We start from the raw sequence: 115,343 nt of genomic DNA, 5'->3' as shown, positions 1-115,343 counted from the left end.
CCGGTGGACCAGAACAGCAGGTCCTTCTTGATGGCGGCGATCTTCTTCAGCGCCCGCGGCACGTCGAGCGGATAGAGCTTGTCGGCCGGCACGCCGTCGGCCATCAGCGCCAGCTCCAGCATCGCCTGGCTGTCCTTGCGCATCAGCCGCTTGCCCGGATACTTCTGGAAGTCGAAGAAGTCGGCCAGCGTCGGCTTCTCCTTCACCTTCGTCGTGTCCCAGGCCTGCACCGACGAGAACATGTAGTTGCAGACGCCGTACTTGTAGGCGAAGCCCGGCGTCACCTTGCTCTTGTCGACGACCGAATAGTCGATCTCCTCCAGCAGCCCCGCCGGGCCCAGCTCGCCGGTGCCGGCGAGACCGGAATCGACCATGTCCCAGATGACGTTCTTGGCCGTCACCATGGTCTTGATCTTGCCGTTCGACGGCCCGGCGCCGTCGACCACCATCTTGCCGCCGGTCGCCTTCTCGTAGGGCACGGCGAAGGCCTCGGTCATCGCCTTCACCGCATCGCCGCCGAAGTTCGCCAGCACCACTTCCTTGGGCGCGGCATTCGCGCTTCCGCCGCCCAGGCCGGTCGCGGCGGCGACGCCCAGCGCGGTGCCGCCCGTGAGCATGCGGCGGCGCGTCATCGCCATGATCTCCGCTTGGTCCTCGGCGAATGTCTGAAGCCTGGTCATCTGATGTCTCCCTTCGTCTGTGTTGCCCCTCGAGATCCCTCTCTCAAGCGCACGGTAACCCGCGCGCGACTCGGGATGACACTTTGCGGTTTGGCGCACAGCGTGCGTCCCCTGTCCGATGTCATCCCGAGGCGATGCCGAGGGATCTTTCCCATTCAGTCGTGCTCCACGCGGATGGAGGCGTCGGCGTCCCAACCCACCGTCAGCCTGCTGCCGATCGCCGGCGGTCCGCCATGGCGCCAGGTCGGCACCGTGACCGCCAGCCTTCCCGCAACCGTATCCACCAGCAAATGGAAGGCCGTGCCGAGATAGCTGAATTCGGCGATGCTGCCCTCGATCGTGTTGCGCGGACGATCGTCGCCTTCGACCACGCGCATACGTTCCGGCCGCAAGGCCATCAGCACCTCGCTGTCGATCGCCGGCGCATCGATGCCTTTGTGCTCGAACGACAGGCCGTTGCAGCGGAAGGTGAAGCCGTCGGCGCTGCGTCGTTCGACCCTGCCGCTGAGGAAATTGCTCTTGCCCAGGAACTCGGCGACGAACCGCGTCGCCGGACGCTCGTACAATTCGGAGGGTGGCCCGAGCTGCAGCAGCTTGCCCTCGCGCAGGATGGCGACGCGGTCGGACATGCTGAGCGCCTCGTCCTGGTCGTGCGTGACGTAGATGAACGTCAATCCGATCTGGCGATGGAAGGACTTCAGCTCGATCTGCATGTCGGCGCGCAGCTTGCGGTCGAGCGCGCTCAGCGGCTCGTCGAGCAGCATCAGGTGCGGCGCGAAGACGAGTGCCCGGGCCAAGGCCACGCGCTGCTGCTGGCCGCCCGAAAGCTGTCGCGGCAGGCGCTCGGCGAAGGCGCCGAGCTGCACCAGCCCGAGCGCCTCCTTCACCTTCTTCTCGATCTCCGCTCGCGGCGTGCCGCGCACCTCGAGCGGGAAGGCGACGTTGCGGGCCACGGTGAGATGCGGAAACAGCGCATAGCCCTGGAACACCATGCCGAAGTTGCGCTTCTCCGGCGGCAGATGCTCGATCGGCTGACCGTTGAGGCGAATATGGCCACTGGTCGGCGCGACGAAGCCCGCGATCGACATCAGCAGCGTCGTCTTGCCGGACCCGGACGGGCCCAGCAGCGTCAGGAACTCACCGCCGGCGACCGTCAGCGAGACGTCGTCCAGCGCCCTCGCCGCCCCATACTGTTTGGATACCCTGTCCAGCGACAAGGCCTGCAGGCCAGCCATTCAGTTCTTTCGCCTCGCCCTGCCCGATGTCACCGCCATCCGCTCCCCAAGCATCGCCGCGCTGCATCATCTGCGCAATGAGAAGGCCAAACAGCAAACCCTATGCCAAGCGGACGTCTGACGGCCGCGAGAGTCAATGGGCGCCGACGGCGGAAGGTCCGCCTCATCGTCGGGAGATTCAATTTGCTCTGGAATGGCAATAACAGCCGGACCTGCCACGGTCTCTTCATAATGTACCGGTTGCGGGCGGCGCTCAAAGGCGCTCTGATGCTCGTGATGAGCAGGAGGTGCCGATGGAACGTGGATTGCTCGCCCCGCTCAGCCCCAACGAGCAGACGGCCCTGCGTCGTGTCGCCAATGGAATCTCTAAGCCCAAACATCTGCGCCTGACCTCGGTGGAGCGCTTGAAGCATCTCGCCCTGGTCGAGGAGAACGACGGGCGCATCCGGCTCACGCCGCTGGGTGAGCAGCGCTGCCGTACCGACCGGACCGTGGCGGACGTCGCGGCTCCTGCAGCCTGAGCGTTCGTCCTTTCGCATGCCGGTTCATTGGACGATCTCGCATCCGACCCGGCTGGTCGTCGCCGTGGCCAAGGATGAGGTCAGCATCCAGGATATCGAACAGTATTTCGCCGGCGTCACGGCCGGTGGCGCCATGTCCTACCGCAAGATCTTCGAGATCGCGGCCACGGCGCGCGGACTGGACCCGGCCGGGCTGGAGAAGCTCGGTGCCCGGCTACTCTACTACGCCCAGCACGGCCAGGTCGGTCCGGTCGCCATCGTCGCGCCGACCGACGAGAGCTACGCCCAGGCCGAGATCTTCGCCAAGGCTGCCAAGGTCCGCCGGCCACTCGCCATCTTCCGCGAGATGCACGAAGCGCGGCACTGGCTCGACGCCCAGCCGGTCGAGCAGCCCGCCAAGAGCTGACCCGCCCACTGCCGGGACGGCAGCTTGATCTGGCTCAAGGCGACAAGGCCGGCCATGATGCTTCTGGGACAAGGGAGAGACGCGAGGATCCGCCATGCCAGGCTGGGCAACGGTTGGGAAAATCATTCTATTGATGCTGCCGGTCGCGCTGGCCGCCTGCACGGCGCCGATGGAGTGGGAGAAGCCGGGCGTCAGCAAGAGCACGGCCGCGACCGACCAGTCCGACTGCCATATCATCGCCCAGAGCCAGGCCATGCGGATCTATCCGTCCTACATGTCGACCTACGCGAGCGGCGCCGCCGCCATGGCCTCGCAACAACATACAGACACCGATCGCGCCGTCGCCGAAGCCGGCTACTTCGAGTCCTGCATGCGCGACAAGGGCTACGTCCGCCGCAGCGCGCCACCGCCGCCCAATCGATAGCGAACGGCGCTGGCGTCGACCCGGCGCTCCCGGCTACTTCTGCGACATCCGTATGCCGGTCGGCTCGGCGGTGATGTAGCCGACGGCGGCGCCGAAGCGGTCGCGATAGTTGGCGCGGATCAGCGGATCCAGTTCCGGCTTCACCTTGTCGTGCAGCGCCTTCAGCCAGTCGCCGGCATGTTGGAAGTTGCTGGTGATGTAGGTCCAGCCGTTGATCTCGTCGACCGCGTGCAGGCCGGTCGACTCGGCGCCGGCGGGCAGCGACATCAGGCGCGACAGTTCCTTCGTATCGACATTATAGGCCCATAGATAGTTGTTCACGTGGGTGCTGCTGTCCTCGCCGATGAACAGGGTCCGCATCGTCTCGGAGAATTTCAGGTTGTCGGGATTGGCGACGCGGTCGACCGCCGCCAGGTTGCCCAGCGCGTCGGCCGGGATGTCCTCGCCGACCAGCAGCGTGCGCGTCCGCACCGGCATCCACTCGCTGTCGATGGCGGCGCCGGACGTGTCCTTCTGGCCGCCGGCGAGGTCGTGGGCGATGATGCCGCCGGCGACCAGCGGCTTGTCGAGCGCGATGCCGCTCTCGGCATTCCAGCCCTTGCCGCCCTTCACCATCGAATCGACCATGTTCTGCAGGGCCGAATAGGCGACCTTGTCGCGCACGTTCACCGTGGTGCCTTCCATCTTGGTGAAGCCCATGCTGCCGCCCATCAGGTAGGCGTAGCGATGGGTCTCGAGGAAGGCGGCGGCCTTCTCCATGCCGGGTTCGAGCTTGACCCAGTTGGCGACGCCGTTGGCGAAGATGCGCGTGAAGCTCGCGTCGTTGGGATCGGTCTTCGACACGGTCATGATGTCGGACGGCTTCAGCGTGTCGGCGAGTTTCTCGATCTCGGCGCTGGTGGCATGGCCGAGCTTGATCCAGGTGAGCGGCGCGCCGGCACCGGCGGGATCGTTCGAGAAGCCCTCGCCCAGCTTGGCGACATAGAGCGTGCCGGCCGACAGGTCGGCGGGACGGTCGGCGACGAACACGAACAGGCCGCTGTTGGTGGCGTCGTCGCCCATCAGCACGGTGCGCCTGTCCGGCATGACCTGCACCAGCTCGTGCGAGAGGCGGCCGAGACAGTAATGCTTCACCACCGTACCCGTGCCGTCGGGATGCACCGTGACTTCGGGCAAGTGGCCGTAGTGATAGGGATTGGCCTTGGATTCGTCGCCGAACAGGTTGTGGCTGAAGCGCTTGAAGCCCTTGTTGTCGGCGATGAAAGGCGCGTCGGGCTCGTACTCCTCGCTCGACAGATGGGTGTTCCACGGCGACAGGCTGGCGCCGCAGGTGATCCACAGGCCGTGCGCTTTGGAGGTGTCGACGTTGTGATACTTCACCAGCGTCAGCTTGCCCGTGTCCTGGTCCTGGTCGAGCGTCAGCACGGCGATCGGCGACGGCAGGGTGCCATAGGTGTCGGTGCCGGCCTGATCGGCGGTCGTGTATTCGAACTGCACGACCGCGAACACCGGCTTGCCCTTGAGGCCCGGCACCGATGCATCGGATAGCGTCAGCAGCGAGGTGCCGTCGGGCGCGTCGGAGAACATCTGCCGCTCCTTGCCCGGCACCGACCTGTCGATGATCGGTTTGTTGTCGATGTCGACATAACCGCCGGCCAGGATGGTGCCGCCCTTGTCGTCCGGCACCATGTCCCCGGTGATGAAGAAGGGCTGATAGCCCAGCCGGTAGTCGCGCTTGCTGCCGTCGGCCAGGGTGAGCGTCAGGGTCGAGTCGATCGTGGTGGTCGCCATCGCCGCCGGATTGGCCAGCGTCGGCGAGGGCGTCGAGCTGAAGCGGGCCGAGACGAGATTGGCCGGGCTGGCCGCTGCCGGCGCCGCATCGGCGAAGGCGGCGAGGATCGACGAGGCGGCAGTGCCGCCGAGCGGCAGCAGCGGCGCTCCGGCAAGAAGCTTCATCGCATGACGGCGGGAGGAAAGACGCATGGGGGGCTCCGGTCAGGCCGCAGGGGGCGACCGTCGCCGCCGCTGAAGGCCTTTCATTTCAGGGTCCCTCATTGTGACGGTCCGGTTTGACAGTTGGATGACAACGGGATGACGGGCGGATGCGGTGTCATACGCTGCGTTCATCCCGAGCCGAACCGCCGCCAGCCGGGACGAGGCGCGTCGCTTGACACCCGTCCGGGGCATCACTACCCCCGCAGTTGCGTGCTTCCTGAAACATCTCGCCGGCAATGAATCCGATTGCCACTCCTTCGGCCCCGCCGGCCGCTCCTCCCGCTGTTTCCGGTCGCTTGCAGCCCTCCTCGACAAGCGCTTCCTGGCGCCTTGTGCTTCGCCCGGCAGCCGCCCGGTGGCCGGCCGGCAACACCCCAACGAGCGACTGATTCACCATGGCCCTTTCCAGCCCGCATTATCGCGACGACGAGAACGACAGCCTGTTCGCGTCGACTGATCTCTCGACCCCGCTTCCGAAGAAGCATTTCCCGCGTCACGAGCGCGACCCCGGACGCATCTACCAGGCCGTCCGCGACGAGCTTCTGCTCGACGGCAACTCGCGCCAGAACCTGGCCACCTTCTGTCAGACGTGGATCGAACCGGAGGTTCATCGCCTGCTCGATGACTGCATCGACAAGAACATGGTGGACAAGGACGAGTATCCGCAGACGGCCGAGATCGAGAACCGCTGCGTCCACATGATCGCCAACCTGTGGAATTCGCCGGACCCGCTGAATTCCATCGGCTGCTCCACCACCGGCTCGAGCGAGGCGGCGATGCTGGGCGGCATGGCCATGAAGTGGCGCTGGCGCGAGAAGCGCCGCGCCGCCGGCAAGCCCGCCGACCGGCCGAACCTGATCTGCGGCCCGGTGCAGGTGTGCTGGCACAAGTTCGCCCGCTACTGGGACGTCGAACTGCGCGAGATTCCGATGGAGAAGGACCGCCTCCTGATGGGCCCGGAGGAAGTGATCGCCCGCTGCGACGAGAACACCATCGGCGTCGTGCCCACGCTCGGCGTCACCTTCAACGGTCGCTACGAGCCGGTGAAGGCGGTCAGCGAGGCGCTCGACCGGTTGCAGGCGGAAACCGGGCTCGACATCCCGATCCATGTCGACGGCGCCAGCGGCGGCTTCCTGGCGCCCTTCTGCGCCGCCGATCTCGAATGGGACTTCCGGCTGCCGCGCGTGAAGTCGGTCAACGCCTCGGGCCACAAGTTCGGCCTCGCCCCGCTGGGATGCGGATGGATCGTCTGGCGCGAGAAGGACGACCTGCCCCAGGACCTGATCTTCGACGTCAACTATCTCGGCGGCAGCATGCCGACCTTCGCGCTGAACTTCTCCCGTCCCGGCGGGCAGGTGGTGGCGCAGTACTACAACTTCGTGCGCCTGGGGCGCGACGGATACACCAGCCTCCACATGTCCTGCTACCGGACCGCCCAGTACCTGGCCGGCGAGATCGCCGCCCTCGGCCCGTTCGAGATCCTGGCCGACGGCGATCCCGCGACCGGCATCCCGGCAGTCTGCTGGAAGATCCGGGACGGCGTCGATCCGGGCTATTCGCTCTACGATCTCGCCGACCGGCTGCGCATGCGCGGCTGGCAGGTGCCGGCCTATTCCCTGCCGGCCAACCAGCAAGACGTGGTCGTCCAGCGCATCCTCGTGCGGCTGGGGGTGAGCCGCGACCTTGCCGGCATCCTCATCAACGACATCCGGTCGGCGATGGCCTATCTCGGCCGCCATTCCCACAAGGAGGCTGCCATCCCGCGGGAAGGCACCGCCTTCAGCCACTGATCCGCAAATGAAGCGCACAGCGGCCGTCCTGCCGTGGGCGATCTGGGTGCTCTCGGCGCTCTTCGTCGTCTTCAACTACATCCATCAGGTCGTCCCCGACATCATCGCGGCCGACCTGGCCCTCGCCTTCAAGGCAACCGACGCCACGCTCGGCAACATTGCCGCCATCTATTTCTATGCCTATGCGATCCTCCAGATTCCGGTCGGGCTGATCGTCGATCACTTCGGCACCCGCCGGCCGCTGGTCGTCGCCATCCTCGCGGCCGGCCTCGGTGCCCTCGCCTTCTCGCGAGCCGGCAGCTCGGGCGATGCCGAACTCGCGCGCCTCGTCATGGGGGCAAGCTCGGCCTTCTCCTTCATCGGCTGCCTGAAGCTGGTGCAGGAATGGTTTCCGCCGTCGCGCTTCTCGACCCTGGCCGGCATGACCAACACGGCAGGCATGATCGGCGCCGCCAGCGGGGCGCCGGTGGCGTCGGTGGTGAACGTCCTCGGCTGGCGAGCGACGGTGGGCTGGATGGGATGGGCCGAACTGGCCCTCGGCGTCCTCGTCCTCCTCGTGGTCCGGGATCGCGTCCAGGCCGGCAGCCACCCCGAACCCGCACCCCGGCCGGCGCAGATGATCGGCGTGCTGACCGACCCGCAGGTCTGGATCAACGCCGTCTACGCCACCAGCATCAGCCTCGTCTTTGTCGCCTTCGGCGGGCTGTGGGGGGCGAGCTACATCGAGAAGGCCTACGGCATGAGCGCGATCGAGGCCGCCGATGTCGGCTCCCTGCTGTTCCTCGGCGGCATCGCCGGCAGCCTGTTCTTCGGCTGGTGGTCGGATCATCTCGGGCGGCGGAAGCGGCCGATGGTGATCGCCGGCGTCGGCGCCCTGGCGACGATGGCGGCCCTGCTCTACCTGCCGGGCCTGCCGATCCTGGGCTTCGAGGCCGCCATCTTCCTGGTCGGCTTCTTCAGCAGCGCCAACATCGTCTCCTACGCGGTCGCGCGCGATCTCTATCCGCGGCTGGCCGGACTTTCGATCGGCTTCCTGAGCACCTGCTACTACGCCGGCAGCGCCGCCTCGCAGCCGCTGGTCGGCATGCTGCTGGAACGCAGCCAGGCGGGCGGCGGACTGGCCGCCCTCACCGCCGCGGACTACCGCGTCGCCTTCTCGCCGCTGGTGGGCTTCATGGCGGTGGGACTGGTCGCGGCGCTGCTGATCCGGGAAACCCTGCATCCGGCCGGCGCAGCCCGGTTGGCGCCAGGGCTGCCCGGCTAGGGGGCTGCCCGGCCGGTAACGGGTTTCACGCCGGCGCCGCCACGATGGCCGGCTTCGGCGAGCGCGACAGGCTGATCACCAGCAGCGAGGCGATCATGCAGAAGGCGCCGGCCCCGAACAGCGCCGGCAGGTAGGTACCGAACTCGGTGCGGGTGGTGCCGGCCGTGAAAGCCGCCGTCGCCGCGCCAAGCTGATGGCCGGTGAAGATCCAGCCGAAGATCAGCGGCACGCGATCGCGCCCGAACCGCTCCGCCGCCAGCTTCACCGTCGGCGGAACGGTCGCCACCCAGTCGAGGCCGTAGAACACGGCAAAGACCGACAGCGAGACGATGCTGAAGTTCGAGAACGGCAGATAGAGAAGCGACAGGCCGCGCAGCCCGTAGAACCAGAACAGCAGCCAGCGGTTGTCGTAGCGGTCGGACAGCCAGCCCGAGGTGATGGTGCCGATGAAGTCGAAGATGCCGATCACCGCCAGCATGCTGGCCGCGCCGACCGGCACGATGCCGAAATCGCCGCACAGGCTGACCCAGTGGGTCTGGATGAGGCCGTTGGTGCTGAGGCCGCAGATGAAGAAGGTCAGGAACAGGACCCAGAAGGTCTGCGTCCGGACGGCATCGCGCAGGGCGACGATCGGCGCCATCAGCAGGACCCCGAGCCCATGCTGTTCCGCTGGCGGCGGCACGATCGCCGCTTCGCCATAGGGTGGCAGGCCGACATCCGCCGGATAGTTCTTCATCAGGAGCAGAACGAGCACGAAGGCGAGGCCCAGCACGATCAGGACGAAGGTGAGCGCGGGCCGCCAGCCGAGCGAAGTGGTGAGGTTCGCCAGCAGCGGCAGGAAGACGAGCTGGCCGGTGGCGTTGCTGGCCGTCATCATGCCGACCACGAGGCCGCGCCGCTTGCTGAACCAGCGCGTCGCCACGGTGGCGCCGAGGACGAGCGCCGTCATGCCGGTGCCGAGGCCGACGATCACGCCCCACAGGATCATGAGCTGCCAGATCTGGGTCATGAAGAACGAACCCAGCAGGCCGGCCGAGATGGTGACGATCGCCGTCAGCACCACCTGCCGTACGCCGAAGCGGTTCATCAGCGCCGCCGCGAACGGTCCCATCAGTCCGAACAGAACCAGCCGCACCGCCAGCGCGCTGGAGATCTCGGCATTGGTCCAGCCGAACTCCGCCTGCAGCGGCTCGATCAAAACGCCGGCCGAGCCCATGGCGCCGGCCGTCGACAGCATGGTGAGGAAGGTCGCCGCCGCGACAGCCCAGCCATAATGAATGCCAAGCCGGTCCAGGAGCCGCTTCAGGCCGGACGCCGGGGCTGCCGGTGTCTCATCGATCCGTGTTTCATCGATCGTACTCATACGCCTTCACCACTGTACTGTTTTGGGGTCCCGATGCGCCTCGTTGACCGAAGCGCACAGCGTCATCCTTGCGGCGGCACGGTCCGTTCGCCGGTGCCGTATCCATCGACCGTGTCCGCCACTGCCATCAACCGGCGGGAGTCGAGAGGGCCTTCTCGAAGCGGGCCGTGAAATCGTCCGAGATCAGGACGTGCAGCGCCTTGCGCAGGGCCTCGGACTCGGCGCGGCCGAAGGCGACCTCGAACCCCTTCTGCGCCCTGTCCAGCAGCGCATCCGTCTCGGCGAGCTTGTCCCGGCCTCGCCGCGTCAGCCTGATCAGCCGGCTGCGGCGATCCTCAGGATCGATGGCGATGGCGACCAGCCCGTCGCGTTCGAGTGGCTTGAGCGTGTGGGCCAGGGCACCCGAATCCATCACCAGCGCCTCCGCCAGCCGGCCGACCGTGGCCGGTTCCAGACGACCGACATGGGCCAGCAGCGCCCGCTGCGAGGTCTTCAGACCGCTCGGGGCAAACACCATGTCGTAGAGGAGCGAGATGCGCCGCGTCGCCTTGCGCAACGCCGTACAGCTGCAGCGCACGACGCCGACCGCCTCGGTTTTCCGTTCTGCCATTCCGTCTCCAGCTTCTCCGACATTATCAGCATATGCTGATAATCGAGCAACCGCGTAGACGCATGGCTGCCACGCAGCGCGAATGGGACCGCCGGCATCGCTGATCCCTCGGCCCTCGGCATGACCTTGCGCTTCTCCAGCGTGCGCCCGTTTCCCGAACGCGCTAGCGTGATGGAGGGATTTCTTTCGGGGACTCTGATGCGGATGAATCGATGGTTCCTCGGCCTGGCTACGGCCATGGCGATCGCGCTGCCCGCCGGAGCGCAGACGGTCGACCGGCTCTACGTTATGGATTGCGGGCACAACGCCGCGACCGACCAGGCGCGATGGTCGCCGGGCGTCAATACAGGCAAGCCAATCGGCCTTTCCGACAGCTGCTACCTCATCCGCCACGGCACGCAATGGCTGCTGTGGGACACCGGCTATCCCGACGCCATCGCCGACAAGCCGATGACAAACGCGCTCGGCACGGCGACACGGGCGAAGAAGCTCGTCGCGCAGCTCGCCGAGATCGGCGTGAAGCCTGACGATATCGCCTACGTTGCCGTCTCGCATACGCATGGCGACCATGTCGGCAACGTCGATCTGTTCCCGGCGGCGACGCTCCTGATTCAGAAAGCGGAAGTCGATTGGGCTTTCGCAGAGGGCAAGACCCCGCCCTTCAGGAAGGACCGGCCGATGCGCGAACTCGCCGGCGATCTCGACATCTTCGGCGACGGCAGCGCGGTCATTCTCTCGACGCCCGGCCACACGCCGGGGCACCAGTCGCTGCTCGTGCATCTGCCCAGCACCGGCTGGGTCGTCCTGACCGGCGATGCGGCGCACTTCAAGGACAACTGGGACAATGACCGCGTGCCATCCATGAACACCAGCGCCGACCAGACCCACGCCTCGCACGCCCGGCTGGCGACCATCGTGGCGGCGAAGAAGGCCCTGCTCTGGATCAACCACGACCAGCCCACCTTCGAGAGCCTGAAGCACTCGCCGGCCTTCTACGAATGATCCCCATGCCCGACAATGATGGACCATGCCGCCTGCGCATTGGAGGGAACGTCCAACGCGGCGCCTCGGTCCCGACAGTCGTGCTAGGGTGCGGATAAATCGGGAGTGAAATCATCATGAACACGCACAAGGTCCGCCTCACCTCTCTCGCGCACGGCGGCGGCTGCGGCTGCAAGCTCGCGCCTTCCGTGCTGCAGGAGTTGCTGGCCGATCAGCCGGCGGCCGCGGTCTACAAGCAGCTGCTGGTGGGCACGGAGACCTCCGACGACGCCGCCGTGTGGCAGGTGGATGAGAACACCTGCATCATCGCCACCACCGATTTCTTCATGCCGATGGTCGACGATCCCTACGACTTCGGTCGCATCGCCGCCACCAACGCGCTGTCGGACGTCTATGCCATGGGCGGCAAGCCGGTGATGGCGCTCGCCATTCTCGGCATGCCGGTCGACAAGATCCCGACCGAGATGGTGCGCGAGATCCTGAAAGGTGGCGCCGCCGTCTGTGCCAGCGCCGGCATCCCGGTGGCCGGCGGCCATTCGATCGATTGCCCCGAGCCGGTCTACGGCCTCGCCGTGATCGGCACCTGCCGGCCCGAGCAGGTGCGCAGGAATTCCGGCGCCAGGGCCGGCGACGCGTTGATCCTCACCAAGCCGATCGGCGTCGGCATCTACTCGGCGGCGATCAAGAAGAGCGCGCTGCCGCCTCCGGCCTATCCCGAGATGATCGGCACCACGACGCTCCTGAACAAGGTCGGTACCGAGCTCGGCACCGATGCCGACGTGCACGCCATCACAGACGTCACCGGCTTCGGCGTATTGGGCCATGGCCTCGAGATGGCACGCGGCTCCGGCCTCACGCTCGTCCTCGAGGCGGATGCCGTGCCGTTGCTTTCGGAAGCGGCGGCGCTGGCGCAGCAGGGCTTCGTCACCGGCGCCTCGCATCGCAACTGGGCGAGCTACGGCCACGACGTGCGCCTGCCCGAGGGCCTGCCCGACTGGCGCCGCCACCTGCTCGCCGATCCGCAGACCTCCGGCGGCCTGCTGGTTGCCTGCGCCCCGGAGCGCGCCGACGCCATCGTCCGGAAGATCGCCGCCGCCGGTTATCCCGCCGCCCGAGTCATCGGCCGCGCCGAATCGGGTGAACCGGTGGTGAAGGTGATCGCGTAGGAGCGAGGTCTTCGGCCCGATACCCGACAAGGCGCGGCCCATATCGCCGCACCAGGGGGTAAGGGCCATAATCGTGGATCGGTGCGGTGCGGGCTCAGGTTGCCCGCAGGGCCCGCACCCTCATCCTCCCGACATCCGCTCGAGACCTGGCCCCGCCGCCGTCGCCGCACGACGTCGACGTTCCCGGCGAGGCTTCGGCCTCGCGCCTGGCCTTTGGCCCGCTGCCGCCCGGCGAGACACTCGATCCCGCTGCCCGCGAAGCGGCCGGATATGCCAACATCACCCGCGCCGCCGAGCTGCAGAACCAGTTCCTCGATCGCCAGCGCGAGATCCTCCACACCGGCCCCGATGCCTTCCTCAACACGACCGGCCGCGACGCCCTGCTCGGCGCCGACGATGCGCTGGCCAGACTGGAGGCCGCCCGCCAGGAGACGCTCGACCAGGCCGGCACGGAGACGCAGCGGCGCCTGCTGCGCGAGGCGCTGGGCGCGCATCGCACCGTCGAATACGCCACCGTCGGCGATCACATCGGCCGCCAGACCCGCGCCTGGCGTCACGCCACCGCGGCCGCCCGCCTCGACCAGCTCCACCGCCAGGCCGCGCTCGATCATGCCGATCCCGGCGCCATCGAGGCCCTGCACGCCGCCTCCGACAGCACTTTCCAAGAGCTGGCCCGCACGCGGCCGTGGACCGGAGCAGGCGCCGGCATCCTGCCGGAGCCCGGCGACACGCCCTCGATCTGGCGCATCGCCATCGAGGCGGCGCTGGGCAAGTTCGACTACCCCAGCTCGATCGTCCTCCATGCCCGCGCCGGCGAACGGATCGATCCGTCCGAGCGCGTCCTCCTCGATCCGCTGATCGCCGCCGCGCGCGAGCATCTGGCCGGACAGGACTATCTCAACGGCCTCGCCCTGCCCGACACCCACGACCTCGATGCATTGGAGGCTGCGCACCAGGCCGCGACGACACAGAACGAATCGGACTGGCCCGACAATCCCAGCCAGCGCGCCACCAACCAGCATTTCATCGACGTCGCCTTCGGCACCAGGAAGCGCGAGGCGCTGAAGGCCCGCGCCGAACGGGACCGCGCCGTCACCGACTGGCTCGCCCAACCCGCCCCGGACGGCGGCCCGCAAACCCGCCGCCCGCCGCTCACCCTCTGGACGAAGCTCGATCCGCAGCAGCAGCGCGAAACCGATATCGTCCTGGCACAGAATGCTGGTGGGTCACCGGATGCAGAGCACCGAGCAAAAGCCGACAGTCGCCGTGGAACTGCTCCCAATGTGGAACCGCCTCCCGGAAGTCCAGACTATGAACGCGCCACAAGGGAACTACTGCCAGAAGTCGCCGATCCCTTCAGTGGCCTTGCGCATTGGCTGTTCGGTCGCGGTGAACCTGTCCGCTATCGTTTCGATGATATCGACACAAGTTCGGTAAGGCCCGAGCAGTTTTCCGAAGTGCAGAGAATCCTAAATGAGGGGAAGCCGGGTACGTACAAGATAGAAGGCACGAAGCCTTTCTGGGCCGGGAACAGATTTAACTCCAGGTTCTTTGTTGGAAACATAACCCTCAAAATGGACGGCAAGCTCGTGCTTCGAGAAGACGGTAGCTATTCGTTCGAAGGCAAATTGAGTGCTCTGCCGGATCGATATCGAATGTACGGGGGGAGCCACCGAAAGGAAATAGACGAAGACGTCACGCGGATTGGCGAAGCGTTGGGTTCACTCGGGCATCGAGACTACACGGTCTTCATTCTTGGCGAGAAGCCGATCAGCTCGTCAGGAAAGCATGCTCGTTGAGGACAGCGCTCAGTCGCAGGATGCGCTCGACCGATCAATTGTCGGCGTCGGTCAGCGCCAGTGCGGCAGCGGCGCGCTGCGCGATATCGTTGTCTCTCGGCGTTCCATGGAGGCGGGCCAACCGCTCCAATGCCTCGCGACCGTAGCGGGCTCCCTCGAATCGCAGCAGCCCATAGTCGAAGGCGTCTGGCGCAACCCGTCCTGAAACAAGGCGCGAATACTGCGCCTGAACTGCCAGGCGCGCGGGATCAGCGAGAGGCGTGGAGATCGCTATCAGAACCAGTCCGGCGAAGGGTACGGCGAGAAGATTCGTGTTCGCCAGCCTCCGCAGCTTCGCCCCGGATGCAATTGCCGTCCAACCGTAGCCAGCGGCAAAAGGTGCGGCAATCGTCATCCAGGCAAGGACAGTCATCGATGCCGGTGTCGCACCGTTTGTCTCGTACGCGGTTGTCCAAACCACGGCGGCTCCGGCGACCAGGGGCGCGATCAGAATGGCGCCAGCCCATCGGGCGTGCCGCAGAAGTCGGCTCCCCGCACGACCTTCCGGCCACGGTCCGGCATTGATCAACAGGATCAGCAGCGCCGCGCAGCCCAGCAAGGCGGCCGAAGCAGATCCCTCCATCGGCGTTCCGCCCGAAAGGAACAGCGAGCATGACAAGGCAATGGCCAGCACGACCGTCGCAGGCAGAAGCCAGCATAGTGACGCCAGCAGGACGGCCCGTGTGGCACGCACTCCCGATGACCATCGAGTCGTGGCTGCGAAGGCCAGATGGATGACGCCGATCGTAAGAAGCAGGATCCCGGGGGCGTCCAGCCGAGGCGTGCCTTCAACGATATCGGCGGGCCGGACGAGACTGGCGACCGAGACTATCCCTCCATAGGCGAGGAGAGTCGCCAAAGCCACCAGGAGCAGGCGGACGATCAGTGTCCAGGAGTAGTCGCGGGAGGTCGCGGCAGTGGGCGGCCATCGCCGGTCGGCAGCCGTGGCCGTCACCAGACAATGGAAGATCAGGAGGATGATGCCCAGCCGAGCCGTGAAACCGCACCAGAACAGGAAACCGCTCGGCCCGCTTGCCGTCCGATCACGCAGTACGGCGAACGTGGCCAACCCAGCGCAAAGGATGGTAGCGGCCGCCATCCAGGCGAACAGCCATTTTGGAGATAGTTCTCCAATGCCCGCAGCGGCTACAACAGGCACGAAGATCGCCACCATCAGTACAGGAGCGAAGATCAGGTCGTCAGTGGGCGACCGATAGCTCTCCCGCAGGCCGAACAGAACAGAGGCCTGCAGAATGGCAACGGCGGCGCGGATGGCGGCGATTGCAAGGCGATCACGCCGGAGGAGCCGGCCTGTCATGCCAACTCTCGCACCTGGAACGATCCAAACGGCGGGACCCCGATACCTTCCTCCATAAGGCCAACGAATTCGACGGCTCCAGAGAAGGACGTGACGATGGAAGTCGCCATGGAACTTGGATCTCGCGGCGGGATCGTTGGCGTCGGAGCGACATCATGGACCAGAAAGACGAAAGGCCTGCTGCAATCACGACGGCCCACAGGCCATCCGGCGAGTCCCGAGGATCCGGCGCCCCGAGTCCCCAATGGGTAAGGTGTCCGACAGAGGTGCCAAGGGCGAAGATCGTACAAGCCTTGGTCAGCAGGCCATCACATCGCGACAAAGCAAGGACCATCGCACAGGCAAACCACGTCAACGGCAAGGTCACAAGGAACCAGCCAATGGCACCCGGCAGGAGCTCCACGATATCCGGGAATCGCGGATGCATCAGAACCACTCGCTTGCCGGCCCGCACCGCCGAAGGCAGATCCGCCCCCAGATGATCGCCACAGGGATCGCCGCCAGTCCGGCGCAAAGATAAGCCCATGTCGGCACGAGCTCGGGGAAACAACTCTCCAGAGAAGGGTCCACCACCATGCAAACGACGTTGAAGAACAGAAGATATGGCATAACCGCGCCGACAATTATGGCGATAGCGACAGGGATGAGGGGATCGGCAAGAAACTTTGCCCAGGACATCGCCAGGAGACCGTCAAAGGCAATTGTCACAAGCGCATAGGCCCACAGGATGACGAAGAATGAAATAGTCACCCGGGCGGCAAACCCCGCAACGCCCAAAGCGGTTCCCGCGATCTTCTTCAGGAGTTCATTCCTGGGCTCGTTCATCTCGCGAGAACTATCCACGAGAATCACCTATAATGGAAGCTATCCATGGTTGCATTCCCGAACGTGCGAGAATTTGCCGATCGGCGCGCGGTGGCGTCGGAACGGCATCGGCGCCTTTCGCTCGATGGTGCGGGCATGATGCGCGCATGCATAAGACAATGCACGCAAGAGAAAGGCTTTGCCTTCTAGTGTTATCGCGAAACGAAGGAAGATCCAGATGCGCAGGAACACTGCTGAACAAGTAATCGATGCAATGAAGGGAGTGGATGCGGCCATCAACCATCTCATCACGTCGATCAGAGCGATCGAAGATGACGCGGAACGATCAGGGATGCTCCACTTCATCGCCGATCTGATCAGCGATCTGTATATGCAGATCACCCTTCCAACCATCAAAGACTATCCGGAACTGCATCCTGATTTTCCCGATGGGAGTTTTCAGTGGCAAGACTACGAGCAGTTCGAAAGAGTGCGATCTCGGCTCGAACAGGCGTCTCGCCTCGCACGGGGCGTATCGCCAGTGAAGAAGGATCAATCTTGACTTTCAAACATCGATTCTCGCGGACGAGGTAGAAGCCAGCAGCAGACTGAGAGCGACACCATCGAACACTGCCTGCACTTCATCGACGTGGCCTTCGGCACAAAGAAGCGCGACTCCATCCTGCAGATCCTGCAATTTACAGAACGGTCCTCGAACTCCGAAGGAATGGTACAGGCGTGGAGCTGGAGGCGAGATTTAAAATGGCACAGCAACTCGTAAAGGTGTGCATCAAAATCGATGCCTCCGAGTGGCATGGACACGCGAACGAGTCCATTTGGGCGGAACCGGTTTCAGGACGATCGCTGCTGTTCCGAGTGGCCAACTCACCTTTTTTCGCAAGGGGTATCAGCCACAACGATGTAGTAAAGGCGCTACCGACTGAGGATGGGCTGGTGTTCGACTTTGACCGCGTCGTCGAAAGGAGCGGACATTCGACTTACATGATCCTTGCCGAGTCCGATGGATCGCGGTTCTGGACCTGTTGGGACGCGCTTGAGCGAAAAGGGTGTTCATATGAGAGCACGCACATAGATCTCAGTGTTGGCCGCCGGCTGTTACTCTCCGTCGATGTCCCGTCTTCAGCCGACGTCCGGGAAGTGTATGACCTTCTTGAAAGGGGAGAAGCAGATCAAGTCTGGCTGTTCCAGGAAGGGTATGCTTACTTGGCTTAATTGAAGAGCGCGACCGCGCGGAACCAGGCCGACTGGCCCGACAATCCCCGCCAGCGCGCCACCAACCAGCATTTCATCGACGTCGCCTTCGGCACGAAGAAGCGCGAGGCCCTGAAGGCCCGCGCCGACCTCGCCCGCGCCGTCACCGACTGGCTCGCCCAGCCCGCCCCGGACGGCGGCCCGCAAACCCGACGCCCCCCTCTGGACGAAGCTCGATCCGGAGGATCAAGCGACAATCGATGAAACTCTTGATCTAAATGCCAATACCGGCACAGCAGAAAGATACTTGCCGGCATCACCCAGCGTCATACCTGTTGCCCGTTCCGCCTTGGAACAAACAGAGTGCCATGAGGAATGCGTTCAAAAGTACGAACAAGGTCTGTTCGGCAGCAGACCGTCGGCCTTCTTCGCCTATCGGCGATGCATGAGAGATTGCCTTCGCAAAAAGGGCGATGACAATTACTTGTGGCCACCCAATGACTGAGGAGCAAGATGAAGCGCGAGTTGGCCAACCGAATAGCTGGGGCAATGAAGCAGGTGGAGCGTTCGCTCGGCGCTTTGGATGAGGCTATTCGCGATGTCGAAAACGAGGCGGAGCGCAAGCAGATGCTCCGCACCGTGATCGAAGCCGTTCACAACCTTCATCAGCACATCAGTGTTCCTGTCGCTCGGCGATACCCTGACCTGCATCCCGACGGTCACGGCCGAACGTATTAAGGTGATAACCTGCAGGTGATCGCCGCGACAGCGGCCGGTGTCTCCATACCTGTGAAACAATGCATCCCTGGCACAAGCTCCGGAAGCTAGGTTCCAGACCATCAGAGGCCGACACGCCTGAACGATGCAGGAGACACACAACGTCTTTTCCGCAGGTGACGCTAGTGGATAAAATCCAACGGAGGAGTCCCGAAGGGGATTCCCGATCTGGTGGTGGCATGCGACTTAGGGTGAAGCCACACGTTCGAATCGTGTCGGGCGCGCCACCTCCCTCTAGATGTTGGGATTGAGACGTTATTGCGAAGCTCCCAATCTTTGTCCCTCGCCGACCGTAGGTTGCTTAGTGCGCAACCATGAAGCGCTCGCCGCTAACAGCGTTTTCGGGAACAGCCCTCTCGATTTCGGAAAGGGCCTCTTTTGAGAGGTGCAAGGGCGACCTCAGTGCTTCAGTCAGCCGTTCGACGGTGCGAGCGCCGACGAGGGGAATGATGTCCGCCCCCCGGCTAGCAACCCATGCGATCGCTGCTTGAGCCGCTGTGATTCCTTCGCTTTGGGCAACTTTCGCCAGCGCAGCCGCCAGCCGTTCATTTCGCGTAAGGTTTTCGCCCTGAAAGCGCGGATACAGGACATTGCGAAAGTCACCTTCGCCGCTGCCCTTGCTGCCGGTAAGCAAACCTCTGCTCAGGACCCCATAGGCCGTGATCCCGATTCCCAACTCGCGGCAAAGCGGCAGTATTTCATGCTCGATATCCCGCGACATCAGGCCGTATTCAAATTGCAATGCTGTGATGGGTTGCGTCCCGTGCGCGCGCCGGATCGTATTGGCATCCACGTTGGTGATGCCGACGTGGCGCACATAGCCTTGCTGAACGAGATCTCCGATCGCTCCAATCGTATCTTCGATTGGCACTGCGGGATCCAGTCCCGTTTGATAGAGATCGACATGGTCGGTCCCTAGGCGTCGGAGACTATACGCCAACGCGGTCTTGACCGATGCGGGACGTGCGTCGATGCCGAGAAACGCACCGTCGGGTCCGCGCTGCGCACCGAACTTGACCTGAATGAAAGCCTGATCCCGTTTGCCGCGCAACGCCTCGGCCAGGAGCATTTCGTTATGCCCCATGCCATAGAAATCGCCCGTGTCGAGAAGCGTGACGCCAGCCTCTAGCGCCGCAGCGATCGTGGCGAGCGCCGCTTCGCGGTCGCTGTGACCGTAGAATTCCGACATGCCCATACAGCCCAAGCCGAGAGCCGAGACTTCAGGACCTCCTTTGCCTAATCCGCGCTTTGCCAACGCCATCGCCGACACTCCTGTCGTTTGTAATTTCTTGCTGTTCGCAAAAAATATGGGCGACATTCGAAACTTGCATTCCAGAAGCTCTCTGTCTTTTGCCTAATCCTATCAATCCTCTTCTCTCGAGCTGAGGTCGGGCTTATGAATGCAAAAATGGAAGAGCTTCTCAAACGCATCCGCGGTCGCGTTCTTGGCCATGCGCCAGGTCCGGGAGGCGTTACGGCGATCCCCAACCTTTTCCTGGCGGTTTTGGCGCATCGGACAATTCCAGCCATGACCTTGTGCGATCCAATGATCTGCGTGGTCCTGCAGGGCGTGAAGCAGGTGTTGATCGGGGGAAACGTCCTTCGCTTCGAAGCCGCGAGTTGCTTTGCCTCAGCAATCGAATTGCCGGCAATGGGCTGCATACTCGAGGCGGATGTGGAAAGGCCTTACATGGCGGTAGCGCTGACGCTCGACCGCGACGCGCTGGCTTCCCTCGTCGGCGATGCAGCGGCCGAATCGGCGAGAGCGGGTCACCGCAACGGGTTCGGTGTCGAGCGAGGGACTACCGCACTGCTGGAAGCGATGGAGCACTTGCTCGCACTTCTGGACACTCCGGAAGACATTGCCGCGCTCGGCGCGGGACGTGAAAGGGAAGTTCTATATCGTTTACTGCAAACCGGACACGGCGACATGCTACGGCAGGCAATTCGCCAAGGACACGGAATTGAAAATATTCGACGATCCGTTGCGTGGATTCGGCAGAATCTCAATCAAACACTTCGAACCGAGGCGCTTGCGGCAATTGCAGGCATGAGCGTTCCATCATTCCACCGTCATTTTAAAGCGGTGACGTCATTGAGCCCTCTGCAATACCAGAAAACCTTGCGCCTGCAGGCCGCACGAAGACTGCTCGTGACGAGTTCAGACACCACGCACGCGGCATTTGCAGTGGGATACGAAAGTGCATCTCAGTTCAGCCGTGAATATTCCCGATTATTCGGGATTCCACCTTCCAAGGACGCTGCACGCATGCGAGTTGAATCAAAGGATCCCGACGAATACGGTATTTGAGCTGAGCAAAAACTCACCATCGAAGACAATTGGCGCCAAATCGCCTAGCGGATGAAATCTAGCGGAGGAGTCCCGGATGGGATTCCCGATCTGGTGGTGGCGTGCGAGTCGGGGTAATGCGAGCGGAGCGGTCTGGTCGGGCTACTCGGCGATATGTCGTTGCTGGAAGACGGCGAGCCAGCCGACAGCGCCATCGTCGAGGACTGGCAGGATGCCGTGCAGTTCGCTCTGGCCGCAAGCAAGGCGACGTCGCTGACGGACAGCCAGGCCTATACGGCGATGTACTGGCTCATCGAGCAGTTGCGCGTCGCCATCGACTCGGAGGAGCTGGGCAGGCTGCTGCAGGAACTGGCGACGCGGCCCGACGGGCTGCCGGCCGATCCCGCCATCGCCGCACTCTGGGAAGAAGCCGTGCAGTATGCACGAGCCGGCGGCGAGGCCGGCCGGCTCACCTTCGGTCCGCCGCAATAAGTCGGCGCGGGGCGATCGTCGGAGATCAGCCGAGGGTACGTCTCGGTCTATCGATGGCAGGACGGCGATCGTCCTCCAGGCCCGCGCCGGCGACCGCATCGATCCGGCCGAGCGTGTCCTCCTCGATCCGCTGATCGCCGCCGCGCGCGAGCATCTGGCCGGACAGGACTATCTCAAGGGCCTCGCCCCGCCCGACACCCACGACCCCGATGCATTGGACGCCGCGTACCAGGCCGCGGCGACACAGAACGAATCGGACTGGCCCGACAATCCCAGCCAGCGCGCCACCAACCAGCATTTCATCGACGTCACCTTCGGCACGAAGAAGCGCGAGGCCCTGAAGGCCCGCGCCGACCTCGCCCACGCCGTCACCGACTGGCTCGCCCAACCCGCCGCGGACGGCGGCCCGCAAACCCGACGCCCGCCACTCCCCATTTGGACCAGGCTCACCGACGACGAACGACAGACCGTCGACGACCGGAGCGTCGTCGCTCCCGCCGTGCGATCTCCGCTGCGTCTGTCGCTCGTCCCATCGAGCACGGCCTGGAGCCGGTGAGACGGTGTCTGCTCGTCTTTCTCAATCCGATGCGCAGGCAGATCGTTGGCAACGCCCACGCTCGCTTCACCAGCTTCGATCCGGCTCTGGTTTCACCACTTCGTCACCCGGAACCTAGATCCACCTCAGCCAGTCATGCCAGATCAGATTCCCCAGGTATCGCCCGGGGACGAGGGTGAAAAACCCCGCGATCACGCAGGCGCCGAAGTAGACGCCCAGCATATGCCGCCGATGCCGGCGGATCTCACCGCGTGACAACGCCCGGAACGCCATGAAGAGATTGATCAGCGTGAACGGAATCAAAAGGTGAATCGGCGAGAAGCCGGCGATGCTGAAAGACAGCGTGCTGCGGATGAACATCGCGCTGACCGCCGTCACGATCATCAGCGTGACCCAGGCATAGCCGAAGGCGCGATGCAGCACCGGGCGCTGGCGCGCGCCGAGGCGCGCCCAAAGAGCGACAGGCCCCAGGGCCGTGGCGAGGAGCGCCACCGTCATGTGGACGGCGACGATGGGTGTGAGGGTCATGGCAGGGTCATGGTGCTTGCGAGGCCAACTTCAGAGTATTCGCTCGAGGCGCTTCTCGACCTCGCGCTTTTGCCGCCCCGTCGGCAGCGAGATCAAGTCGAAGACGCGCAAACCATAGTGCGTTGCAGAAGGCGACGCACTGGACGATGCCGGCCTTGGCCTCGACGCATCGGCGCGCCTCATGAACGTGCCTTGCCTGGCCCGACAATGGCGCGATAGGTGGTCGCGATCAGCTCGTCGACCAGGGGCGGTGGGACTTCGCGGCGCTGCAGGTGCTGCTTCACGGCGGCGGTCGGCACCTCGGCCAGCACGAAGGTGGCGCGCCTGATCTGCGACGTACCGGCCCGCCCGAAAGCGTCGCGCGCGAATGTTTCCAGGCAGGCTTCAAAGCGCTCTGTTTGCTCCCGCACGCCGCGCCTGAGCGCCGCCGGCCATTCTCCCTGCACGAAATCGTGGCGGCTGTAGAGCAGCAGCAGGCGCGCATCGTCGAGGTTCGCCCGCACCCAGGCCGGCGTGTGCAGCGCCGCGGCGAGTCCGTCACCGGCCTCGATTGTCTGCACGAAACCTTCCTGGTAGGCGAGCACGGTAGCGAGCCACAGCTCGCCCAGCAGGGCGTCGCGCGAGGCGAAGCGGTGATAGAACGAGCCTTTCGGCGCCTTCAGGCGCGCGGCAATGGCGTCGACCGTCACCGCCGCCGGCCCGTTCTCGGCCGCGAGCGCGCGGGCGGCGGCAAGGAAGTCGGCATGACTGAACAGGGAGCGTCCCATAGTTCTAGACTAATACGTCTAGACTCTCTCGTCTACATATGGCAGCACAGGCACGGACCAGTCTTCGAACAAGGGAGTCTCCGATGTTGGAAGCGAGAACCGAAACCCAATCCACCGATGTGGCGCAGCTCCTGGCCGGAGCGGCCCGGACGATCGAGAAAGTGCGCTACTGCTGGCTGGTGACGACGACGCCGGAGGGCCACACCCGGGCGCGGCCGATGGGCCGGTTGCTGCACGATCCCGACGAAGACGACTGGCGCATCCGCTTCGTCACCGATGGCCGCTCACGCAAGACGGCCGACCTCGCCCACGACGGCACGGTCAGTCTCGTCTTCCAGCACGATCCCAGCGATGCCTATGTGGCGGTGAGCGGCCGGGCGGTGCTGCGCGCCGAAGAGAGCGAGGTGCGGCGGCGCTGGAAGAACGCCTACGAGGCCTACTTTCCGACCGAGCAGGACCGCGCCCATGCCGCCTTCCTCGAGCTCGATGTCGAAGCCATGGAATTGTGGATTCGCGGCGTCACGCCGGAGCCGTTCGGCCTGGCGCCGACCGTGCTGAAGCGTCAGCCCGGCGGGCGCTGGCATCTCGTGCCGCTCCTGTCACGGTGATGCGGCAGGGTGCTCGGCCGGCGGCGTCGGCTGCGGATCCGTCACCCTGGTCGTCAGCGATCGTACCGGCACACGGACGAAGCAAGCCCTGACCAGGGGAGCGCAATAGGCGTCCGGCGCCGCGGTCGCGTCCTTCTCGCCGTTGTAGCGAATGCTCGCCACGCGGCCATTCTCCAGGCGCGCAATGATGTGGCAATAGCCGCCGCCGGAGAAGCTGATGCCGCCCACGATCGGCAGCGTCACAGCGATGCCGCCGCTGCTGGTCGAGGACGCGCCGTCATAGGAAAGGATGGTCGTCTGCCCGAACTCGGCTCTGCGATTGGGTACCCCGAGACAACTATCGAGGTCGCGCTCGGAAAACCCGACCAGTCCGGACTGGGCCTGGTGAGCCAGGCGCGAGTCGTTCAAGGAGCAGCCAGACAGTCCGGCGATGCAGGCCAGCGGCAGGACGAAGGTGCGCATGGAGGGACCGCCCTTGGTATTGTGAAGTCGCGGGTATCGTGACGTCGCGTATCGAGCCGAGCGGCCGACCGACGTCGCAACAGCCCGTCCGGCAGCGGCTCGGAGGTCGGAACGCGGAGGCATCGCCAAGCGTTGCGCGGGCGGCACAACGCGCAGGTGGATGCAAGATTCTTATATCGCGTCGAGGCGCGGAACCATTTGGAGTTGCTGCGTTTTATCCGTATGGCGCAGCAGCTGAAGGCTCCGGATCCGTCGCACACCGAGACGCGTTTACCCGCTCCGCCAATCTCTCCCGCCCCGTTCCGCATCTATTACTTCAATCAGCGGTTGGCCGGGCCGGTGTCCGATTGGGACCGGCATCTGGAGCGCATCGCCGGCATGGGTTTCGGTCATCTCTGCATCGCCCCGCCCTTCGCGCCCGGCTCCGACAACGATCTCTTCCTCGCCGCCCAGCACGACCGGCCCGACCCCGCCCTCGGCATCGAAGGCTCGATGGAGATGGCGGCGCGGGCGATCGCCGAGGCGGCGCGAAAGCACGGCCTCGCCGTCCTGGCCGATGTGACGCTCGATCGCGTCGCGGCCGAAGGCGAGACGGCGCTGCTGTTTCCCGATCTGTTCGGCGCGCCGGAGCGCATCGGCCTGTTCATCGATCCGCGCGATCCCGCCTCTCTCTTTCATGCCGCTCCGGCACGCTTCGAGGATGCCCTCACCTTCGCCGACTGGTGGGCCGAACGGCTGGTCACGCTGGTCGAGGCCGGTCTGGACGGCTTCCGGCTGGTCGGCCTGGAGCGACTGCCGGCGCCGGCCCTGCGCCAGCTGATCATGGCCACACGCCGCGAGGTGCCCCGCTGCCGGTTCCTGGCCTGGACATCCGCCGCGCCCTGGGAGCGGATCGCGAGCTTCTCCGGACTCGGGCTGGACAGCACCTTCGCCTCCACGCCCTGGTGGGATGGGCGCGCGAGCTGGTACGTCGAGGAGCACAACAACCTGCATCGCATTGCGCCGGTGGTCGGCCTCGCCGAAGCGCCATTCGCCGACCGGCTGGGCGCCAAGGAATCGGATGCAGAGCAGCGACGCCTCCTCTTTCGCCGCACCCTGCATCTCGCCGCAGCCACTGGCGGCGGCCTGCTCGTCCCGATGGGCTTCGAATTCATGGCCCGCCAGACCATGGACCCGCGCTTTTCCGAGCCGGGCGACTTCGCGGAGATCGAGCGCGACGCCGAGGGCGATCTCCGCGCCGACATTCTGGCCGTGAACCAGGCGCTCGATCGCGCGCCGGCGACCCTGGTGCTGCCCGGCGAATGGCGCGGCCTCACCGGACCCGGCAGCCGAGTCTCCGTGTTGGAGTCGCGCAGCGCCGCCATGGCGCTCTGTATCAACAGCGACCTGCGCCAGCCGCTCCCCCTTCCCGTCCCGCTCACAACCCAGGACCCGATGAACGACACGTTCGAACCCGGCGAGGTCCGGCTGGTGACGCTGACGGAGCAGCCGGACGTCGTCGAGCCCGCCGCCCGCCGCAAGGAAAGACTGCGTGCCGCCACCAAGGCGCCGCGCATCGTGATCGACAACATCACGCCGCGCGTCGAGGGCGGCCCCTTCGCCCCCAAGCGCATCGTCGGCGAGACGGTCACCGTCGAGGCCGACATCTTCATGGATGGACACGACGTGCTGGGGGCCGAGCTGCTGTGGAAGGCGGCGGACCAGAAGAGCTGGACGCGCGCGCCGATGACGCCGCTGCCCAACGACCGCTGGCGCGCCACGATGACGCCGTCACGCGTCGGTCGCTGGCAGTTCACCATCGAGGCCTGGCTCGACGAGCTGGCGACCGTACGGCATGCCTTGCAGCTCAAGCAGGAAGCGGGCGTCGACGTTTCGGTCGAGCGTGCCGAGGAAAAGGCGCTGGTCGACGCCGATGCGCCACGCAGCTTCGTGACGCGTGCCGATCCTCTGCCGCTCGAGGTCGAACGGCCGGCCGCGGGCTTCGCCAGCTGGTACGAGCTCTTTCCGCGCTCGCAGACCGACGACCCCCGGCGGCCCGGTACGTTCGCCGACGTAATCGAGCGGCTGCCGCGCGTGCGCGACATGGGCTTCGACGTGCTTTATTTCCCGCCGATCCATCCCATCGGCACCAGCCAGCGCAAGGGCCGCAACAACGCCCTTCGGGCCGGGCCGGACGATCCCGGCAGCCCCTACGCCATCGGCAGCGACGAGGGCGGCCACGATGCGGTGCACCCGCAGCTCGGCACGCTGGACGATTTCCGCCGGCTGGTCGCGGCGGCGGCCGAGCACGGCATCGAGATCGCGCTCGACTACGCGATCCAGTGCTCGCCCGACCATCCGTGGCTGAAGCAGCATCCGGACTGGTTCCGCCATCGGCCGGACGGAACCATCAAGCACGCCGAGAACCCGCCCAAGAAGTACGAGGACATCGTCAATGTCGACTTCTATGCGGCGGGAGCGCTGCCGAGCCTGTGGGAGGCGCTGCGCGACGTCGTGCTGTTCTGGGTCGAGCAGGGCGTGAAGATCTTCCGCGTCGACAATCCGCACACCAAGCCGCTGCCCTTCTGGCAGTGGATGATCGCCGACGTGCGCGGCCGTCATCCCGACGTGATCTTCCTGGCCGAAGCCTTCACCGCGCCCAAGATGATGTACCGGCTGGCCAAGGTCGGCTTCTCGCAGTCCTATACCTACTTCACTTGGCGCAATTCCAAGGTCGAGCTGATCGAGTATCTCAACGAGCTGGCCAGCCCGCCGGCGGTCGAGTTCTTCCGCCCGCACTTCTTCGTCAACACGCCCGACATCAACCCGCTCTTTCTCCAGAGCTCGGGACGCGCCGGCTTTCTCATCCGCGCCGTGCTCGCCGCCACCACCTCGGGCCTGTGGGGCGTCTATTCCGGATTCGAACTGTGCGAGTCGGCGGCCCTTCCGGGGCGCGAGGAATATCTCGACTCCGAGAAGTACGAGATCCGGGTCCGCGACTTCAATGCGCCCGGCAACATCGTCGCCGAGATCACGGCACTCAACCGCCTGCGCCGCGCCCATCCGGCCCTGCACACGCATCGCGGCATCCGCTTCTACAATGCCGGCAACGACCAGATGCTGGTCTACGGCAAGGCTCTGCCCGCCACCAACGGCGCCGTCGACGACATGATCCTGGTGGCCGTCACGCTCGACCCGCATCGGCCGCAGGAGACCGATTTCGAGCTGCCGTTGTGGGAATGGAAGCTGCCCGACAACGGCTCGCTGCAGGCCGAGGACCTGGTGACGGGCAACCGCTTCACCTGGACCGGCAAGGGACAGCATCTGAGGCTCGATCCAGGCGTCCTGCCTTACGCGATCTGGCGCCTGTGGAGCGAGCAGGGAGGCCGCACATGAATGTCCAGAGCAAGGAGTTCGCCCGCGCCGCCGAGGCCGCCAACGTCTCGACGCGCGACCTCGACTGGTACAAGGACGCCATCATCTACCAGCTCCACGTGAAGTCGTTCTTCGACGCCAACAACGACGGCATCGGCGACTTTCCCGGCCTGATCTCCAAGCTCGACTACATCGCCGATCTCGGCGTCAACACGCTGTGGCTGCTGCCCTTCTATCCCTCGCCGCGCTTCGACGACGGCTACGACATCAGCGACTACCGCTCGGTCCATCCCGAATACGGGACCATGTCCGACGTGAAGCGCTTCATTGCCGCGGCGCACCGCAAGGGCCTGCGCATCATCACCGAACTCGTCATCAACCACACCTCGGACCAGCATCCCTGGTTCCAGCGTGCCCGCAAGGCCAAGCCGGGCTCCGCCATGCGCGACTTCTATGTCTGGTCCGACACCGACCAGAAGTATCTGGGGACGCGCGTGATCTTCGTCGACGCCGAGCGCTCCAACTGGACCTGGGATCCGGTGGCGCAGGCCTATTACTGGCATCGCTTCTATTCGCACCAGCCCGATCTCAACTTCGACAACCCGCGCGTGGTCGAGGCGGTGCTGTCGGTGATGCGCTTCTGGCTCGATCTCGGCATCGACGGGCTGCGGCTCGACGCCGTGCCGTATCTGTGCGAGCGCGAGGGCACCAACAACGAGAACCTGCCCGAGACCCATGCCATCCTGAAGCGCATCCGCGCCGAGATCGACGCCTCCTATCCCGACCGCATGCTGCTGGCCGAGGCCAACCAGTGGCCCGAGGATACCAAGGAGTATTTCGGCGACGGCGACGAATGCCACATGGCGTTCCATTTCCCGCTGATGCCGCGCATGTACATGGCGCTCGCCCGCGAGGATCGCTTTCCCATCACTGACATCATGCGCCAGACGCCGCAGATCCCCGAGAGCTGCCAGTGGGCGATCTTCCTGCGCAATCACGACGAGCTGACGCTGGAGATGGTGACCGATTCGGAGCGCGACTATCTGTGGCAGACCTACGCCACCGACCGCCGCGCCCGCATCAATCTCGGCATCCGCCGCCGGCTGGCGCCGCTGATGGAGCGCGATCGCCGCCGCATCGAGCTGATGAACTGCCTGCTGCTGTCGATGCCGGGCACCCCGGTCATCTACTACGGCGACGAGATCGGCATGGGCGACAATATCCGATTGGGCGACCGCGACGGCGTGCGCACGCCGATGCAATGGTCGCCCGACCGCAACGGCGGCTTCTCCCGCGCCGACTTCAACGCGCTCGCCCTGCCCACCATCATGGATCCGCTGTACGGCTACGAGACCGTCAATGTCGAGGCGCAGTCGCGCGATGCCCACTCGCTGCTGCACTGGATGCGCCGCATGCTGGCGATCCGCGGGGCCCATGCCGCGTTCGGACGCGGCACGCTGCGCTTCCTGTATCCGAAGAACCGCAAGGTCCTTGCCTATCTGCGCGAGGGCAACGACGAGACGCTGCTGTGCGTCGCCAACGTGTCGCGCACACCGCAGGCGGTCGAGCTCGACCTGTCCGAATTCGCCGGCCGCGTGCCGATCGAATTGAGCGGCAGCTCGCTGTTTCCGCCGATCGGCCAGCTCACCTACCTGCTGACCCTGCCGGGCTTCGGCTTCTACTGGTTCATCCTTGCCAAGGAGAGCGAAGCCCCCTCCTGGCATACACCGGCGCCGGAGCCCATGCCCGACTATGTCACCCTGGTCGTGATGCGCGACGGCCTGGCCGCCGCACTCGCACAGTCCGCCAGCACCCTGCTCGAACGCGATGTGCTGCCCACCTACCTCGCCAAGCGTCGCTGGTTCTCGGCCAAGGACCAGAAGATCGAGGCCGTGCGCATCGCCTATACGGCCTCCCTGCCCGGCGCCGACCGCGATCTCCTCATCTCCGAGGTCGAGGCCCGCATCGACGGCAAGCCCAGCCGCTGGCTGCTGCCGCTGTCGATGCTGTGGGAGGACGAGACCGCCGGCCCGCTGCCGAGCCAGCTTGCCATCGCCCGGGTTCGCCGGGCACGGCGCATCGGCCTGCTGACCGACGCCTTCGCCCTGCAGAGCTTCGCGCCGACGATCGTGAATGCCATGGCCGACGGCAAGGAGATCGATTCCCCCGAAGGCAAGATTATCTTCTCCGCAACGGAAGCGGGCCGCGAGGTGCTGCGAGCCCAACCCGATGTCGGCATCAACTGGCTGTCGGCCGAGCAGTCCAACAGCTCGCTGATCGTCGACGACACCACCATGCTGAAGATATTCCGTCGCGTTTCGGCCGGTCAGCACCCCGAGGCCGAGATGACGCGCTATCTGACGGCGCAGGGCTTCTCGAACACGCCGGCCCTGCTGGGTGAGGTGGTGCGGGTCGACACCAAAGGCCAGCGCTATTCGCTCGCCGTCGCCCAGGCCTTCGTGCGCAACCAGGGCGACGCCTGGACCTGGACGCTGAACCAGTTCAAGCGCGCGGTCGACGATCTCGCCACGCACGACGCCGCGACAGACAATCGCGCCGACCATGTCGAGGACTATTACGCCATAGCCGCAACCATCGGCCGGCAGCTCGCCGCCATGCATGTCGTCCTCGCGCGCGAGACCGACAACGAGGCATTCGCGCCGCGGGTCAGCGTCGCCGAGGACGTCACGCAATGGATTGCGCGCGCCCGCTCGCTGCTGGACCAGGCCTACGACATCATCACCAAGCGCAAGACCGGCGAGAACGAGGCCGACGATTCGGCGGCGTCGCAGTTGCTCGAAAAGAAGCAGCAGCTTTTCCGCTCGGTCGAGCGGCTGGCACGGTCGGGCAAGGGCGCGCTGTTGACGCGCATCCATGGCGATTTCCATCTCGGCCAGGTCCTGGTCGCGACCGGCGATGCCTACATCATCGATTTCGAGGGCGAGCCGGGACGGCCCCTGGAGGAGCGGCGCGCCAAGATGAGCCCGCTGCAGGACGTCGCCGGCCTGCTGCGCTCGATCGACTATGCCGTCGCCACGACGCTCGATCCCAAGACGCCCTCGACGCTGCCCCTGGCCGAGGCGACCCGCGTGAAATTCATGTCGCGCCTGCGCGAAGGCGCCTCGCGCACCTTCTACGATGCCTATCGCGCCGGAGTCGGCGATCTGCCCGGTCTCGACAACGAGGACCTGCTTCTCTTCTTCATGGTCGAGAAGGCGGCGTACGAGGTCGTCTACGAGGCCAACAACCGCCCGGCCTGGCTCTCGGTCCCGCTTCAGGGCCTGTTCCGTCTGTGCAACCACATCCTCGCTGACAAGGGCCGGGCCGTTCCATGACTCTTTCCTCCGCCTATGCCTTGTCGCGCGACGACGCCGACGCCCTCGCCGGCGCCCGGCACGGCGATCCGTTCCGCGTCCTCGGACCGCACGACACGCCGGAGGGCCGCGTGATCCGTGCCTTCCTTCCCGGAGCGAGCGCCGTCGAGGTGCTGCGGCGAGCGGATCGCGCGTCGATCGCCACGCTGCCACAACGTGGCGAGACCGGCCTGTTCGAAGGGCTGGTCGCGGACAAGGCGCCTTACCTGCTGCGCATCACCTGGCCGGGCGCGGTGCAGGAGACGGAGGATCCCTATTCCTTCGGCGAGTTACTGGGCGATCTCGATCTGCATCTCTTCAGCGAAGGCCGCCATTTCGAGCTGGCCAGCACCATGGGCGCCAATGTCCGTACCATGGAAGGCGTCGAAGGCGTCGGCTTCGCCGTCTGGGCCCCCAATGCCAGCCGGGTCGCCGTCGTGGGCGACTTCAACGCCTGGGACTCGCGCCGCCACCCCATGCGGCTGCGCTATCCGGCCGGCGTCTGGGAACTGTTCGTTCCCCGCCTGGCGCCCGGCGCGCGCTACAAGTTCGACATCATCGGCCCGGGCGGCGTGCGCCAGCCGCAGAAGGCCGATCCGCTGGCGCAACAGGCCGAACCTTCCCCGGCCACCGCATCCGTGGTCGCCTCGCCGCGCGCGCATCGCTGGCACGACGAGGGCTGGATGCAAAGCCGGGCCGAGCGGCAGGCGGTCGACCGGCCGATCTCGATCTACGAGGTGCATCTCGGGTCCTGGATGCGGCCCGACGGCAGCGTCTCCTGGGAGACCGCGGCGAAGCGGCTGATCCCTTATGTCGTCGACATGGGCTTCACGCATCTCGAGCTGCTGCCCGTCGCGGAATATCCCTTCGGCGGCTCGTGGGGCTATCAGCCGCTGGGCCTGTTCGCGCCAACCGGCCGCTACGGCTCGCCCCAGGATTTCGCGCAGTTCGTCGATCGCCTGCACGCCGCAGGCATCGGCCTGATCGTCGACTGGGTGCCGGCGCATTTCCCGACCGACCCGCATGGGCTGGCGCGGTTCGACGGCACCGCGCTCTACGAGCATCTCGATCCGCGCGAAGGCTTCCATCACGACTGGAACACCTACATCTACAATTTCGGCCGCCGCGAGGTGCAAGGCTTCCTCATCGCCAGCGCCCTGCACTGGCTCGAACGCTTCCATGTCGACGGGCTGCGCGTCGACGCCGTGGCCTCGATGCTCTATCGCGACTACAGCCGCAAGCCGGGGGAATGGATTCCCAACATCTATGGCGGCCGCGAGCATCTCGAGGCGATCGACTTCCTGCGCCATCTGAATGCGGTCGTGAAGGAGCGTTGCCCCGGCGCCATCACCATCGCCGAGGAATCGACCGCCTGGCCCGGCGTCACACGGTCGGAGAAGGAGTTGGGGCTGGGCTTCTTCTACAAATGGAACATGGGCTGGATGCACGACACGCTGCTCTACATGGAGCGCGATCCCGTCTATCGCTCCTATCACCACAACGAACTCACCTTCGGCCTGCTCTACGGCTTCTCCGAGAAGTTCATCCTGCCGCTGTCGCACGACGAGGTGGTGCACGGCAAAGGCTCGCTGTTCGGCAAGATGCCGGGCGACCGCTGGCGGAAGTTCGCCAACCTGCGCGCCTATTTCGGCTTCATGTGGACCCATCCCGGCAAGAAGCTGCTGTTCATGGGCGGCGAGATCGCGCAGGAGCGCGAATGGAGCCACGACCGCGAGATCGACTGGTTCCTGCTCGACAATCCCGACCATGCCGGGATCCAGCGGCTGGTGCGTGATCTCAACAATCTCTACCGCAACGAATCGGCCCTGCATGTGCGTGACAGCGACCCGTCGGGCTTCCGCTGGATCGTGGGCGATGACCGCTCCAACTCGGTGTTCGCCTATTTCCGCCAGGGCAACGACGATCAGGCGCCGCTGTTGGTCGTCTGCAACATGACGCCGACGCCGCGCCACCATTATCGGATCGGCGTGCCCCGGCCGGGCGTGTGGCGCGAGATCCTCAACACCGACTCCCGTCACTATGGCGGCTCGGACATGGGCAATGGCGGCGGCGTCCGTGCGGCTCCCCTGGCCTGGCAGGGCGAGGGCCAGTCGGTCGAGCTCACCTTGCCGCCGCTTGCCACCCTCGTCCTGCGCGCAGAAGGCTGACCATGGCCCTGTTTCCCGATCGCCTCGAGCCCGGGGTTTCCTATCCGCTGGGCTCCCACTGGGACGGCCTCGGCACCAACTTCGCGGTCTTCTCCGCCAACGCCACGCGCGTCGATCTCTGCATCTTCGATCCGCACGGCCGCCGCGAGGTGGCGCGTTACACCATGCCGGAACACACCGACGAGGTCTGGCACGGCTATCTGCGCGGGGCGCGGCCGGGCATGATCTACGGCTATCGCGCCTACGGCCCCTACGAGCCGCAGCATGGCCATCGCTTCAACTCCAACAAGCTGCTGCTCGATCCCTATGCCCGCCGCACCGCCGGCGAGCTGCGCAGTTCCGACGCCCTGTTTGGCTATCGCGTGAATTCGCCGCGTGCCGACCTCTCGTTCGACCGGCGCGACAGCGGGCCGGGCATGATCAAGGCGGTTGTCACGACCGAACTCTTCCAGTGGGGAGAGGACCGGCCGCCCAACATCCCGTGGTCCGACCTGGTGATCTACGAGGCGCATGTACGCGGCCTCAGCATGCTGCGCAACGAGATGCGCCCGCACGACCGCGGTACCTTCGCCGCCTTGTCCGACCCGTCGGTGATCGATCATCTGCGCCGCCTCGGCATCAACGCCATCGAGCTGATGCCGATCCATGCCTTCGTGCAGGATCAGATGCTCTTGAAGAAGGGGCTGCGCAATTACTGGGGCTACAACACGCTGAGCTTCTTCTCGATCGAGCCGCGCTACTTGTCGGAAGGGTCGGCCGACGAGATGCGCATCGCCATCCGGCACCTGCACGCCGCCGGGATCGAGGTGATCCTCGACGTGGTCTACAACCACACCGCCGAGGGCAGCGAGCTCGGCCCCACCCTGTCCTTCCGCGGCCTCGACAATGCGAGCTACTACCGGCTGGTGCCGGACAATCCGCGCCACTGCATCAACGACACCGGCACCGGCAACACCTTCAACCTCTCCCATCCGCGCGTGCTGCAGCTGGTCATGGACTCGCTGCGCTACTGGGTCACGAGCTTCCATGTCGACGGCTTCCGCTTCGACCTCGGCGTGACGCTGGGCCGCGAAGGCTACGGCTTCGATCCCGGCTCCGGTTTCTTCGACGCCATCCTGCAGGACCCGATCCTGTCGCGCGTGAAGCTGATCTCCGAGCCATGGGATCCGGGCCCCGGCGGCTACCAGCTCGGCAAGCATCCGCCGGGCTTCGCCGAATGGAACGACCGCTTCCGCGACGGCGTACGGCGCTACTGGCGCGGCGACGAAGGCGTGCGCAACGATTTCTCCGCCCGGCTGGCCGGCTCGGCCGACATCTTCGAGGCGCGCGGCCGCCGGCCCTACGCTTCGGTGAACTTCGCCGCCTGCCACGACGGCTTCACCCTGCGCGACACGGTGAGCTATGCCGAGCGCCACAACGAGGCCAATGGCGAGAACAATGCCGACGGTACCTCGGAGAACTATTCCGCCAATTGGGGCGCCGAAGGGCCGACCGACGATCCGGCCGTCAACGAGATCCGGCGTCGCCTGCAATACGCCATGCTCGCCACGGTGATGCTGTCGCAGGGCACGCCGATGCTGCTGGGCGGCGACGAATTCGGCCGCACGCAGCAGGGCAACAACAACGCCTATTGCCAGGACAACGAAATCTCCTGGGTCGACTGGGATCTCGCCGCTGCGCCGGAAGGCCAGGCGCTGATCACCTTCTTCGGACGGTTGTCGTCCTTGCGGCATCGGCATCCGATCCTGCGCTGCAATCAGTATCTGCATGGCAAGGACGAGCCGCTGCCGGGCATCCTCGACATCCAGTGGTTCGACCAGCAGGGCGAGATCATCACCAGCGAGGCCTGGAACAATCCGCAGGAACGCACGCTGGTCCTGCAGCGCGCCTCGCGGCACGAGGACGGCGTCGTGGTGCTGCTCACCTGCTTCTTCAACCCTACGCCGGAGGACCAGCTGTTCAAGCTGCCGCCACCGCATCTGCCGGCGCAGTTGCTGCTCGACAGTGCAGCGCCGGAAGAACCGGAAAAACCGATCGAGGGCGACACTTTGCTCGTGCGGTCACGCAGCGTCCTGGTGACCAAGAGCGTTCATGACCCGCGGGCAAACATGACACCCGCAGCATGATCCCCTCCCTCAGCACGATCCATCAGCCGCATGACCGCCTTCGCCCATCCCTTTCCGTTCGGTGCCGCCTATCTCGGTGACGGACGCACGCGCTTTCGCCTGTGGGCACCGCGCCAGCAGCAGATCGACGTCGTGATCGACGGCAGTGCGCCACAACCCATGACGGCACAGGCCGAGGGCTGGTTCGAACTGGAGACGTCGTGCGCGCCGGGCGCCGGCTATCTCTATCGCCTCGGTTCCGGTCAGGATGTCCCCGATCCCGGCTCGCGCGGCCAGGCGACGGACGTGCATGGGCCAAGCGTCGTCGTCGATCCGAACGCCTATCGCTGGCGCCATCCCGAATGGCGCGGCCGGCCCTGGACCGAAACGGTTCTCTACGAGCTGCATGCCGGCATCCATGGCGGCTTCACGGCGCTGCAGTCGGACTTGCCGCGGCTGGCGGCGCTGGGCGTGACGGCGGTCGAGCTGATGCCGATCAACGATTTCTGCGGCACCCGCAACTGGGGTTATGACGGCGTGCTGCCGTTCGCGCCGGACCGCGCTTATGGCACGCCGGACGAGCTCAAGGCGCTGATCGACGAGGCGCACGCCCAGGGGCTGATGATGTTCCTCGACGTCGTCTACAACCATTTCGGTCCCGAGGGGAATTATCTCGGGCTCTACGCGCCGCAGTTCTTCCGTGACGACATCCATACGCCCTGGGGCTCGGCGATCGATTTTCGTCAGCAGCCGGTGCGGCGCTTCTTCATCGAGAACGCGCTCTATTGGCTGAACGAGTATCGCTTCGATGGGCTGCGCTTCGATGCCGTGCACGCCATAGACGACCAGGCCTGGCTGGACGAGATGGCGGCCGAGATCCGCCGCAGGACCGAGAAGGGCCGCCATGTCCATCTCGTGCTCGAGCACGACGGCAACGAGGCCAGCCACCTGCGCAAGGATTATGACGCGCAGTGGGACGACGATGCCCATCACGTGCTGCATGTGCTGCTGACGGGGGAAAGCGACGGCTATTACAGCGACTACGCCGATCGCCCCGCCGAGAAGCTGGCGCGCTATCTGACCGAAGGCTTCATCTATCAGGGCGAACCCTCGCCCTATCGCAAGGGCGAGCGGCGCGGCACGCCGAGCGCCGACCTGCCCCTGACGTCGTTCGTCGTCTTCCTGCAGAACCACGATCAAGTTGGGAACCGCCCGTTCGGCGACCGTCTGACGACGCTGGCCGATCCTGATGCGCTGATGGCCGCCATCGCCCTCCAATTGCTGAGCCCGCATATCCCGCTGCTGTTCATGGGCGAGGAGCAGTTCGCCCGCATGCCGTTCCAGTTCTTCACCGACTATCACGGCACACTGGCCGACGCGGTGCGCGAGGGACGACGGCGCGAGTTCGCCGCCTTCAGCGGTTTCGGCGGCGCCGACATTCCCGACCCCAACGCGCGCGAGACCTTCGATCGCTGCCGCGTGACCGAGGCCGCCGAGGACAGCTTTTACCGCGGGCTCCTGACGTTGCGGCACGAGCTGATCGTGCCGCGCCTCGCCAACACGCGCGCCATCGAGGGCAAGGTGCTGGGACCGAAGGCGGCGCTGGCGCGCTGGCGCCTTGGCGATGGCGCCGTCCTCAGCATCGCCACGAATTTCGAGGCGACGCCCGTTGCGTTCGTGCGTCCCTCGGGCGTGCCGATCGTCGAGACCCGCAAGGACTGTGCCCTCGACGGCCAGCTCGCCGGTCCCGCCACCATCGTCTTCATCGAGGCTCTGGCGTGAACGACGAGGCCGTCCGCACGCTGGCGCAGCAGGTTGGTCTTGCCGTCGACTGGATCGACGCTGCCGACCAGCCACAGCGCGTGTCCGTGCCCTCGCTGCTGCGGCTGCTGGAGGCGCTGGGCTATGCCTGCTGCAGAGACGCCGATCTGCGCGACAGCGCGCGAAGAGCCGAACAGGCGCGAGCCCATCCGCCGCTCGTCACCACGACCGTGGGCCTGCCGACGCGGCTCGATGTCGATGCCGACCTGTCGGCCGAATTGCTGCTGGAGGATGGTTGGCGGCAAGCGCTGACCATCCGCCACGGACTTCTCTCGCCCATCGGGACGCCGGGTTATCACCGCCTGCGCTACGGTCAGCGCGAGATCACCCTGGCCGTGGCGCCGCCCCGTTGCGTCACGGTGAGCGACATCGCGCCCGGTCGAAAGCTGTGGGGCCTCGGCGTCCAGCTCTACAGCCTGCGACGCGAGGGCGATGGCGGCATCGGCGATACCACCGCGCTACGGGATCTCGGCAAGAGCGCCGCGGCTCGCGGCGCCAGTGCGATCGCCGTCAGCCCGACGCATAGCCTGTTTCCAGCCGATGTCGGACGCTACGGGCCCTACTCGCCTTCCAACCGCCTGTTCCTCAATCCGCTGCTGGCCGATCCCGCCGATGCGCTCGGCGCGAAATGGGTGGAGGCGCGCCGTTTGCCCGCAACACCCGACCGGCTGCTGATCGATTGGCCGCAGGATGGCGGTGCCAAATATGCCTGGCTGCGTCGCCTGTACGACGACTTCGTCATCAACGACATCCGTCCCCGGACGACGCTCGCGTCCGGGTTCCATCTCTTCGTCCAGGCTGGCGGGCCGGCGTTGCAGAAGCATGCCGTCTGCGAGGCCGAGGCCAGCGGCGACGGCACGCCGCTCGATTACTTCCTCTTCCTGCAATGGATCGCCGAGGAGTCGTTCGCGCGCGCTCAGGCCGATCTGCGCGCGGCGGGCATGGCAATCGGGCTCATCGGCGATCTCGCCATCGGCCTCGACCGCGGCGGCTCGCAGGTCGGCGCCGATCCCGAGCATTTCCTGGGCGGCGTCAGCATCGGCGCGCCGCCCGACCTGTTCAATCCCAAGGGCCAGGGCTGGGGCCTCACCTCTTTCTCGCCGCAGTCCCTCGTGAGCACGGGCTTCGAGCCCTTCATCGCCACCGTGCGCGCTGCGTTGCGCCATGCCGGGGGGCTGCGCATCGACCATGCCATGGGCCTGAAGCGGCTGTGGCTGGTGCCGGATGGATGCGAGCCAGGAGAAGGCGCCTATCTTTCCTATCCGATGGACGATCTGCTGCGCCTGCTGGCGCTCGAATCCCATCGCCATCGCGCCCTGATCATCGGCGAGGATCTCGGCACGGTGCCGCCCGATTTTCGCGAGCGCTGCCGCGCCGCCGGCATCGGCGGCATGGATGTGCTGTGGTTCGAGCGCGAGGGTGACGGCTTCCTGCCGGCGTCACGCTGGCGCGACGATGCCGTCGCCATGACCAGCACGCACGATCTGCCGACCGTCGCCGGCTGGTGGCGCGGGGCCGATCTCGAGCTGCGGCGCGGCCTCGGCACGGCTTCGCAGGACGATGTCGAGCAACGCAGCCGCGACCGGACCGCGCTCTGGCACAGTTTCACCGAGGCGAAGGTCGCCGAGGGACCGCCGCCCGCCGCCGACCGGACCGAGCCGGTGGTCGATGCCGCCATTGCCTTCACCGCCGTGACGCCCGATCCGCTGGCCCTGATCCCGCTGGAGGACATGCTGGGGACGGTCGAGCAACCCAACCTGCCGGGCACGATCGACGAGCACCCCAACTGGCGCCGGCGCTTCGCCGAACCGGCAGCAACGCTGCTCGACGCGCCGGCAGCCGCGCGCCGCGTCAGCCTGCTGAACAAGGCGCGGCAATGATCCCGCGCGCGACGCTTCGGCTGCAGTTCCACAAAGACTTCACCTTCGCCGATGCCGAACGCCTGGTGCCCTACATGGCGGCGCTGGGCATCAGCCATCTCTACGCCTCGCCCATCACCGCTGCGCGCGCGGGCTCGCTGCACGGCTACGACGTGATCGATCCGACGCGCGTCAATCCCGAGTTGGGCGGCGAGGACGGGCTGAAGCGGCTCGCCGACACGCTGCACCGGCACGGGCTCGGCCTCATCGTCGACATCGTGCCCAACCACATGGCGGCGAGCCTGGAAAATCCCTGGTGGGTCGACGTGCTGCGGCTGGGCGAGGCCAGCCGCTATGCCCGCTTCTTCGACATCGACTGGGAGGCCGAGGATCCGCAGTTGCGCGGCCGCGTGTTCCTGCCGCTGCTGGGCAAGCCGCTGCACGAGGCGATCGCGGCCAGGGAACTGACGGTCGAGGAGCACGAAGGGCGGCCTTCGCTCCGCTACTACGATCATCGTCTGCCGATGACCGGGCCCGACATCGACCGGCAGGCCTATCGGCTGGGCTGGTGGCGCACGGCCAACGATCGCATCAACTGGCGCCGCTTCTTCGACATCAACGATCTCGTCTGCCTGCGCATGGAGGACGCCGAGACGTTCGAGGCCGTGCATGCCCTAACCGCCCGGCTCTACGCCGAACGCATCATCGAGGGCGTGCGCGTCGATCACATCGACGGCCTCACCGATCCGGCCAGCTATTGCCGCAAGCTGCGCCGCCGTCTCGATCCCGACGATCCGCAGCGGCCCTATGTCGTGGTCGAGAAGATCCTGCTCAAGGGCGAATCGCTGCCGGCGGACTGGGAATGCGACGGCACCACCGGCTACGACTTCATGGATCAGGTGAGCGCCCTGCAGCACGATCCCGCCGCCGAGCCGCTGCTGGCCACGGCCTGGGCCAAGCTGAGCGGCCGCCCGGCTGCTTTCGCGGAGGAGGAGCACCAGGCGCGGCGCGAGATCATTGCCAGAAGCTTCGCCGCGCCGCTCGAAGCCTCGGTCGCCGCCTTCGAGCGGCTGGCGCGCCTCGATCCGGAAGCCGGCGAGGTGAGTCGTCCGGCGCTGCGCCGCGCCCTCACCGGGATGCTGGTGCATTTCCCGATCTACCGCAGCTACGCCACCGCGACCGAACGGCCGGTGCGGGATAGGCCCTATCTTCGACACGGCGCCGAAGCAGCCAAGCGGACCGGCCGCGCCAGCGACGCCTGGGTCATCGACACGCTCCATCGCTGGATGACCGAACCGACGCCCGACACCACCGCGATCGCCCGCTTCCAGCAACTCAGCGCGCCGGTCGCCGCCAAGTCGGTCGAGGACACCGCCTTCTATCGCTACGGCCGCCTGCTCTCGCGCAACGATGTCGGCTTCGACCTCGACCGCTTCGGCAGCAGCGCCGCCGACTTCCACCAGCAAATGGAGGGCCGCCGCGAGAGCTTCCCGCATGGCCTGCTCGCCACCGCCACGCACGATCACAAGCGCGGCGAGGATGTCCGCGCCCGGCTCGCGGTGCTGAGCGAGCAGCCGCAGGCCTGGATCGATCGCGTCACTCACTGGATCGAGGCCAGCGCCGGCCTGCGCCGCGACGGCCTGCCGGACAAGGGCGACATCGCCATGCTGATGCAGATGATCGTCGGCGCCTGGCCGCTCGATCTGCTGCTGTCCGACACCGCCGGCCGCGCCGCCTTCTCGCAGCGTCTCGCGGGTTGGCAGGAAAAGGCGCTGCGCGAGGCCAAGCTCCGCAGCGACTGGTCCGATCCCGACCAGACGTACGAGACAGCGGCCCGCAGCTTCCTGCAGCGCCTGCTGGTCGAGGAGGCGGAGCCCGATCTGCTGGCCGAGATCTATGCCTTCATCCAGTCGATCGCCGGCGCCGGAGCGCTGAACGGCCTGGCGCAGACCGTGTTGAAGCTCACCGCTCCGGGCGTGCCGGACCTTTACCAAGGCTGCGATTACTGGGACTTCAGCCTGGTCGATCCCGACAACCGCAGGCCTGTCGATTTCGAGCGCAGGCGGAAGAGCCTCGACGCGCCCCCGACACGGGACGAGGCGCTGGCCCATTGGCGCGACGGCCGCCTCAAGCAGCTCGTGATCGCGCGGCTGCTGGCCCTGCGCCGTGGCCTGCCCGAGTTGTTCGCGTCAGGGGATTATGAGCCGGTGCCGGTCAGCGGTCCGATGGCCGATCATGTCGTTGCCTTCCTGCGCCGGTATCGCGATCAGGCGCTCCTCGTTGCCGTGCCGCGCCTGCCGCTCGTGCTGCTGACCAGCCCCGATGCGCTCATTCTCGATCCCGCAGCTTGGCACGGCACCACCCTTATGCTGCCCGACGCGCTCGGCCTCGCGGACATGATGGACTCGGCCCATCGCCTCGCCGGCGAACAGATTGCAGCGCAGACGCTGTTCGAGCGTCTCCCCGTGGCCGTCTTTTCCACATCGCCGCCGTAAATCACTGATTTACAACGTAATTACCGACTCGGTAAAAAACGTACCACTCGCGGCGGCGTGGAACGCAGACACGCAGCTTTACGCACGGGAGCCGGGGGAGGGAACCACCCAAAAGCGGCAATCCGACAGCAGCGGCCATGACCTCACGGTGCGTAGGTAGCAATCACATGGCCAGCCGGAGTGGCGACCGGCCCGCGAGAGTTTTTCCATGACGCATCGCATGGTCGAGCTCATTGACGCATCGCTGCCGCTGGCGCCCCTCGAAGCCCGGCGGCGCAGACGGCTCCGGCAGGACGATCAACAGTGGGGAACGCGGCCATGACCTCACCTTCGCTCGTGCTCTATCTCGCGCCCGGCAGCAGTTCCATGGCTGTCCACATCGCCTTGCACGAGATCGGCGTGCCGTTCGAGGCACGTCCTCTTTCCTTCACCCGCGGGGAAACCCGTACGCCGGCGTTCCTCGCGCTCAATCCCGCCGGCCAGGTGCCGACCCTCCTGGTCGATGGCCGGCCGCTCACGGAAGTTGCAGGCTGCCTGTTCTATCTCGCCAAGCGCTTTCCGCAGGCCGGTCTCCTACCCGGCGATATCGACGCCGAGGCGCAGGCGGTCTCCTGGATGTCCTGCATCGCTTCGACGCTCCATCCGGCGCGGCGGATGGGCATGGAGCATGTCCTCCGCGTCTGGCAGATCGCCCAAGACCGGCTCGGTTCAGGCGATTGGGCACTCGGCTCCTATTCGATCGTCGATATCCATCTGTTCCGACTGTTCTGGCGACTCGCCCGGTCCGTCGATTTGCCGGCCCAGAGCCTGAACGGACTCTTCAGCCATCATGAGCGCATGATGGAACGGAACGCAGTGCAGCGCACAATCGAGTGCGAAGCCGCGATCGGCTACGACCTGCCCGCTTGAGGCGGATAAATCTGCGGGGCCACTTCAATTTGAATTCAATTAAAGCGCGTAGAACGGACATTCCTGCGTCGCGTGTGATGACAGCAGTGGCCATTCTGTGATTGCCTCGGTTTTTACACGGGAGGCGGTTGCCGCAGCGCAGCAATGAAGCAAGAGTCCATCCATCGAAACCCCGCGAAGTGGACCTGCGGCGAGTCGGCTCGCACACAGCGAGCAGGCAACCGCATTCCCGTTGCTGGCGTTTCATCCGTCGGCGGTGTGCGGGGAAAGAGCAATTGGATGACGACAAAGAGTCTGGCGATGCAGACCCTGGCAGCCGGCTGTTTGCTGTTCCTGTCCGGTTGCGAGGTTGTGCAGAGCGCCCGCAACGACCTGAATCGCCTCGTCTCCTCCGACCCCTTCAAGACGCCGAAGCAGACCGCGGCCCGACCCACCGCGCCCGCGACCTCGCGTCCCTCGACCTCGAACCAGGCAGCGGCGACCAGCGCACCCGCCGCTTCGACCTCGAGCACGAATACGTCGACCGCCTCGGCCACCTCCGGCCCCGACGTCAAGACCGATCCCGCGAAGGATCCGTCCTCGGACCAGGCATCCATCAATCTCATCGGCAAGAGCGAGGGCGAGGTCAAAGCCCTGTTCGGCCCACCAACGACAGTGGAGGAACGGGCGCCCGGCAAGACTTGGCGCTATCGGGACGGGAAGTGCTCACTGGACGTTCAGCTTTACCCGGATGTCCAGACGCGCCAGTTCGCAACCCTTGCCTACGAGGTAAAGAACGATGACAGCACCGATGAAGGAAGTCGGGCCTGCCTGGGTCAACTCAGGTCCCGTGGCCAATCCCGGTGATGACGTTGCCGACAGTCGCGTTCGTCTCATCCTCGTCGACGACGACGACGACTTCCGCGAAGCCGCCTCGGCCGAACTGATGGATCTCGGCTTCGAGGTCACGAGCTTCTCCGACGGCGCCGAGATGCTGGGCTCGATCGCCGAGGGCAATCTCTCGGCCGACGTCATCGTGCTCGACTGGGGCCTGCCGTCGCTCGCCGGCATCGACCTGCTGCCGCGGCTGCGGCGTGAGGGCATCCAGCTTCCGGTCGTGTTCCTGACCGGGCGCACGTCGCTCAGCCACGAGAACCTGGCTTTCGACCGCGGTGCGCTCGACTTCGTCGACAAGTCGCGCGGCGTTCCCATCCTTGCCAAGCGGCTGCGCCTGATCGTCGAGTCGTCGAAGCGGCCGCGCGAACTCACCGTCGACGAGACCCTGCATTGCGGCCGGCTGATGCTGAAGCCGCGCGTCAGCCGGGCCTACTGGGACGATGTCGACGTCAATCTGACGCTGACCGAATTCAACATCGTGCGACTGCTCGCCTCCAATATCGGAAACCACGTGACGTACCGGGCCGTCTACGACTGCATGCATCACGTCGGCTTCATCGCTGGGAGCGGCGAACATGGCTATCGAACCAATGTCCGTTCATCGATCAAGCGCATCAGAAACAAGTTCCGGCTCATCGATCCCAACTTCGACGCCATCGAGAATTACCCCTCATTCGGTTACCGCTGGGGAAGCTCCACGGGTTCAGCCGCGTAACTGGCGGGACACGGCGCGCCAGTTCGGCGCGTCGCTCACCCTCAAGCTCGTGGCGCTGGTCGGCATCTTCATCGCCCTGCCGATCGTGCTCTACGGCCAGTTCGAAAGCGCCGACCGGCAGATGCGCGAGCTGGTCACGCGCGCGATCCAGGATCGCAGCAAGCTGATCGGCTATGCCCTGACGCCGGTCCTGCAGAAGGCTGACGTGACCACCGCGGCCCTGCTCAATGCCGAGCTCGGCAAATACACCAGCGACGGCACCGTGCTGAAGCTGATGCTGCAGCCCGCGGCCCAACCCGGCCAGGAACAGGGCAGCACCGGCTTTTACTTCGTCGCCTCCTCTCCCGCGATCCGCCCCGACGACGTCGTTCCCGAGCTCGACGAGCTGGCCCATCGCGGCATCCTGAAGAAGCTCGGCGAAGCCTGCATGTGGGAGACCTCCGACGAGATCCGCTACACGCAGCCCACCGGAAAGGTCGAACTGCTGACCTCGATCATTCCGATCAAGGCCAAGAGCGGTTGCTGGGTCCTGACCTCGACCCACACCACCTCGGAATTCCTCAACACCTCGATCGGCCGGCCCTATTGGGAAACGCGGGCCGTGCGCGTGGCGGCCGTCATCTATCTCGTGCTCGCCGTGCTCGCAGTACTCGCCGCGGTCAGCATCTGGCTCAGCCTGCGCCGCTTCCGCGACGTCGCCACCGAGATCGGCCTGGGCCGTATCGGCGATTACGCCTTCTCGCATCGCAATGTCGTGCCCGAGCTCGCCAGCGTCGCGCGCGGTTTCGACAAGCTGGTCATCGACCTCAAGCGCTTGTCGCAGCAGATCCGGCAATCGGCCGAGGACAACGCCCATTCGTTCAAGACGCCGATCGCCGCCATCCAGTCGTCGCTGGCACCGGTCCGCCGTGCCGTGCCGCAGGAAGATCAGCGCGCCCGCCGCGCCATCGAAATCATCGATTCCTCGCTGGCCCGCCTGCTCGGCCTCGTGTTGGCGGCGCAACGCTTCGACAACAACACCGCCGACCTGATCGAAGCGCCACGCGTGCCGACCAATCTCACGCAGATCGTGGGCGAGGCGACGCTCAACTTCCGCGAGATCCTGGCGGCCAACGACATCCGCCTGATCCGTCGCCTCGACGACGATGTGTGGGTCGAGGCCGGCAAGGGCATGCTCGAGATCGTGCTCCAGAACATCCTCGAGAACGCCACCAGCTTCTCGCCACGCGGCGGCACCATCGTGCTCACGCTCACGCAAGGCGATCGCTGGGTCGAGCTCCAGGTCGATGATGAGGGACCGGGAATCCCCGACGAGAAGATCGATCGCATCTTCGAACGCTACTTCTCGTCACGCCCCAACACTGCCAACGGCGACCGGCCGCCGCACTCCGGCCTCGGTCTCTGGATGGTGAGACGCAACATCGAGGCGCTGGGCGGACAGGTGCGCGCTACCAATCGAATCGGCGGCGGACTCTCGATTGCCATCGTGCTGCCACGCAATGGCGACTGATATCGTTTGTTGCAGTGTGCAAAGCACAATTTAATCACTGGCCCATGCGAGTGGCGCTCCATAGCTTCGCAGCATGGACGCACTCACAGACACCGGTCTCGCCAAGTTTCAGCAGCAGGGGTCTGCGCAGATTCACCCCGTGATTTTGTCCGGCGGCGCGGGGACGCGCCTCTGGCCCTTGTCGCGTGCAGCATACCCCAAGCAGCTCCTGCCGCTCGTCACGGAGCGCACCCTTCTCCAGGAGACGGCCGCCCGTAACCTCGCCGACGTGGGCTTCGCCCCGCCGCTGCTCATCTGCAACGACGAGCATCGCTTCCTGGTCGACGATCAGCTGCGCGAGGTCAGCATCCCGCCGCAGGCGATCCTGCTCGAGCCGCATGCGCGCAACACCGGTCCGGCCATTGCCGCCGCGGCGCTGTGGCTGCTCGCCCGCGATCCCGATGCCCTGATGCTCGTGCAGCCCTCCGACCACGTCATCGCCGATCCGTCCGCCTTCCATCGTGCCGTCATGCAGGGGCTGGCCGCTGCCCAGGCCGGCCGGCTCGTCACCTTCGGCGTGAAGCCGACGCGGCCGGACACGGGCTACGGCTACATCCATGGCGGACGTCCGCTGCCCGAGGCCGAGGGCGTGTTCGAGGTCGATCGCTTCGTCGAGAAGCCCGATCGCCCGACCGCCGAGCGCTTCCTGGAAAGCGGCGCCTTCTACTGGAATGCCGGCATCTTCCTGCTGTCGGCCCGCGCCTATCTCGATGAACTGGCGCGCATCAATCCGGGCATGCTCTCCGCCTGCGAGCGTGCTGTCCGGGACGGCAAGGAGGATCTCGTCTTCTTCCGCCTCGGCGGCACCCACTTTGCGGAGGCGCCGTCGCTGTCGATCGACCATGCGGTGATGGAGCACACCAACCGCGCCGCCGTCGTGCCGGTCGAGATGGCCTGGAGCGATGTCGGCTCCTGGCACGCCTTGCACGAGATCGGCCGCTGCGACGGCGACGGCAACGTCCTGCTGGGCGACGTGCTCGCCGACGGCGTGAGCAACTCCTACATCCGGTCCGAGGGCAAGCTGGTCGCGGCCGTCGGCCTCGACAACGTGATCGTGGTCGCCACCGACGACGCCGTGCTGGTGGCGGACGCCGACTCGGCGACCAAGGTTTCCGGCCTGGTGACGACCCTGCGCAAGCGCAACCGCACCGAACCGGATCAGCATACGACTGGCTATCGCCCGTGGGGCCATTACCGCACGGTCGACGCCGGCTCGCGCTTCCAGGTGAAGCGCATCACGGTGAAGCCAGGCGCCAAGCTCAGCCTGCAGAAGCACTACCACCGCGCCGAACATTGGGTCGTCGTCCACGGCACCGCCATGGTGCAGCGGGGCGAGGAGCGCATGCTCGTGCGGGAGAATGAGTCGGTCTACATCCCGATCGGCACGGAACACCGGCTCGAGAATCCCGGCAAGGTGCCGCTGCAGCTCATCGAGGTGCAGTCGGGGCCCTATCTCGGCGAGGACGATATCGTGCGTGTCGAAGATACATACGGCCGCGCCTGAAACTCTTTGTGTCCCGGATTGGTCACAGCGACTCATCCGGCGTGCGTTTAGGGTTCATGCTTCGTCCTTCAGGAGGTTACACCATGTCGACCGGTTCAACTCTGTCCAGTAGATTGTTGTGTGGATGCATCTTTGCGGCATTGCTCGCGCTCGGCGCCTGCGCCGACAGCGATCCCACCCCGATCGTGCCCGACAATTCGACCGCCAGCGGCAGCCTGAATCTCGCCCCCACCAACGGCGGCAAGGGCGGCAAGAGCAGCGGGACCAGCGCCGCCGATTACCGCCTCGGTCCCAACGACCGCACCCGCATCATCGTTTTCGGCCAGCCCAACCTGACCGGCGAATTCCAGCTCGACGGCAACGGCGTTCTGGCCTTCCCGCTGATCGGCAATGTCGACGCCAACGGCATGACGCCGCGCGACCTGCAGCGCGCCATCGCCAACAAGCTCGACCCCGAATACATGCACAATCCCAGCGTCAGCGTCGAAGTCGCGACCCGGCGGCCGTTCTATGTGGTCGGTGAGGTGCAGCGGCCCGGCAGCTATCCCTACGTCACCGATATGACACTGCTCGAGGCGGTCGCCACGGCTGGCGGCGAGACTTATCGGGCCAACATGTCGAAGTTCTGGATCAAGCGGCGCGTCAACGGCGAGATCGTTCGCGTTGCCGGCAGCCAGGAGAGCCAGATCCAACCCGGAGATACGGTCATCGTTCGCGAACGATATTTTTAATGGTAGCACACATGCCTGACGATTATCCGCGTCTGCCGCAGCGGCGTCCGTCGCTGCGGTCTGTGCCCACGACCGAGCGTTTCATTCCCACGCCCATGCCTGCGCCGGTCGTCCGGCCGCAGATGCAGACGGACGAAGGGCTGATCGAGACTCTGCGCAAGTTGTGGCGGCACCGGCGGACGATCGCGGTATGTACGATCGTGGCGGGGGGCATCGCGGCCGCGGTAGCGTGGTCGCTGCCCTCCTACTACGTCGCCGAAGCCCGCGTGCAGGTGGGCGTTCAGTCGCCGCGCGTGTTCAATGCCGAGGCAATCCTCACCGACGCCAATCCCGACGCGGAGCGCGTGCAGAACGAAAGCTTCGTCCTGCAATCGCGCACCCTGGCCAAGCAGGTGATCGACAAGCTCCATCTCGACCAGGATCCCGCCTTCAATCCCGAACTGCAGAAGCCGTCCTTCTGGGCCCGCAACTTCAGCCTCAAGGCGCTGTTGCCAGCCAGCGTCAGCGCCTGGCTGAGCGGGCTGCACAGCCATCCCGCCGAGGGCACGCCGCCGCCCGATCAAGCGCTCACCCAGCGCGAGAACATGCTGATCGACATCCTGCTGTCGCATATCGACGTGTCGCTGCTCGGCCGCTCCTATGTGCTGAGCGTCAAGGCCGACGCGCAGGATCCCAACATGGCGGCCTCGCTCGCCAACACGCTGGCCAAGACCTATCTCGACTACCAGCGCGCCGACAAGATCGCGACCATGGACAAGGTCGACAAGTTCCTGCTCAACCGCATCAACGAGCTGCGCGACCAGGTCCGCAAGTCCGACCAGGCGGTCGAGGACTATCGCCGCCAGCACGGTCTCTACAAGAGCGCCAACAACAACGTCACAGCGCAGCAGTTGACCGAACTGAATTCGCAATTGATCACCGCGCAGACCGCCAAGGCCGAGGCCGAATCGCGGCTGGCCGAGGCCCAGGCCGTCAGCAAGAGCGGACTCGGCAACGAGAGCGTCCCCGAGGTGCTGCGCTCGCCGCTGATCGCCTCGCTCAAGCAGCAGGAAGCCGATGCCGAGCGGCGCATGGCCGAGATGTCGGCGATGTACGGGCCGCGCTATCCGGCCATGATCAATGCCCGCGCCGAGGTCGGCAACGCCCGCGCCAAGATCGCGGCCGAAATCGCCAAGACGGTCGACGGTCTCGCCCGCGAGGCGCGCGCCGCAGATGCCCGCTTCCAGGCGGTCAGCCAGGACTTCGAGAAGCTCAAGTCCAAGATGGGCACCGTCAACGACGCCTCGATCCAGCTCGAGGCGCTGGAGCGCGACTCCGCCGTCAACCGCAACCTGCTCGAGGCGATGCTGAACCGCGCCAAGCAGAGCACCGGCGCCGAGGCGATCCTGCAGGCCGACGCCAAGCTGGTCTCCCCGGCCGCCCCGCCCGCGGCGACCAGCTATCCGCCCAAGACGCTGATCGCCTTCCTCGGCCTGGTCGGCGGCTTCCTGCTCGGTTCGGCCGTCGCCCTGCTGCGAGAAAGCAGCGACCATACCTTTCGGCGCGCCGAGCAGGTCGAGGCGCTGACCGGCCTGCCGGTGCTGGCCATGGTGCCGCAACTGTCGAGCCGCGTTCCGCCCGCGATGCAGGTTTTGCGGCATCCCACCTCGCCCTACAGCGAGGCGCTGCGCCGCGTGCAGATCGGCGTCGAGCTGTCCCAGGCCGCCTCCTCGCCGCGCACCATGCTGTTCAGCTCGGCCACGCCCTCGGAAGGCAAGTCGGTGATGGTGGCCTCGCTCGGGCGGCTGCTGGCCAGCAACGGCCGGCGGGTGCTGCTGATCGATTGCGACTGGCGCAGCCCGCGCCTGCACCAGATCTTCCGCTGCTCCAACCGCGACGGGCTGGCCAGCCTGCTGGGCGACAAGTCGGTCGTCCTCGACGACCTCATCTATCACGACGCGCTGTCGGGTGTGGATGTGCTGCCGTCCGGCAATTGGAGCCCGAACCAGGCGCATCTGCTGAGCTCCGACCGCATGCGCCAGCTGATCGAGGCGTTGACGCCGCATTACGACTTCGTCGTGCTCGACACCGCGCCCGCGCTGGTGACCGCCGACGTGCTGGCCCTGTCGCGGCTGGTCGAGAAGGTCGTGTTCGTGGTGCGCTGGGGCTATACGCGCCAGGACGCCGTGTTCGAGGCCCTGAAGCAGATCATCGACGCGCAGGGCGACGTCGCGGGCGTGGTGCTGTCGCGCGTGGTCTCACGGGAGTATCGCCGCTACGGCCATCGCGATCCGTTCTACGAGTACTCGCGGCCGATCAAGGCGACCTACGGCTGATGGCCATGGAAAGCGCGCCGTCCACCCTCTTCGTCACGCGGTACTTCTGGCCGGAGCTGATCGGCTCCGCGCCCTTCACCAGCGACATCGCCGAATGGCTGGCGCGGCATGGGCGGCCGACCACGGTGCTGAGCGGCCTGCCGCACTATCCCAGCCCCGAGGTATTCCCGGGCTACCGCGACGGCCGTCGCAAGCGCGAGACGGTGGGATCGGTGACGGTCGAGCGCGTGCGCTCCGGCGCGCCTCGCAATGCCTCGGCCCTATGGCGCATCGTCAACGAAGCCGATTTCCTGGTGCGCGGTCTTGGCGCCCTCGCGTCGGGTCGGGTCAGTCGCCATCCCGTGGTGCTGGCGCTTTGTCCCTCGATTTTGTGCGTCACGCTCGGCCTGGCCGCGCGTCAGCGCGGCGGCCTGTGCGTGGCGATCGTGCACGATATCCAGTCGGGCCTGGCCGAGCGTCTCGGCATGGGGTCGGGCCGGCTGGGCGCGGTGATGCGGGCGGCCGAGCGGCTGATGCTCAATCGCGTCGACCTGGTCGTGGTCCTGTCCGAGGAGATGCGCGACCAGCTGCGCGGCATCGGCGTCACCACGCCGATCGAGGTCGTGCCGCTCTGGGTCGACACCGACCATATCCAGCCGATCGAACCCGAGACCCGTTCGGTGGTGAAAGTCCTCTACAGCGGCAATCTCGGTCGCAAGCAGGGACTCGGCCAGGTCGTCGAGATGGCCGAGCAGCTGGCACTCCAGCGGCCCGAGATCGAGATCGAGCTGCGCGGCAACGGCAACCAGGTCGAGGCGCTGGCTGCCGAGATCGCCCAGCGCCGGCTCGGCAACGTCAAGCTGGCCGAACTGCGACCCAACGAGGATCTCGCCCGCGCCCTGTGCGCCGGGGACATTCACCTGGTCCCGCAGAACCCCCAGGCCGCCGCCTTCGCCGTGCCGTCCAAGGTCTACAATATCATGGCGGTGGGACGCCCGTTCGTCGCCACCGCCCTGCCCAACAGCACTCTGTGGCATCTGCAGCGGCAGAGCGATGCCTTCCTGTGCGTGCCACCGAACGACCCGTCCACCTTCGCCGAGGCGGTCGTCAAACTCGCCGACAACGAGAGGCTGCGCCACGAACTCGGCCGCAACGGTCGGGCCTTCGTCGAACGTCACTATGCCAAGCCGCGTATCCTCGGCAATTTCCTGAAGCGACTCGATGCCCTGGTCGCCCGATGAGCTCGGCGCCGCAGCGGCGGCGCCCAAACTCCTGATCTTCGAACCCGAAGCCGAAGGCCATTCACACGAATGGCTGGAGCATCTGATGCTGTTCGTGGCCTACGAAGGCCTCGACACCGAGCTCTGGTTCGTGGCGCCGGAAGCCCTCTGCCAGTCGCTGGCCCGCGTCCTGCCGCCGGGCGCGACCGATCGTATCCACTTCGCGCCGCTGTCGGCCGAGGAATGCCGGCGCTGCACGGCGCGGCCGCTGGCAAGGGCCGGCTTCGCGCGCTGGCGCACGATGCGCGAGTACCTGCGCAAGACCGGTGCGCAGCACGGCTTCTTCCTGACCATCGACCTGCTGACGCTGCCGCTCGCCTTCGGGCTCGGCGCCGACGGCAAGGGCCTGTCCGGCATCCTGTTCCGCCCCTCCGTGCACTATGCCGAGATCGGGCCGTACCGCCGCCGCGTCGGCGAGTTCCTGCGCGACCTGCGCAAGGGCATCCTGTACCGGCTGATGCTGCGCAATCCGGCGGTCGAGCGCATCCTGTCGCTCGATCCGTTCTTCCCCGACTATGCGCGCGATCACTATCGTCAGGGCCGCAAGGTGAGCGCGCTGCCCGATCCCGCGCATCCGCCGGTCGAGCCCAGCGGCAGCGACAATGCCGGCGACTTCGTGCCGGCGGGCCGCGTCGGCTTCCTGCTGTTCGGTTATCTCGCCGAGCGCAAGGGACCGTTGGCGGTGCTCGATGCCTTGCTGCTGCTGCCCTCCGAGATCACCTCGCGCATCGCCGTGCTGTTCGCCGGCAAGGTCGATCCGAACTTGCGGCCGCAGCTCGACCGCCGCCTGCAGGCGCTGGCGCAGCAACAACCCGATCTGTGGGTTCGCATCGAGGACCGACGACTCGGCCGCGGCGAGCTCGCGGCCCTCGTGCGCCGCAGCGATGTCGTGCTCGCGCCCTATCAGCGCTTCGTCGGGTCGAGCGGCGTGTTGCTGTGGGCGGCGCTGAACGGCCGGCCGGTGCTGGCGCAGGATTACGGCCTGGTCGGACGACTGACGCGCGAGCATCGGCTCGGCGTCTCGGTCGACTGCTGCGATCCGTCGCGGCTTGCGTACGAGATCGCGCGCATGGTCGAGCGTGGGCCAGCCAGCTTCATCGATCTGCCGGCGGCGACGCGATTCGCCACGGCGCAGACGCCGCATCGCTTCGCCTCGCTTGTGCTTTCCGTGTGACCAACGCGGGCGTCCCACTTTGATCACAACACTTTAGTCGGCGAGTCGCGAGAATCGCTTCAACAAGGAGCGTCTCCCACATGAGCATCAACGGTGGTCGGACCGTTTCCGAAGCGATCGTCACGCGCACTCTCGCCATCTTCGACACCGCCGCCATCTTCGGCACCGGAGTCGTTGCGATGCACTGGGATGCCTCGGCCGTCGACTGGCATCTGGCCGGCCTCGTCGTGCTGCTCGGCACCATCGTCGGCATCAACTTCATGCATCTCGCCGGCGCCTATCGCTTCGCCGATTTCGCGCGCCTCGAGAATTCGATCACGCGCCTTCTGATCGGCTGGCTGTGCACGGTCGGCGTGCTGTTCCTGGCCACGCGGCTGTTCGAGCCGGTCACTGCGGCCGACGGACCGTGGGCCGCCGCCTGGTTCTCGGGCGCGCTGACGCTGATGGCCGTCGCTCGCGTCGTGCTCTGGCGCCGCATGCTGCACTGGGGCCGCAACCGCCGCCTCGGCGAGGTCGTGGCGATCGTCGGCGCCGGCCCGATTGCCCAGCGCCTGCTGCGCGATTTCGCCGGACGCAACGGCAACCTGCGCATCGTCGGCGTCTACGACGACGAAGCCGCGCAACTGCCGCGCCTGTGCATGGGACATCCGATCCGCGGCACCGTCGACGACCTGGTGAACGATGCGCGCCAGCTTCACATCGACACCGTGATCGTGGCGCTGCCGCTGTCGGCGGACCGCCAGCTGGTCGACACGCTCAACCGCCTGTGCCTGGTGCCGGTGAATGTGCGCCTGTGCCCCGACGCCTTCGGCCTTCGCCTGGGCGAGGTGCAGGTGAGCCATGTCGCCGGCCACACCTTCCTGAACGCGATCGACCGGCCGCTGAGCGACTGGCGCTGGGTCGCCAAGGCCGTCGAGGACCGCCTGCTGGGCGGCCTGATCCTGAGCCTGATCTCGCCGCTGCTGCTGGCGATCGCCATCCTGATCAAGCTCGACAGCCCCGGTCCGGTGTTCTTCCGGCAGAAGCGTTACGGCTTCAACAACCAGCTGATCGAGGTGTGGAAGTTCCGCACCATGTTCACCGACAAGACCGACGTCAACGCCGAGCAGCTGACGCGGCGCAACGATCCGCGCATCACGCGCGTCGGCGCCTTCCTGCGGCGCACCAGCCTCGACGAGCTGCCGCAGTTCCTGAACGTCGTGCGCGGCGAGATGTCGATCGTCGGTCCGCGTCCGCACGCCCTGTCGGCCAAGGCCGGCACCCTCCTCTATCAGGATGCCGTCAAATATTACGACGCCCGCCATCGCGTTAAGCCCGGCATTACCGGCTGGGCCCAGATCAACGGATGGCGCGGTGAGACGGACACCGTTGAACAGATAAAGAAGCGCGTCGAGCATGACCTCTATTACATCGAGCACTGGTCGATCCTCCTCGACCTCAAGATCATCTTCCGTACCATCTTCGGCGGTTTCACCGGTCAGCACGCCTTCTGACCCAAAGGATCGCCGGCCGGTGCGTTGCCTGTGGCTGACGCTTGCCGACCCCGAGCCCCAGCACAACGGTCAGTACGTCTATTCGGGCGGGCTGATCGATGCGGTGGCGGCGGCGGGCGGCGAAGTGGAGGTGCTGGGCCTTCGGCGTCCCGAATCGTCGCGCAACAACGGCGCGCGCGACGAGCACGTCGTGTGGTGGCTGCCCAGTGACCCGCTCGATCCGACGCAGTCGCGCTGGGGCAGCCTGGCCTCGCGCCTCCCGCACATCGCCTATCGCGGCCGCACCGCCAGCATGCGCCGCCAGCTGCGCGACCTGCTGAACAAGGGCAACTGGGACGGCATCGTCTTCGATGGCATCTCGGTGGGCTGGGCGCTCGAGCAGGTGCGCGAGCACTATGGCAGCCGCACGAATCGGCCGCGCCTTATCTACGTCTCGCACAATCACGAGGAGAGCCTGCGCGCGCAGGTGGCCGAAAGCCAACGTCCGTTCCTGCGCCGCCAGGCCGTGCGCCTCGACGCCGCCAAGGTCTCGCGGCTGGAGCAGGAACTGGTCGACGCGGTCGACTTCGTCACCGCCATCACGCCCGAGGACCTGCAGCTCTATCGGCGCCGGCGCAACGACAAGCCGATGGGCGTGATCACGCCGGGCTATCGCGGCCGCCGGCTCGCCGAGCGACGGATCGCGGCCGATTTGCCGCGCCGCGCGGTGATCGTCGGCTCCTTCGACTGGATCGCCAAGCGCATGAACCTCGAGGAGTTCGTCGACGTGGCCGATCCGCTGTTCGCCGAACAGGGTGTCGAGCTGCAGGCGGTGGGCAGCGCCGACGAGGCCTTCCTCGAGCAGCTTCGGCGCCGGACCAACGCCACCGCCTTCACCGGCACGGTGCCCGATCTCCTGCCCTATCTCGACCAGGCCCGCATCGCCATCGTGCCCGAGCGCAACGGCGGCGGCTTCAAGCTCAAGGTACTGGAATATGTCTTCAACCGGATTCCCGTCTTCGCGCTGTCGGGATCGTTCGCTGGCGTGCCGCTGATCCACAATGACAGCGTCATGCTGTTCCCCGATCACCGCGCCCTGGCGCATGGCGTGCTCGAGGCGATCGACGATGTCGAGCGGCTCAATCGCCTGCAGGAACGGGCCTATCTGGCCTGCCGCGACCGTTTCGAGTGGGCGAGCCGCGGCCGACAGATCCTGTCGGTGATCACGGCGCCATGAGCTTCGCTGCCACCCTGAGCGGAGCGCGTCGCCGCCTCGACGCGCTGGATACCGCCCTGTTCGTCCTCTATCTCGTCGGGCTCTATCTCGGCGTCTCGCTGCAGATCACCAGCACCATCCCGCTCACCTGCGCCCCGTCGGGCGTCGCCGGCCTGCTGATGCTGTGGCGCCGGCGCGACCAGCTCCAGTCACGCGAGCTGGCGGGCCTGCTGCTCGTGGTCGGGCTGTACCTCGCCTCGATCCTGTCGGCCGCCGACCTCACCTTTCTTCCCAAACGCTTCACCGGCCTGCTGCAGCTCGTCTATTCGCTGGTGATCGGCTATGCGATGTTCATGACGATGACCAGCGGCGATCGCGACCAGATCGCGGCGATCCTGCTGGGCTTCTGCGTCTTCATCATCATCGGCTGCCTGCTCGAGGAATATGGCGGGTTGCGCGCGCTCAGCGACAAGGTGCGGGAGCATCTCTACGACGCCGGCGCGGTCTATGACGCGGATCGGCGCGACGAGCTGCTCTATGGCCGCATCCGGCCCAAGCTCTTCACCTCGGAGCCGTCGGCGGTCACCTTCGCCTACACCCAGTACAGCTCGATATGGCTGGTGGTCAGCCGCTCGCGCTGGAAGTTCGCGATCTATTTCGGTCTGGTCGCGATGGCCCTGGTGGTGCTGCCGGGGCCGACGCTGATGCTGATGCTGCTGCTGGCGATCCCCTACATCATGTTTCTGGCCGGCGGCGCGCGCCGCGCCTCGGTCTCGCGCATGTTCGGCGCCGCGATCGTGTCGAGCCTGGTCGTGCTGGTGGCCGTGGTGGTCGGACAGACATTGTTCGCGGCGCGCCTGCACCAGCTCCAGGCCGGCCAGGATGCCAGCTTCTTCTACCGCTTCACGGGACCGATGCTGCTGGCCTTCGACATGTTCCGCCACCATCCGTGGGCCGGCTCCGGCCTGACCGGCGAGCTCTCGATCGCCAGCGACGTGATGAACGTCTACATGAACTCGGCCTCGTTCTCGTCGGCCTGGCGCATTCCCAAGGTCGCCGACGTCATCACCAACTATTTCTGGCAGCACTGGATCTATCTCGGCCTGGTCTGGGGCGTCGTCGTCACGGCCGGGCTGAGCCTGTGGCTGCGCTGGCTGGGCGCGGCCAGCATCCTCTATTGCTGGAGCGTGTGGGCGATTCTGGGCCAAGCCTCGGGCGCCTATGTCGGCCCCAAGACCTGGGCGGTCCTGCTCATCGCTGCCGCGGCATCGGTGATGGTGGCACGGGCCGAGGCCGAGGAAGACGTCCCGATGCCGAGAGGGAGGACAGAGCCATGGTTCGTCCGCCGACGTTATCCGCAGTTCGCCCGGTCGGCGCTGTGACAGCCGACGACGGCCGACGCGCGCTGCTGGGGCTCGGCGCCGGCGCGGCGCTGGCGGCGCTGCCGGGCCTCGCCCTGGCCCAGCAGAAGCAACAGGCACCGCCCGCGGCGCGGCAGATGCTGTCGGCCGCCACGTTCGGCGCTCGCGGCGATAATACCGCCGACGACACCATGGCGCTGCAGTCGGCGCTCGATGCCGCCTTCGCCCCGGACGGTCCGGGTTTCCTGCTGCTCCCGCCCGGCACCTACAAGGTGACCCGCCCGCTGCGCATCACGCCGCCGGAAGGCGACCGCGGCAACATCACCCGGCATTTCGGACTCCTGGCTCATGGCGCGCGGCTGCAATCGGCGATCGCCGGCGGCGGCAACGTGCTCGAACTGGTCTGCCGGTCGACGGTGCGCTTCTTCACGCTCGAAGGCCTCGACATCCTCGGCTCCGGCAAGGAAGGCCACGGCGTCTATATCGAGTGCGAGCACAACGATCATTACTTCTACAATTTCTGCCTGCGCGACATCGTGGTCCAGGGCGTGGGCGGCGACGGGATACGCCTGGTCGGCAACGTGTTCGAGGGCCAGCTCATCAACGTCTATCTGCGCGACAACAAGCGCAACGGCGCCAGCTTCGCCCACGGCTCGCGCGCCGGCATCCTGTCGGCGATCCATGTCTTCGGCTCGGTGTTCGGCCAGAACGGCCAGTACGGCGCCGCCATGGTCCATGGCTGCTACGACGTCGCCTTCCACGGCTGCTATTTCCTGCTCAACGGCAAGGAAGGGCTCGTCGCGGAGAATGGCTGCACCCTGCTGTCCAATTGCGGCTTCGAGAACAACCACGAAAGCGCACCCGACTTCGCGCATGGCGGGTCGGGCATCTACCTGCAGAATTTCGGCACCCTGATCGGCTGCACCGCCTACTCGATGTTCAAGCAGCGGCGCCTGATCCAGGCCTATGTCGTGTCGCAGTTCACCATGATCGGCTGCACCGGCAGCGGCGATGCGCAGGCCAAGGGCGCTGGGCTGGCATTGATCGGCGGCGAGAAGAAGGCCCGCGCCACCATCATCGCGCCCAGCGGCAGCGTCGAATACCTGAACGGCTTCGAGGGTCTCGAGATCTCGGCCGAGGGCTCGGGCGGCGTGCGCTTCGGCGCGCACTGGCAGAGCGCCAACCTCGTCCAGCTCGGCCCCTATCGGCTGTGGGTCGACCAGAAGGGCAAGCTGCGCCTCAAGAACGGCACGCCCGCCTCCGACGACGACGGCTCGACGGTTTAGCCTGGGCCCTATTCGCCGCCGTGCCCGATGTCGCGGGCGGACTGCCACACGGCGTCGTTCCACAGCTTGATGCCGCCGATGATGCCCATGTCGTTGGATTCGATCTTCACGTTGTCCGGCAGCTTGGCCTTGACGTTGACGGCGTTGCCGCCGCCGAGATAGAGCGTGTCGTAGTTGAGCAGCGTCTGCACGATGTCGATCATCTTGCAGACGCGCCGGTTCCATTTCTTCGACCCGCACTTCTTGAAGGCCGCAGCCCCGAGATAATCGTTGTAGGTGTCGTCGCGGTGGATCGGGTGATGGGCGAGTTCGAGGTGCGGCGTCATGCGGCCGCCGGCAAAGACCGCGCTGCCGACGCCGGTGCCCAGCGTCAGCACGACCTCGAGCCCATGGCCGGCGATGATGCCGAGACCCTGGATCTCGGCGTCATTCGAGAGCCGTGCCGGCTTGCCCAGCCGATCGGCCAGGGTCTGCTGCAGGGGAAAGCCGGGCCAGTCCTCGCGATGGAAGTGCGGCGCCGTCAGCACCGCGCCGTTGCGCACCACGCCGGGAAACCCGATCGAAATGCGGTCGTAGGCCGGCAGCGGCTTCACCAGCTCGACCAGGAGATCGACCATCTGATGCGGCCGGCAGTTGCGCGGCGTCGCCACCCGCACGCGATCGACGATCATGTGGCCGTTGCGGTCGAGCACCGAGGCCTTGAGACCGCTGCCGCCGATATCCATGGACAGCGTATAGGGACCGCCGTCGTTGGGCTTCATCGCTGCATCACCTCGATGCCGTCCGGCCGCCCGACGATCACCGTCGAGGCCAGGCCGAGGAACAGACCTGTCTCGACGACGCCGACGAGGCTCGAAAGTTCCGCCTCCAGCCCTGCGGCATCGGCGATCTCGTCGATATGGCAGTCGGCGATGTGGTTGCCGGCATCGCTCACGAACGGCTTGCCGTCGACCAGGCGCAGGTGCGGCCGCAGGCCGAGCGCGGTCAGCCGGTCGACCGTATAGCGCCAGCCGAACGACACGATCTCCACCGGCAGCGGCGTCGCCTTGCCGAGGCGCTCGACGATCTTCGAGTCGTCGACGATCACGATCATGCGGTCGCTGGCGCTGGCGACGATCTTCTCGCCCAGCAATGCCCCGCCCGCGCCCTTGACGAGGTCGAGGCTGCCGCGCTCCACCTGGTCGGCGCCATCGATGGTGAGATCGAGCCGCGGCCGATCGCCGGGCTTGAGCAGGGGAACGCCCTGCTGCTGGGCCATCAGCCGCGTGCGCTCCGAGGTCGGCACGCCCACGATCTTGAGCCCGGCCGCCACGCGTCGCGACAACTCCTCGATGGCGAAGGCCGACGTGCTGCCAGTGCCGAGGCCGATCACCATGCCGTCCTGCACCTCGCCGACCGCCCGTACCGCCGCGGCCCGCTTCAGGATCGACCGGTCCGGTGCGGTCACAACCGGTCCGCCGGCGCGGCCGCGCGATCGATCAGGAAGCGCAGCGTGCCCTGCGGCCGCACCGCCGAGGCGGGCTGGGCCGGATCGCCCGCCAGCACCTTCTCCAGCACCGTGCGCTTGTCGCTGCCGGCCACGAGGAAGGCGACCTCGCGGCTGCTTTCGAGCGCGGGATAGGTGAGCGTGATGCGCGTACCGGCCTCGCGATCGGTCATGACGCCGGTCCAGCGCTGCCGCTCCTGCAGCACCCTCATGCCGGGAAACAGCGACGCGGTATGACCATTGGTGCCGAGCCCCAGCAGCACGACGTCGAACAGCGGCCGGCCGGGATCGAGTTTGTCGGTGCCATAGAATGTCTTGAGCGTCGCCTCGTAGCCCGCGGCGGCCGCCGCCGCATCCATCCCCTCGGTTCGAATCGGATGGATGTGATCGGCCGCCACCGGCACGTGCGACAGCATGGCCTCGCGGACCATGCGGTAGTTGCTGGCGGGATCGTCGTGCGGCACGAAGCGCTCGTCGCCCCAGAACCAGTGCGTCCGCTCCCAGGGAAAGCGGGCCCGACGGGGTGCGGCGGCCAGAAGCTGATAGAGGCGGCGCGGCGTCGAGCCGCCCGACAGGCAGACGGCGAAGGGACCGCTCTTGCTCGCGGCCCGCTCGATCAGCCAGTCCGCGGCATGCGCGGCCAAAGCTTCCGCATCGGATTGAATGTCGAGGATCGGACCGGTCATGGGCAGCGTCCCGCGCGGATGGAAGCGATGGCAGCGGCATAGTCCGAGGCGCCGAAGATCGCCGAGCCGGCAACGATGGCGTTGGCGCCAGCCGCCACCGCCTCGCCGGCATGCTCGCAATTCTGGCCGCCATCGACCTCGATCACTGGATCGAGTCCCTGCGCATCGCACAGCGCCCGCAGCTTGCGGATCTTGGGCAGCATCGCGGGCAGGAACTTCTGCCCGCCGAATCCCGGATTGACCGTCATCACCAGGAGAATATCGCAAAGCGGCAGCACATACTCCACCAGCTCGAGCGGACTGGCCGGATCGAGCACGGCGCCGGCCTTCTTGCCCATGTCGCGGATGCGCGACAGCACCCGATGGAGATGGATGGTCGAGGACGGCTCCGCCTGCACCAGCAGATGATCGGCGCCGGCCTTGGCGAAATCATCGAGATAGCGCTCCGGCTCGACGATCATCAGATGCACGTTCAGCGGCTTCCGCGTCGCGCGCCGCACCGCCTCGATCACCACCGGTCCGAAGCTGATATTGGGCACGAAGCGGCCGTCCATGACATCGACATGGATCCAGTCGGCGCCGGCGGCATCGACCGCTCTCACCTGCTCCGCCAGCCGTCCGAAATCGGCCGACAGGATCGACGGCGCAACCAGGACGGAACGCTGTGTCACGCCGCGCTCTCCGCGCCGGCCGACAGCAGATAGCGCTCGATCGCCTGGGCAAGCCCGTCCTCCTCGTTGGAGGCGGTGACGTAGCGTGCCTTCGCCTTCACCTCGTCGCTGGCATTGCCCATGGCGATGCTGAACGGGCACTGCGCGAACATGGCGATGTCGTTCCGGCCGTCGCCGATCACGGCCACCTCTTCCAGCGGCACGCCCATGAGACGGGCCAGCCGCCGCACCGCCGTGCCCTTGTTGGCCTCGGGATGCGTGACGTCGAGATAGTAGGGCTGCGAGCGGGCTGCGGAGGCGGCAGCGCCCAGCATCGCCTGCGCCTCGGCCTCGCAGCGCGCCAGCAGATCGTAATCCTCGCTCACACCGACCAGCTTGTGCGCCTTGTCGAGCGCGGTGCCGAACTCCGGCACGACGGTCGGCGCGAACTGAACCGTATGCTCCTCGCGCGCGATCTTCGGGCCGTTGGGGTTGCGCACGAACCAGCGGCCCTCGCTGAACAGCCAGGCATCGACGCCCTGAGTCTCGAGAAGGCCGAGCGTGCGCCGCGCCACCTCGGGATCCAGCGTGCGATCCTCGATCAGGGTCAGGTCAGGCTTCACGTAGGCGCCGCCGTTGAAGCCGGCGATGGGCGAGGCAAGCTTCAGCGGCTCGACGAACATGCGCATGCCTTCCGGCGGCCGCGCACTGACGATGGCGAAGCCCAGGCCGCGCGCCTGCAGGGCCTGCACGGCTTGCCGCGTACGATCGGTCAGCACCTTGTCGTGCGTCACCAACGTGCCGTCGACATCGGAGATCAGCGCCGAGATGCGCTTCGGCTTCGCTGCCGTTCCGCTCGCGCTCATCGGCCGTCCGCCCAGGACTGGCCGGTGATCGAGCGCCAGCGCCGACCATCGCGCACCAGCAGCTCGTCGGCCGCCTCCGGCCCGGCACCGCCGGCGGTGTAGGTCTCGGGCTTGGGCCCGCCATTCTCCTTCCAGACATCGAGCACCGGCTGCACCACCCGCCATCCCGCCTCGATCGTATCCGCACGCTGGAACAGCGAGTGATCGCCCGTCATGCAGTCGTAGACCAGCGTCTCGTAGCCGGTCCGCGGCGGCGACCGGAACGCATCCTCGTAATTGAACTTCATGTCGACGCCATCGATGCGCATCGCCGGGCCCGGCGCCTTGGCACCGAAGCGCAGCGTCATGCCCTCGTCCGGCTGAATATGCAGGGTGAGATCGTTCGGCGGCAATCGTTCGACCGGCGTATCGCGGAACAACGCCAGCGGCGCCTGCTTGAACTGGATCGTGAGTTCCGTCCGCCGCCGCGCCAGCGCCTTGCCGGTGCGCAGATAGAACGGCACGCCGGCCCAGCGCCAGTTGTCGATGGCCAGCTTCATGGCGACATAGGTCTCGGTCGCGGTGCGCGGCGGCACATCGGGCGCCTCGCGGTAGGGAACGATCTCCTTGCCGCCGACCACGCCCGCGCCGTACTGGCCGCGCACCACGTTGCGGTGCGCATCCTCGGGGCTGAAGCGATGGACGGCATCGAGCACCTTGGCCTTCTCCGTCAGCATGGCATCGGCGGCGAAGCAACTCGGCGGCTCCATGGCCACCAGCGCGAGGAGCTGGAACAGGTGGTTCGGCACCATATCGCGCAGCGCGCCGGTGCGATCGTAGAAACGGCCGCGCTGCTCCACGCCCACGGTCTCCGCCACAGTGATCTGGACGTGATCGATATGCTGGCGGTTCCACAGCGGCTCGAACAGGCCGTTGGCGAAGCGGAACACCAGGATGTTCTGCACCGTCTCCTTGCCGAGATAGTGATCGATTCGGAAGATCTGCTTCTCGTCGAGTGTCTTCAGGATTTCCTTGTTGAGCGCCACCGCCGACGGCAGGTCGTGGCCGAACGGCTTCTCGATGATGACCCGCCGCCACTGGCCACGCGCCTCGCGCGTCAGCTTGGCCTTGCCGAGCTGATTGATGATGATCTCGAACTCGCTGGGCGGCGTCGCCAGATAGAACAGCACGTTGCCGCCGGTATGCTGCGCCGCCTCGATCTCCTTGATCTTCCTGGCCAGCGCCTCGAAGGTCTGCGGATCCTCGAACTTGCCGGCGAGATAGTGGGCACGCTCGGCGAACCAGTCGATATCGCTGCCGCCGGTCCCGGCCTGGAACTGTTCCATGCCCTTGCGCAGATGATCGCGGAACCCCTGGTCGCCGATGTCGCGCGAGGCGATACCGACCAGCGCGAAGTTTGGCGACAGCATGCCGTCGCGCCGCAGGTTGCGCAGCGCCGGCACCAGCAGGCGCCGCGTCAGGTCCCCGGTGGCGCCGAAGATCACCAGAACACAGGGCGGCGCCGGCCGCGCGGTATCGACGTTAACCATGCTCATCGGAGTTGGCTCATTGGGTAGGAGTCTCTCATTTTGGCTCGATATGTCCGCCGAAGGCATGGCGCATGGCCGAAAGGAGCTTGTTCGCCGTCGCATGCGGATCGCGCGAGCGGAAGCGGGCATAGAGCGCCGCCGACAGCACGTCGGCCGGCACTGCTTCCTCGACCGCGGCATTCACCGTCCAGCGTCCCTCGCCCGAATCCTCGACCACGCCCGAAAAGTTGGCCAGCGTCGGATCCTGCGCCAATGACATCGCCGTGAGGTCGAGCAGCCACGAGCTGATCACGCTGCCGCGCCGCCAGACCTCGGCGATATCGGCCAGGTCGAGCTGATAGCGCCGCTCGGCCGGCACTTCCTTCGACGCCGCCTTCTGCATGATCTCGAACCCCTCGGCGTAGGCCTGCATGATGCCGTACTCGATGCCATTATGGACCATCTTCACGAAGCGGCCAGCGCCGCTTGGTCCGCAATAGAGATAACCGCGCTCGACGCGGGGATCGCGTTTCTCGCGTCCCGGCGTGCGCTCGATACTGCCCGTGCCCGGCGCCAGCGCGCCGAAGATCGGGTCGAGCCGATCGACGACCTCCTTTTCGCCGCCGATCATGAGGCAGTAGCCGCGTTCCAGTCCCCACACGCCGCCCGAAGTGCCGCAGTCGATGTAATGGATGCCCTTGTCCTTCATCGCCCGGGCGCGGCGAACGTCGTCGTGGAAGAAGGCATTGCCACCATCGATGATGGTGTCGCCTTTCTCGAGCAGGCTGCCGAGCTCGTTCACGGTCTGCTCGGTGATCTCCCCGGCAGGGAGCATCACCCACACGGTGCGCGGCTTGGCCAGCCGCTTCACCAGATCCGGCAGGTTCGAGCCACCGTGGATCCTGTCGCCAACGAGAGACTTCACCGTCGCCGGATTCTGGTCGAACACCACGCATTCATGTCCGGCTCGCGTCAGACGCCGCACGATGTTCCCGCCCATCCGGCCAAGGCCGATCATGCCAAGCTGCATCTTGCTCTCCGTCCTGATTGAAAAATCCCTCACTCCGTTCGGGGCCGACCCTTCTCCCCGACCAAAGATCCCTCGCTGCGCTCGGGATGACACGGTCCTTATGGTCAACACACAACGCCGCCCCCACTCTCAGCGTCACTCCGAGATGCCTCGCCGCGCTCGGACGACACGGTCCTTTCGGTCAACACACAGCGCCAACCCCACTTCCGCTGTCATCCCGAGGCGAAGCCGAGGGACCTTTCCTGCCTCAACTACGGCCCGCCGCGGCAATCTGGTCGCGCGCCGCCTGGAGCACCGCTTCCGGCGTGAAACCGAAGCGCTTCATCAGGTCCTTGAGCGGCGCCGAGGAGCCGAACGTGTGCATGCCGATCTTGGTCCCGCGCTCGCCGACATAATGATCCCAGCCCAGCACCGAGCCGGCCTCGACCGAGACGCGTGCGGTGACGGCCGGCGGCAGCACCTGATCGCGATAGGCCTGGTCCTGATGCTCGAACAGCTCCCACGACGGCATGCTGACCACCCGCGCCTTCACGCCTTCCTTCTTCAGGTCCTCATAGGCATCGATGCACAGCTTGACCTCGCTGCCGGTGCCGATCAGCAGCACCTCGGGCCGGCCGTCCTCGGCATCGGCCATGACATAGGCGCCGTGCGCCACACCGGCCGCCGACGCGTAACGGCTGCGGTCGAACACCGGCAGGGCGCCGCGGCTCAGTACCAGGCAGGCGGGCTGGTGCTTGAGCGCCATCACGACCCGCCAGGCCTCGACCGTCTCGTTGGCGTCGGCCGGACGCAGCGTGATCATGCCGGGAATGGCCCGCAACGCGATCAGCTGCTCGACAGGTTGATGCGTCGGGCCATCCTCGCCGACTCCGATCGAATCGTGGGAGAAGACATAGACGGCCGGCACTTCCATGATGGCGCTGAGCCGCAGCGCCGGCTTGAGATAGTCGCTGAAGATGAGATAGGTGGCGCCGTAGCTGCGCACCTTCGACAGCGCCAGCCCGTTCATGATCGCGGCCATCGCATGTTCGCGGATGCCGAAATGCAGGTTGCGGCCGCCATAGAGAGTGCCTGCCTCGAACTCGCCGGCGCCCTGGTAGGTCAGGCGGACGCCGGTCGAGGCGCCGAGATCGGCCGCGCCGCCCAGCAGCCACGGATAGTGCGGCGACACCGCGTTCAACACCTTGCCCGAGGCCGCGCGCGTCGCCACGCCCTTCTCGTCGGCCAGGAAGCTCGGCAGCTCGGCGTCCCAACCGTCGGGAAGCTCGCGCCGCTGCATGCGCTCGATATGGTCGGCAAGCTCCGGATGCTGGTCGCGATAGGTCTTCAGCCGCCGCTCCCACGCCTTGCGCAGCTTGCCCGATCGCTGGCCGATGCCCTGCGCGAAATGCTTCCGCACGCCATCGGGGATCAGGAACTGCGCGTCCTCGGGCCAGCCGTAAGTGCGCTTGGCCGCCTTCACCTCGTCCTCGCCCAGCGGCTCGCCATGCGCTTCGGCGGTGCCCTGCTTGTGCGGCGCGCCGTAGCCGATGATGCTGTCGACGATGATGAGCGTCGGCGCGTCCTTGGTGCGGCGGAAGGCGGTGATGGCGCGGCTCACCTCTTCGGCGTTGTTGGCATCGGTGACGCGTCGCACCTTCCAGCCATAGGCGGCGAAGCGCTTGCCGACATCCTCGTCGAAGGCGAGATCGGTGCTGCCCTCGATGGTGATGTGGTTGTTGTCGTAGATCCAGCACAGGTTGGCGAGCTTGAGATGGCCGGCCATGGAAGCCGCCTCGCTCGCCACGCCTTCCATCATGTCGCCGTCGCCACACAACACATAAACGTCGTAGTCGAACATCGTGAAGCCGGGCTTGTTGAAATACTGCGCCATCCATGCGCCGGCCATCGCCATGCCGACGCTGGTGGCGCAGCCCTGGCCAAGCGGCCCGGTCGTCGTCTCGACCCCCGAGGTAAGATGATATTCGGGGTGGCCCGTGCATTTGCTGTCGAGCTGGCGGAAGCGCTCGATATCCTCCAGCTTCACCGACAGTTCGCCCAGCGTCTCGTACTTGGCATCGACCGCCTTGGTGCCGGTGAGATGCAGCAGGGAATAGAGCAGCATCGAGGCATGGCCGGCCGACAGAACGAAACGGTCGCGATTCGGCCAGATCGGATCCTCGGGATCGAAGCGCAGGAACTTTTGCCACAGCGTGTAGGCCACCGGCGCCATCGACATCGGCATGCCGGGATGGCCCGACTTGGCTTTCTGCACGGCATCGATCGAAAGCGTGCGGATGGTGTCGATGCAGAGCTGGTCGAGGGAAACGCCTTCGCGCAGGCTCCCGGCATTCATCACGTCGTTCATGTCGCTGCCTCCCCGCTCGGTGGAGTTCCCGCGGAGCCGGCATCGGCAAACGCCAACGCCGCCCTGGAGCCGGGTCTCCGGACGGAACGGGAACCCAACGGCTACCGGCCGCCAAGGTTCCGGCGGCAGCGCGCCGCAGCGGCGCGGGGCGGCGGAACCCGCTGCGCCGTCGCGGCTTACCTCCGCGGCGGTCAGTGATGCCACGAGGACCGATCGCGCCTATCCCGCTCAGCGCAGGACCCGACATGGAGAACAAGATCGCAACCCCGCATTCCGGATCGCCGCCTGTCGTTGTCGTGGGCGGAGGATTTGGTGGCCTGTCGTGTGCCCGCGCGCTTGCCGGCAGCGGAGTGCAGGTGACATTGATCGACAGGAAGAACCATCACCTCTTCCAGCCGCTTCTCTATCAGGTCGCGACCGCGGCCTTGTCGCCGGCCGACATCGCGATCCCGATCCGCTCGATTCTGTCGGACGCGGCGAACGTCGAGGTCCTCATGGGCGAGGTGGTGGCCGTCGATCATCACGAGCGCTGCGTCATCCTCGAGGATGGACAACGCATCCCTTACGGCATCCTCGTGCTGGCGGTCGGCTCGGCCTACAACTACTTCGGGCATCCCGAATGGCAGGATGTGGCCACGAGCCTGAAGACGATCGGCGACGCCAGACGGATCAGGGCGCGCCTCCTCAGGAGCTTCGAGGAGGCCGAACGCTGCAACGACATTGCGCGACGCAGCCGGCTGATGACGTCGGTCGTGATCGGCGGCGGCCCGACCGGCGTCGAGATGGCGGGTACGATCATCGAACTGGCCCGGCATACCCTCCGGCGCGATTTCAGGCACATCGATCCCTCGCACGCGCGGGTCGTCCTGGTCGAGGCGGGCCGGCGCCTGCTCGGCGCGCTTCCCGAGAAATGTTCAAGCTACGCCCTGCAGACCTTGCGGAAGAAGGGTGTCGAGGTTCATCTCGGAACGACCGTGAAGGAGATCGACGAAACGGGAATCCGCACCGAAACAACGGAGATCGCGGCCGCGACCGTGATCTGGGCCGCCGGCATCCGGGCCAACCCGGCGGCGCAATGGCTGGGTGTCGAGCCCGATCGCAGCGGCCGGATCGCCGTGGCTCCCGATCTGTCCGTGCCCGGGCGACCCGACATCTACGTCGTGGGCGATGCCGCTCAGTTCGACGCCGGGGGACATCCCCTGCCCGCGCTGGCGCAGGTGGCGCAGCAACAGGGCCGATGGCTGGGCCGGCATCTGCGGACGGGGCGTCCGCCGTCGGCCTTCGTGTTCAGGAATCGCGGCGATACCGCCGTGATCGGCCGCGACGCCGCCGTCTACGCTTTCAGGTCCTGGAGTTTCACCGGCCGGCTGGCCTGGTTCCTCTGGAGCCTCGTGCACATCGTTCTCCTGATCGATTTCGAGAAGCGCGTGCTTGTCAGTTTTCAATGGCTCTGGCGCTACATCACCTCGTCGCGCGGCGCCCGGCTTATCGACTGAGAGCGGACGCTACACTTCACCGGCGATGGCCGCGTCGTTGCTCGCGTCATGTCGCGGTGCGCGCGGTCGACAGTCGGCCGAGACCGGCCGCCGCCGCCAGCGCAGCGAGCCCCAGCAGGCCGAGCAGCGCCAGCGCATTCACCATCAGGACATCGAGCAGGACGGAAGGCGCGAAGGCAGAGGCGGAGGCCGGCAGCACTAACGCCGCGGCGAGCAGGACGAGCTGATAAGCGGCGAAGGCGGCCGCGAAGGCAATCGCCGTCCCGAATACCGGGCCAGTGCCCAGCGGCTCGCGCCCGACCGCCTTTGCCGCCGCGAGTGCGGCAAGAGCAGCGATGCCGATCGCGCCGCCCCAGGCGACACTGTCGGCCGTGCGCGGATAGTCGAGCAGGCCGTAGCCGATCGCCTGGTTGGCGAGCCAAGTCGCCAGCACGACGAGACCCGCATCGCGCCGCGTCATCGTGCGGGCGGCGATGGTCGCCACGGCGGCGAATGGCGTCGCGCAGGCGAAGACGAGGCTGAAACCCGCACTCGCGACCGCCAGCAATACGATCCAGAAACCACGCCGCGCCGTGTCGGCAAGGAAGCCCGGATCGAGCCGGGGAGATGAGATGTGCACCATGACAAGTCTCCATCGTTGAGGATCAGAAAGTGGCCTTGACGCCGAAGAAGGCCTGGAAGTTGGGCGCCTTGAATCCCTCCGGCTCCTCGTACTGCTGATCGAGGAGGTTCTCGGCGCGGGCGAACAGCTCGACGCCCTTGCGCACGGTCCAGCCCGCAGTGGCGCGCAACAGCGCATAGGGCGAGGGCTGCACGATCGCGCCCGTCACGACGTCGTAGTCGTTGCGGCCTGAGACCTGCAGCAGTTCGAGGCCGAAGCGCACGCCCTCCAGCGGCCGCAGATCGGCACGGGCGCCGAACACGCTGGTCGGACGACGCACCAGCGGCTGGCCGGTGCCGGAGTCGATGGCGTGTGTGAAGGTGTAGTTCAGGATCACATCGACCCAGCGATAGGGGCTGAGCTGCAGGAACGTCTCGATGCCATCGCTCTGCGCGTTGGCGATGTTCTGCAGGCCCGTGTAGGGCGGCGGACACTGGATCAGGTTGCTGAAGCTGTTGAAGAAGTAGGTGACGCCCGCCTTCACCTTGCGCTCGAACATCCCCTGCTCCACGCCGAGCTCGTAGCCGCGGCTGTATTCCGGCTGCAGGTTGGGATTGCCGGCGCAGAAGAAGCCCGAGCCATAGAGCTCGAACAACGCCGGCGCCTTGAAGGCGGTGCCGTAGGAGGCCTTGAAGCGCGTGTCGGTCGGCTCGGCGAGATAGGTGGTGCCGATGCGCCAAGTCGAGACGGTGCCGAACTGGCTGTGCGTGTCGATGCGGCCGCCCAGCGACACGGTGAGCGTGTCGAACACGGTCGCGCGTCCCTGGCCGTAGAAGCCGGTCTGCGTCGCCGCGCCCCAGCTCCCGCTGTTGTCGGCGTCGGAATAGAGCCAGGAACGGTCGTAGTCGACGCCGGCCAGCAGGTTGAGATTGTCGGAGATCACGAACTCGTTCTTGACGTCAGCCTGCAGGCGGCGGCCGTTGTAATAGGCCTCCTGCGTCAGCGGGAACGGGTTCTGCACGCTCGGCAGATCGAGATCGTGACGCTGGATGTTGTTGAAGCCGATGCCGACCGTGGGCTTCCAGCGCCCGTCGAGGAAGCTGCCGTCGAATTGCAGCCGGTTGAAGAGCTGCTGCGTCCATTCGTTGGCGTTGGGATCGTAGAAGGTGATCTGGTCGTACTTGAGCTGGGTGTCGATGTAGCGGTTGAACAGCGTGAGCTGGGCGTTGTCGCCCAGATCGACGCCGAGCCGCGACGCCAGCGTGATGTTGCGGTAGGGATCGTTGCCGATGAAGCCGCCCTGGGCCGGCCAGAAGCGCGGCGACACCACCGGCTCGCCCGGCGCATACAGCCCGACGGCGGAGATGTTGTAGTTGAAGCGGCCGTCGCTGCCGCGCAGGAACCCGCCCGACGTGGTCTGCAGGCGCGTGCCGAGTTCGGTGAAGGCGGCGCCGTTCATCGGTCCGCTGCCGGGCTTGGTCACCATGTTGATGACGCCGCCCATCGCCGCCGAGCCGTAGAGCGTGCTCATGGGTCCGCGCACCACCTCGATGCGGTCGAGGTTCTCGGTCATGAAATGGGCGAAGTCTATGGCGCCGGTGGCGGTCGAGGGATCCATGACATTCATGCCGTCGATCAGCGTCAGCGTCTGGCTGGCATTGGCACCGCGCACGAACACCGCAGTCTGCGATCCCGGTCCGCCCGACTGCTGCACCGAGACGCCGGGCACGTAGCGCAGCACGTCGGGAACGGTGCGCAGCTGCCGCTCCTCGATCTCCTTGCCGGTGACGACCGTGACGGTGCCGGTGACCTTGTCGCGCGGCGTCTCCTCGCGGTCCGCCGTCACCACCGTGTCGGGCAGGATCGGCGCCGTCTCGGTCTGCGCCGCGGCCATTCGCGCCAGCGCCAGCAGGACGGATGCCACCAGGACGGATGATAGAACGACAAGCGGAATCGAACGGATCGACGTCATGTGACGGTCCCCCACAGCAGCCCACGCAAATGCGCGTCACCGCTCGGTTGACCGTCCCGCTGGTACTACCCGCCCATCGGAAGAGCGACGCTATCGCCGGCAGGTCTTCTGGCTTGCAGGTCCTCGCTTGCGCCTGTCTTCCCGGACCGAAGCCCAGTGACGTCGTTGGCGCGCGCTCGCTGCTTACAGCTGCGGGTGCAGCTGCCGATTGGCCCTCGGGCGTTCGCCCTCGGACGGCACGGCATTCCCTGTTCGCCTCCGGTTAAGGAGGACCGTCGATGGGTGAATCGTTACGAAGGAAAGACGCCGCGGTCAATAGCGCGCGTCGCGGATCTCACTTCACCGACGACTGCCATGCCTCGATGGCCGGAAAACGATGGATGAAGTTCAGGATATTGAGCGTGAGGTTGTCGTGCACCAGCCAGCCGACGGCGATCTCCATCACCAACGCCAGCGCCACCGTCACGCGCCACGGCAGCAGATAGGCGAGCGTGAAGCCGGTCATCATCGACACGGTATCCATCAGCGAGTTGAGGATGCTGTCGCCGACATAGCCGCGCGCCAGTGCCTGCTGGCGATAGGCCTCGATCACCCACGGCGTGTTCTCGGCGATCTCCCACGCCGCCTCGATGCCGACGGCGACCGCCAGCCGCGTCAGCACCGGCGTGCGCGCCGAGACGAGATGCAGCAGGCCGTAGAACAGGAAGCCATGGACGATGTGCGAGAAGGTGTACCAGTCGGTGATCTGCTGGGACATCTCGTCCGACCAGATGTCGCCGACCCACAGACGGATCGTGCCGCAGGCGCAGATCCACAGCCGTCCCATGCCGTACAGCACCGATGCCTGCACCAGCATGAGGGCGAGGATGGCGAACGCCGCCGGACGCCACGATACGCGCGCCCGTCTCGGGCGAATCTCGGACAAGGTCATGGATCGATTGCCTCCGCTTCGCCCGCCGTCACTCGATCACGTCGTCGGCCAGCGCCAGAACCGACGGCGGGATGGTGACGCCGAGCGCCCGCGCCGCCTTCAGGTTGATGATGAAGTCGAACTTGGTCGGCTGCTCGACCGGCAGCTCGGCGGGATTGGCGCCCTTCAGGATACGATCGACGAGCATCGCCGTGCGGCGATAGCGATCGCCCTGGTTGGTGCCGTACAGCATCAGGGCGCCTTCATCGAGATATTCGCGCAGCCCGCTCATGGTCGGCAGGCGCAGCCGGTCGACCTCGGCCATCACCTGCTTGCGCAGGCTGACGGCGAGCGGATCCTCGAGCACGAACAGGCTGGTCGCCCCGGCCGCGACCAGCGCCTCCAGGCGCGCCGCGCTGAAATCCGCCGGCTTGCGGACCTCGAGAAGAACGAGCCGGATGCCGTCCTTCTCCGCGCCCGCCTGCAATTCCTTGAGCGCCAGCAGCGCATAGGGCGTGTCGGGATTGTAGAGCACGCCGATCGCCCGCTGGTTCGGCACCGCCATCTCCAGCAGTTGAAGCTGCTTGCTCTTGAACTCCGCCGACTGGCCGCTCAGCCCCGTGACGTTGCCGCCGGGCCGGGCCAGGGTCTGCACCAGGCCGGCGCCGACCGGATCGCCGGCGGTGGAGAAGACGATCGGGATGGTCGACGTCGCGGCCCGCAGCGCCTTCGGCGCCAGCGTGCCCCAGCCCGCCACGAGGACGTCGGGATGCAGACGCACCAGCTCCTCGGCCAAAGCCGGCAGCCGCACCGGATCGCCGGCGGCCGAGCGATAATCGAAAGCGAGCGTCTTGCCCTCGGCATAGCCGAGTGCCCGCAACGGCTCGAGCAGCAGTGCCGCCGTCTCGCTGGGCTCCAGGGTGAGGAAGCCGACGCGATAGACGCGTGCTTGCGCAGATGCCACCCGCGGCAGCACCGCCGCCGCAACTCCCAAACCCAAGACCTCGCGTCGCCTCATCCCGTCCCTCGCGCGCGGCAGAATGACCCGACTTCAGCCCCCAACGCAAACGAAGCCTCACCAGCCGCGTCTCCTCAGGATGAGGTCGGAGGTTGGTGTCGCCCGACCGCTCGCGGGAGCGCGCCACTCCAGTGGCGCTCATGCATCGTCGAGGCGGCAAGACCGCCCCCGCGCATAGCGCCAACCGTCTTCTTCCAATCGATCACGCGCACGGCCTAGGGCGCGCAAGCCGCTGCCCGGCGCTCGAGCAGCGCCCGTTCGCGGGCGTTGCCGGCGAGCGCGGCGGCGGCCGTAAAGGCTGCTTGGGCCTCTGCCAGGCGGCCCAGGCGTTGCAGGAGATCGCCGCGCACACTCGGCAACAGGTGGTAGCCCTTCAATGCTGGGAAGTCCGCCAGTGCCTCCACGATCTCGAGACCCGCGGCAGGCCCCGCGACCATCGCCACGGCGACGGCGCGGTTGAGTTCGACCACCGGCGAGTTGGTCAGGGCCGATAGCTGCGCGTAAAGGCCGGCGATGCTCCGCCAGTCGGTGCTCTCCGGGGCCGGCGCACGCGCGTGGCAGGCGGCGATGGCGGCCTGCAACGTAAAGAACCCCGTTCCTCCGCCCAGTTTTCGCGCCCGGGCCAGCGCATCGAGGCCGCGGCGGATCTGAAGCGCGTCCCACAGGCGGCGGTCCTGATCCATCAAGAGGATGGGCTCGCCGTCGGGCCCGGTGCGGGCCGCATTGCGCGACGCGTTCAGTTCCATCAGGGCCATCAGACCATGCACTTCGGGCTGATCCGGCGCGAGGGCCGTCAGCACCCGGCCCAGGCGACGGGCTTCGTCACAAAGTTGAGGCCGCAGCCAGTCGTCGCCACGCGCGGCGGTGTAGCCCTCGTTGAAGATCACGTAGACGACCTCCAGCACCGTCGGCAGACGCCGGTTGCGTTCTTCGCCCTGCGGCGTCTCATAGGACAGGCCAGAGTCCGACAGGAGGCGCTTGGCGCGGACGATACGCTGAGCGACGGTCGCCTCCGACAGCAAAAATGCGCGGGCGATCTCTTCGGTCGTCAGGCCGCAGACCATGCGCAGCGCCAAGGCCACCCGGGACTCACGCGACAGCCGCGGATGGCAGGCGGTGAAGATCAGCCGCAGCATCTCGTCGCCGATATCGTCATCGAGGGGTGAATCGAGATCGGGCATGGCGTTCTGCTCAATTTCCAGCGCCGCCGCGATCATCCCATGCTGGCGGGCAAGCATCGGTACGCGCCGCAGATGGTCCAAGGCTCGGCTCCTGGCGGCGGCCATCAGCCAGGCGCCCGGCCGTTCGGGCACGCCTGTTTCGGGCCACCGCTCCAGCGCGGCGACGAGGGCATCCTGTGTCAGCTCCTCCGCCAGGGGCACGTCGCGCAGCATCCGGGCAAGGCTGGTGATCAGCCTGGGCTGCTCGATCCGCCAGGCGGCGAGAATGGCACGATGGACGTCACCCTGCGCCACGCTGGACGGCTCCCTCAGGCGCCCCGGGTCATCGAGCCGGCGATCGCGCGGACCTCACAAGTCCCTTCCCACCCGGGCATGAAGTCCGTGTGCAAGCGCATGAATTCCCGGGCGGAAGCGAGGGCCTCGGCCGGACCGGGCAGATCGAAGATCGCATAGCCGCCGATCATCTCCTTGGCCTCGATGAAGGGACCGTCGAGCACCTTCAACTCGCCCTTCTCGATCGAGACCTGGCAGCCCATGGCGAGCGGCATGAGCCCGCCGTCGTCGAGCATGCGGCCCGCCTCGATCTCGCGCCGGGCCATCTTGTGCATGGCTTCGATCAATGCAGGGGGCGGCTCAGCCTGCTGGTTGGATTTGACGATGAACATGTAGCGCATGGCGGATACTCCTTCGATGGGCGGCGACGCCCTCGCCGCCTGACTACCCCGTCAAACAGTTCGACGAACGAACCTGGGCTGGATCGACAGAGCCTTCAAAAAAATTTTACTCGCGGCCTCGGCACTCTCGCATGCACTGACGGACGCCGGCCAATCAAGGTCTTGGGGAGATTAAGCCTAAAGCCGGGCACAAGGCATGGCCACTCCAGTGGCGCTCATCCTTGTGAAATGGGCCCGGGTGGGCGTGCTTCCGTTATTTTTGGCGCGCTCACCAACGGACCCCACCCTGAGGAGGCGCGTAGTGCCGTCTCGAAGGGTGGCAGCGCAACCGCCGCTTCCGGGGATGAGCGGCGTCACGGCGATGGCGGGAACGGTGTCGTGATCGGCGAAAAGGGTTTCAGCTGCGCGGAGACCTCGCCGTTCAGCGTGATGTCGTAGGCATCGACGGCGAGGATTTGGCCGGACGCCGGATCGAGCCGGGCGAAGTCGATCCAATAGACGTTCGGGCTGTTGACCGGCATCACGTAGTAGACCTTGTGCGTGAGGTCGACGATCGTAGCCCAGCGCGTCGGCCAGGTATCCGTCGATTCACCGCCCGAGGTGTTGATCGCGCCGAACGGCACGGCGACGTTGCTGATGACGCCGGCGAGATGGCCCACCGCCTCGCGCAGGTCCGCCGGCTTCGGCAGCGTCTTGAGATATGACGAGGCGCGCACGAAGCGACTCGCGGGATCGATGTCGCCGGGCATCGCGAGTGTGCCGCCGAACAGCTTGTAGCGCTTGAGGTTGGCGAGTTGCTCGTCGAGCGTCGGCTCGTTGGTCATCACGGTGACGTCCTTGCCATGATGGACGACCAGCCGACCGCCGACGAATTCGAGCACCGCACTGTCGCCCGACGCATCCTCGAGCGCGAGATGCACCGGCCATTCGCGTCCCAGGGCCTTGGCCGAGACGATGCGCACCGCCTTCAGCCCTTCCAGCGCCTCGGCGACGGTGGCGTAGTTGTCGAGGGCGTATTGTCCCCACTGCAGATTGGAAACGCCCGGCCGCGCGTCGGCGGGTTCGTACTCCGTCCCGTGCAGGTAAAGGATATGGGCGGCGAGGCCGGCCTCATTCATGCCGTCGCCGGAGCCGGCATCGAAGGCGGTCAGCACGGCGCTGGCATATTTCGAGGTCCAGGTCGCGGCATTGGCGTCGCTCACGCCGCGGCGGGCGATGCCGCGCGGCAGATAGACGAGGCGCGGCTTCTCGTCGACATAGAGGTCCCAGGTGCGGGCCGCCAAAATCGCCTGTCCGTTGGTGTTCCACAGGATCAGGCTGCACGCCTCGGCGATCGGCCACGCCGCCAGGAAGGCCGCGGCGGCGGTGGCAATGCCGACTGCCGCGGAAACGATCTTCGCCCTCAACTCGCACTCCCCGGAAGCTTCGCCGCATCGAACATCGGTCGAGGCCTCACCGGGACGCATTGATCCCCGTCAAGGCGATGAGGGCAGTCCCTCAACCGGCGCGTATCACTTCTTTGCCGTAGACCTCGGGGATCTTGGCGTCCTGGTCGGCGGGCGAGAACAGTTCCCATTCGATGCCGTTGACGTCGTGCGTCGAGGAGAAGCCGCTGGCGGCGTCGTCCTCGAAGCCGAGATGGCGCAGCTGTCCGGCGCGCTCGGGCATCTGGTTGATCGAGAAGTTGAGTTGGTCGGTGCGGAACAGCGCGTACTTGCGCGGCACGACGGCGGTCGGCTCGACGCCGAGACGGCGGCTGTAGTCGGCGATCGAGTCCTGCAGGTCGGCGACGGCGAGCGCGATATGGAAACGGCGCATGGCTCCTCCTTGCGAATGGATACGACGCAGGAAGCCAAACCGGATAAGCTGGTACAAGTGAGGAGTTTATCCTGGTATCGAAATCACCACCCAGCGGCCGCGCGGCCGGTCCGATCATCCGCTCCATCGCCGCCCAGCGCCGCGAGCTGGGCGATTTCCTGCGGGCCCAACGCGCGCGCCTGTCGCCGTCGGGGCTCGGCCTGCCGGCCGGCCCGCGCCGCCGCACGCCCGGGCTGCGGCGCGAGGAGGTGGCGCAGCAATGCGGCATGAGCGTCACCTGGTACACCTGGCTGGAACAGGGCCGCGATGTCTCCGCCTCGCCGCAGGCGCTGGCCGCCCTGGCCGTCGCGCTGCATCTCAGCCCGGCCGAGCGCCGCTATCTGTTCGAACTCGCCGGCAAGCGCGATCCCGCCGCCGCACCGGGCGAGCCGGCGGAGACGATGGATGTACCCGCGGCGCTGGCCGAGGCGGTCAACGCGATCAAGCCGCCGGCCTATCTGCTCGACCGACTGTGGAACGCGCGCGCCTGGAACAACGCCGCGCAGCGCCTGTTCGTGGGCTGGCTCGACCGCGGCGACGACCGCAACCTGCTGCGCTACATCTTTCTCAATCCGGTCTCGCGCACCGTCATTCCCGACTGGAGCCGCCGCGCGCGCCGCGTGCTGGCCGAGTTCCGGGCCGAATCCGGTCCTCACATCGACGATCCGGCGCTGGTCGCCCTGGTCGAGGACCTGCGCCAGCGCAGCGCCCTGTTCGCGCGCTGCTGGCGCGAGCACGAGGTGGTCGAGCGGCTGGGCGGCGAGCGCAGCTTCGATCATCCCCGCAGCGGAAGGCTGGCCTACGAGCAGATCGCCTTCACCGTCGCCAGCCGCATCGACTCCAAGCTGGTGATGCTGTTGCCGCGCGGCCGCAGCCGCCGCTGAAGCCCACCGCGCAACCCCGGCCGCGCGTGCCGGCTGTTCAGGCCGCGGCGTAGTTCGACGGGAACAGGGCGCGCCGCGTCTCCTCGTCGAACTCCTTCTTGAAGGCATGCTCCTTGCCCACCGCACGCGCCCGGGCGACGGCCGGTCGCGCCTCGATCGCCTTGAACCAGCGCGCGATGTTGGGGAAGGACTGCAGCGGATCGCCCTCGCTCTTCAGCACCCGCCCGGCGCGATCGATCCAGCCCCAGGCCGACATGTCGGCGATGGCGTAGCTGTCGCCGACGATGAAGGCGCGGCCGGCGAGATGATCGTCGAGCACCTTGTAATGACGCTCGGCCTCGCGCCGATAGCGATTGCGCGCGTAATCCAGGCCCTCCGGCGCGATGTATTGGAAGTGCACTGCCTGCCCCGAGAAAGGGCCGAGGCCGGTGGCGATGAAGAACAGCCATGACAGCAGTTCCGGCCGGTCCTGCGGCGCGCCCACGAACTTGCCGGTCTTGTCGCCGAGATAGAGCAAGATCGCGTTGGAATCGAACACCCGCGCCTCGCGGCCGCCCGGGCCGTCCGTGTCGACGATGGCCGGCACCTTGCCGTTCGGGTTGATGGCGCGGAAAGCAGGCTTGTGCTGCTCGCCCTTGCCGGTATCGACGGCAATCGTCTCGTAGGGCAGGCCGGCTTCCTCGAGGAACAATGCCACTTTGGCGGGATTCGGTGTCGGATGGAAATAGAAGCGGATCATGCGATTTCTCCCGTGATGGAGAGGGCCGGATGGAAACGAAGTCCCTGCCTGACGGACTCAATCACGATTCTGGATCGTTCGATACAGAATAATTCGCACAAGATCAGCGTCGCATACACATGAACGATCGGCTCAATTTCTCATTCTGGAACATTCGCTTCAGAATCGGATAGGCCGTCGTCGCGCTTCATGGTAGCGCTGCCGGCCCATGGTCGATGCGACGTCCGATACCGAGGGCAGCGAGCGACGGCGCTGGGGCCTGGTCTCCGGAGCGACGATGGCGCTGGGCGCCTCGGTGTCCTTCGCCGCCGCACGGGCCGCGCTGGTCGGCGGCCTGCAGGCGACCGACCTGATCTTCGCCCGCTACGTCGTCGCGGGACTTGTCATGCTGCCGCTGCTGCTGCGCTTCGGCGTGCGCGATCTGGCCGGCATCGGGCTTGGCCGCGGACTCGTGCTCGCGGTCCTGGGCGGCGCGCCCTTCGCGTTGCTACAGACCGGCGGCTACGGCTTCGCGCCGCTCGCGCACGGCGCCGTCATCGCGCCCGCCACCGTCACCATCGTCAGCACCATCGGCGCGGCACTCCTGCTGCGCGAGCGGCTGTCGTCCAACCACCTCGCCGGCGCGGCCATCGTCCTCGCCGGCATCGTGCTGATCGGCTGGGACGGCATCGCCCAGCCGGCGGGCGAGCGCGCCTGGCTGGGCGACCTCCTCTTCTTCCTGTCCAGCGTGCTGTGGGCGGGCTTCACCCTGCTGCTGCGGCTGTGGCGCTTGTCCGCCTTGCGTGCGACCGCCGTCGTCGCCGTGCTGTCGGCGCTGGCAACCACGCCCGCCTATCTGCTGTGGGCCGGCCCCGCGCACCTGCTCGCCCTGCCGCTCGGCACGCTGATCCCGCAGGGCCTGATCCAGGGCGGGGTGCAGGGCGCGCTCACCATGTATGCCTATGGCCAGGCGGTGGTGCTGCTGGGCGTCAGTCGCGCGGTGCTGTTCCCCGCGCTCGTGCCGGCGATCTCGGTGCTGCTCGGCATCCCCATTGTCGGCGAGATCCCCGGCCCACTGCAGATCCTGGGCCTTGCCCTCGTGACGCTCGGCCTGCTGACGACGATCGGTCTCGGCGGTCTCCTGCGGCCACGCCGGCGCCCCCGCCGGCGTTCGTGAACGGAATCGACTTCGCGGCCGGCGCATGACCGACTTCTAATTGCAACACGGCGCACACCATGCCGCATCCTGGAAACACCGGAACGCCTGTCGCCCTTTGAGACATCCCCATGATCGGTCTGCTAACGTCACGCGACACGCATATGGGGAAAGCCGGTAGTCGTTCGATGATCGTTCGGTTTATGCATTTGCAGAGGGGGAGTGCCCGTCGGGCATCGTTCATCGCCCTCACCGCCACGCTGCTCGCGACGAGCGCGACGGCGCAGACCCTCCTTCCCGGAAATTTCCTCTCGGTGGGACCGGCGCCGACCTTCGGCGACGCCAACATCGCCCAGAGCCGCGATGCCCCGCCCAGCAACGGCTCGCTCTCGGGCGCGGTGCAGGCCATCCTGACCAATCCCACCAACGCGAACTCGATCATCGTCGGCGCGACCAATGGCGGCATCTGGACCACCCAGAATGGCGGCCAGACCTGGAACACCACGACAAGCAGCCTGCCGTCGCTGTCGATCGCCAGCCTCGCCTACAACTCGAGCAGTTCGCAGATCGTCTATGCCGGCATCGGCAATACCGACAACGGCAGCATTGGCGACAGGCGCAGCGGGGCCCTCACGGGCATTGCCGTCAGCAGCGACGGCGGCAGTTCGTGGAGCACCCTGACGGCGCCGCTCGGCACCATGGCCGACAAGAGCGTGGTCAGCGTCGCCGGCTACGGCACCGGCGCCAGCACGACCATCCTGGCGGCGACCTACGAGCCGAACAGCGCCTCGACCGCCACCGGCGCCAACAATTACGGTTTGTACAAGAGCGTCAACGGCGGCACCTTCACCCTCGTCAACGACGGCAGCGGCACCACGCCGAGGGGTGCGGCCACCTCGCTGGTGGGGCAAGGCACGACGAGCAATCCCTATTATGTCGTCATCACCGCCGACACGCCCGGCCAGAGCGGCGTGTTCCGCAGCACCAACGGCGGCAGCACGTGGCAGCCTGTCCTGTCGCTGGCCGACAACCAGGCCGGACGGCTGGCCATCGCGCCGAACGGGGCGGTCGCTGTCGCCGTGTTCGATCCGCGGCAGAAATCCCCGACCGTGACGACGGGCGGGCAGATCGTCGGCCTCAGCTATTCGGCGACAGGGGCGAGCGGAAGCTGGACCGCGATCTCGAACTTCCCGCAAGTCAATTCCGGCGCCCAGGCCAACACCAATCTCACGATCGCCATCGACCCCAACAACACCAATATCGTCTATCTCGCCGGCGATGCGCTCGCGAACGCCGTCACCATCTCAGCCTATCGCCTGACCATCCAGGGACAAAGCGGTACGGCGATCGTCTCGCAGATCACCGACGCCGGCACCTCGGACAATTCGACCATCCATGCCGACTCCCGGGCCATTGCCTTCGACGCCCTGGGACGCCTGCTGATGGCCAGCGACGGGGGCATCTATGCCCGGACCAATCCGCAGAGCAGCGCCGGCGGCTGGAGCGGGCTGAATGGCAATCTGTCCCTGCGCGAGGCCTATGTGATCGCCTACGATTCGATCAGCAAGCGCCTGGCCGTGGCGGCGCAGGATACCGGCGTCGCCTTGCAGAACACGACCGGCGCCACCGTCTATTCGCCGGTGAACGGCGGCGACGGCTTCGTCGCGGCGGTCAACGACCATACCTACGCCTCCCAGGGCGAAAGCATCCTCTACACCTCGTCGCAGGGCCTCGGGGGATTGCGCCGGATCATCATGAACAGCCAGGGCATGGCCAGCTCGGACCTGGCCGTCGACCCGTCGGCCGGCAACCCGGGCTGGAACTTCGTCAACAAGCCGACATCGGCCCCGACCGCCACGGATTTCACGAACGAGATCGACACCGACCCGAACAACAACCAGCTGCCGATGGCCACCCGCTTCGTGCTCAATCGCATCGATCCGACCAAGATCGCGATCGGCAGCAACTACCTCTATGTGACGACCGACGACCTCGTCACCAAGGCCATCAATGGCGACACGAGCGTCTGCAGCGGCACGACGACCACGGTGTGCAACATCCTGACCAATGTCAGCGGCCTGTCGACCTTGAACGGTGCGGTGACCGCCGTCGCCTACGGCGCATCCGGCAACGAGAACGCCCTGCTGGCCGGCACCGACGGCACCGCCAACAACCGCCTCTATTACAGCGGCACGGCGGCAGCGAATTCGCTGGCAGTGAAAAGCGCCTATGCCGGCGGCGCACCGACCTCCCTGCTGTTCGGCGTGAATTCGTCCGTCTTCTACGTCGCCGACGGCAACAACCTGTGGAGCTCCATCAACGGCGGCACCAGCTTCACCGACCTCACGTCGAACCTTTCCAGCGTCGCCAACAACCTCTCGGTCGGCTCGCCCATGGCGCTGGAATTCCTCAACACCACGAATAACGTCAAGGCGCTGCTGGTCGGTGGCCTCTTCACGGGCGCCGCCGGTGCGTCGCGGACGCCGATCGCCGTGGCGATGAGCGACAACAGCGGCAACCTGAGCGGCTGGAGCCCGTTCGGCATCAACCTGCCGAACACCTTCGTCAGCTACCTGACCTACAACACCAGCGCCGACGTGCTGGCCGCCAGCCTCTACGGCCGCGGCATCTGGCTGGTCTACGACGTCACCAGCTATTTCTCGAGCGCGACCGAGCTGTGGTTCGGCAAGGCCGACAACGATTCGACGCCAGTCGCCTCGCAGCTCGGCGGCAGCCGGCCGCTGATCAAGTTCGGCACCGGCACGCTCACCATCAACGTCGACACCGCCTATACCGGCACCACCACCATCAAGAACGGCACGCTGCTGGCCAATGCCTCGATGGCGAGCTCGAGCTCGATGATGGTCGAGGAGCCGGCGACGGTGCGCGGCATCGGCATCCTGCCCCAGACCACGATCGCCGGCACGCTGCGGCCCGGCAACAACGCCATCGGCACGATCACGGTGAACAAGGGCCTGACCTTCAACGCCGGCAGCACCTATGCGGTCGACGTCTCGCCGCAGGTGGCCTCGAGCACCAACGTGGTGGCGGCCGGCGGCACCGGCGCGGCCGAGTTGAACGGGACGGTGCAGGCGATCCTGCAGCCGGGCAACTACGTGCCCAGCCGGACCTTCACCATCCTCAATGCGGTCGGCGGCCTCAACGGATCGGAATTCGCCAACGTCACCAGCAACTTCCCGTTCCTGGGTGCCTCGCTCTCCTACGACGCCAGCAACGCCTATCTCACCATCGCGCCGGGCGGCTTCGCGAGCGGCGGCCAGACCGCCAACCAGGTCGCGGTCGGGTCGGCGCTCGATCGCGGGGTCGCGGGCGCCAGCGGCGACTATGCCACCGTCATCGGCGCACTCAGCCTGATGTCCTCGAGCCAGGCCCCGGCGGCGTTCGATGCCATCAGCGGCGTGAACTATGCCGGCTTCGCCACGCTGGCGGTGCGCGGCGCCCAGCTCTTCATGAACAACTTCGCCCAGCAGATCGGCGGCAGCCAGACCGTGGGCGGCGGCGGCGGCAGCGGCAGCGCCGGCAACAATGGCGGCAGCGGCGGCCGCATCGCCCTGGCCGAGGCCTGCGACGCGAGCTGCGATATTCCCGCCGCGCCGCGCTGGGGCGTGTGGGGCGGCGGCGTCGGCGCCACCGGCGCGCTGGCCGGATCCGCCACCACCTACGGCACCAACTTCAGCATCGGCGGCTTCTCGGGCGGCCTCGACTATCGCTTCGACCCGCAATTCCTGGCCGGCGTCACCGTGGGCTACACCAACGCCTCGCAATACACGCAGGGCCTGGCGGGCTCAGGCAACAGCAACACGGTGCAGCTCGGCCTCTACAGCACGCTGAGCTACGACCCGTTCTACCTCGATCTGCTCGCAGGCTATGCGCGCAGCGCCAACACGCAGGTCCGGCAGATCAGCATCCCCGGCCTCGCCACCCGCACCGCCAACGGCCAGACCACGCTCGACCAGTTCTTCGGCCAGGTCGAGGTCGGCCGGCGCATCGATCTCGGCGGCCAGGCCGAGAGCTTCGTCACGCCGTTCGCGCGTCTGCAGGGCTCGACAGCGACATCGGCCGCCTTCAGTGAATGGGGCGCGCAGTCGCTCGACCTCAACGTCGCGGCACAGACCACCAACTCGCTGCGCACGATCCTCGGCGCCCAGCTCGGCGGCAAGCTCGATGCCGGCGGGCAGGGCAAGCTGGCGCTGGTCCTCCGGGCCGGCTGGAGCCACGAATACGCCAGCACGAACCAGCCGGTGACGGCGAGCTTCGCCGGCGCGCCGGTGGTGCCCTTCACCGTGCAGGGCGCGTCGGCGCCGCGCGACGGCGTCGTCGTCGGCCTCGCCGCCACCACCGCCCTCACCGACTCGACCAGCCTCTATGCCCGCTACGACGGCGACCTCGCCGGCGGCAACACCAGCCACGTCTTCTCCGCCGGCGTCAGGTACGTATGGTGAAGAGGGCGTTGCTCGATATTGTCGCTAGCTAAATATTTCATCAGGCCTGTTGGATGAGGCGAAGTGCTGCAACCACCGCGCCCCGCGGATGCGTGAGTGCATGGGGAGTGCCGCGACCGCACTGTCACCGCACCCTGCGGGGGACTGCGGGGACTGGCTACGGTGTTGGTGAGGGGCCGACATGAAGAGATGACGGAACGGTGCCCCTTGCCTTCGCCCCCCGGAGCCTTTCCTGCTTCGCCGGCACCACGGAACGACACGGCCTCCGGCAGGGCGATTCCGCCCCCAACGGAAAGGCTCTAGCGGTCGGGACCCTGGAAGTTCGGGATATGCGTCTCGAACACCTGTTCCAGGGAACGGCGTCGCTCCTGCGGCACGCCCCGCGCGAGCTGCCGCGAGGCGACGATGCGGGGTATTCCAAACGTCCCGGTCAGATCGTTGAGCAACGCTTCCAGTTTGCCCCAACCGGTGGGCGAACCCTGCTGCTCCCACCAGCGGCAGGCAACGGCTTGCGGAAGCAGAAGATAGGCCGCGAACGCATTGGCGCGGGTTTCGACCGTGCGCGCCACGCGTTGTCTCACGGCATCGACAAGCGCGGGCCACTCGCTTTCATCGAGCAGGAGATGACCGATCTCATGCGACCACGTGAACCGGAGCGAGCGCTCCAGGTCGTCGGCGCCCGCGCCCTGGCGACGCGTGTTGAGGTTCAGGAGGATCGCCGGGCCATGGGACGGTCCGGCACTGGCGATCCCGTCCAGACGTCTGTCGGGAATGGTCTGTCTCCGCACGAAAATGCCCAGCCTCTCCGAGAGAGCCTGCAGATCGACCGCCTGATCGGCCGATTGATCGAGCCACCCGCGAACATAGTCCGCCGCGCGGATGCCCTGGTCGAGCGGACGATCGATTCCCCGAAGAGCCCGTCGGATATTTATCCGCAGCTTCGCAAGCCCTGTCGCATTCCCATCGGGGATGGATCGGATTTCGCGCAACACCTCGACCAGACTGGCGGGGCCGAGCGGTCCCGAACTGCGGGCGGCGGCAAGGATCGGGTTGGTGTTGTCGTTGGCGACATCGGAGAGGGAGCGGTTTGCGACCGCCTCGGTCAGCATCGTACCCAGCCCGTGCGTCCGCTCGACCTCCTCGCGCGGTATCCCGCTGATGAGGGCGGCCGTCGCCAGCGGGTCGATCCGATCGCGTCGCTCCCACCGGTCGATCGCACGCCGGGCCGTGTCGTCGTTTCTGCGCTTCAGACTTTCGGCCGCAAGCGCACCAAGACGATTCAACTCGGCAACGAATTGGCCGAACGCGATATCCTCGTGCACCTGTCCGTTGGCCTCGAGCCGGACACGATCGATCTGCCGCAGGACGAAGCAGGGTTTCAACCCGGCGCCGTGCTTCATCTGGCTGAAGTCATGCTGATACAGAAACTCGTCCAGCAGCGCGGCTTCTCTTCCGGCATCGGGCGAATCGTCGCCCAGGCGCTCCCAACGCTCTTCGGCCGCCCGCAGCAGACCGGTAACGGACCGCGGCTCGTCGTCGGGTTCGAACGCGACAGGCCAGGATTGAGCCAGCAGAAGAGATGCCCACGCGTCCGCAAGGTAGGAAAGCACGTCTTCAGGATCGAACTCGGACGCGCCGTCGTCCTGCTCCGGATGCGGCCATACGACTTCGTCGTCGATGAGCACGGCCATGCGGACACCGCCGGCCCGGGTCTCCTCAAGTTCGAAGGCGAACGTCATAGGTCCGGCGGACCTCCTACCGTGATATGGCTCTTGACCCAGGCGTCGAATGCTTTTTCGCATCCATCCTGCCGGGCCAACGCGCGAAGAGCGGCGATCAGGCGGCTACCCATCCTGCCAGTATAGGGATAGCCATGATAGCTGTCGCCTGGGTTGGTCGTCTGCGCCGTATAGATCGTCCCGTCCCGATCGACAACATAGAGACGCTTGGGAAAAGCCTCGCTATAGGGCGGCCGCGTGATATGGGGAATCGCCCTGTCGAGCAACGCCTGCCGGCGGTCGGCCGGGAAGCCGGCCGGACATTTGCCCACCGCCTCACCCCGTCCCGATCGGACGATCTCGGGCCGCCCCGTCGAACCGACATGCTTTCTGCGATTTTCGCCGCGCTCGTATCGGCGATGACGAACCAACTTCTCTGCCAAGCAAGGCCTTATCGAATTGTATGACCGCACGATATGCGACCGAACGACAATGCTACCGGCGCGCGAAGACATCGAGCCGAAGCGTGAGAACGACCTCCTATCAAAAACTATCCCCTCGCGGCCGGCAGAGCAATGCACCGCCACCTCGGCCGCGAGACGATCACCCGTCACCCCGGCTCCCGCGAGGGACTGCGAGACGGGCTGCGTGTTAGGGCTGCGGAGGCAGGACAGGTAGGCTCCTGGATTTTCCGCGTCTGGAGATCGCGCGCGGCCGCGTCTCCAGGCATCTGATTTCCCTTGCGGAATTCCCCGCTGCAAGCATTCCCGTCGCCGACGACGGACACGATGGCTCAGCTTCCGGAACGAGCGGGTGGGCCATCAGCGACGCCATCGGCAGCGTCATGCAGATGCCAGAGGCCCTGCCATCCCGAGGCGAAGTCTAGGGGTCTCTCGCCGGTCCGTAGATGGCCGGAATCGTCGATCCGTGCGCGGCGGGTTTATGGTGGGGGCCGAACACATCCCAAGAGAAGCACGATCTACCGCCGCGCCATGACCTTGTTCGTTGCTTTATGTCCGATTGCCGCGCCCCGGCAACCGTTTTCTCCTCCGTTTATAAACGGTGAAAACGGTGAAGAGCGATCGCGACGGAAACCCGTGGGAACTGTAATCATCGAGACGCGGGCGGCGGGTCTATGATGTCCGTCGATGCTGCCGCGAAAGACGACGGCCGTCGCTGGACGTTGCTGTCCGTCGCGGCCCCGCCCGTTCCCGCGTCACCCCGGCCCCCGTTAAATTTCCGTTTATTTAACGGGAGGAGGATCAGAGAAGCCCGCGAGCCGGCGTCTCACACCCGGCGCATCAGGTAGGTGTCCATGATCCAGCCCTTGGCGGCGCGGGCGGCGGCGCGGCGGCGGTTGATCTCGGCCACCACCTCCTTGAGGCGGCCGGCGATCAGGATCTCGTCTTGCGTGCCGAGATAGGCGCCCCAGTAGATCTCGACGTCCTGGTCGGCGAAGCGGTTGTAGGTCTCCTCGCCGTCCAGCATCACCACGACGCTGTCGGCCGCCTCGGGCCAGCCTTCGGCGAGGCGCCGGCCGGTGGTGATGTGCACCGACTGGCCGATGCGGTTGAGGGTGATGCGATGGCGCGCCGCCAGCACCTGGATGGCGCTGATGCCGGGGATCACCTCGATCTCGAGACCGTTGCGCGCGGCGATCGCCTCGACGTTGCGGATGGTGGAGTCGTAGAGCGCCGGATCGCCCCAGGCGAGGATGCCGCCGCACTGGCCCTCGCCCAGCTCGCCCACGATCATGCGCTCGAACGCGGCCTGCTTGTCGCGGTTGAGATCGTCGACGCAGGCAAGATAGTCGGCCGGCGTCCGCTCGCGCGGCGGGCTCGGCGCCTCGACCACGCGATGCGGCCGACCGGTGGCGAAGCGCTGCAGGATCTCGTGGCGCAGCGCCACCATGTCCCGCTTCACCGCGCCCTTCTCCAGCACGAAGAACACGTCGACGCGGTTCAGCGCCTCGATCGCCTCGAGGGTGACGTGGCGCGGGTCGCCGGGACCGATGCCGATGATCAGGATCTTCTTCATGGCGCCGCTTCTAGCGCCGCGCGAGCTGGCGGAGAAGGTCGGCGGTGCCGAGCTTGAGCTGCAGGACCATCTCGCCGCACATTGCCGTCCCGTCGGGCTGGCCGAGGGCGGCCCGGAAGGCGTCGATGCAGAGCCGGACGCGCAACGCCATGCCCTGGATCGCCGGTCCGAACGGGCCGGCGTCCTGCCCGAACGGCGGACGCTCCCGCACCAGCAGCGCATCGAGCTCCGGATACGACCCGACCGGGACGCCGCGCTCGGCGCTTTCGTGGCTCGCGATCCAGCCGGCGATCGCGCGCGCGGCCTGTCCGAGGGCGCGGCGGCGGCGCGCGATCGCAAGACGCCACGCCAGCACGGCCGCCCCCGCTGCCACGACGATGGCGGCGAGCAACAGTTGGATCGTCATGGGCACCGACTCATCGCCGCTGCGGCCTCGCAAAACGCCGAGCCAATTCTCGTCGGTCCCTGTTTGCCGTATCGCCTCGGGGCTGTCGAGCGCCTCAGCGATCCTGGCGATGGACCATCCGGCGATAGCTTGCCGTGGCGACCGCAAGGCCGATGGTGAGCGCCAGGAATCCTGCCGCCCACAGAAGATAGCCGACGCTTTCGAGTGTTGCCTGACTGGACATGATGTTGTTCCCGAACCGCTTGCTGCGTTACGCGCCGGACCAACGGCGCTTGCCGCAACACGGTTGCCCACCTGCGGCAACGACGCACCGAGGCCGGACGCCGGATCGGAACGCTGTGTCGATCGTCGGCAAGAACGGCATCGCCAAGAGCGATGCATGATCGCCCCTCCCCTGGTCGCCCTGTGCCGGTTCGGTCGCCGCTCAGCGATTGACGAACTTGGAGAACCGGCTGGTCTTGCCGCTGGCGGTCTCGTCTTGCTCGAGCAGGGCGAGCTTGTTCTCGTCGAAGATCCTGAAGAACTCGTCCCAGGGGATTTCTTCCAGAGCCTCGTCCTTCTCCTGGAAGTCGAAGCGCAGGACACCGCCGCCACCGCGGCCGGCCGTGTCCCTGACGCGCGCCGGCCTGCCGCCGCGTTCCTCGGCCCAGCGCCGGATGCGGTCGTGGTCCGTGATCTTGTTCGCTTGCGCCATGCTTGTCTCCTCTTGCCGGGAGATAACTGCAGGCTGTTCGGGCCGGTTGCGATCGGCGCCCGCTCGTTACGAAACCGTACCGTTCGCCTTCATCTCGGCGCGATACCAGTCGAGGATCTCTGCGCCGGTCCACATCACGACGCCGGAATGGCCGAGGATGTAGTCGTACAGCATCTCCAGGTACTTGATGCGATGCGGCACGCCGGTGAGATAGGGATGGATCGAGATCGCCATCACGCGCGGCGCCTTGGCCCCGTCGAGATAGAGGCGGTCGAACTGATCGCGGCCGCGGCGCAGGATCTCGTCCGAGGGCTGCTGCTGCACGGCGCTCATCACGACGTCGTTGATCTCGACCGTGTAGGGCACCGACACGATCGGACCCGAGCGCGTGCGCAGCGGCACCGGCTGCTCGTCCAGAACCCAATCGGCGACATACTCGATGCCGGCCTCGGCCAGCAGGTCGAGCGTCTCATCGGTCTCGGTGAGGCCGGGGCTCTCCCAGCCGCGCGGCTTCGCGCCGGTGAAGGCCTCGATGGCGGCGATCGTCTCGGCGATGGCGGCCTTCTGGTCCTCGACCTTGTGCATGGGCCGCTGCACGAAGCCGTGCCCCATGAAGTCCCAGCCGGCATCGCGCGCGGCGGCGCAAGCCTCGGGATAGAGGCTGCAGGCGGTGCCGTTGACGGCGAAGGTCGCCTTAAGGCCGCGCGACGACAGCGTCTCGAGGAAGCGCCAGAAGCCGACGCGCATGCCGTATTCGTGCCATGCCCAGTTGGGCACGTCGGGCAGCAGCGGCTGGCCCATCGGCGGCGGCAGCACGGCCCGCGGCATCGGCCCCGACGGCATCCAGTTCTCGACATTGACGATCGTCCAGACGGCGACACGCGCATCGCCGGGCAGCCGCAGGCGCGGCCGCTTGTGGATGGGCTGGTAGTCGAGCCGCGCCCGCACGCTGCTGCCAATGGTGTCATCGCTCATTCTTCCTCCCTTTCCTTGGCCTTTCCCTGGCCCTTCCCCGGCGCCATCTCCCGGCCGCCGCCCCGCACGCACAGATCGTGCCGAAGCGACGGGAGGCTTGCCTGTCATCCCCGTCGCTGCAGATGTCATCTCGTGATCCGGCAAAGCACCCATTCCCTCGCTGCGCTCGGGATGACACCATCTTTGCCAGCTTAAGACGCCGTCGTTGCCGGATTAGAGGATGGTGTCATCCTGAGCGCAGCGAAGGATCTCTCGCGATCGATGCACACTTACTACGTCTATATCCTGACCAACGCCCGGCGGAACGTCATGTATGTCGGTGTGACGAACAATCTCGAGAATCGAGTGACCGAGCATCGTGAAGGCAGGGGTGGTGCCTTCACGCGGCGGTATCGGGTCGACACGCATGGTTCATGCCGAGGCGTACAAATACGTCGAGGACGCTATCGCCCGCGAGAAGGAACTCAAGGGCTGGCGTCGCTCGAAGAAGGATGCGCTGGTGGCGGCGTCCAATCCGACCTGGGCGGATCTCCTTGAAGTCGCCATCGCGAGAGATCCTTCGCTGCGCTCAGGATGACACCATTTCTATCAGCTCCAAAGGTGGTGTCATCCCGAACGAAGTGAGGGATCCCTCGCTTAAGCGTGCAGGTTACGGCGCGCGGCTCGGGGCGACACCGAGCTTGAGATCACATCGCCAGATAGCGGCGGCGGATCTCGGCGTTGGCGCTCAGGCCGGCGATGTCGTCGCGATGGACGATGTGGCCCTTGTCGATCACGGCGGCATCGGAGGCGATGCTGAGGCAGAAGTGCATGTTCTGCTCGGCCAGCAGGATGGTCGCGCCGCCCGCGCCCAGCTCGCGCAGCAGCCTGCCGATGGTGGCGACCACGATCGGCGCCAGGCCTTCGCTCGGCTCGTCGAGCAGCAGCACCAGCGGATTGCCCATCAGCGCGCGGGCGATGGCGAGCAGCTGCTGCTCGCCGCCCGACAGCCGGCCGGCGGCGCGGCGGCGCAGCTTCACCAGCAGCGGGAAGGCCTCCCAGATGCGCGGCAACGTCCAGTCGCGGCGGCCGCCCGGCCCGGTCTTGGCGGCGATCAGCAGGTTGTCCTCGACGGTGTGGTCGGGGAATACCTGGCGATCCTCCGGCACGTAGGCGAGGCCGAGCCGCGCCCGCACATGCGCCGGGGCATGGGTGATGTCGGCGCCGCCGAAGGTCACGCGGCCGTCGCGGGTCGGGATCACGCCGGCCAGCGCCTTCATGGTCGTGCTCTTGCCGGCGCCGTTGCGGCCCAGCAGCGCCAGCGTGCGGCCTTCCGCCAATGACAGGTCGATGCCGAACAGGATCTGGCTGGCGCCATAGAAGGCGCTCAGGCCCTCGGTGCGCAGCAGCTCGGTCATGCCGCGTGCTCCTCGGTGCCGAGATAGGCGTCGATCACCGCCTGGTTGGAGCGGATCTCGTCGGGCGTGCCCTCGGCCAGCACGCGGCCGTAGCACAGCACACGGATCGAGGCGGCGACCGAGAAGACGATGTCCATGTCGTGCTCGATGAAGACCAGCGTCAGCTTCTGGCGCTCCCACAGCGCGCGCACGCGCTCGATCATGCGCCAGCGTTCCTCCGGCCCCATGCCGGCGGTCGGCTCGTCGAGCAGCAGCACGCGCGGCTCCAGCGCCAGCGCCAGCGCGATGTCGAGCAGCTTCTGGTCGCCGTGCGAGAGGATCGAGGCCTCGACATCGGCGACGCGCTCGAGGCCGACCATCTCGGCGACCTCCATCGCCCGCTCGCGCACGCCCGGCAGCGGCGCGCGATGCGAGAGGTTGCCCCAGCGGCCGATATGGCTGGTGACGGCCGCCATCAGGTTCTCCAGCACCGTCATGGTGGGGAAGCAGCTCGCCACCTGGAAGGCGCGGCCGATGCCCTCGCGCACCCGTGCCGCGCGCGACAGATGGGTGACGTCGCGGCCCTCGAAGATCACCTGCCCGTGGTCGACCGGAAAGGCGCCGGTGATGAGGTTGAAGAAGGTGCTCTTGCCGGCGCCGTTGGGGCCGATGATGGCGGTCAGCGAGCCGGTCGGGAACACCAGCGAGACGTCGTCGATCGCCTTCACGCCGCCGAACGCCTTGGTGAGGTTGCGCACTTCCAGGCTCATGGCGCGGTCCTCTTGCGGCGCAGGCGCAGGAAGTCGAGCAGGCCGCGCCGCAGCCCGAGCGCGAAGGCCAGGATCACCAGCCCGAGGACGAGGCCATGATATTCGGTGACGCGGGTGACGACGTCGTTCAGCGCCAGCAGGATCATGGTGCCGACCAGCGGGCCCAGGAAGGTGTCGATGCCGCCCAGCATGACGGCGAAGATCGCCTGGCCGGAATTGGGCCAGTCGGCCAGCTCGGGATAGGCGCCCGAGACGAACAGCGCCGCCAGCACGCCGCCCAGTCCGGCGAAGGCGCCGGCCAGCACGAAGGCGGTCAGTCGCGCCCGCCACAGCACGACGCCGAGGAAGCCGGCGCGAGTCTCGTTGTCCCGGATCATGCGCAGCGTGGCGCCGAAGGGACTGGCCGAGATGTGACGCATGGCGAGCAGTCCCAATACCATCACCACGGCGCAGAGCTGGTAGAGATGGAGCTGCGAGCCGAGTTCGAAACCGAACAGCTCGCGGCGCGGGATGCCGCCGCGCAGGCCCTGGTCGCCGCCGGTCAGGCTCTGCCAGGAGATGATGATGCTGTAGAACAGCATCTGCATGGCCAGCGTCACGAAGGCGAAGTAGATCGTGCCGAGCCGGATGCAGACCGCGCCCACCAACAGCGCGCCGACGGCGGTGATGACGATGGCCGCCAGCGCCGCAACCGGCAGCGACAGGTCGGTCATCTGCATCAAGAGCGCGAAGGCGTAGGCGCCGAGACCGTAGAACATGCCGTGGCCGAACGAGACCATGCCCGCCCCGCCCACCAGCAGGTTGAGCGAGGTCGCGAACAGCGCCATGGCACTGACGCGGATGACATAGTCCTCGAAGGCCGGGCTGCGATGGAAGGCCGGGATCAGCAGCAGGACGACGAGAGCGACGGCGGCGATCAGAGCATCGCGCAGGGCGGGACGCAGGGTCATGCCACCTCGCGGCCGAACAGCCCATGAGGCCGCGTCACCAGGATCAGGATCATCGCCACGTAGGTGAGGCCGTCGGTGAACATCGGGAAGCCGATGGTGCCGAAGCCGCGCAGCAGGCCGATCACCAGCGCCGCGACCAGCGCGCCCGCGATCGAGCCCATGCCGCCGATCACTGTCACGATGAAGCTCTCGATCAGGATCGAGAAGCCCATGCCCGGCGACAGCGAGCGCACCGGCGCGGCCAGCGCGCCGGCCAGTCCCGCCAGCGCCCCGCCGACCGCGAACACGATCGCGAACAGCATCGTGGTGTTGACGCCCAGCGCCGACACCATGGCCGGATTATGCGCGGCGGCGCGCACGGTCTTGCCGAGCCGCGTCAGCGCCAGCCCGGCGCCGAGCACGATCGCGATCACGGCGGCGATGCCGATCAGCACCGCGTAGAAAGGCGGCACCACGCCGCCGGCGATGAACAACGGCGCCACCTGGAAGGCCGGCGGCATGCCCATGGCGTGGAAATCCGGCCCCCACACGATCTTCACCACGTCGTCGAAGATCAGCACGACGGCATAGCAGATCAGGAGCTGCATCAGGACGTTGGAGCCGTAGACGCGCGCGATCAGCAGGCGCTCGAACAGCACGCCGAACAGCGCCATCGCCAGCGCCGCCGCGACCACCGCCAGCGCGTAGCTGTCGGTGAGTGCCAGCGTCGAGAAGGCGACGTAGCCGCCCAGCATGTAGAAGGTGCCGTGGGCGAAGTTGACGATCTTCAACACCCCGAAGATCAGCGTCAGGCCGGCGGCGACCAGGAACAGCAGCATGCCGACGATCAGCCCGCTGGTGGCCTGGGTGACCACGCAGGCGGGCGTCGTGAGGCAGGTGCCGAGCGCGTCGAGATCCATCTGCTGAAGCGCTCAGATGTACTTCTGTTCTTTCTTCCACTCCGTCTCGAGCTCGACGATGCGGCCCCAGTCGGCGGCCTTCACGTCGGTGATGAAGGGCGCCTTGGGAACGGTCTGGCCCCAGCCGATGGCGTAGTTGATGGTGGTGTGGTCGTCGCGCATCGTGATGGTGCCGTCGACGCCGAACGGCGTGTTGATCTTCATGCCGGTCAGCGCATCGGCCAGCGCCTTGCCGTCGAGCGAGTTGGCCTTCTTCACCGCCGCCTCGTAGAACTGCATGGCCACCGTGTTCTGCCACGACCAGTTGGTCGGGTACTCGTTGAACTTCTTGCGATAGGCCTCGCCCCACTCCTTGTTGGCCGGCGTGTCGGGGAAGGTCTCGAGATAGCGTGTCGCCGACTGGATGCCGGCCGGCAGGTTCTTGATCGCGGTCAGGACCGGATAGTCCATGTTGGGCGTCGCCACCGTCATCTGCGAGAACAGCGCATAGACATTGCCCTGGTTCACGAACGCCGACAGGTCGCCGGCATAGAGCAGGGTGAACAGCGCCTGCGGCTTGGCCTGGATCAGCTTGGTGATGACCTCGGTGAGGTCGGCCTGACCGAGCTTCGGCCATGCCTGCGTCACCACCTCGACATCGGGCTTGGCGCGCTTGAAGAACTCGAGGTACTGCGCCGTCGTATCGCGGCCGTAGGCATAGTCGGGCGAGCAGGTCGCCCACTTGGTGATCTTCTTGTCGGTGGCGAACTTGGCGAGATAGGTGCTGCCGGCGATGGCGTCATGCACGCCCTGGCGGGCGACGCGGAAGGCGGTGGGCACGCGGATCTTGGGATCGGCGGTGAGCGAGGAGGTCTCGCTGTTGGTGTGGATGCAGGCGACGCCGAGATCACGCACCACCTCCTGCACAGCGAACGAGCCCGACGAGGCCTCGGCATCGATCAGCAGCTCGCAGCCGGTCGAGTTCACCAGCTCGCGCGCCACACGCGCCGCTTCCTGCGGCTGGCCCTTGGAGTCGCGATAGACGAACTCGATCGGTCGTCCCAGGAAGCCGCCGGCGGCGTTGATGCGATCCTGCTCCATCATCAGCGCGTTGCGCGAGGAGGTGCCGAGCAGCGCGATCGGCCCCGAGAGAATGCTCTGCATGCCGATGCGCAGCGTCTTGGCCTGGGCGCCCGCCACCCAGGGGGCTGCCAGCATACCGGCCGTACCGGTGGCCAAAAGCGTACGGCGACGGAGTCCACGAGTCCGCATGACGTTCCCTCCAGAGATCCGGATCGAGCCGGATTCGTTGTTGTGCGCCGGCATCTTAGCGACAAATCCCGCGCCGCCAACCGGCGCCTTGCGCCCGTTCCGGGACGCGGTTCGGTTGACAAGGCGGCCGGCCGCGTCCCCAATTCGGTCAGGCCATCGCGAGGTTTCTCATGACCGATATCGCCGTGCTGCCTCTGAAATCCGATCCCGTCGCGCAGGCGCGCCGGATCGGTCCCGCCGTCGCGGCGGTTGCTGACGAGATCGAGACCAGCCAGGAAATCCCCGAGCCGGTGCTGACCCAGCTCCATGCCTTGCGGCTGTTCCGCATGCTGCTGCCGCGTTCGGTCGGCGGTGACCAGGTCGAGCCATGGACGTATCTGCGCGCCGTCGAGGAAGTGGCGCGGCACGACGGCTCGGTGGGCTGGAACATCTTCGTCGCCAACAGCTCGGCGCTGATCGCGCCCTTCATCCCGCTCGAAACCGCGCGCCAGATTTATGGCGATCCGCGCGGCCTGATCTCGTGGGGTCCACCCAACCAGCACAAGGCGATCGCTGCACCCGGCGGCTATCGCGTCACCGGCGAGTGGCATTTCTCCAGCGGCCGCCGCCAGGCCAACTGGGTCGGCGTGCATTGCCAGGTGATCGAACCGGACGGCTCGCTGCGGCTCAACCGCTTCGGCCGCCCCACGACGCGCACCTTGCTGATGCCCAAGGAACAGACGACCTCGATCCACGACTGGAACACGCTCGGCATGCGCGGCACCGCCTCGGAGGGCTATAGCGTGCGCGACGTGTTCGTGCCGGAGGCGTTCAGCGGCACGCGCGAAGATCCGGCGCTGCGGCGCGATCCCGGTCCGCTCTATGCCTTCACCATGCAGGGTCTCTACGCCACCGGAGTGGCCGGCGTGGCGCTCGGCATCGCGCGGGCCATGCTCGATGCGCTGATCGAGCTCGCCACCGAGAAGGCGCCGCGCAATCTCGGCCGCATGGCCGACAATCCGCTGGTCCAGCACGAGGTGGCGCGGCTCGAGGCGACCCTGGGCGGCGGCCGGGCCTTCCTGGTCGAGATGCTGAAGGAGGCGTGGGACAGCGCCGACGACATCGAACCGCTCGGCCCGCGCCAGCGCGCGCGCGTGCGGCTGGGCTGCAGCCACGCCATCCAGAGCGCCATCGATGTCACCGACCGCGTCTACAAGGCGGCGGGCACGTCGGCGATTTTCCTCGGCACGCCGTTCGAACGCCGCTTCCGCGACATGCACACGCTGTCGCAGCAGATCCAGTCGCGCGACGCCCACTTCGAGGCGGTCGGCCGCGTCCTGTTCAACGGCGATCCCGACGGCACCTTCATGGGCTGAGGAGAGACGTCGCCGACGGCGGCTTCAGCGGCCCGCGTCGGCGCGGCCGCGCGTCGGCGCATAGGGCCCCTCCTCCGGCGTCACGAACACGCGCAGCCGGCGGGCGGCGACGCCGGCGGTGCGGCGGCTCGACAGCACGGCGACCGGCGCAGAGAAGATCAGGCCGAGCACCACCGGAATGATCCAGGGCAGGTAATTGGGCGTGATCTCGCCCAGCACGGCGATGGCGACGATGCCCAGCAGCGCATGCGGCACGTGCCGCTTCAGCGCGATGCGCCAGGCCATGCCGCGGTCGCCGCGCGCCTGCGGCGGCCAGCCCACGGCGTTGCCCATCAGGATGTCGATCATGAACGAGGTGTGGAACAGCATCATCACCGGCGCGAGCAGCGTCGAGAAGACGATCTCGCCCACGAAGCTCGCCACCAGGGCGAGCCGGCCGCCGAAGCGGCGCGCGTTGCGCGTCGAGGCGAGCCGCAGGCCGAGCGCCAGCACCTTGGGGCCGAACAGCATCACCAGCGTCAGGATCAGCAAGCCATGGATCTCGGCCCAATGGTAGCGCGGCCAGATCGGGAACAGCGTGCGCGTCGGCCCGAAATAGATCTCACCCACCAGCTTCTGGTCGATCACGATCGCGGTGCTGAGCAGCAGCAGCGCCAGCCACAGCGGCGAGGCGAGATAGGCGAAGATGCCCATGCCGAGATGGAGCCGGCTCACCCAGTGCAGGCCCCGCGTGCCCAACAGGCGCGCATGCTGGAGATTGCCCTGCATCCAGCGCCGGTCGCGCAGCGCGTAGTCGAGCAGGTTGGTCGGCAGCTCCTCGTAGCTGCCGTGCAGCTCCGGCAGCAGCCAGACATACCATCCGCCGCGGCGCATGAAGGCGGCCTCGACGAAATCGTGGCTCAGGATTTCGCCGCCGAGCGGCGGCTTGCCGGACAGGACCGGCAGCCGGCAGCATTCGGCGAAGGCCGCGACACGCAGGATCGCGTTGTGGCCGTAATAGTTCGAGTCGCCCAGGTGCCAGAAGCTGTTGCCCATCGCCAGGACGGCGCCGGTCATGCGCGTGGAGAATTGCAAGACGCGGGCGAACAGCGTCTCGCGCCCGGCTGGCACGATATGGGTCTGGATGATGCCGGTGCGCGGGTTGGCTTCCATCAGCGCGGCGAGCCGCACCAGCGTCTCCCCCTCCATGACGCTGTCGGCATCGAAGATGATCATGTGCGCATAGCCGGCGCCGCGCGCCGCCACCCACTCGGCGATGTTGCCCGCCTTCTTGCCGGTGTTGGGCGTGCGCCGGCGATAGGAGATCCGGTCGCCCGCCTCCAGCCGCTCGCGCAGCGCCATCACGGTGCGCTCTTCCTCTGCGCCCGTCGCGGCATCCTGCGTGTCGCTCAGCACGAAGAAATCGAACGCCGCGCCCTGACCGGTGGCCGCGAGTGAGCGCCAGGTGAAGTCGAGCCGCGCCGCGACCTCGACCGGGTCCTCGTTGTAGACGGGGATCAGGATCGCCGTCTTCTGCCGCAGCACCGGCATAGGGCCGCTGGCGGGGCCACGACGGCTGAGGCTGATCGGATGCAGGCGCAGGACGCCCAGCACGAAGCCGAACACGCCGCTCCAGAACGACAGTGCCACGGAGGCGAAGACCGGTACGAAGATGACGAGCAGCGCCGTTTCCATCGCCGTTAGCCCGCCGCTGCCGACCACGATCCACATCAGCGCACCGCCGAGCGCAGCCGTCAGGACCACGAGCGTGAACAGCAGGGCGCGCCGGAATCGGGTCCGTCCGGCATGGCAGTCGAGCGCCCACGGCGCCGGCCCCGTCATGGTCCAGGGGCCGTCATGGCTTGACGACGTCGGCGAAGGTCTCGGTCAGGGCGCGGCCGCGCAGTGTCAGCGCGGCCCGGAGATCGACCGCCTTGTCGCCGTCGGGCTGAAAATCGATGAACATGCGCCACGTTCCCCGGGCGGGCAGCGCTTCCACATAGGTGCGCGTGAGCTTGCCGCCCGTCAGGGAAACGTTGGGCGATACCGGCTGTTCCGGCCGCAGCGACGCCAGCTCGCCGCCGGCGAACTCGACCACCAGCCGGCGCTGCTTGTTGGCATAAGGCACGGCGCCGGCGCGGGTCGAGACGACGCGGCCGAGCGGCGACAGCGCCGCCTCGTCCGCCAGTGCCGAGAGGCGATAACGGTATTCCAGGCGATTGCCCTTCTTCACTGGCCAGCGCGGCGTCCAGAAGGCCACGATATTGTCATTGGTCTCCGACTTCGACGGGATCTCGACCAGATCGACCGCGCCGTCGCCCCAATCGCCGATCGGCTCGACCCACAGGCTGGGGCGCGCCTCCAGCCGGGCGGCGCTGTCTTGGTACTGCTCGAACGACCGCTCGCGCTGTATCAGGCCGAAGCCGCGCGGATTGGTGTCGGCGAAGGAAGAGACCAGCAGCTCGCGCGGATTGTCGAGCGGCCGCCAGATGTATTCGCCGTGCCCGGTCAGCAGGAAGAGGCCGTCGGAATCGTGGATCTCGGGCCGATAGTCGTCCTGCGGCGGCGAGATCTTGCCGGCGAAGTACATCGAGGTGAGCGGCGCCACGCCCAGCCGCTGGATGTCGTTGCGCGCGAACATCACGGCCTGCGTCTCGACCACGGTGCGCAGACCGGGCTTGAGCACGAAGGCGAAGGCGCCGGCGGCACTGGGCGAATCGAGCAGCGCCCAGATCGTCATCTCCTGCGCCTCGTCGGCGGGCTTCACCAGCCAGAAGGAGCGGAAACGCGGGAACTCCTCGGGATGTCCCACGGCCGTGTCGATGGCGAGGCCGCGCGCCGAGGACCCGTAGACCTGGTCGCGGCCGATGGCGCGGAAGTAGCTCGCGCCGAGGAACGCCACGATCTCGTCGAACTTGTCGGGTCGATTGAGCGGGAACGTCACCTTGAAGCCGGCCAGCTCGATCTTGGCGGGCGGCGTCTTGAGGCCGGTGTCGCTGAAGTCGAACTGGTCGGCGCCGATCGTGACCGGTGTCGCCTTGCCGTTCTCGACGACGCTGATCGTTACCGGCCTGTCATAGAGGAAGCCCGCGGGAAAGAACTCGACATGGAACAGCCCCTTGCCGTCACGCCACATCGCCGTGTCGGGCCGCGCCCGCAACGCGCGATAGTGGTCGTAGTCGAGCTTCTTCAGATCGCCCTCGATCGGCGGCGCCTCCTTGAAGGGCTCCGAGGCGAGCTTCTGGGCAAGCTGCTGCACGGTGCCGAAGTCGAAGCCGCTCGCGGGCGGCGCATTCTCCTGGGCTCGGGCGGCCGATGCCACGAGGGACAGCAGCAGGACGAGGAACGGCACCGGACGGATGACGGGAAGCATGGCCGGCGTAACGATCTTTTGATCGTGAGGGTTCCGTGCCAAAGCAACGACAATGCGGCGGGCGATTGCGCTGTCGCCGCCGCCTGTCCGACCTATGATCGGCGGCGATGAATTCCGACGATCTCGAAGACCCGACCGACCACCCGCTTCATGACTGGGCGGCGAAGCGGCGGGCGATCGCGCGCAGCCGCCATTGGGTGAGCCCGAAGGGACCGCGCACGCGCTGGCGCAAGGCGATCTTCAATCAGGCGCTGGCAGCCTTCAGCCTCGGTCTGCGCCTGACGCCGCTGCATGGGCGCGGGCGACGCAATGCACTCGACCTGCAGCAGGTCGAGATGGAGCTGGACCTGCCCGGTCTGCCGGCCGCGTTCGACGGCTATCGCCTGCTGCAGCTCAGCGACACGCATCTCGATGCCTTTCCCGAGATCGCCGAGGCGACGCATCGGCTGCTCGACGGTCTCACGGTCGACGCGCTCGCCATCACGGGCGACGTTCACGGCAATCATCACGCGCCGATCGATCGTTCGACATCGCTGCTGATGCAGGCCTTGCGCGGCCTCACCGTGACCGGGCCGCGGCTGGCGATCCTCGGCAATCACGACGATGTGACCATGGCCGGCGCCCTCGCCCGGCTCGGCTTCGAGGTGCTGGTCAATCGCTCCGTCACGCTGGAACGCGGCGGCGAGCGCCTCACCGTGACCGGCCTCGACGACGTGCACAATTTCTACACCGACGCCGCCCTCGCCGCCTTGCGGGAACCGGGCGAAGCGTTCCGCATCGCTCTCGTGCATTCGGCGGAGATGGCCGATCACGCTGCCGACGCCGGCTATGCGTTGTACCTTTCCGGACATACGCATGGCGGCCAGGTGTGCCTGCCCGGCGGCCGGCCACTGGTGACGCAATTGACACGGTGCCGCCATGCGGCTGTGGGCCTGTGGCGAGAAGGACGGATGATCGGATACACCAGCCGCGGCCTCGGCGTTTCCGATCCGCCGGTGCGATTCAACTGCCGCGGCGAAGTGGCGCTCATCACCTTGCGACGCGCGCGCGAGTTGCATCGCGAACGTTGATCCTGCATCTTCGCCGCCGTCTAGGGTGGAAATTTAATACAAAGGACAACGTAAAATGCGTCGAACGCATGTAGCTGCCCTGCTTGGCAGCGTGTTCAGTCTTGCCTTCACGACCGTTGCGGCCCAGGCCGCGGATCCGATCAAGATCGCCACCATCGCCGAGACCTCCGCGATCAGCGGCGTCGGCATTCCCAATGCCGCCAAGATGGCGGCCGAAGAGATCAATGCGGCGGGCGGCGTAAACGGCCGCAAGATCGAGATCGTCGAATACGACGATCACAACTCCGCCGCCGACGCGGTGCGCGCCTTCCAGCGCGCGGCGCAGCAGGACAAGGTGTCGGCGGTGATCGCCAGCTACATCTCCGAGGTGGTGCTGGCGCTCGAACCGTGGGCCGGCCGCCTCAAGATGCCGATGATCACGCCGGGCGCGGCCAGCAACGAGATCACCAAGCGCGTGCGCGAAGACTACGACCACATGAAGTACGTCTTCCACGGCTATCTCGCCTCGACCCAGATCGCCGACGCGGTCTGCGATTCGGCCAAGAAGCTGCTGGTCGACGACCTGCACATGAAGACCGCCGTCATCATGAGCGAGGACGCTGCCTGGACCCTGCCGCTCGACGAGGAATACAAGAAGTGCCTGCCGCAGATCGGCCTCAAGGTGCTCGACCATATCCGCCTGTCGCCCGACACCACCGACTTCACGCCGATCTTCAACAAGATCGAGGCCTCCAAGCCTGACGTGATCATCACCGGCATCAGCCATGTCGGCGTGCAGCCGACGGTGCAGTGGCAGCAGCAGCAGGTGCCGATCCCGATGTTCGGCGTCTCCAGCCAGGCCACCAACGCGACCTTCTGGAAGGATACCAACGGCGCCACCGACGGCGTGATCTTCAACATGGTCTCCGCCCCCGACGTGGCGGTGACGCCGAAGACGATCCCGTTCGCCGACAACTACAAGAAGAAGTACGGCGCCCTGCCGGGCTACGCCGCCTACACCGCCTACGACGAGGTCTACATGTGGGCCGACGCCTTCAAGAAGGCCGGCGGCACCGATCCCGACAAGGTGGTCGCGGCGATGGAGCAGACCGACTATGTCGGCACGATCGGCCGCATCGTCTTCCTGCCCAAGACCGACACCTTCGCGCACGGCATGCGGATCGGCGAAGGCTACATCACCGGCCTGATGGTGCAGTGGCAGAAGGGCAACCCGATCACGGTGTGGCCCGAGAAGGTGGCGACGGGGAAGATGGCCTTCCCGGCCTTCATCAAGCTGCCGCAGTAACACGCGCGGGTCGGCGAATGGATTGCCGTGTCATCCCGAGCCGCGCGCAATCACCTGCGCGCTTGGCGAAGGATCCTTGAAGCGACAAGCAGGGATCCCTCACTCCGTTCGGGATGACACTCAAGACAGGCTCCGACACCCAAGACAGATTCACTCCCGACCATCGTTCCCGTGTCATCCCGAGCGTCGGCGAGGGATCCTTGAAGGAAGGATCCCCCGCATCGTCCGGGACGACACTCAACCCTGATAGCCGGCGCGGACCGACAGACCGCGTCTCATAGACCGCCGGCACCGCCGGACGGAGGTACATGCTTGCTCTCCAGATCCTGATCGACGGCTTCGCGATCAGCTCCCTCTACGCCCTGGGCGCGATCGGCTTCACGCTGATCTTCGGCGTCTCCGGCGTGCTCAATCTCTCGCACGGCGCCCTGATGGTGGTGGCGGCCGTGATCGCCTGGTGGGTCGGCGGCCTGCTCGGACCGGGCATCGGCAGCGTCTATGCCGGCGCCGCGGCCGGCGTCGCGGCCGCGCTCGTCTGCGCCCTTGCCACCTATCGACTGATCGCCAGCCCGATCCAGAAGTCGCCGTCCATCCCGCGCGAGGAGAAGGAGATCTTCGTGCTCACCGGCACCCTGCTGTGGGGCATCATGCTGCAGGAGGCGATCGCCTATCTCTTCACCAACAACCCCAAGACGGTGCGGCCGCTGGTCGAGGGCGTGGTGATGATCCTGGGCGTGCGCACGCCGCACAACGAGATCCTGACCGCCGTGCTGTCGTGGGCGCTGATCGGGCTCTTGTGGCTGCTGGTCAACCGCACCCGCATGGGCAAGTCGCTGCTCGCCGCCTCGATGAATCCGCGCGGTCTGACGCTGCTGGGCTTCGAGCTTTCCAACATCTATCTCGCGGTGTGGGCGATCTACGGCATCCTGGCCGGCATCGCCGGCGTGCTGCTGGGCGCCTTCCTCGGCGTCAGCTCGGACAATGCCGGCACACTCACCGCGAGCGCCTTCTCGATCGTCGTATTGGGCGGTCTCGGCAGCGTCTCCGGCTCGCTCGTTGCCGCCTATATCGTCGGCTATCTCGAGACTCTGACGGCCTACCTGATCTCGCCCTCGATCCGCACCGTGCCCGTGCTGCTGCTGCTGGTGGTCGCCGTCTATGTGCGGCCGCAGGGCCTGCTGGGGCGGAGGTAGCCATGTTGCGCAACCGCACCTTCCTCATCGTCGTCCCGGCGCTGCTGGTGATGGCGCTGCTGCCCTTCGGGGTCGGCGGCTACATCCTCGGCCTGCTGACGCTCGCCTTCTATTACGCGGTCTTCGCCATGTCGTGGGACCTGCTGTTCGGCTTCGCCGGCGAGGTCAATTTCGGACCGAGCTTCCTGATCGGCGTCGGCGCCTACACCGCGGCATTGTTGAACCATTACTGGCTGTGGCCGATCCCGGTCTGCCTCGCCTGCGGCGCGCTGGCGGCGGTGATCGCCGGCATGATCCTCGCCGTACCGGCGCTCAGGCTGAGCGGGCCCTATTTCGGCCTCACCACGCTGGTCGCGGTGCTGCTGCTGCAGAACGTGATCGTGCTCAATGCCGGCATCACCGGCGGCGAGATCGGCCTCGACCTGCCCGACGTGCTCGCCGTCGACGATACCGTGAACTACTACTATGCCTTCGCCTTCATGGTGGTGAGCGGCGGCATCCTGTTCGGCCTGTCGCGCTCGCCGGTCGGGCTGATCCTGCAGGCCAGCGGCCAGGACGCGATCGAGGCGGCCGCGCTCGGCTTCAACGTCGCCAAGCACAAGCTGGTCGCCTTCTGCATCAGCGCCTTCTTCTCCGGCCTCGCCGGGGCGATGCTGATCTTCTACATGGGCACGGCCTCGGTCGGCACCGTGGTCGACATCGCCGTGGGCGTGAACGTCATCATCGCCGCCGTGCTGGGCGGGCGCCGCACCATCCTGGGCGCGGCGATCGGCGCCATCTTCCTGATCGGCGCCGGCGAGTTGCTGCGCCCGCTCGGCCAGCTCGCCACCTTCGTCGTCTCGGCGGTGGCGCTGATCGTCATCCTCTTCTTCCCCAGCGGCTTCCTCGGCCGGCTGCTGCATCCCGAGGGACGCGAATGACTGCCCTGCTCGAAGTCCAGAACCTGCACAAGCGCTTCGGCGGCCTGGTCGCCGCCAAGGATATCAGCTTCTCCATCAAGGCCGGAGAGATCGTGGGCCTGATCGGCCCCAACGGCTCGGGCAAGTCGACCGTGATGAAATGCATCATGGGCATCGAGCGGCCGAACGGCGGCTCGGTCAAACTGTCTGGCGTCGAGGTGGCGGGCTGGCCGCCGCACCGCATCGCCCGCCAGGGCGTCGGGCTAGTGTTCCAGCACTCTCATCCGCTGCATCGGCAGACCATCTTGGAGCACATCATCCTGGCGCTGCTGCCGGACAACCTGCTGATGCTGCGCACCGATCCCGACGTGCGGCGACGCGCCGAGGAGATCGCCGCCCGAGTCGGCCTCGCCAACGTCATGCATCGCCTGCCGCGCACCCTGCCCTTCGCCGATTTGCGGCGGCTCGAGCTCGCCAAGGCGATCGCGCGCAATCCTAAGGTGGTGCTGGTCGACGAGCCGTTCGCCGGCCTGACTTCAGCCGAGGTGGCCGACTTCTCCAGGCTCATCGCCTCGTTCCGTGCCGACGGTCATGCCGTGCTGCTGGTCGACCACAACGTCAAGGGCGTGGCGGCGCTGGTCGACCGCGTCATCGCCATGTATCTCGGCGAACACGTCGCCGAGGGCACCGCCGAGGAGGTGATGCAGAACGAGACGGTGCGGCGCGTCTATCTGGGCGGCAAGATCGAGACGGCGGCGCGGCCGGAACGCGAAGGCAAAGGCCATACGCCGCTGCTCGACGTGCGCAATGTCGGCGTGCTCTACGGCAAGGCGACGGCGCTCGACGACGTGTCGATCCATGTCGGCGAGGGCGAGTTCGTCTCGGTCGTGGGGCTGAACGGCGCCGGCAAGACGACGCTGTTCAATGCCATCTCCGGCCTGGTGCCCTATAGCGGCACCATCAACTGGAACGGCCAGCCGCTCGGCGGCCATACGCCGGGCAGCATCGCCCGCATCGGCATCGTGCAATGCCCCGAGAACCGCGAGCTGTTCGGCGACATGAGCGTGCGCGAAAATCTCGATCTCGGCGGCAGCCATCTGCCGCCGCGCGAGAGCGCCGAGCAGATCGAGTGGCTGTTCGTCCTGTTCCCCATCCTCAAGGCCCGCCAGAAGCAGGCCGCCCGCACGCTCTCGGGCGGCGAGCAGCAGATGCTGGCGATCGCCCGCGCGCTGATGATGAAGCCCAAGCTGCTGATCCTCGACGAGCCGACGCTGGGTCTCGCGCCAGTGATCCTGGAGCAGCTCTCCAAGGCGATGGAGACGTTGCGTCAGACCACCGGCATCACGGTGCTGCTGGGCGAGCAGAACGTCACCTTCGCCCTGCCCCACGCCGACCGGGTCTATGTGCTGGAGCATACCCGCATCGTCTGGGAAGGCGATCCGGCACGCTTCGCCAAGGAGGCCGGCGGCGGTTATCTTTAGGACCGAGCGCGCCGGCATCATCCGCCAGGTCTATCGGCAGATGACGATCTAGGGGGCCCTCGGTCCGGCTACGTGCTCGCGCAGGAAGGCCGTGTAGCCTTCTTCGCTGAGCTGGTCAGCCGCCAACGCCAGGACTGCCTGCGCGGCCAACTCCTCGGATGCGGTGAATCGATAACCGTTTACCTCGAGGAACAGGATTCCAACCACGAAAGCCGTTCTCTTGTTGCCGTCAACGAACGGATGATTGCGAACGATTGCCGCCGTATACAGGGCGGCCATCTCGACGATATCCGGTCTGGCATAGGCAAGGTGCTGCTGTGGCCGCGACAGCGCCGACTGCAAAAGGCCGCGATCCCGAAGCCCGGATGGTCCACCGAAGAGCGCCAACAGCCGGTCATGCAGCGCGACGACCTCGTGCTCCTCGATCCAGACCGGATCCGTCATTTCGCCAGCGCGCGCAGCGTATTCGGATAGCGCCGGATGATATCCTCGGCCTTGGTCATCTTCTCCTGAAACGACGGATCGAAGGGCGTCAACCGATAGCCGCCCTCCGGCGTCTCCGTGAGGTAGAGAGGCTGGCCTTCGCCGGTATTGAGCCGCGCGAGCACTTCCTTCGGCAGCACGACACCGAACGAATTGCCCACTTTTCTGACTTTTACCTCGATCATGGGGCTCTCCTGGAATAGGAGTTATAACATTGGTTATAACGCACCGAACGTCAAGGTTCAGAGCATCGTCCGCGGTCCCGGCATGCTGCCGAACTATCCGCCATCTGCTGGCGCGAGCGCGGCTGGATCTTCGAGAAGCCGACGGTGCCTACTCGGACCTGGCCGGTGTCCGTCGGACCTGAAAGCCGGTCTTCGACTGTTCAAATCCAGCAGCTTCACAGAAAGCCAGAGTCGAGGGCTTCTTGGAGCCGGTCATAAGCGTCACCTTATAACCCCATCCTTACCTCTACAGACAGCACGAGACCCTCTCCGCTCCATCCGACAAATATGGCTGACGCCGATGCGCGCGAGCCACCGCAATTGCGACACCTGGGTCTCGCCACCATGGCAAGCCCGCGCGCGGTGTAGGCGACCATAATAGGGCTCCGAGGCGGACCGGCGCAGAATCGCGCCATGGTCCGTCCAACACCGCCCCCACCATTATATTTCCATTTATTTAATGGAGACGGCGTCTCTCGCGAGCCTCGCGAGGAATCGAACAAAAGGTCGCGAGGGAAGCGTTTCAGGCCAATCCTCGCGAGCCGCTTTTTTGTTCGTTCGCGCCACGGTACGGCGACGGCGTCAGCGACGCCGGTGCTGCTCGGCCTCGTATACGACCTTCATCGTACGCTGCACGCTGTCGGCATTGACGCTGATCGAATCGATGCCGAGATCGGTCAGGAAGGCGGCGATCTCGGGATAGTTGGCGGGCGCCTCGCCGCAGATGCCGACATGACGCTTGTTGCGGTGGGCGCCGGTCACGGCCAGCCGCAGCATCTCCAGCATGCCGGGATCGCGCTCGTCGAAGTCGAAAGCCACGATCTGCGAATCGCGATCGACACCGAGCGTGAGCTGCGTCAGGTCGTTGGAACCGATCGAGAAGCCGTCGAACAGTTCGGCAAACGCATCGATCTGGATCACGTTGTTGGGGATCTCGCACATGAGATAGAGCTCGAGCCCCTTCTCGCCGCGCACCAGCCCATGATCCGCCATCGCGGCCAGCACGGTCCGCGCCTCGCCGACACGGCGGCAGAACGGGATCATGATGCGCAGGTTGTCGAGGCCCATCTCCTCGCGCACGCGCTTGAGCGCCGCGCATTCGAGCGCGAAGCCTTCGGCGTAGGCCGGATGGCCGTAGCGCGCGGCGCCGCGGAATCCCAGCATCGGGTTCTCTTCCTTGGGCTCGAAGTCGGCGCCGCCGATCAGCTTGGCATATTCGTTGGTCTTGAAGTCCGAGAGCCGGATGATCACCGGCCGCGGATAGAAGGCGGCGGCGATGGTGCCCACCCCCTCCGCCAGGCGCTCGACGAAGAAATCGGCCGGCCGGGCATGATGCCGCGTCAGCCGCGCAATGGCATCGCGGTCGGCGGCCGCGCTGAGCTTCTCCGGATGCACCAGCGCCATCGGATGGATGCCGATATGCTCGTTGACGATGAACTCCATGCGCGCGAGCCCGACACCATCATTCGGCCGCAGCGCCGCCTTGAAGGCGAGATCGGGATTGCCGACGTTGAGCATGATCGCCGTCTGCGGCCGCACGATCGAGGACGGGTCCTGCACCGACTTCTCGAACGGCAGTGCACCGCGATAGATGCGGCCGGTATCGCCCTCGACGCAGGACACCGTCACGACATCGCCGGTCTTCAGCACGCTGGTTGCCCGCTCGCTGCCGACGATGGCAGGAATGCCGAGTTCGCGCGCGACGATGGCGGCATGGCAGGTCCGGCCGCCGCGATCGGTGACGATCGCCGCCGCGCGCTTCATCACCGGCTCCCAGTCGGGACTGGTCGTATCGGCGACCAGCACCTCGCCGGTGACGAAGGCCGTCAGATCCTTCGCGTTGGCGATCCGCCGCACGGCGCCGCTCGCCACCTTCTCGCCGACGGCGCGGCCGGTCAGCAGCACCGGACCGCTGCCCTTCAGTCGATAGGTCTCGAACACGCCCACCTTGCGCTGCGAGGCGACGGTCTCCGGCCGCGACTGGACAATGTAGAGCTGGCCGTCATCGGCATCCTTGGCCCATTCGATGTCCATCGGCATCGGATGGCCAGCACGCTGCGAGAAGTGATCCTCGATGCGCAGGGCATAGTCGGCCAGCACCAGGACCTCGTGGTCGGTCAGGCAGAAGCGGTCGCGATCCCCGGCTGCCGTCTCGACATTGACCGTGCTGTTGTCGCCGCTGCCCTCCCCGTAGATCAGGCGCATCTGCTTGGCGCCCAGGCGCCGACGCAGCACACAGCGCCTGCCGCGGCGGAAGGTCGGCTTGTGGACATAGAATTCATCAGGATCGACGCGGCCCTGAACGATGTTCTCGCCCAGCCCATAGATGCCGGTGATGAACACGACGTCGCGGAAGCCCGATTCGGTGTCGAGGGTGAAGATCACGCCGCTCGAGGCCAGGTCGGAGCGCACCATCTTCATGACGCCGACCGAGAGGCCGATCTTCAGGTGATCGAAGCCGTTGTCGTTGCGATAGACGATGGCGCGATCGGTGAAGACCGAGGCGAAGCAGCGACGGCAGGCTTCGAACAGATCGTCGGCACCGCGCACATTGAGGAAGCTCTCGTGCTGGCCGGCGAAGCTGGCGGTCGGCAGATCCTCTGCCGTCGCCGAGCTGCGCACGGCAACGGCGACACCGGCGCCGTACTCGCGTTCGAGCTGCCGGTAGTTGTCGCCGATCGCCTGCCGCAGCGTCTCCGTGCCGGTGGCGGCGTAGACGATGGTCCGCGCCTCGGCCGCCGCCTTGGCAAGCCCCGCGACGTCGCCGGGCCGGATGCCCTGCAGCAGCGCCTGCAGGCGCGGCCAGGCCTTGGCCGTGGTCAGCGCGTCGCGATAGGCGGTCACCGTCAGGGCGAAGCCGTTCGGCACCTTCACGCCCTGCGCCGACAGCACCGAATAGAGTTCGCCCAGCGCGGCGTTCTTGCCGCCGACGCTCGGGATATCGTCGGAGCGCAGATCCTTGAACCAGCGGACATACTCTTCGCGGATCATCTTGCTCCCCCTGGAGGAATGGACCGTGTCGGCGCGCTCGAGGCGATCAATGCGAGATGAAGGAGCAACGCGCCGGCTTCAGCAGAAGATCGCGCGTCACGCCTCCCAGCACCAGCTCCCGCAGGCGATTATGACCGTAGGCGCCGCCGACCAGCAGCCCCGCCTTCAGTTCCTCGGCCTGCGCCGCCAGCTCGGCGGCGTCGTTGCCTCGCGACACGGTGGTGCGGCCCGAGGCGGCGATGTCGTGCCCCATCAGCCAGCTGACCACATCGCCCACACGGCGGCGTGCTTCCGGCATGTCCTCCTCGGCCGCGATCTCCAGCACCGTCACACGGCCGGCGAGCGCCAGCAGCGGCAGCGCATCGTGCAGGGCGCGACGCGCCTCACGGCTTTCCTTCCAGCCGACGACGACATTGTCGAGATCGAGCTTGGAAACCTCGGGATTGGCCACCAGGATCGGACGGCCCGTCCGCAGGACCAGATCGGCGACCAGCACGCGCCGCGACGTATCCAGCACCGACACCTCCTGCTCCGGCATGGTCAGCAGGAGATCGGCGGCCCGCATCTCGTTGGCGATGTAGTCGGCGATCAGCCTGTAATCCACGGTGGAGCGCCATTCGAGCCGGGCCGGCTTGCCGACGAAGGCGGCGCGGAAGGCCGCTTCAGCCTCGCCCAGCTCCTTGTCGATCTCGGCGCGATCGAGGTCGAGGATGTCGCCGCTGACATAGAAGGAACCCTCGCCATAGACCTGCACCGGCTGGCAGCCGGCGATGCCGACGACCTGGCTCACCTTCAGTCGCTCGGCGAGGTCGGCCCCGAGCTGCAGCAGCTTCTCGTTGGACTGGCCGGGGGTGAGATGGATCATGAGGGCGGAGGGGGTCATTTTCGGGGCACTCAGTTTCAACTGAGGATCAAAATCGCCGTCGCGCGCCGGCGCCACATTGATCCGTATCAAGGCCGGGCCGGGGGCAAGCGTGGTTCGCAAGGCGCGTGCTCACTGCGGCAAGGCGTAGGCGATGATGGAATCGCCGGCCTTGGTTCCGAGCGACCCATGCCCGCCGGCCACGACGACGAGGTACTGGCGGCCCGTCTTGTCCGACCGGTAGGAGATCGGCGTCGCCTGCGCGCCCGCCGGCAGCCGATCCTGCCACAGCTGCCGCCCGTCGGTGACGTCGTAGGCGCGCACATAGTAATCGAGCGTCGAGGTCAGGAAGGCGACGCCGCCGGCCGTGACGATCGGACCGCCCAGGCTCGGCACGCCCATCTCGATCGGCAGCGGGATTGGCGACTCGTCGCGGATCGTGCCGTTCTTGTGCCTGTAGGCGACCTTGCCGGTGCGCAGGTCGAGTCCGGCGACATAGCCCCATGGCGGGGCCTGACAGGGCAGGCCGATCGGCGACAGGAAGGGATGGAGGTCGGCGGAATAAGGAGCGCCGAAGTCGGGATTGCCTCCCGTCTCGCTCGACCGCTCCATGCCCTGCGCCGGCGGCGTACGCGGTTTGGCGCGCTCGGGCGGGTCGAGCTTGTCGACGAACGCCATGTAGCTGGGATTGGCGAAGACGATCTGCCGCACCGGATCGACAGCCACCCCGCCCCAGTCGATGACGCCGAAATTGCCCGGAAAGACCAGCGAACCCTGCGGCGACGGCGGCGTGAACGGTCCGTCGTAGCGCAGCGAGCGAAAGGCGATCCGGCAGGCGAGCTGGTCGAACATCGTGGCGCCCCACATGTCGCGCTCGCGCACGCGGTCGTGCGGCATCAGGCCGACCGTCGAGAAGGGCTGCATCGCCGCCGTATGATCGCCAGGCGCGGCCCCCTGTGGCACGTCCTTCTCGGGTGCCGGAAACAGCGGCTGGCCATAGCGGCGGTCGAGCACGAAGAAGTTGCCGGTCTTGGTCGGCGCCACCAGCGCCGGCACCACCCCGCTGGCCGTATGGAGGTCAATCAGGCTGGGCTGCGCGCCGACATCCATGTCCCACAAATCGTGATGCACGGTCTGGTACACCCAACGCACCTTGCCGGTATCGATCTCCAGCGCCGTGATCGAGCTGGCGAACCGCTCGGCGTTGGCGCCGCGATCGCCGCCCCACTGGTCGGGCGTCTGGTTGCCATAGGGAACATAGATCAGGCCCAGCGCTTCGTCGGCACTGGAAACCGTCCAGCTGTTGGGCGAGTTCTTCACATAGTGCTGGTCCGAAGCGAGCGGCGCGGTCTGGTCGGGATTGCCGGAATCGAAATTCCACACGAGGCGGCCCGACGTCACATCGTAGGCGCGCACGACACCGGACGGCTCGTCGGTCGAGTAGTTGTCGGTGACTTCGCCCGCGATGATGACCAGCCCGTGCGCCACGACCGGCGGCGAGGTCGAGTAGTACTGGCCGACATGCTGCGCCGGATCGGGCATGCCTTGCCAGAGATTGACCGCGCCGCCATCGCCGAAGCCGATGCAGGGCTTGCCCGTCTCGGCATCGAGCGCGAACAGACGCGCATCGGCGGTCGGCAGGAAGATCCGTCTGCTGCATTCACCCGAGCCGTTGGCCTCCGCGCCCTGCGCCTCGTGATAGGAGACGCCGCGGCAGGTGAGATGCTGCAGGTTGCTGGCTTCCTTGATCTTCGGATCGAAGCGCCACAGCTCGCGGCCGGTATCGGGATCGAGCGCCATGGCGATATCGTGCGGCGTGCAGATGAAGACCTTGCCGTCCACCTTCAGCGGCGTCAGCTCATAGGTGGTTTCGAGCGGATCGCGCGACGAGCGGATGTCGCCGGTGTGATAGGTCCAGGCGACCTTGAGCTGCGCCACGTTCTGCGGTGTGATGTCGGCCAGCGGCGAATAGCGATCGCCATAGGAGGATCGGCCGTAGGCGCTCCAGTCGGCCGCCTTGACGCCGGCATAGTCCGCCGGCACCTCCGCCACCTTGTCGGTCGGCAGCCGTCCGGTCGCCGCCATCGGATCGGTCTGCGACATCATCGCGATCACGCCGACGACCGCGGCGATGGCCAGCGATGCGGTAACGGCGATACCGGCGCCGCGCCAGGCACCGACCGGCCTCGGCGCCGCTTGCGCCAACGCACGCGTGATCCAGGGCATCAGCAGCCACAGGCCGATCAGGAAGACGATTCCGCCGCGCGCCGCCAGCGGCCACCAGTCGAGGCCGATCTCCGCCACCGACCAGCCGAGCGTGCCCAGCACGATCAGTGCGTAAAGCCACAGCGCGGCCGCACGACGTCTGTACAGGAAGACTGCGGTGACGACGAAGCCGAGGCCGGCCAGCCAATAGTACCAGGAGCCACCGAGCACGGTCAGCCAGAGGCCGCCGGCCAGAAGCGCCAGCCCCAGCAGGCCGACGATGAGCGCTGAAATGACCAGGACGGGGGCCGATCTGCTCGATGATGCCATGCTGACCTCGCGCGGGAACGGACGCAGGCGTTGCGGCTCCACGTCGATCTCCTCCCTAGAACGGAGGGCGAAGAGAGGCGGTTCCGGCGGCCCGATGCCGCCGCGGTCAGCCGATCAGCTTGGCGACGGCGAAGGCCACGCCCGCGGCCATCCCGCCGACCAGCAGCGTCTCCAGGGCGCCACGCAGGACGGGCACCGCCGTCAGCTTGGCCTTCACCGCGCCGAAGCAGAGCAGCGCAAGGCCGGTCACCGCGATCGACGCCAGCAAGGCGCGATGCGTATCGCTGGTGAAGAAATAGGCCGCCAGAGGCACCAGCCCGCCCAGCAGATACGACCCGCCGATGGTCAGGGCGCTGATCGGCGCCCGCCGTGGATCGGGCGCTTCGAGGCCGAGCTCGTGACGCATCATGAAGTCGACCCAGCGTTCGGGATCGGCCGAGATCGCCGCCACGACCGAGTCGAGCTGCGGACCGCTCAGCCCGTAGCCCTGGAAGATCTCCGCCACCTCGCGGCGCTCGCGCTCGGCCAGATGCTGCACCTCGTGCACCTCGCGTCGCCGCTCCGACTCGTAATGCTGCATGTCCGTGCGCGCGGCGAGATAGCCGCCCAGCCCCATGGCGATGGCCCCCGCCGCGATCTCGGCCAGCCCCGCCACGACCACGATATCGCTCGAGGCGACGGCACCGGACAGGCCGGCGGCCAGGGCGAAGGGAACGGTCAGGCCATCGGCCATACCGATCACGACATCGCGAACGGTATCGGACGCGGAGAAATGGCGCTCTATATGGGGAGTCGTCGGCATGCGGAGCTCACTAGAGAAATTGCGCAGTCCGAACAACTCTATCATCCGGATTTGAACCTTGATCGACATCAAGTCGAGAGCGGCTCTCATCCGCAACAATCACGATCGCGAAGCGTTCGCCCTTCACCTCAACGACTGCGACGGCCCGTCATGAGCTGGCAAACCGGTCTGCTTCGATTCGCGGCTTGGCTTGCGCTTTGCGGTCCGCGTCCCGCACGGCCCGGCACGGTTTCCCTCGCGCAACGGCTATCCATGTTGCCGCTCGACAACGCCCCCGTGCAGCGTGCGGTCGAGATCCGCTGGAACGATCACGCCGTCCCCTTCATCGAGGCCGAGAGCAGCCACGACCTCGCCGTCGCCATCGGCCTCGTCCATGCTCATCTCCGGCTCGGCCAGATCGAGATCATGCGACGCCTCTCGCGCGGCCGCGTCAGCGAGATGGTGGGATCGGCGGCCATCGAGCTCGACCACACGCTGCGCCTCATCGACTTCGCGCAGGCCGTGCCGACGATGATGCAGCGCCTGCCGTCGGCGACACGCGACTGGCTGGAAGGCTTCGTCGCCGGCCTCAATCATGTGCTGGCGCGCGAGCCGCTGCCGCACGAATTCGCCCTGTTCGCCCTCGAGCGCGAACCGTGGAGCGTGGCCGACGTCCTGACCCTCGGTCGCCTCGCCGGCTTCGACAACAACTGGCTGGTCTGGCTGCGCCTGCTGGCGCGCGGCGATGGCGGACGCCTGCGGCCGGAGCTGTGGCAGCGCATCGTGGCGGAACTGCCCTCGGCATCGACCTCGCTGGACGCGCTCACCGCTGCCGCGCACATCGTCAACAACCGGAGCGGCAGCAATGCCGTGGTGGTCGGCGCGGGCCGCGGCGGCTCAAGCTGGATCGCCAGCGACCCGCATCTCAGCCTCGGCCTGCCTTCGAACTGGCTGACGATGGGCTATCGTGCGCCGGGCCACTGTGCCGTCGGCTTCATGATCCCTGGCCTGCCCTTCCTGGCGATGGGGCGCAACGAGGCGATCGCCTGGGGCGGGACCAGCCTGCATTCCTATGCCAGCGAGTTGTGCGACGTCTCGGATCGCCCGCCCGAAAGCTTCCGGAGTCGCGAAGAGATCGTGAAGGTGCGCTGGGGTCGGCCGCGTACCCTGACGACGAGGCGATGCGAGATCGGGCCGCTATTGTCGGACTCGCGCTTCTTCCGCCGCCTCGACAGGCCGGCGGCACTGCGCTGGATCGGGCACGACGCCTCGGACGAGGTCACCGCGATGCTGCAGGTGAGCACGGCCCGCAGTTGGCAGGCGTTCAAGCGGGCGCTGGAAGCCTATGCCGTACCGGGCCTCAACATGATGTATGCCGACGTCGATGGACATGTCGGTCAGGCATTGGCCTGCTGGCTTCCCGAGGCGATCCGCAGCGATCCCCATCTCGTCTCCGCCGAGCAAAGCCGCTGGCAGGTGCTGCGCCATGCCGGCACCTTGCCCGACTGGTTCGATCCGCCGGAAGGATATGCCGTCTCGGCCAACGAACAGCCTGAGGTCGATCTTGCGGTCGGCCGCTTCTTCTCGCCGCGCGGACGCAAGGACCGGATCACGTCGCTGATCGAGGCGGCGGGGGCGATCGACTTTGGCGCGCTGTCCGCCCTGCAGCGCGATGTGCAGTCGCAGACCGCGCGCCGTCTTGCCCACCTCCTCGCCAAGGCAGCCCGTGCCGCCAACGCTTTGCCGCGGCGCGCGGCGACCCTGATCACGCTGCTCGAAGACTGGGACGGCAGCTATGACGCCGACTCCAAGGCGGCCGCGATCTTCGAACGGCTGCTGACCGTGCTGGCCCGTCGCCTCTACGCCGCCGAGACGCTGGCCGCCTACAGCGCCACCTGGGCTCTGCGCGACCTGATCCTCGCCGATCTCGATACGATGGCAACGGACAGGCTGGCACCGATCGTCCGGCAGGCGCTGATCCGGCTGTCGCGGACAGTCGGAACATCCTGGGGCGAGTTGCATCGGCTTCGCCTGCAATACCCGCTGGGCCAATTGCCGATCGTCGGGCGCCGCTATCGCCTGGGCGATCTGCCGACGGGCGGCGGCAGCGATACCGTGATGAAGATGGCCAACGGCCTGATCTCGGGCCGTCACACCGTCGGCTTCGGCTCCAATGCGCGGCACATCTCCAATCTCGCCGACAGCGACGACAATCACTTCGTGCTGCTGGGCGGGCAGGATGGCTGGTTCGGCAGCGTGAACTTCGCCGACCAAGTGCCACTTTGGCAGCGCGGTGCCTATATCCGCCTGCCGCTCAGCCCGCCGGCGGTGCGCGCCGCCTTCCCGCATGTCCTGCGCGTCCGGCCGGCCGGGACCTGACGATGTGGGACGCCACCGCCCTGCTTCGTCTCTACGCCGACTGGCGACGCTCGCGACTGGACGGGGAAGATGGCGTGGCCGTGCAGGAGCGGATGGCGCTGCAGCTCGTGCATGCCGCGCGTCACACGCTTTTCGGCCGGCACCATCGCTTCGACGAGATCCGCTCGGTCGCCGACTATCAGGCGCGCGTGCCCATCCGCAGCTACGAAGAGTTCTGGAAGGACTACTGGTCGGGCAGCTTTCC

General features: G+C 66.7%; 97 protein-coding genes, 1 pseudogene and 1 riboswitch (2 of these 99 running past the window's edge). Of the genes and pseudogenes, 50 read left to right on the top strand and 48 right to left on the bottom strand.

All coding sequences use genetic code 11. The annotated features are described in order from the left end of the window. Nucleotides 1-680: the 5' portion of an ABC transporter substrate-binding protein gene (locus B5D62_RS24895; RefSeq protein WP_085936757.1), read on the bottom strand. It extends 409 nt beyond the left edge of the window; 680 of the gene's 1,089 nt are visible here — the first part of the coding sequence; its start codon is at nt 678-680; the stop codon falls past the left edge of the window. Between the two features lie 155 nt (nt 681-835). After that, nucleotides 836-1,915 carry an ABC transporter ATP-binding protein gene (locus B5D62_RS24890; protein WP_085936756.1) on the bottom strand — a complete coding sequence of 360 codons (1,080 nt, stop codon included), beginning with the start codon at nt 1,913-1,915 and terminating at the stop codon, nt 836-838. Between the two features lie 293 nt (nt 1,916-2,208). On the opposite strand from B5D62_RS24890, the gene B5D62_RS24885 reads away from it, so the two are divergent. The 3 genes from B5D62_RS24885 (at nt 2,209) to B5D62_RS24875 (ending at nt 3,266) form a co-directional block, all read left to right on the top strand. Further along, nucleotides 2,209-2,436 carry a hypothetical protein gene (locus tag B5D62_RS24885; RefSeq protein WP_085936755.1) on the top strand — a complete coding sequence of 76 codons (228 nt, stop codon included), beginning with the start codon at nt 2,209-2,211 and terminating at the stop codon, nt 2,434-2,436. Between the two features lie 16 nt (nt 2,437-2,452). Beyond that, nucleotides 2,453-2,842, top strand: a complete 390-nt coding sequence (locus B5D62_RS24880; protein WP_085936754.1) for a hypothetical protein — start codon at nt 2,453-2,455, stop codon at nt 2,840-2,842. A 94-nt stretch (nt 2,843-2,936) separates the two neighbouring features. After that, nucleotides 2,937-3,266: a hypothetical protein gene (locus tag B5D62_RS24875; RefSeq protein ID WP_139374077.1), complete on the top strand. Its 330-nt coding sequence runs from the start codon at nt 2,937-2,939 to the stop codon at nt 3,264-3,266. A gap of 33 nt (nt 3,267-3,299) precedes the next feature. Here B5D62_RS24875 and B5D62_RS24870 read toward each other — a convergent pair whose 3' ends face one another. Next, nucleotides 3,300-5,249 (bottom strand): PhoX family protein, encoded by a 1,950-nt coding sequence (locus B5D62_RS24870; RefSeq protein WP_085936752.1) that lies wholly within the window; start codon nt 5,247-5,249, stop codon nt 3,300-3,302. Between the two features lie 407 nt (nt 5,250-5,656). Between B5D62_RS24870 and gad the strand changes: the two genes are divergently transcribed. Together gad and B5D62_RS24860 are read left to right on the top strand one after the other, a co-directional pair. After that, entirely contained in the window at nt 5,657-7,051 is a 1,395-nt protein-coding gene (gad, locus tag B5D62_RS24865) for a glutamate decarboxylase (protein WP_085936751.1), read from the top strand. Nucleotides 7,052-7,058: 7 nt separating this feature from the next. Then, on the top strand, nt 7,059-8,315 hold the full coding sequence (locus B5D62_RS24860; protein ID WP_085936750.1) for an MFS transporter: 1,257 nt from the start codon (nt 7,059-7,061) through the stop codon (nt 8,313-8,315). Between the two features lie 25 nt (nt 8,316-8,340). On the opposite strand, the gene B5D62_RS24855 is transcribed toward B5D62_RS24860, so the two are convergent. Beyond that, on the bottom strand, nt 8,341-9,678 hold the full coding sequence (locus tag B5D62_RS24855) for an MFS transporter (protein WP_085936749.1): 1,338 nt from the start codon (nt 9,676-9,678) through the stop codon (nt 8,341-8,343). Between the two features lie 127 nt (nt 9,679-9,805). Continuing rightward, nucleotides 9,806-10,288, bottom strand: a complete 483-nt coding sequence (locus tag B5D62_RS24850) for a MarR family winged helix-turn-helix transcriptional regulator (protein ID WP_085936748.1) — start codon at nt 10,286-10,288, stop codon at nt 9,806-9,808. Between the two features lie 198 nt (nt 10,289-10,486). Between B5D62_RS24850 and B5D62_RS24845 the strand changes: the two genes are divergently transcribed. The 3 genes from B5D62_RS24845 (at nt 10,487) to B5D62_RS24835 (ending at nt 14,255) form a co-directional block, all read left to right on the top strand. Then, entirely contained in the window at nt 10,487-11,290 is an 804-nt protein-coding gene (locus B5D62_RS24845) for an N-acyl homoserine lactonase family protein (RefSeq protein ID WP_139374076.1), read from the top strand. Nucleotides 11,291-11,406: 116 nt separating this feature from the next. Further along, nucleotides 11,407-12,456, top strand: a complete 1,050-nt coding sequence (selD, locus tag B5D62_RS24840; RefSeq protein ID WP_085936746.1) for a selenide, water dikinase SelD — start codon at nt 11,407-11,409, stop codon at nt 12,454-12,456. 86 nt (nt 12,457-12,542) lie between these two features. After that, on the top strand, nt 12,543-14,255 hold the full coding sequence (locus tag B5D62_RS24835) for a lipid II-degrading bacteriocin (RefSeq protein WP_085936745.1): 1,713 nt from the start codon (nt 12,543-12,545) through the stop codon (nt 14,253-14,255). A 34-nt stretch (nt 14,256-14,289) separates the two neighbouring features. Here B5D62_RS24835 and B5D62_RS24830 read toward each other — a convergent pair whose 3' ends face one another. Together B5D62_RS24830 and B5D62_RS24825 are read right to left on the bottom strand one after the other, a co-directional pair. After that, on the bottom strand, nt 14,290-15,612 hold the full coding sequence (locus tag B5D62_RS24830) for a hypothetical protein (protein ID WP_085936744.1): 1,323 nt from the start codon (nt 15,610-15,612) through the stop codon (nt 14,290-14,292). Nucleotides 15,613-16,038: 426 nt separating this feature from the next. Continuing rightward, nucleotides 16,039-16,437: a hypothetical protein gene (locus B5D62_RS24825; protein ID WP_085936743.1), complete on the bottom strand. Its 399-nt coding sequence runs from the start codon at nt 16,435-16,437 to the stop codon at nt 16,039-16,041. A gap of 217 nt (nt 16,438-16,654) precedes the next feature. On the opposite strand from B5D62_RS24825, the gene B5D62_RS24815 reads away from it, so the two are divergent. The 4 genes from B5D62_RS24815 to B5D62_RS33080 all read left to right on the top strand — a co-directional run bounded on the left by B5D62_RS24815 (nt 16,655) and on the right by B5D62_RS33080 (nt 18,366). Further along, nucleotides 16,655-16,978 (top strand): hypothetical protein, encoded by a 324-nt coding sequence (locus B5D62_RS24815; protein WP_139374075.1) that lies wholly within the window; start codon nt 16,655-16,657, stop codon nt 16,976-16,978. Between the two features lie 200 nt (nt 16,979-17,178). Beyond that, nucleotides 17,179-17,649, top strand: coding sequence for a DUF4265 domain-containing protein (locus B5D62_RS24810; protein WP_085936740.1), 471 nt, complete (start codon nt 17,179-17,181; stop codon nt 17,647-17,649). After that, a complete protein-coding gene (locus B5D62_RS24805) occupies nt 17,650-17,892 on the top strand; it encodes a hypothetical protein (protein ID WP_085936739.1) in 243 nt (80 codons plus the stop codon). It begins immediately after the preceding gene. Nucleotides 17,893-18,141: 249 nt separating this feature from the next. Continuing rightward, the gene (locus tag B5D62_RS33080) at nt 18,142-18,366 is read left to right on the top strand and encodes a hypothetical protein (RefSeq protein WP_139374074.1); all 225 of its coding nucleotides are present in this window, start codon (nt 18,142-18,144) and stop codon (nt 18,364-18,366) included. A 340-nt stretch (nt 18,367-18,706) separates the two neighbouring features. On the opposite strand, the gene B5D62_RS24795 is transcribed toward B5D62_RS33080, so the two are convergent. After that, nucleotides 18,707-19,666, bottom strand: a complete 960-nt coding sequence (locus B5D62_RS24795) for an aldo/keto reductase (RefSeq protein WP_085936737.1) — start codon at nt 19,664-19,666, stop codon at nt 18,707-18,709. Between the two features lie 147 nt (nt 19,667-19,813). Here B5D62_RS24795 and B5D62_RS24790 point away from each other — a divergent pair, with 147 nt between their 5' ends. The 3 genes from B5D62_RS24790 to B5D62_RS24780 all read left to right on the top strand — a co-directional run bounded on the left by B5D62_RS24790 (nt 19,814) and on the right by B5D62_RS24780 (nt 21,743). Then, nucleotides 19,814-20,716: an AraC family transcriptional regulator gene (locus B5D62_RS24790; protein ID WP_085936736.1), complete on the top strand. Its 903-nt coding sequence runs from the start codon at nt 19,814-19,816 to the stop codon at nt 20,714-20,716. Nucleotides 20,717-20,869: 153 nt separating this feature from the next. Continuing rightward, nucleotides 20,870-21,187, top strand: coding sequence for a hypothetical protein (locus tag B5D62_RS24785; protein WP_085936735.1), 318 nt, complete (start codon nt 20,870-20,872; stop codon nt 21,185-21,187). Beyond that, the gene (locus tag B5D62_RS24780) at nt 21,135-21,743 is read left to right on the top strand and encodes a hypothetical protein (protein ID WP_085936734.1); all 609 of its coding nucleotides are present in this window, start codon (nt 21,135-21,137) and stop codon (nt 21,741-21,743) included. Before B5D62_RS24785 ends, B5D62_RS24780 begins: the two co-directional genes overlap by 53 nt. A 114-nt stretch (nt 21,744-21,857) precedes the next feature. Here the strand turns inward: B5D62_RS24780 and B5D62_RS24775 are convergent, their stop codons facing one another. Both B5D62_RS24775 and B5D62_RS24770 read right to left on the bottom strand, forming a co-directional pair. Beyond that, nucleotides 21,858-22,271 (bottom strand): DUF2306 domain-containing protein, encoded by a 414-nt coding sequence (locus B5D62_RS24775; protein WP_085936733.1) that lies wholly within the window; start codon nt 22,269-22,271, stop codon nt 21,858-21,860. A gap of 179 nt (nt 22,272-22,450) precedes the next feature. Next, nucleotides 22,451-23,038: a TetR/AcrR family transcriptional regulator gene (locus B5D62_RS24770; protein ID WP_085936732.1), complete on the bottom strand. Its 588-nt coding sequence runs from the start codon at nt 23,036-23,038 to the stop codon at nt 22,451-22,453. An 83-nt stretch (nt 23,039-23,121) separates the two neighbouring features. Between B5D62_RS24770 and B5D62_RS24765 the strand changes: the two genes are divergently transcribed. Beyond that, entirely contained in the window at nt 23,122-23,646 is a 525-nt protein-coding gene (locus B5D62_RS24765) for a pyridoxamine 5'-phosphate oxidase family protein (protein WP_170921120.1), read from the top strand. Here the strand turns inward: B5D62_RS24765 and B5D62_RS24760 are convergent. Further along, nucleotides 23,638-24,108 carry a hypothetical protein gene (locus tag B5D62_RS24760; protein WP_085936730.1) on the bottom strand — a complete coding sequence of 157 codons (471 nt, stop codon included), beginning with the start codon at nt 24,106-24,108 and terminating at the stop codon, nt 23,638-23,640. The genes B5D62_RS24765 and B5D62_RS24760 overlap by 9 nt on opposite strands. 204 nt (nt 24,109-24,312) lie before the next feature. On the opposite strand from B5D62_RS24760, the gene B5D62_RS24755 reads away from it, so the two are divergent. The 20 genes from B5D62_RS24755 to B5D62_RS33510 all read left to right on the top strand — a co-directional run bounded on the left by B5D62_RS24755 (nt 24,313) and on the right by B5D62_RS33510 (nt 57,630). After that, the gene (locus B5D62_RS24755) at nt 24,313-27,483 is read left to right on the top strand and encodes an alpha-1,4-glucan--maltose-1-phosphate maltosyltransferase (protein WP_231714928.1); all 3,171 of its coding nucleotides are present in this window, start codon (nt 24,313-24,315) and stop codon (nt 27,481-27,483) included. After that, nucleotides 27,480-30,797, top strand: coding sequence for a maltose alpha-D-glucosyltransferase (treS, locus tag B5D62_RS24750; protein ID WP_085936728.1), 3,318 nt, complete (start codon nt 27,480-27,482; stop codon nt 30,795-30,797). Before B5D62_RS24755 ends, treS begins: the two co-directional genes overlap by 4 nt. Then, nucleotides 30,794-32,983 carry a 1,4-alpha-glucan branching protein GlgB gene (gene glgB, locus B5D62_RS24745; RefSeq protein WP_085936727.1) on the top strand — a complete coding sequence of 730 codons (2,190 nt, stop codon included), beginning with the start codon at nt 30,794-30,796 and terminating at the stop codon, nt 32,981-32,983. The genes treS and glgB overlap by 4 nt, the downstream gene beginning before the upstream one ends. Nucleotides 32,984-32,985: 2 nt before the next feature. Then, nucleotides 32,986-35,109 carry a glycogen debranching protein GlgX gene (gene glgX / locus B5D62_RS24740; protein WP_085936726.1) on the top strand — a complete coding sequence of 708 codons (2,124 nt, stop codon included), beginning with the start codon at nt 32,986-32,988 and terminating at the stop codon, nt 35,107-35,109. A 30-nt stretch (nt 35,110-35,139) separates the two neighbouring features. Further along, entirely contained in the window at nt 35,140-36,870 is a 1,731-nt protein-coding gene (gene treZ / locus B5D62_RS24735; protein WP_085936725.1) for a malto-oligosyltrehalose trehalohydrolase, read from the top strand. Further along, nucleotides 36,867-38,789, top strand: a complete 1,923-nt coding sequence (gene malQ, locus B5D62_RS24730) for a 4-alpha-glucanotransferase (RefSeq protein WP_085936724.1) — start codon at nt 36,867-36,869, stop codon at nt 38,787-38,789. Before treZ ends, malQ begins: the two co-directional genes overlap by 4 nt. Further along, on the top strand, nt 38,786-41,263 hold the full coding sequence (treY, locus tag B5D62_RS24725) for a malto-oligosyltrehalose synthase (RefSeq protein ID WP_085936723.1): 2,478 nt from the start codon (nt 38,786-38,788) through the stop codon (nt 41,261-41,263). Before malQ ends, treY begins: the two co-directional genes overlap by 4 nt. 318 nt (nt 41,264-41,581) lie before the next feature. Beyond that, complete coding sequence (locus B5D62_RS24720; RefSeq protein WP_085936722.1) at nt 41,582-42,172, top strand: glutathione S-transferase family protein; 591 nt, start codon at nt 41,582-41,584, stop codon at nt 42,170-42,172. 279 nt (nt 42,173-42,451) lie between these two features. Further along, nucleotides 42,452-43,018: a hypothetical protein gene (locus tag B5D62_RS24715; protein ID WP_085936721.1), complete on the top strand. Its 567-nt coding sequence runs from the start codon at nt 42,452-42,454 to the stop codon at nt 43,016-43,018. Next, nucleotides 42,951-43,763 carry a response regulator transcription factor gene (locus tag B5D62_RS24710; RefSeq protein WP_085936720.1) on the top strand — a complete coding sequence of 271 codons (813 nt, stop codon included), beginning with the start codon at nt 42,951-42,953 and terminating at the stop codon, nt 43,761-43,763. Before B5D62_RS24715 ends, B5D62_RS24710 begins: the two co-directional genes overlap by 68 nt. 49 nt (nt 43,764-43,812) lie before the next feature. Continuing rightward, nucleotides 43,813-45,273, top strand: a complete 1,461-nt coding sequence (locus tag B5D62_RS24705) for a sensor histidine kinase (RefSeq protein ID WP_170921119.1) — start codon at nt 43,813-43,815, stop codon at nt 45,271-45,273. A gap of 73 nt (nt 45,274-45,346) precedes the next feature. Next, nucleotides 45,347-46,816 carry a mannose-1-phosphate guanylyltransferase/mannose-6-phosphate isomerase gene (locus B5D62_RS24700; RefSeq protein WP_085936718.1) on the top strand — a complete coding sequence of 490 codons (1,470 nt, stop codon included), beginning with the start codon at nt 45,347-45,349 and terminating at the stop codon, nt 46,814-46,816. Between the two features lie 83 nt (nt 46,817-46,899). Then, nucleotides 46,900-47,547, top strand: coding sequence for a polysaccharide biosynthesis/export family protein (locus B5D62_RS24695; RefSeq protein WP_170921118.1), 648 nt, complete (start codon nt 46,900-46,902; stop codon nt 47,545-47,547). An 11-nt stretch (nt 47,548-47,558) separates the two neighbouring features. Further along, entirely contained in the window at nt 47,559-49,862 is a 2,304-nt protein-coding gene (locus B5D62_RS24690; protein ID WP_170921117.1) for a GumC family protein, read from the top strand. Then, nucleotides 49,862-51,082, top strand: a complete 1,221-nt coding sequence (locus B5D62_RS24685; protein WP_085936715.1) for a glycosyltransferase — start codon at nt 49,862-49,864, stop codon at nt 51,080-51,082. Before B5D62_RS24690 ends, B5D62_RS24685 begins: the two co-directional genes overlap by 1 nt. Further along, entirely contained in the window at nt 51,063-52,295 is a 1,233-nt protein-coding gene (locus tag B5D62_RS24680) for a glycosyltransferase (RefSeq protein ID WP_085936714.1), read from the top strand. Before B5D62_RS24685 ends, B5D62_RS24680 begins: the two co-directional genes overlap by 20 nt. A gap of 80 nt (nt 52,296-52,375) precedes the next feature. Continuing rightward, nucleotides 52,376-53,788: an undecaprenyl-phosphate glucose phosphotransferase gene (locus B5D62_RS24675; protein ID WP_085936713.1), complete on the top strand. Its 1,413-nt coding sequence runs from the start codon at nt 52,376-52,378 to the stop codon at nt 53,786-53,788. A 19-nt stretch (nt 53,789-53,807) separates the two neighbouring features. Then, on the top strand, nt 53,808-55,004 hold the full coding sequence (locus tag B5D62_RS24670) for a glycosyltransferase (RefSeq protein ID WP_170921116.1): 1,197 nt from the start codon (nt 53,808-53,810) through the stop codon (nt 55,002-55,004). Then, on the top strand, nt 55,001-56,365 hold the full coding sequence (locus B5D62_RS33515) for a hypothetical protein (RefSeq protein ID WP_170921115.1): 1,365 nt from the start codon (nt 55,001-55,003) through the stop codon (nt 56,363-56,365). Before B5D62_RS24670 ends, B5D62_RS33515 begins: the two co-directional genes overlap by 4 nt. Then, nucleotides 56,362-57,630: a right-handed parallel beta-helix repeat-containing protein gene (locus B5D62_RS33510; protein WP_170921114.1), complete on the top strand. Its 1,269-nt coding sequence runs from the start codon at nt 56,362-56,364 to the stop codon at nt 57,628-57,630. Before B5D62_RS33515 ends, B5D62_RS33510 begins: the two co-directional genes overlap by 4 nt. Before the next feature lie 8 nt (nt 57,631-57,638). Here B5D62_RS33510 and B5D62_RS24655 read toward each other — a convergent pair whose 3' ends face one another. From B5D62_RS24655 to tkt, 8 genes are all read right to left on the bottom strand, one after another. After that, complete coding sequence (locus tag B5D62_RS24655) at nt 57,639-58,391, bottom strand: ROK family protein (protein ID WP_085936709.1); 753 nt, start codon at nt 58,389-58,391, stop codon at nt 57,639-57,641. Then, a complete protein-coding gene (gene rpiA / locus B5D62_RS24650; protein ID WP_085936708.1) occupies nt 58,388-59,077 on the bottom strand; it encodes a ribose-5-phosphate isomerase RpiA in 690 nt (229 codons plus the stop codon). The genes B5D62_RS24655 and rpiA overlap by 4 nt, the downstream gene beginning before the upstream one ends. Further along, nucleotides 59,074-59,802, bottom strand: a complete 729-nt coding sequence (pgl, locus tag B5D62_RS24645) for a 6-phosphogluconolactonase (RefSeq protein WP_085936707.1) — start codon at nt 59,800-59,802, stop codon at nt 59,074-59,076. Before pgl ends, rpiA begins: the two co-directional genes overlap by 4 nt. Next, a complete protein-coding gene (gene rpe / locus B5D62_RS24640; RefSeq protein WP_085936706.1) occupies nt 59,799-60,473 on the bottom strand; it encodes a ribulose-phosphate 3-epimerase in 675 nt (224 codons plus the stop codon). The genes pgl and rpe overlap by 4 nt, the downstream gene beginning before the upstream one ends. Continuing rightward, on the bottom strand, nt 60,470-61,318 hold the full coding sequence (locus B5D62_RS24635) for a Cof-type HAD-IIB family hydrolase (protein WP_085936705.1): 849 nt from the start codon (nt 61,316-61,318) through the stop codon (nt 60,470-60,472). The genes rpe and B5D62_RS24635 overlap by 4 nt, the downstream gene beginning before the upstream one ends. Continuing rightward, nucleotides 61,315-62,847 carry a glucose-6-phosphate dehydrogenase gene (gene zwf / locus B5D62_RS24630; RefSeq protein WP_085936840.1) on the bottom strand — a complete coding sequence of 511 codons (1,533 nt, stop codon included), beginning with the start codon at nt 62,845-62,847 and terminating at the stop codon, nt 61,315-61,317. Before zwf ends, B5D62_RS24635 begins: the two co-directional genes overlap by 4 nt. Before the next feature lie 34 nt (nt 62,848-62,881). Next, the gene (gnd, locus tag B5D62_RS24625) at nt 62,882-63,856 is read right to left on the bottom strand and encodes a phosphogluconate dehydrogenase (NAD(+)-dependent, decarboxylating) (protein WP_085936704.1); all 975 of its coding nucleotides are present in this window, start codon (nt 63,854-63,856) and stop codon (nt 62,882-62,884) included. 247 nt (nt 63,857-64,103) lie between these two features. Then, nucleotides 64,104-66,203: a transketolase gene (tkt, locus tag B5D62_RS24620; protein ID WP_085936703.1), complete on the bottom strand. Its 2,100-nt coding sequence runs from the start codon at nt 66,201-66,203 to the stop codon at nt 64,104-64,106. Between the two features lie 245 nt (nt 66,204-66,448). On the opposite strand from tkt, the gene B5D62_RS24615 reads away from it, so the two are divergent. Further along, on the top strand, nt 66,449-67,699 hold the full coding sequence (locus B5D62_RS24615; protein ID WP_085936702.1) for an NAD(P)/FAD-dependent oxidoreductase: 1,251 nt from the start codon (nt 66,449-66,451) through the stop codon (nt 67,697-67,699). 46 nt (nt 67,700-67,745) lie between these two features. Here B5D62_RS24615 and B5D62_RS24610 read toward each other — a convergent pair whose 3' ends face one another. From B5D62_RS24610 to B5D62_RS24575, 8 genes are all read right to left on the bottom strand, one after another. Continuing rightward, nucleotides 67,746-68,321, bottom strand: a complete 576-nt coding sequence (locus B5D62_RS24610; RefSeq protein ID WP_218191291.1) for a hypothetical protein — start codon at nt 68,319-68,321, stop codon at nt 67,746-67,748. Between the two features lie 22 nt (nt 68,322-68,343). After that, entirely contained in the window at nt 68,344-70,272 is a 1,929-nt protein-coding gene (locus B5D62_RS24605; protein WP_085936701.1) for a TonB-dependent receptor plug domain-containing protein, read from the bottom strand. Nucleotides 70,273-70,353: 81 nt separating this feature from the next. Beyond that, a riboswitch (cobalamin riboswitch) is annotated at nt 70,354-70,564 on the bottom strand. A gap of 42 nt (nt 70,565-70,606) precedes the next feature. Then, the gene (locus tag B5D62_RS24600; RefSeq protein WP_085936700.1) at nt 70,607-71,203 is read right to left on the bottom strand and encodes a DUF2585 family protein; all 597 of its coding nucleotides are present in this window, start codon (nt 71,201-71,203) and stop codon (nt 70,607-70,609) included. Between the two features lie 28 nt (nt 71,204-71,231). Continuing rightward, the gene (locus B5D62_RS24595; RefSeq protein WP_085936699.1) at nt 71,232-72,200 is read right to left on the bottom strand and encodes an ABC transporter substrate-binding protein; all 969 of its coding nucleotides are present in this window, start codon (nt 72,198-72,200) and stop codon (nt 71,232-71,234) included. Between the two features lie 215 nt (nt 72,201-72,415). After that, entirely contained in the window at nt 72,416-73,675 is a 1,260-nt protein-coding gene (locus B5D62_RS24590; RefSeq protein ID WP_139374073.1) for an RNA polymerase sigma factor, read from the bottom strand. A gap of 14 nt (nt 73,676-73,689) precedes the next feature. After that, on the bottom strand, nt 73,690-74,055 hold the full coding sequence (locus tag B5D62_RS24585) for a YciI family protein (RefSeq protein WP_085936698.1): 366 nt from the start codon (nt 74,053-74,055) through the stop codon (nt 73,690-73,692). A gap of 353 nt (nt 74,056-74,408) precedes the next feature. After that, nucleotides 74,409-75,461, bottom strand: coding sequence for a linear amide C-N hydrolase (locus B5D62_RS24580; protein WP_170921113.1), 1,053 nt, complete (start codon nt 75,459-75,461; stop codon nt 74,409-74,411). Between the two features lie 91 nt (nt 75,462-75,552). Next, complete coding sequence (locus B5D62_RS24575; protein ID WP_085936696.1) at nt 75,553-75,873, bottom strand: VOC family protein; 321 nt, start codon at nt 75,871-75,873, stop codon at nt 75,553-75,555. Between the two features lie 71 nt (nt 75,874-75,944). Here B5D62_RS24575 and B5D62_RS24570 point away from each other — a divergent pair, with 71 nt between their 5' ends. Continuing rightward, nucleotides 75,945-76,796: a helix-turn-helix transcriptional regulator gene (locus tag B5D62_RS24570; protein WP_085936695.1), complete on the top strand. Its 852-nt coding sequence runs from the start codon at nt 75,945-75,947 to the stop codon at nt 76,794-76,796. Between the two features lie 37 nt (nt 76,797-76,833). On the opposite strand, the gene B5D62_RS24565 is transcribed toward B5D62_RS24570, so the two are convergent. Then, nucleotides 76,834-77,535, bottom strand: coding sequence for a glutathione S-transferase family protein (locus tag B5D62_RS24565; RefSeq protein WP_085936694.1), 702 nt, complete (start codon nt 77,533-77,535; stop codon nt 76,834-76,836). A gap of 208 nt (nt 77,536-77,743) precedes the next feature. On the opposite strand from B5D62_RS24565, the gene B5D62_RS24560 reads away from it, so the two are divergent. Both B5D62_RS24560 and B5D62_RS24555 read left to right on the top strand, forming a co-directional pair. Further along, complete coding sequence (locus B5D62_RS24560) at nt 77,744-78,691, top strand: DMT family transporter (RefSeq protein ID WP_085936693.1); 948 nt, start codon at nt 77,744-77,746, stop codon at nt 78,689-78,691. A 167-nt stretch (nt 78,692-78,858) separates the two neighbouring features. Continuing rightward, on the top strand, nt 78,859-83,133 hold the full coding sequence (locus B5D62_RS24555; RefSeq protein WP_170921112.1) for an autotransporter domain-containing protein: 4,275 nt from the start codon (nt 78,859-78,861) through the stop codon (nt 83,131-83,133). 299 nt (nt 83,134-83,432) lie between these two features. On the opposite strand, the gene B5D62_RS24550 is transcribed toward B5D62_RS24555, so the two are convergent. The 7 genes from B5D62_RS24550 to B5D62_RS24530 form a co-directional block, all read right to left on the bottom strand. Beyond that, entirely contained in the window at nt 83,433-84,872 is a 1,440-nt protein-coding gene (locus tag B5D62_RS24550) for an ImmA/IrrE family metallo-endopeptidase (protein ID WP_170921111.1), read from the bottom strand. Next, on the bottom strand, nt 84,869-85,183 hold the full coding sequence (locus B5D62_RS33075; RefSeq protein WP_139374071.1) for a hypothetical protein: 315 nt from the start codon (nt 85,181-85,183) through the stop codon (nt 84,869-84,871). The genes B5D62_RS24550 and B5D62_RS33075 overlap by 4 nt, the downstream gene beginning before the upstream one ends. Nucleotides 85,184-86,138: 955 nt before the next feature. After that, nucleotides 86,139-86,888: a precorrin-6A synthase (deacetylating) gene (gene cobF, locus B5D62_RS24545; protein ID WP_085936690.1), complete on the bottom strand. Its 750-nt coding sequence runs from the start codon at nt 86,886-86,888 to the stop codon at nt 86,139-86,141. A gap of 10 nt (nt 86,889-86,898) precedes the next feature. Continuing rightward, nucleotides 86,899-87,294 carry a hypothetical protein gene (locus tag B5D62_RS24540; protein ID WP_085936689.1) on the bottom strand — a complete coding sequence of 132 codons (396 nt, stop codon included), beginning with the start codon at nt 87,292-87,294 and terminating at the stop codon, nt 86,899-86,901. 94 nt (nt 87,295-87,388) lie between these two features. Continuing rightward, complete coding sequence (locus B5D62_RS34210) at nt 87,389-87,517, bottom strand: hypothetical protein (RefSeq protein WP_269435122.1); 129 nt, start codon at nt 87,515-87,517, stop codon at nt 87,389-87,391. A gap of 201 nt (nt 87,518-87,718) precedes the next feature. After that, entirely contained in the window at nt 87,719-87,988 is a 270-nt protein-coding gene (locus B5D62_RS24535) for a hypothetical protein (RefSeq protein ID WP_085936688.1), read from the bottom strand. 66 nt (nt 87,989-88,054) lie between these two features. Further along, a complete protein-coding gene (locus B5D62_RS24530; protein ID WP_085936687.1) occupies nt 88,055-88,963 on the bottom strand; it encodes a polysaccharide deacetylase family protein in 909 nt (302 codons plus the stop codon). A 261-nt stretch (nt 88,964-89,224) separates the two neighbouring features. Here B5D62_RS24530 and B5D62_RS34280 point away from each other — a divergent pair. Together B5D62_RS34280 and B5D62_RS34080 are read left to right on the top strand one after the other, a co-directional pair. Further along, nucleotides 89,225-89,299: pseudogene (locus tag B5D62_RS34280) on the top strand (GIY-YIG nuclease family protein); the annotation flags it as partial. 37 nt (nt 89,300-89,336) lie between these two features. Next, nucleotides 89,337-89,540 (top strand): GIY-YIG nuclease family protein, encoded by a 204-nt coding sequence (locus B5D62_RS34080; RefSeq protein ID WP_231714932.1) that lies wholly within the window; start codon nt 89,337-89,339, stop codon nt 89,538-89,540. 109 nt (nt 89,541-89,649) lie between these two features. On the opposite strand, the gene B5D62_RS24520 is transcribed toward B5D62_RS34080, so the two are convergent. The 5 genes from B5D62_RS24520 to B5D62_RS24500 are packed head-to-tail and all read right to left on the bottom strand — an operon-like array spanning nt 89,650 to nt 94,209. Next, nucleotides 89,650-90,360 (bottom strand): ABC transporter ATP-binding protein, encoded by a 711-nt coding sequence (locus B5D62_RS24520; protein ID WP_085936686.1) that lies wholly within the window; start codon nt 90,358-90,360, stop codon nt 89,650-89,652. Continuing rightward, entirely contained in the window at nt 90,357-91,109 is a 753-nt protein-coding gene (locus B5D62_RS24515; RefSeq protein ID WP_085936685.1) for an ABC transporter ATP-binding protein, read from the bottom strand. Before B5D62_RS24515 ends, B5D62_RS24520 begins: the two co-directional genes overlap by 4 nt. Then, complete coding sequence (locus tag B5D62_RS24510) at nt 91,106-92,059, bottom strand: branched-chain amino acid ABC transporter permease (RefSeq protein ID WP_085936684.1); 954 nt, start codon at nt 92,057-92,059, stop codon at nt 91,106-91,108. The genes B5D62_RS24515 and B5D62_RS24510 overlap by 4 nt, the downstream gene beginning before the upstream one ends. Further along, nucleotides 92,056-92,958 carry a branched-chain amino acid ABC transporter permease gene (locus B5D62_RS24505; RefSeq protein WP_085936683.1) on the bottom strand — a complete coding sequence of 301 codons (903 nt, stop codon included), beginning with the start codon at nt 92,956-92,958 and terminating at the stop codon, nt 92,056-92,058. Before B5D62_RS24505 ends, B5D62_RS24510 begins: the two co-directional genes overlap by 4 nt. A 12-nt stretch (nt 92,959-92,970) precedes the next feature. Next, nucleotides 92,971-94,209 carry an ABC transporter substrate-binding protein gene (locus B5D62_RS24500; protein ID WP_218191289.1) on the bottom strand — a complete coding sequence of 413 codons (1,239 nt, stop codon included), beginning with the start codon at nt 94,207-94,209 and terminating at the stop codon, nt 92,971-92,973. Nucleotides 94,210-94,379: 170 nt separating this feature from the next. Here B5D62_RS24500 and B5D62_RS24495 point away from each other — a divergent pair, with 170 nt between their 5' ends. Beyond that, nucleotides 94,380-95,564: an acyl-CoA dehydrogenase family protein gene (locus tag B5D62_RS24495; protein WP_085936681.1), complete on the top strand. Its 1,185-nt coding sequence runs from the start codon at nt 94,380-94,382 to the stop codon at nt 95,562-95,564. Between the two features lie 24 nt (nt 95,565-95,588). Here B5D62_RS24495 and mdoH read toward each other — a convergent pair whose 3' ends face one another. Both mdoH and B5D62_RS24485 read right to left on the bottom strand, forming a co-directional pair. Then, on the bottom strand, nt 95,589-97,385 hold the full coding sequence (mdoH, locus tag B5D62_RS24490) for a glucans biosynthesis glucosyltransferase MdoH (protein WP_085936680.1): 1,797 nt from the start codon (nt 97,383-97,385) through the stop codon (nt 95,589-95,591). Nucleotides 97,386-97,398: 13 nt separating this feature from the next. Further along, entirely contained in the window at nt 97,399-98,916 is a 1,518-nt protein-coding gene (locus tag B5D62_RS24485; protein WP_085936679.1) for an OpgD/OpgG family glucan biosynthesis protein, read from the bottom strand. A 107-nt stretch (nt 98,917-99,023) separates the two neighbouring features. On the opposite strand from B5D62_RS24485, the gene B5D62_RS24480 reads away from it, so the two are divergent. From B5D62_RS24480 to B5D62_RS24460, 5 genes are all read left to right on the top strand, one after another. Continuing rightward, nucleotides 99,024-99,986 carry a metallophosphoesterase gene (locus B5D62_RS24480; protein WP_085936678.1) on the top strand — a complete coding sequence of 321 codons (963 nt, stop codon included), beginning with the start codon at nt 99,024-99,026 and terminating at the stop codon, nt 99,984-99,986. A gap of 55 nt (nt 99,987-100,041) precedes the next feature. Further along, nucleotides 100,042-101,271 carry an ABC transporter substrate-binding protein gene (locus B5D62_RS24475; protein ID WP_085936677.1) on the top strand — a complete coding sequence of 410 codons (1,230 nt, stop codon included), beginning with the start codon at nt 100,042-100,044 and terminating at the stop codon, nt 101,269-101,271. A 308-nt stretch (nt 101,272-101,579) separates the two neighbouring features. After that, the gene (locus B5D62_RS24470) at nt 101,580-102,464 is read left to right on the top strand and encodes a branched-chain amino acid ABC transporter permease (protein WP_085936676.1); all 885 of its coding nucleotides are present in this window, start codon (nt 101,580-101,582) and stop codon (nt 102,462-102,464) included. Nucleotides 102,465-102,466: 2 nt separating this feature from the next. Continuing rightward, nucleotides 102,467-103,384 carry a branched-chain amino acid ABC transporter permease gene (locus B5D62_RS24465; RefSeq protein ID WP_085936675.1) on the top strand — a complete coding sequence of 306 codons (918 nt, stop codon included), beginning with the start codon at nt 102,467-102,469 and terminating at the stop codon, nt 103,382-103,384. Next, complete coding sequence (locus B5D62_RS24460; protein ID WP_085936674.1) at nt 103,381-104,844, top strand: ATP-binding cassette domain-containing protein; 1,464 nt, start codon at nt 103,381-103,383, stop codon at nt 104,842-104,844. Before B5D62_RS24465 ends, B5D62_RS24460 begins: the two co-directional genes overlap by 4 nt. 48 nt (nt 104,845-104,892) lie before the next feature. On the opposite strand, the gene B5D62_RS24455 is transcribed toward B5D62_RS24460, so the two are convergent. From B5D62_RS24455 to B5D62_RS24425, 6 genes are all read right to left on the bottom strand, one after another. Further along, the gene (locus B5D62_RS24455) at nt 104,893-105,288 is read right to left on the bottom strand and encodes a type II toxin-antitoxin system death-on-curing family toxin (RefSeq protein ID WP_085936673.1); all 396 of its coding nucleotides are present in this window, start codon (nt 105,286-105,288) and stop codon (nt 104,893-104,895) included. Further along, nucleotides 105,285-105,512: an AbrB/MazE/SpoVT family DNA-binding domain-containing protein gene (locus B5D62_RS24450; RefSeq protein ID WP_085936672.1), complete on the bottom strand. Its 228-nt coding sequence runs from the start codon at nt 105,510-105,512 to the stop codon at nt 105,285-105,287. Before B5D62_RS24450 ends, B5D62_RS24455 begins: the two co-directional genes overlap by 4 nt. Nucleotides 105,513-106,133: 621 nt before the next feature. Beyond that, nucleotides 106,134-108,542, bottom strand: a complete 2,409-nt coding sequence (gene ppsA / locus B5D62_RS24440) for a phosphoenolpyruvate synthase (RefSeq protein WP_085936671.1) — start codon at nt 108,540-108,542, stop codon at nt 106,134-106,136. A 46-nt stretch (nt 108,543-108,588) separates the two neighbouring features. Next, nucleotides 108,589-109,425 (bottom strand): universal stress protein, encoded by an 837-nt coding sequence (locus tag B5D62_RS24435; RefSeq protein ID WP_085936670.1) that lies wholly within the window; start codon nt 109,423-109,425, stop codon nt 108,589-108,591. Nucleotides 109,426-109,536: 111 nt separating this feature from the next. Continuing rightward, nucleotides 109,537-111,939: a glucose/quinate/shikimate family membrane-bound PQQ-dependent dehydrogenase gene (locus B5D62_RS24430; protein WP_085936837.1), complete on the bottom strand. Its 2,403-nt coding sequence runs from the start codon at nt 111,937-111,939 to the stop codon at nt 109,537-109,539. 106 nt (nt 111,940-112,045) lie between these two features. After that, entirely contained in the window at nt 112,046-112,741 is a 696-nt protein-coding gene (locus B5D62_RS24425; RefSeq protein WP_085936669.1) for a VIT1/CCC1 transporter family protein, read from the bottom strand. 252 nt (nt 112,742-112,993) lie between these two features. On the opposite strand from B5D62_RS24425, the gene B5D62_RS24420 reads away from it, so the two are divergent. Next, the gene (locus B5D62_RS24420) at nt 112,994-115,099 is read left to right on the top strand and encodes a penicillin acylase family protein (RefSeq protein ID WP_170921109.1); all 2,106 of its coding nucleotides are present in this window, start codon (nt 112,994-112,996) and stop codon (nt 115,097-115,099) included. 2 nt (nt 115,100-115,101) lie between these two features. Further along, nucleotides 115,102-115,343, top strand: partial view of a GH3 family acyl-acid amido synthetase gene (locus tag B5D62_RS24415; RefSeq protein WP_085936667.1) — the 5' end (the start) only. It continues 1,300 nt past the right edge of the window; only the first 242 of its 1,542 coding nucleotides appear in the window; it begins with the start codon at nt 115,102-115,104; the stop codon falls past the right edge of the window.

Origin of the sequence: Enhydrobacter aerosaccus, assembly GCF_900167455.1 — a bacterium.
GTDB lineage: Bacteria > Pseudomonadota > Alphaproteobacteria > Reyranellales > Reyranellaceae > Reyranella > Reyranella aerosaccus.
Note: the sequence above shows the minus strand (reverse complement) of the source record. Positions and strands in the feature narration are given on the sequence as shown.

Excerpts from the sequence above, each read along its gene's own strand:
- B5D62_RS24495 (WP_085936681.1), top strand. The coding sequence starts at position 94,380 with ATGACCGATATCGCCGTGCTGCCTCTGAAATCCGATCCCGTCGCGCAG.
- B5D62_RS24855 (WP_085936749.1), bottom strand. The coding sequence starts at position 9,678 with ATGAGTACGATCGATGAAACACGGATCGATGAGACACCGGCAGCCCCG.
- B5D62_RS24875 (WP_139374077.1), top strand. The coding sequence starts at position 2,937 with ATGCCAGGCTGGGCAACGGTTGGGAAAATCATTCTATTGATGCTGCCG.
- B5D62_RS24600 (WP_085936700.1), bottom strand. The coding sequence starts at position 71,203 with ATGACCTTGTCCGAGATTCGCCCGAGACGGGCGCGCGTATCGTGGCGT.
- B5D62_RS24425 (WP_085936669.1), bottom strand. The coding sequence starts at position 112,741 with ATGCCGACGACTCCCCATATAGAGCGCCATTTCTCCGCGTCCGATACC.
- B5D62_RS24825 (WP_085936743.1), bottom strand. The coding sequence starts at position 16,437 with ATGAACGAGCCCAGGAATGAACTCCTGAAGAAGATCGCGGGAACCGCT.
- B5D62_RS33515 (WP_170921115.1), top strand. The coding sequence starts at position 55,001 with ATGAGCTTCGCTGCCACCCTGAGCGGAGCGCGTCGCCGCCTCGACGCG.
- treY (WP_085936723.1), top strand. The coding sequence starts at position 38,786 with ATGATCCCGCGCGCGACGCTTCGGCTGCAGTTCCACAAAGACTTCACC.
- B5D62_RS24530 (WP_085936687.1), bottom strand. The coding sequence starts at position 88,963 with ATGAGCGATGACACCATTGGCAGCAGCGTGCGGGCGCGGCTCGACTAC.
- B5D62_RS24850 (WP_085936748.1), bottom strand. The coding sequence starts at position 10,288 with ATGGCAGAACGGAAAACCGAGGCGGTCGGCGTCGTGCGCTGCAGCTGT.
- B5D62_RS24520 (WP_085936686.1), bottom strand. The coding sequence starts at position 90,360 with ATGACCGAGCTGCTGCGCACCGAGGGCCTGAGCGCCTTCTATGGCGCC.
- B5D62_RS24575 (WP_085936696.1), bottom strand. The coding sequence starts at position 75,873 with ATGCGCCGTTTCCATATCGCGCTCGCCGTCGCCGACCTGCAGGACTCG.
- B5D62_RS24710 (WP_085936720.1), top strand. The coding sequence starts at position 42,951 with ATGACAGCACCGATGAAGGAAGTCGGGCCTGCCTGGGTCAACTCAGGT.
- treS (WP_085936728.1), top strand. The coding sequence starts at position 27,480 with ATGAATGTCCAGAGCAAGGAGTTCGCCCGCGCCGCCGAGGCCGCCAAC.
- B5D62_RS24770 (WP_085936732.1), bottom strand. The coding sequence starts at position 23,038 with ATGGGACGCTCCCTGTTCAGTCATGCCGACTTCCTTGCCGCCGCCCGC.
- B5D62_RS24480 (WP_085936678.1), top strand. The coding sequence starts at position 99,024 with ATGAATTCCGACGATCTCGAAGACCCGACCGACCACCCGCTTCATGAC.
- tkt (WP_085936703.1), bottom strand. The coding sequence starts at position 66,203 with ATGAACGACGTGATGAATGCCGGGAGCCTGCGCGAAGGCGTTTCCCTC.
- B5D62_RS24675 (WP_085936713.1), top strand. The coding sequence starts at position 52,376 with ATGAGCATCAACGGTGGTCGGACCGTTTCCGAAGCGATCGTCACGCGC.
- B5D62_RS24535 (WP_085936688.1), bottom strand. The coding sequence starts at position 87,988 with ATGGCGCAAGCGAACAAGATCACGGACCACGACCGCATCCGGCGCTGG.
- B5D62_RS24760 (WP_085936730.1), bottom strand. The coding sequence starts at position 24,108 with ATGCGCACCTTCGTCCTGCCGCTGGCCTGCATCGCCGGACTGTCTGGC.
- pgl (WP_085936707.1), bottom strand. The coding sequence starts at position 59,802 with ATGACCGGTCCGATCCTCGACATTCAATCCGATGCGGAAGCTTTGGCC.
- B5D62_RS24715 (WP_085936721.1), top strand. The coding sequence starts at position 42,452 with ATGACGACAAAGAGTCTGGCGATGCAGACCCTGGCAGCCGGCTGTTTG.
- B5D62_RS24450 (WP_085936672.1), bottom strand. The coding sequence starts at position 105,512 with ATGATCGAGGTAAAAGTCAGAAAAGTGGGCAATTCGTTCGGTGTCGTG.
- B5D62_RS24475 (WP_085936677.1), top strand. The coding sequence starts at position 100,042 with ATGCGTCGAACGCATGTAGCTGCCCTGCTTGGCAGCGTGTTCAGTCTT.
- B5D62_RS24560 (WP_085936693.1), top strand. The coding sequence starts at position 77,744 with ATGGTCGATGCGACGTCCGATACCGAGGGCAGCGAGCGACGGCGCTGG.
- glgB (WP_085936727.1), top strand. The coding sequence starts at position 30,794 with ATGACTCTTTCCTCCGCCTATGCCTTGTCGCGCGACGACGCCGACGCC.
- B5D62_RS24815 (WP_139374075.1), top strand. The coding sequence starts at position 16,655 with ATGCGCAGGAACACTGCTGAACAAGTAATCGATGCAATGAAGGGAGTG.
- B5D62_RS24685 (WP_085936715.1), top strand. The coding sequence starts at position 49,862 with ATGGCCATGGAAAGCGCGCCGTCCACCCTCTTCGTCACGCGGTACTTC.
- B5D62_RS24795 (WP_085936737.1), bottom strand. The coding sequence starts at position 19,666 with ATGGCGTTGGCAAAGCGCGGATTAGGCAAAGGAGGTCCTGAAGTCTCG.
- B5D62_RS24505 (WP_085936683.1), bottom strand. The coding sequence starts at position 92,958 with ATGGATCTCGACGCGCTCGGCACCTGCCTCACGACGCCCGCCTGCGTG.
- B5D62_RS24595 (WP_085936699.1), bottom strand. The coding sequence starts at position 72,200 with ATGAGGCGACGCGAGGTCTTGGGTTTGGGAGTTGCGGCGGCGGTGCTG.
- B5D62_RS24885 (WP_085936755.1), top strand. The coding sequence starts at position 2,209 with ATGGAACGTGGATTGCTCGCCCCGCTCAGCCCCAACGAGCAGACGGCC.
- B5D62_RS24780 (WP_085936734.1), top strand. The coding sequence starts at position 21,135 with ATGCACGAGCCGGCGGCGAGGCCGGCCGGCTCACCTTCGGTCCGCCGC.
- B5D62_RS24420 (WP_170921109.1), top strand. The coding sequence starts at position 112,994 with ATGTTGCCGCTCGACAACGCCCCCGTGCAGCGTGCGGTCGAGATCCGC.
- B5D62_RS24700 (WP_085936718.1), top strand. The coding sequence starts at position 45,347 with ATGGACGCACTCACAGACACCGGTCTCGCCAAGTTTCAGCAGCAGGGG.
- B5D62_RS24810 (WP_085936740.1), top strand. The coding sequence starts at position 17,179 with ATGGCACAGCAACTCGTAAAGGTGTGCATCAAAATCGATGCCTCCGAG.
- B5D62_RS24610 (WP_218191291.1), bottom strand. The coding sequence starts at position 68,321 with ATGGTGCACATCTCATCTCCCCGGCTCGATCCGGGCTTCCTTGCCGAC.
- B5D62_RS24655 (WP_085936709.1), bottom strand. The coding sequence starts at position 58,391 with ATGAAGCCCAACGACGGCGGTCCCTATACGCTGTCCATGGATATCGGC.
- B5D62_RS24455 (WP_085936673.1), bottom strand. The coding sequence starts at position 105,288 with ATGACGGATCCGGTCTGGATCGAGGAGCACGAGGTCGTCGCGCTGCAT.
- B5D62_RS24470 (WP_085936676.1), top strand. The coding sequence starts at position 101,580 with ATGCTTGCTCTCCAGATCCTGATCGACGGCTTCGCGATCAGCTCCCTC.
- B5D62_RS24550 (WP_170921111.1), bottom strand. The coding sequence starts at position 84,872 with ATGACGTTCGCCTTCGAACTTGAGGAGACCCGGGCCGGCGGTGTCCGC.
- B5D62_RS24555 (WP_170921112.1), top strand. The coding sequence starts at position 78,859 with ATGATCGTTCGGTTTATGCATTTGCAGAGGGGGAGTGCCCGTCGGGCA.
- B5D62_RS24465 (WP_085936675.1), top strand. The coding sequence starts at position 102,467 with ATGTTGCGCAACCGCACCTTCCTCATCGTCGTCCCGGCGCTGCTGGTG.
- B5D62_RS24460 (WP_085936674.1), top strand. The coding sequence starts at position 103,381 with ATGACTGCCCTGCTCGAAGTCCAGAACCTGCACAAGCGCTTCGGCGGC.
- selD (WP_085936746.1), top strand. The coding sequence starts at position 11,407 with ATGAACACGCACAAGGTCCGCCTCACCTCTCTCGCGCACGGCGGCGGC.
- B5D62_RS24880 (WP_085936754.1), top strand. The coding sequence starts at position 2,453 with ATGCCGGTTCATTGGACGATCTCGCATCCGACCCGGCTGGTCGTCGCC.
- zwf (WP_085936840.1), bottom strand. The coding sequence starts at position 62,847 with ATGGTTAACGTCGATACCGCGCGGCCGGCGCCGCCCTGTGTTCTGGTG.
- B5D62_RS24845 (WP_139374076.1), top strand. The coding sequence starts at position 10,487 with ATGCGGATGAATCGATGGTTCCTCGGCCTGGCTACGGCCATGGCGATC.
- treZ (WP_085936725.1), top strand. The coding sequence starts at position 35,140 with ATGACCGCCTTCGCCCATCCCTTTCCGTTCGGTGCCGCCTATCTCGGT.
- mdoH (WP_085936680.1), bottom strand. The coding sequence starts at position 97,385 with ATGACGGGGCCGGCGCCGTGGGCGCTCGACTGCCATGCCGGACGGACC.
- ppsA (WP_085936671.1), bottom strand. The coding sequence starts at position 108,542 with ATGATCCGCGAAGAGTATGTCCGCTGGTTCAAGGATCTGCGCTCCGAC.
- B5D62_RS24500 (WP_218191289.1), bottom strand. The coding sequence starts at position 94,209 with ATGCGGACTCGTGGACTCCGTCGCCGTACGCTTTTGGCCACCGGTACG.
- B5D62_RS24695 (WP_170921118.1), top strand. The coding sequence starts at position 46,900 with ATGTCGACCGGTTCAACTCTGTCCAGTAGATTGTTGTGTGGATGCATC.
- B5D62_RS24785 (WP_085936735.1), top strand. The coding sequence starts at position 20,870 with ATGTCGTTGCTGGAAGACGGCGAGCCAGCCGACAGCGCCATCGTCGAG.
- B5D62_RS24485 (WP_085936679.1), bottom strand. The coding sequence starts at position 98,916 with ATGCTTCCCGTCATCCGTCCGGTGCCGTTCCTCGTCCTGCTGCTGTCC.
- gnd (WP_085936704.1), bottom strand. The coding sequence starts at position 63,856 with ATGCAGCTTGGCATGATCGGCCTTGGCCGGATGGGCGGGAACATCGTG.
- gad (WP_085936751.1), top strand. The coding sequence starts at position 5,657 with ATGGCCCTTTCCAGCCCGCATTATCGCGACGACGAGAACGACAGCCTG.
- B5D62_RS33080 (WP_139374074.1), top strand. The coding sequence starts at position 18,142 with ATGAAGCGCGAGTTGGCCAACCGAATAGCTGGGGCAATGAAGCAGGTG.
- B5D62_RS24540 (WP_085936689.1), bottom strand. The coding sequence starts at position 87,294 with ATGACGATCCAACTGTTGCTCGCCGCCATCGTCGTGGCAGCGGGGGCG.
- cobF (WP_085936690.1), bottom strand. The coding sequence starts at position 86,888 with ATGAAGAAGATCCTGATCATCGGCATCGGTCCCGGCGACCCGCGCCAC.
- B5D62_RS24565 (WP_085936694.1), bottom strand. The coding sequence starts at position 77,535 with ATGATCCGCTTCTATTTCCATCCGACACCGAATCCCGCCAAAGTGGCA.
- B5D62_RS24890 (WP_085936756.1), bottom strand. The coding sequence starts at position 1,915 with ATGGCTGGCCTGCAGGCCTTGTCGCTGGACAGGGTATCCAAACAGTAT.
- B5D62_RS24720 (WP_085936722.1), top strand. The coding sequence starts at position 41,582 with ATGACCTCACCTTCGCTCGTGCTCTATCTCGCGCCCGGCAGCAGTTCC.
- B5D62_RS24515 (WP_085936685.1), bottom strand. The coding sequence starts at position 91,109 with ATGAGCCTGGAAGTGCGCAACCTCACCAAGGCGTTCGGCGGCGTGAAG.
- B5D62_RS24870 (WP_085936752.1), bottom strand. The coding sequence starts at position 5,249 with ATGCGTCTTTCCTCCCGCCGTCATGCGATGAAGCTTCTTGCCGGAGCG.
- B5D62_RS24635 (WP_085936705.1), bottom strand. The coding sequence starts at position 61,318 with ATGAGCGCGAGCGGAACGGCAGCGAAGCCGAAGCGCATCTCGGCGCTG.
- B5D62_RS24860 (WP_085936750.1), top strand. The coding sequence starts at position 7,059 with ATGAAGCGCACAGCGGCCGTCCTGCCGTGGGCGATCTGGGTGCTCTCG.
- B5D62_RS24435 (WP_085936670.1), bottom strand. The coding sequence starts at position 109,425 with ATGACCCCCTCCGCCCTCATGATCCATCTCACCCCCGGCCAGTCCAAC.
- glgX (WP_085936726.1), top strand. The coding sequence starts at position 32,986 with ATGGCCCTGTTTCCCGATCGCCTCGAGCCCGGGGTTTCCTATCCGCTG.
- B5D62_RS24765 (WP_170921120.1), top strand. The coding sequence starts at position 23,122 with ATGTTGGAAGCGAGAACCGAAACCCAATCCACCGATGTGGCGCAGCTC.
- B5D62_RS34210 (WP_269435122.1), bottom strand. The coding sequence starts at position 87,517 with ATGTCCAGTCAGGCAACACTCGAAAGCGTCGGCTATCTTCTGTGGGCG.
- B5D62_RS24430 (WP_085936837.1), bottom strand. The coding sequence starts at position 111,939 with ATGGCATCATCGAGCAGATCGGCCCCCGTCCTGGTCATTTCAGCGCTC.
- B5D62_RS24690 (WP_170921117.1), top strand. The coding sequence starts at position 47,559 with ATGCCTGACGATTATCCGCGTCTGCCGCAGCGGCGTCCGTCGCTGCGG.
- B5D62_RS24775 (WP_085936733.1), bottom strand. The coding sequence starts at position 22,271 with ATGACCCTCACACCCATCGTCGCCGTCCACATGACGGTGGCGCTCCTC.
- B5D62_RS24615 (WP_085936702.1), top strand. The coding sequence starts at position 66,449 with ATGGAGAACAAGATCGCAACCCCGCATTCCGGATCGCCGCCTGTCGTT.
- B5D62_RS24680 (WP_085936714.1), top strand. The coding sequence starts at position 51,063 with ATGCCCTGGTCGCCCGATGAGCTCGGCGCCGCAGCGGCGGCGCCCAAA.
- B5D62_RS24510 (WP_085936684.1), bottom strand. The coding sequence starts at position 92,059 with ATGACCCTGCGTCCCGCCCTGCGCGATGCTCTGATCGCCGCCGTCGCT.
- B5D62_RS24830 (WP_085936744.1), bottom strand. The coding sequence starts at position 15,612 with ATGACAGGCCGGCTCCTCCGGCGTGATCGCCTTGCAATCGCCGCCATC.
- B5D62_RS24605 (WP_085936701.1), bottom strand. The coding sequence starts at position 70,272 with ATGACGTCGATCCGTTCGATTCCGCTTGTCGTTCTATCATCCGTCCTG.
- B5D62_RS24790 (WP_085936736.1), top strand. The coding sequence starts at position 19,814 with ATGGAAGAGCTTCTCAAACGCATCCGCGGTCGCGTTCTTGGCCATGCG.
- B5D62_RS24585 (WP_085936698.1), bottom strand. The coding sequence starts at position 74,055 with ATGCGCTACATGTTCATCGTCAAATCCAACCAGCAGGCTGAGCCGCCC.